Genomic DNA, 112,644 nt, shown 5'->3' on the forward strand with positions numbered 1-112,644 from the left:
GCGCCGATGCCGCCGCCCGCACCGGTGACGACGACTCCCCGGCCCTGTAGATCCGGCTGTCCCTGAGGGCTCTCCACCATCGGTCTCCTTCGACGCGACGCGAAACACGGCTCCGTTACCTCAGCAGACTAACCAGTCGGTATGGAGACGGGGAAGGGGTAGCGGCCAGTGATCCGTCAGCGGTCCGACGGTGATCCACGCGCGGTTCGTTCCGTGCCGCGAGCTCGGGCGATAGCGTGCATGGCCATGCCAGTTCCGGTGATCACGGAGGTCTGTCCATGAACGTGTCCAGACGGGTGCTGCTCGCGGCGAGCGCGGGTGCGGGTGCGGCGGGTGCGCTGAGCGCCGGGGCGGGAACCGCGGCGGCTTCGTCCGGCGGGAGCGGCCGGCGCCTGCGGACCGGTTTCGAGCGGCTCGCGGCGGACGGCTACCGGCTGCTCGAAGGACAGAAGGTCGGCGTCGTCACCAACCCGACCGGCGTCACGCGCGACGTCCGGCACATCGTGGACGTCATGCACGCGGACGAACGCGTGAACCTGGTCGCGGTGTTCGGCCCCGAGCACGGCTTCCGCGGCACCGCGCAGGCGGGCGGCAGCGAGGGCCGCTACGACGACCCGGCGACCGGACTGCCCGTCTACGACACCTACTTGAAGAGCGGGCAGCCGCTCGCCGACGTCTTCACCGCGTCCGGCGTGGACACGATCGTCTTCGACATCCAGGACGCGGGCGCGCGCTTCTACACGTACATCTGGACGCTGTACGACTGCATGGAGGCGGCGCAGCTCGCCGGGAAGCGGTTCGTCGTCCTGGACCGGCCGAACCCGGTGACCGGGCGCGGCGCCTACGGCCCCGTCCTGCACAAGGAGTTCGCGACGTTCGTCGGCCGCAGGGAGATCTCCCAGGCGCACGGCATGACGGTGACCGAGCTGGCCCGTCTGTTCAACGGCGAGTACCTGGCCAGGCCCGTCGAGCTGTCCACGGTCACCATGACGGGCTGGAAGCGGCGCGACTTCTACGACGCGTCGGGCCTTCCGTGGGTGCCGCCGAGCCCCAACATGCCCACGCCCGACACCGCGTTGGTGTACTCGGGGACGTGCATGTTCGAGGGCACGAACCTGTCCGAGGGGCGCGGCACCACCCGCCCCTTCGAACTCCTCGGCGCCGAGGGCATCGACGGGAAGTGGGCCGCGAAGGCCAATGAACTCGCCCTGCCCGGCGTGCACTTCAGGGAGGCGTACTTCGCCCCGACGTTCTCCAAGTTCCAGGGCAAGACGATCGGCGGCGTCCAGATCCACGTGGACGACCGCGAGGCGTACGACCCGGTGCGCACCGGGATCGCGCTGCTCGTCACCGCCAAGTCGGCCTGGAGCGGCTTCGCCTGGCGCCCGGACAACTGGATCGACAAGCTGACGGGGTCGGCGCAGGTGCGCACGATGATCGACGCGGGTGCCTCGACGGACGAGGTCGTGGGGGCGTGGCAGACGGAGCTGGCGGCGTTCCGGAACGTGCGCGCGCGTTATCTCGCGTACCGGTAGACGCTCCAGGGGCGCGGGGCCGTGTCATGAGCGGCTCCGCCGCGGGGCGCGGCCGGTCCGTCACGACCCGCGCCCCGGCGATCTCAGGAACCGAGACGGCGCGTCCCAGACATTGACTGCCCCATACAACGACAGCAACAGTGCACGACGTGCTCAAAGATGATCCCACCAGGGAAGATACGATTCCGGCCACCACAGAGCGGGTCCCCCGCCCGGAGGGATTGCGCCGCGTGGCGGTGGCGAGTTTCATCGGGACCGCCATCGAGTTCTACGACTTCTACGTCTACGGAACGGCCGCCGCGCTCGTCCTCAACGCCGCGTTCTTCCCGAACCTGTCCTCCCTCAACGCCACCCTCGCCTCCTTCTCGACGTACGCCGTCGCGTTCGCGGCCCGCCCCATCGGCTCGCTGGTCTTCGGTCACTTCGGCGACCGGATCGGCCGCAAGTCGGTGCTCGTGGCCTCGCTGCTCCTGATGGGCCTGTCGACGGCGTGCGTCGGACTGCTGCCCGGATACGACACGTTGGGCGTCTGGGCGCCGGTCCTGCTCGTGCTGCTCCGGTTCCTGCAGGGCGTCGGGCTCGGCGGCGAGTGGGGCGGGGCGGCGCTGCTCGCCGTGGAGCACGCGCCGCGCGGCAAACGCGGACTGTTCGCGGCGTTCCCCCAACTCGGCCCGTCCGTCGGCTTCTTCGCGGCGACCGGGATCTTCTGGCTGCTGTCACAGACGCTGTCCGACGACGCGTTCCAGTCGTGGGGCTGGCGCATTCCGTTCCTGTTGTCGTTCCTGCTGGTCGCCGTCGGCCTGTTCGTCCGGCTGAAGATCAGCGAGACGCCGGTCTTCGCCAAGGTGATGGCCGATCAGGAAGCGAGCAGGGCACCGGCGTTGGAGGTCTTCAAGCGCCACCCGAAGGAGATCCTGCTCGGCGCGGGCGGCATGGTCGTCGCGTACGGCCTCTTCTACACGGCCACCACGTACTGCCTCGCGTACGGCACGAAGACCCTCGGTGTCCCCCGCAGCACGATGCTCGCGGTGTCGCTGGTGGCGTGCCTGTTCCTGGCCGCCGGGACCTGGCTGGCGGCGACGCGCTCGGACGCGGGCGGCCGGCGGAAGACGGTGCTGATCGGCTCCGCGCTGGCGATCGTCTGGGGCCTCGCCCTGTTCCCGCTGATGGACACCGAGAAGCCGGTGCTCATCGCGCTCGCGCTCGGCGGCGCCCTGTTCTGCATGGGCGTGGTGTACGGGCCCATGGGTGCGTACCTGCCGGAGCTGTTCGGGGTCCGGGTGCGCTACTCCGGTGCCTCCTTCGCGTACAACCTGGGCGGGGTGCTCGGCGGCGCGGTCGCACCGCTGGTGGCGACGCGGCTGCAGAGCGCCTTCGGCTCGGACTCGGTGGGCTGGTACGTGAGCGCGATGGCCGTCGTCTCCCTGCTGTGCGTCCTGGCCCTGCCGGAGACGCGCGAGCGCGAACTGGCCTGATGTGGCCGCCCGTTGACGACATGTGACGCGGCGTATGGCCAACCCCCGGCTGCGGCAGGACGATGCGGCACACCGCACGGACCACTGCCACGGGGGTTGGCCATGGCTGATCAGCCGGAAGTTCATGTACGTCCCTACTGGGAGCTGACGTTCGACGCCGACGGGGATCCCGAGCCCGGGCGGCGCGACCGGCTGCTGCGCGAGGCCCACCAGGTGCGGGACCTCGTCGTGTTCGCGCACGGCTGGAACAACGACCGGTCCGTCGCGACCCGGCTCTACGACCGGTTCTTCGCCCCGTTCCCGGCGCTCGCCCCGAACGCGCACCTCGGATACGTGGGCGTGCTGTGGCCCTCGATGCGGTTCGCGGACGAGCCGATCCCCGACTTCGACCCGGCGCTCGCGGCCGCCGACACGACGCCGCGCACCACGCTCGACAGCGGGACGCGGGCGGCGCTCGTCGAGATGTTCCCGCACGGCAAGCCGCTCGTGGACCAGCTGGCCCGGCTGCTCGACGAACAGCCGGACAGCGACACCGCGTTCGACCAGTTCGGCGGTCTCGTACGGCAGTTGGTCGGGATCCGCCCCGCCGCGCTCGGCGCGGACGTCCGCGAGGAGGGTGCGCACACCGCCCCCGCCATGCTCCAGCAGAACACGCAGGACGTGTGCGTGGAGTTCGCCGAGGCGCTGGAGGCCACGGTGGGCGCGGCCTCGATCCGGTGGCCGGGCGGTGTGGTCAAGGCGTGGAAGGGCGCCCACGAACTGCTGCGCCAGGCCACGTACTTCGCGATGAAGAAGCGGGCGGGCAAAGTGGGGCAGGCCGGGCTCGGACCCTTCCTCGGCCGCCTGGCGCACGACGCGCCCGACGTCCGGGTCCACCTGGTGGGGCACAGTTTCGGGGCGCGTCTGGTGTCGTTCGCCCTCGCGGGGCTCGATCCCGCCGCCCACAACGTGAAGTCGGTGACGCTGCTCCAGGGTGCCTTCTCCCACTACGCGTTCGCGAACCGCGGCGTCCTCAAGGGCCAACAGGCGCGCGTCGACGGCCCGTTGGTGTCCTGCTACTCGCACTTCGACACGGCGCTGAGCACCATGTACCCGATCGCGTCCCGGCTCGCCGACGACGACAAGGGCGCCTTCGACCTCGGCCTGCGCTGGGGCGCGATGGGCTTCGACGGGATCCAGGACGTGGCGGGCGCGGTGCGTCTCACACTGGCCGACGTGCTGCGGGCGGGGTTGCCCGGCAAGGGTTGCGCGAGCGTGGACGCGGCACAGGTCGTGCGCAACGGGCCGCCGCCGTCGGGGGCCCACAGCGACATCTGCCACGAGGAGCTGGCGCGGGTGGTGCTCGGCGCGGGGCGGATCGCCTAGGACTCCGGGGAGGGATCCGTCGACGTACGGAAGGCGATCAGTGCCGTGTCGTCCCTGAGGTCCGCGAGTTCGTGGAGGTGGCCGAGGAGCTCGGGGAGGGGCTCGTGGCGGTGGCGCGCGGCCGCGGCCCGCAGGCGTTCCTGCCCTTCGTCGATGCCCGCGGTGGGCGTCTCGATCAGCCCGTCCGTGTAGTGCAGCAGGGTGTCGCCCGGCCCGAGCTCCTGGACGTGGGTGGTGCGGGCGGCGCCCGGGTCGACGCACAGCGGCGGGTCCGTGCCGTCGCCGGTGAGGAAGTACGGGTCGCCGTCGGCGGGGACGAGCAGCGGCGGCGGATGCCCGGCGTTGGACCACGTCATGCGCCAGCGCCCGCCGGGCAGCCGGCGCAGGTACGAGTGGACGGCGGTGGTGAAGGGCGCGACGTGCAGCCCTTCGGCCACGGCGTCGAGGCGGGACAGGACCGTGGCGGGCGTGCAGTGCGGCCCCTGGTTCCAGGCGAGGGCGCGGAGCATGCTGCGCAGCTGTCCCATGGCGGTGGCCGCCGCGAGATCGTGCCCGGCGACGTCGCCGATGTCGAGGACGAGGGTGCCGTCGGGCAGGGTGAGGGCGTCGTACCAGTCCCCGCCGATCTCGCCGGCCGAACTGGCCGGCTGGTAGCAGGCGGCGAGGGCGGCCCCCGCCACCTCGGGCGGCCGGGTGAGGTGGGCGCGCTGCAGGCCGAGCGCGGTGCGGCGGGCCTGCTGCAGGTCGAGGACCTTGCGGATGGGCCGCTGCGCGTGGTGCAGGACGTCGCGGAGCAGGGCGACGTCGTTCGCGGCCGGCACGGGCGTGTCCCCGTTGGTGCTGGTGGCGGCGTAGCCGAGCACCATGTCGTCGACGACGAGCGGGACCAGGGTCAGGCTGGTCGCGCCCGCGGCGACGAGCCACTCCTCGGTGACGCAGGGGACGAGCCCGGTCGGCACCTCGCCGCCGACCGGGAGGTAGAAGGTGCGCGGCACGCCCGCCTCCAGGACCTCGCGCACGAACGGGGTGACGGTGACGCGCTGGCTGCGCAGGGCGGGCGGCGGCGGCAGGCCCGGCCGGGTGGCGGAGGCGACGCGGCGGGCCGTGACCCGGGCGTTCTCGGGCAGCGGCCACTCCTCGTGGGAGAGCAGCAGGATCAGGCAGGCGTCGGCGAGTTCGGGCACGATCACCTTCACGACCTCGGCGAACGCCTCGTCCAGGGTCCCGCCGGACACCCCGGCCACCTGCGCGAGCAGCCGCTCGCGCAACTGCGCGCCCCAGGAGTCCTCGACGTCGGCGGTGGCGGCGGCGATCCACTCGCCGACCCGGCCGCTGCCGCTCACCACGGGCACCGCGCGGGTCGTGACGTGGCGGTAGGCGCCCTCGGCGGTCCTGACGCGGAAGGTGGCCGCGAACATCTGCGGATCCTCCGCCCTGGCGGCCTTCCGCCAGGCGTGGCCGAGGGCCTCGCGGTCGCGCGGATGGATGTGGGCGAAGAGCATCTCGTCCGCCCGGCCGGGCCAGGGGACGCCGGTGAGCTGCTGCCAGCCGGGCACGAGCTCGTCCATGGTGCCGTCCGGGCGCATCACCCACACCATCTGCGACACGGCCGACACCAGGGCCTCGTACCGCTGCAGCGCCCGGGTCTCGGCGGTGGTGTCCATCAGGACGACGAGCGCCCCGTCGCCCTGCGGTGTGGTGACGGGCGTGCAGGAGTAGACGAAGTAGTTGGCCTGGTGGGGTGCGCCGGGGTCGGGTTCGCGGGAGTCGTGCAGCTGCCGGGCCCGGCCGGTGGCGCGCACCTCGTCAAGGACGGTCAGGAACTCCTCGGCGTCCTTCTCCGGGAAGGCCTCCTTGGCCGGGAGCCCGAGCGGCCGGGCGCCGATCATCCGCTTCAGTGCCGCGTTCGTGTAGAGCAGCCGGTGGTCGGAGCCCGCGAACAGGGCCACCGCCGCGATGGTCTCGTCGAAGAGTTTCGGGTCGAGGGCCCTGGCCGCGGTCATAGGTGAACGATTGTCGACCGGGGCCGGGGCCGCCGTACGGGTACGCCGAACGGGTGGGAACGTCACCGCGGGCCCGTCCGCCCCGATCGCCGGACGGACGGGACCGCGGCCTGCCGCTCCCCTATCGGTGGGCCGGGAACTCCACGACCTGCTGGTACGTCGGACGGTTCTGCCACTGGATGCCGCGGTGCGTGATCCCGCCGAGCGCCCGGTGGATGATCGTGTCCGCGCACCACTGGTCGCCGGCGGCGCACGAGGCGTCGCCCGGGTAGACCTCCGTGGCCGGTTTCGCCACCGCCGTCGCCAGGGACGACAGCAGCGCGTCACGGCAGGCGGAGAGGTCACCGGCGCCGCAGTACGTGGCGCCGAGCCTGCCCTGCACCGGCCGGCCGAGGACCGTGCGCAGGTCCTTGTCGACGTAGCCCCACCAGCCGTACTGGAAGGACGACCCGGCGTGCGAACCGGTCGGGCCGTGGCCCGCGGACGGCGACTCGTCGATGCTCAGCTCACCGGCGAGCGCCGCGTACAGGTCGTCGCCGAGCCCCGGCTCGAACTCGGCCCGCACGAGCAGCGGCCACCACGCGTCCATGATCCGTACGGCGTCGGGATGCGCGTACGCCTTCGAACCCGCGGACGTCTGGTTGCGCTGCGCGCCCGCCGCGCGCCAGTCCTCCAACTGCTGCACGGCCTTGGACAGTTGGGGGTCGTCGACCGGCTTGCTGCGGATGACCTCGAGGATCTCCGGGAGCACCTGCTCGCCGCGCAGGTCGGTCACGGCGGCCTCCTCCATGGCCCGGGTGAGGGAGGCGCGGGTGACGCCGCCCTGCGCCGTCAGCTTCTTGACGCGGTCGTCGAGGAGGTTGCCGCGGTGCACGGCCCCGAGGCTGAAGTTGGCCGCGGTGAAGTCCTTGGCCTGTTTGTTGTTCCAGGAGATGTAGTAGTCCTGGTTCAGCGAGTTCGGGTGCTGGGACGGCGGGGTGTACGCCGCCGTGTTGTCGGCCGGGTCGAAGTCCTTCCACTCATAGGCCTGTTCGGCCCTGACCGGTAGCGACATGTCGACGTCGGTGGCGCGCACCGGGTTGCTGCCGCTGTTGTAGTACGCGATGTCGCGCGAGTCGGCGTAGAACCAGTTGAAGGCGTAGCTGATGTGCTGCGCCGCCTGCTCGAAGGTCGCGGCGTCCTTCACGTAGTCCGGGTCGTTGAGCATCTGGAAGCCGATGATCGAGTCGGCCTCGTGGCGGTAGGTGGAGCGCAGCGAGGTGTACGCGACGGGCTTGCCGCCGACCGTCGCGCGGTGCGTGACGATGCCGTACTTCGTGCGGAAGACCTGCATCCGGTACGAGCCCGCGGCCGTCGAGTCGGCGACGGTCGGCTTCCAGGAGTTGGTCTTCTCCAGCTTGTCCATCGGGGTGCAGGTGCCGCGGTACAGGTACGACGTGGACTGCTTCGTCGGGGTCCCGCCGCCCGGCTCGCAGAGCTGGACCGCGTAGGTGTCGGTGATGTCCTGGCCCGCGGAGGTCGCCGACCAGGCGTAGTCCTGGCCGCGGCCGAGCTGGATGTACATGCCGACGCCGGCGAACGAGACGCCGCGCGCGCTGATGCCGGGGCCCTGGAGCTCCTGCATCATCAGCAGTTGCGGCGCGAAGTAGCCGGTCTGCGGCCCGAACACGGCGACCGGGTGGCCGGAGGCGGTGTGCTTGCCCGAGACGAGGAGGGCGTTCGACATGCCCTTCTGGGAGGCCGGGTCCTTGAACATGTCGGCGGGGAGCACCCCGTCGTCGTACATGCCCTGGAGCGGCTTCAGCTTCGCCGGGGCCCGCACCGGGTCCTTGGCCACGGCCTTGGTGGATTCCGTGGCCGCCGAGCCCGTGCGGTCGTACACGAGCGGTTCGCTCTGCACCGAGCCCTTGTCGGGCATGGCCTGGCCGCGCGCGTTCTCCGGCTTCTCCCCGTAGGGGAAGCTCGTGCCGTCGTGGATGGTGGTGACGGCCTCGGGGTCGTTGCGACCGCGGAAGGACTCCCAGACCTGGGTGCCCTTCTCGATGCCGTACTTCTCCTGGGACTTCATGAGCGAGAGGGCCGCGTCGACCTCTCCCCCGCCGCCGTTGCCGAACAGTCCGCCGACCACGGAGGCCAGCGCGATCATGTCGGTCACCTTGAACGGCTGGATCTCGCCGATGTTCGTGATCGCGTCGATCTTGCCGGTGAGGACGTACTCGCCGGGGAAGTAGCGGCCGTTCTTCGACTTGACGCGGTAGGCGTTGAGGCCGTCGATGTAGGCCTGCGCGTCGTCCATGGCCTGCTTGCCGCGCTCGCCGCCCGAGCTCTTGATGAAGTCGACCTGCTTCTGCAGATCGTCCTCGGTGTAGGGGGCCTGCGGCCAGAACTCCTGCTCCAGGCCCTGGTTGGCGAGGGCGCCCCCGGCGAACGACGTCAGCTCGCCGCGGCCGATGTGGCGGAACAGGTCGATCAACCAGAGGCGGTCCTGACCTGCGGCGAAGCCGGCGCCGAACTCGGTTCCGTAGCGCGTGGAACCTTTGATGTGGGGTACGCCGTTCTTCTTGTCACGGGTGATCGTGACGTCGTCGCGGGGGCGCGTGACCGAGGCGACCTGATCGTCCGCGACACCGAAGGAGGAGTCATTGAAGAAGTTCGTGAGCGTGTCGTCCGTGAGCGACGGGTAGCCGGACGACAGGGCGTCATAGGGACCGAGCTGATCGTCGGCGTGTGCGGGCTGCGTGCCGAGCACCTTGTTGGCGAGGATCTCGGCCAGCGTGGCGCTGCCGTTCGCCCCGGGCGGCAGGATGTCCGCGCACTGGCCCTTGCAGTAGTCGCCGGCGGGCGCGGGTCCGTCGGCGGCGGTGGCCCTGGCAAGAGGGGCAAGAGGGGCGAGTGGGGAGAGAGGGGAGAGCAGTCCCGCGGTGAGCACGAGCGCCGCGGCGGCCGTAATTCTCCGCAGAGGGCTGAACGGCTTTCTGTGCAGGGTGGTTCGTGGGATGCGTCGTCGCATGCCTGGTCCTCCCGACGATGGTGCGCCGGAGGTTACCGGCGGTTAGCCAACGACAGAAGATGAACATGCGTCACGTTTTCGGAGTCACCACAGGGACCACTCGGCCGCTCCCCGGCCTCAGCGGGTGCCGGTGATGGACCCCATCGGAAATCGGATGGGACCGACCGCCCCGATGAGGGATCCGAATCGCGTGTCGATACGTCTACTCGGCGACGCTGCTTGTTGACGATTCATGTCTGCAGCAACGCCAACGTACGTGTGACGGAGGTGCAGGGCGATGGCTGGATTCCGAAGTCTGGCAAGACAGGTGCGCGACCCGCGCAGCGATCTGGCACTGCGGCGCTACTCACTGCGCAAGTGCCTGGAGAGATTCGCTCCCTACGGGCACCGGGCGACCTGGGACCATCTGTGCTCCCGGGCCGGGTTCGGCCCCGAGGACCGCTCCCCCGACCCGGCCCGCCTGGTCGCGGCCCTGGAGGAGCTGGAGGAGGCGCGGGCCGTCTGGCTCGCGTACGAAGTCGCCTTCGCGGAGCGCAGGCGCAAGGAGAAGCACGACGGACTGCGCCGCCCGGGCAGCGTGGACGACTGGCACCGGCTGACCTGGGGCGGATTCGGGGTCGCCTGGTGCGACGACCCGTCGGTGCACCCCACCGAACCGCTGGCCGAAGTCCTGCGCCGGCTGATCGCGGCCCTCGAGCGCGACCCGGGCGAGAGCTGCCCGGTGTGCGCGGGCACGGCGCTCGTCTGGAAGCACGACCTGGCGCACGAACCGTCGTCGGGCCCCGTCTGTTCCCACTGCGGCATCGTGGTGCCGCGCCCCGTCCTGACGCCCGCGGCACTGGCCGATGCCAGGCGTGCGCGGCTGCTGGTCTCTGCGTAGCGCGACGGGGGTGCGGGCCGGTCGCCGGCGCACCCCCGGTTTTCACCGCACGGGAAAGCAGTACTAGAACCCCGGAATGACTTCGAGCCGTTGCCGGTCGAGCAGGTACGTCGGCAGGTACGGCGCGTCGGTGCGGACCGGAACGTCCATGTCGTACGCGAGACAGGCCAGGGCCAGAGGTCCGAGGGCCACGCGGGCGCGCGGCGCGGCCGAGTCCCCCCAGTAGTCGCCGTGCTGCGCGAGCGCCTGGGCGAGCGCCTCGGCGAACGCGTCGTCGTCCTGGCCGATCAGCCGGTGGAAGAGCGCGACCGGCTGGTAGTCGACGGAGTTGAGGAAGTCCTTCGGGGCGAGGCTCGCCCGGTCCGGGTGCGAGGTCTCGATCGTCGTGACGAGCTTCTGGACGACGTCGTCGATGGGGCGGCGCAGCCAGTGGCTCTGCAGGACGTCGATCCAGTGCAGGACGTAGTCGTCGACCGGGGTGTCGCCGCGCAGCGCGTCGAGCGGCACCTGGCACAGCCGTGTCGTGCGCTCGCGCTCGCGGGTCACGAGGGTGAGATAGAAGGCGTCGAGCCAGGCGCGGGCGTCGCCCTGGGCCCCGCCCCCTGCGGCGGGCACGGTCAACTCCCTTTCACCCAGCTGGACTTCGACCTCCTTCGTCTGCGTGAAGAGAGCCGTGCCGAGCTGGAGGGCCGCGACCCAGGCGTCCCAGGTCTCGACGCGGTCGGCCTCGGGGTCGGTCGCGGCGTGGGCGTGGGCCAGGGACACGGCGGAGGCGAAGGCGTCCGGGAGCCGGTCGGGCGCCTTGCCGAGCCCGGCGATCAACCCGGCGGTGGTGTCGGTGAGTTCGGCCACCTCGACGGCGGGCGCCGAGGTGACGAGCCGCCCGGCCCGGTCGAGGCCGCGCAGCGACCGCATGATGTCCACGAGCTCCTGCGGCGGCGCCTGGGTGAAGGTGCGGGTCTCGTGATCGATGACGGTGAGGGAGGTCAGGCGCCCCTCGTGCCACCAGTACACGCGCGGCGAGAGCGACCCGGGGCCGTCCTCGTGGGCCCGGAAGGCGTACGTGGCCAGGTCGTTGACGGCGTCGATCGCGCCGCCGTCGACGATCGGGTGGAACGCGAGCAGGTGTCGGGTCGGTACGACGACGAGGGCGCCCGCGTCGGGCATGCGCCGCCCGGTGACCTCGGCGACGACCTCCTGAAGGACGAGCGCCTTGGTGGAGACGAACGGCGAGTCGCCGTACACGGAGTACAGCACCGGGTGCCCGTCGAGGCGCACTTCCTCGTGCCGCATCGGCTCGCGGACGAGGTTGCGCTGCCCGGCGGCCCACAGCGCGTCGGCGCCGGCGCGGGCCAGGTCCTGGTCGGTGAGCAGCCGCACGGACGTGGGGCCGTCGAGGGCGAGCGCGAGGTCGAGGCCTTCGGAGACGCCGCGCAGGTACTGGAAGCCGTCGGCCAGGCCTGCGGGCACGGCGCCGGGCGGCACCAGGCGCAGCACGGTCCGCTCCAGCAACTCCTCGGCGCTCTCGCCCCCTTGGGACGCTTCGGCGAGGTTCGCGAAGAAGGCGGCGACCAGCTCCGGCCAGGTCTCCTCGGGTGCGACGCGGCAGCGCTGTGCCAGGTTCGTCAGCGGGTGGCGGCGGCCCCCGGTCTCGGCCGCGTCGCCGGTCATCGTGGGCGCCGCGCCGTCGCGGGCGTGCAGGTGCTCGGCGACGAGGCCGCGCAGCGTCGTGGCCTGCGCGGCTGTCAGCTGGGGCAGATGGGGGTCGGGCGCGTCATGTGCTGTCACGCACCCGACTCTACGAGGCGCGCCTCCAGCGCGTCCGCGTCGGGCAGGAACCACAGCTGACGACCCCGGTTGCTCTCCCGGACGAAGTCGCGAAGTGACGTGCTGGTGGCGGTTCTTGACTCGATGTCGCCCAGAATCGCCAGGCCCGTGCGGTAGTTCACGAACTTCTGGACGACGTCGCCCGCGATGCGCGTGCGCAGCCGGAAGAAGTCGTCGCCGCAGCGCTCGGCGGGCACGGCGACCCAGGTGGCACCGCGGTAGCCGGCGTCACCGATGAGGTCGAGGGCGGCCCGCTCACTGTCGAGGAGGGGCCCGTGCGCGGAGCACACGAGCACGGAGACGCCGCCCAACTCCCTTACTTCCAGGGTCGGTTCACCGACCATCTCACTTTCCGCCTCACTGCTCATCCCACTGCTCATCCCACTGCTCATCTCACTGCCCACCGGGGTCATCCACCAATACGTCGACGATCTTCAACAGCTCGGCGGCCTCCGCGAGCCCGCCCAGGACCACGACCTTGAGCACGGCGCGCTCCTCGTCGTACACGGACTCCACGCGCAACCGCGGCGTGCCGCCCGTGCGGCTGTTGGCACTGGCCACGACGGTGTTGGCCAGCCGCATCGCCGCCTGCGGGGTGGCGCCGTCGATCTGGACGATGACGGACGCCTCCGCGTGGGCGCGGTCCGGCGGGCGCGGTGCGGCCGGGGCGCCCGTGAAGGCCTCAAGGTCGTCGCGGGTCACGCGGTACCGGCGGCCCACCTGGGTAGCTTTCAGCCGCCCGTCGCGCACATAGCCGCGCACGGTCCGGACGTGGAGCCCGAGCAGATCCGCGACCTGATCGAGGGAGTAGTACTGTCGCTGCACTCCCTCAACATACCTCGGAGTGCGGAATCGACGTAATGATAAGTACGTGAAGGGAAGGCACAGGGTGTTCGTACAGGTCTGTCTGAACGGGGCGCGGGACGCGGCGGACGGCGCGGTGGTCCCGCTCTCCCCCGTCGCGCTGGCCGAGTCCGCGGCCGCGGCGGTCGCGGCCGGGGCGTCGGACGTGCACGTCCATCCGAAGACCCCGTGCGGCCGGGACACGTTGTCGCCGCGCTCGGTGGCCGCGACCCTGGAGGCGATCCGGGCGCGGGTGGCGGTGCCGGTCGGGGTCACGACGGGCGCGTGGGCGGAGCCGGACCCGGCCGCCCGGGTGGCGCGGATCCGCTCCTGGACGACGCTGCCCGACCACGCGTCGGTGAACTGGCACGAGGAGGGCGCGGAGGCGGTGGCCGCCGCGCTCCTCGAGCGGGGCGTCGGCGTGGAGGCGGGCATCTGGTCGGGCACCGACGGGGCGGCACGGTTCGCGGCGTCCCCGCTGGCGGGCCGGGTGCTGCGGGTCCTCGCCGAGGTGACGGACCCGGATCCGGACACCGCCGTGGAGTCGGCGCGTACGGTCCTCGCGGCGATCGGCACCGCCCACGGCAGGCCCGTCCTGCTGCACGGGGAGGAGGGCGGGACCTGGCCGGTGCTGCGCCTCGCCGCCCGTCTGGGCCTCGCGACCCGCGTCGGCCTGGAGGACACGCCGGCCCTGCCGGGCGGGGAACGGGCCGGTGGCAACGCCCAGTTGGTGGCTGCGGCGATCGCCCTGTTCCGGCCGGGCCTGCGGGCCGCGCCCTAGCTTCGCCGTACTCATCGCCGGCCGCAGCGGGTGGGAACCGGACGCACAGCCCCTCGCGCCTCTGAGACGCCTGCGGCATCCACGGCCGGGCGACCGTAGCAGCAGGAAAACCGCTCGCTCCAGCCGTTTCCCGGTCGGACAGTTGACGGCGACGAGACCCGGCCGCACCCCGAAGGAGATCCCGCCGCCATGTCGACGCTGCGCGTCACCGCCGAGACCCTGACCGTCCATCCGCACCCGAACGCCGACGCCCTGGAGCTCGCACAGGTCGGCCTGTACCGGGCCGTGGTGGCGAAGGGCGCCTACCGCTCCGGGGACACCGCCGTGTACATCCCCGAGCAGTCCGTGCTGCCGGCCGCGCTCATCGAGGAGCTGGGTCTGACCGGGCGGCTCGCGGGCGGGAACGCGGACCGCGTCAAGGCCGTACGGCTGCGCGGTGAGCTGTCGCAGGGCATCGTGTGCAGGCCCGCGGCGCTCGACGGCGTCGACCTGGCTGCGGCCGCCGCGGACGGCACGGACTTCGCGCCGCTGCTCGGGATCACCAAGTGGGTGCCGCCGATCCCGCCGACCATGAGCGGCGAGGTGGAGTCCGCGCCGGACCTGCTGCCCTGGGTCGACATCGAGAACGTGCGGCGCTACCCGGACGTCTTCGCGCCCGGCGAGCCGGTGGTCGTCACGGAGAAGCTCCACGGTTCGGCGTGCCTGCTGACCTACGTCGCGGCGGACGGACGCGTCCACGTGTCGTCGAAGGGGTTCGGCTCCAAGTCCCTCGCCCTGAAGGAGGATCCGCGCAATCTGTACTGGCGGGCGATCCGCGGGCACGGCGTCGCGGAGGCCGCCGCCCGCCTTGCCGAGCGGCTCGGCGCGCGCCGGGTCGGCATCTTCGGCGAGGTGTACGGCGCCGGGGTGCAGGACCTGACGTACGGCGCGGACGGCCGCAGGGACACCCTCGGCTACGCGGCGTTCGACGTCTCGGCGGAGATCGACGGCGAGGTCCGCTGGCTGGACCCCGCCGAGGTCCTGGACGGCGAACTGCCGCTGGTGCCGCGCCTGTTCACGGGCCCGTACGACATCGACCGCGTCCTGGAACTCGCCTCGGGCCGCGAGACGGTGTCCGGCGGGCAGCTGCACCTGCGCGAGGGCGTCGTGGTGCGCGCGGCCGCCGAGCGCTACAGCCCGGTGACCGGCGGGCGGGCCCTCGTCAAGGCGGTCAGCCCGGCGTACCTGACCCGCAAGGGCGGCACCGAGTACGAGTGATCCACCGGGGCGCGGGGCGCTACGGGCCCGCGACTCCCACCATCAGCACGCGTGTGCCCGGCTCCAACGGGCGCCAGCGGTGCGGGAGTCGGGCCGTGCAGTAGAGGGTGTCGCCGCGTTCGAGCACGTAGCGCACACCGTCCGCCTCGACCTCGGCCGAGCCGTCGGCGACGTAGAGGATCTCGTCGCCGGCGTGCCGGTACTCGCGGCCCCAGTCGTGGTCGCCGGTGAACTCCAGGGCGTGCAGCCGCTGTTGGCCCCGCACCAGGGGGCGTACGCCGTCCGGTGTCGCGGGCACGTCCACGCCGCGGACCACGTCGACCGGGCGCGGGGCCTGCGCCGCGGCGAGGAGTTCGACCGCGGTGGTGCCGAGCGCGTCGGCGATGCGCTGCAGCGAGCCCATGCTCGGGCGCGAGCGTCCGTTCTCGACCTGGCTCAGGAACGGGACGGAGACCCCGGCCTGCCGCGCCACCTCGGCGAGCGTCAGCTCCAGGGCTCGTCGCCGACGGCGGATGCCCGGTCCCACGTTCATGAACTTGTAACGCCCTTCCGCCACTTCGACCGTTCCGGACAGCCTATCGCCGTGCTTAACTCCTTCACCGCCACTTAAAAAAGTTAACCAATGGCCATCAGGCCAACGGCAGCCATCGGCATCGACGGAGGGGTCTCCATGGCACGCGTGGACCAGAATCAGCGGCGGCGCCGCGGCACCGGCCTGATCGCGCTGGACGAGGACGCCGCGTACGGCGGCTACACGCTCTTCGCGCCGCTGACCGGCACCGGCGAGGTGTATCTGATCGATCTGCGCGGCGAGGTGGTCCACCGGTGGAACCTGCCGCACCGCCCGGGCCGGCACGCGCGCATCCTCCCGAACGGCAACCTCGCCTACAGCGGCGTACTGCCCGACGAGCCCGCGCTGTTCCCCATGTGGCACAAGTACCGCGGCGGCCTCATGCAGGAGATCACCCCGGACGGCACCGTCGTGCGCGAGCACCGCGACCCGCTCCAGCACCACGACGCCCACCACCACGGCGAGCTCGCCGCCGTCCCGCTGCTGGTCTTCGCCCTCTCCTCGCTCGCCGAGGCCACCGGGCAGACCATCCTGAACAGCGAGACCGTGGGCCGCACCCCGGACCCGGGCCGCGACGTGCCGCGCATCGTCCGCGCGGACGCGCTGGTCTCGCTCGGGTCCGGCATCTTCGGTACGTCGCTGATGGTGACCAGCGCCGAGAACATCGGCATCGTCCGGCTCACCGGCGTACGCAGCCGGTTCGTGACCGCGGCCGCCGGGCTGCTGCTCGTCGTCTGCGGGCTGCTCGGCCCGCTGCCCCGGGTGCTCGCGGCGGTCCCGCAGCCGGCGGTGGGCGCGGCGGGGCTCGTCATCTACGCGGTGATCGCGGTCATGGGGTTCGGCATGCTCTCGCGCACCGACCTCGACCACGGCACGGACGGCATCGTGGTCGCTCTCGCCCTGGTGGCCGGCCTGCTGCCGATCGTGGCACCGCAGATGTACGCGGGCCTGCCGCCCTGGGCCCGCACCCTGTTCGGCAGCGGGGTCGCGGCCGGGGTGATCGCCGCGGTGGTGCTCAGCGCGGTGTTCCGGGTGCACGGGCCCCGGGAGCCCGCGGTCACGACGCCGCGCGGTCGCGGCGCTCCGCCAGCAGCCGGGAGCCGGTGAGGCGTTCGCCGAAGACGTCGTCCGGGTTGGACAGGACGCAGGTCTCCAGGGACAGGCAGCCGCAGCCGATGCAGTCGGTGAGGTGGTCGCGCAGCCGGTTCAACTGCTTGATGCGCTCGTCCAGTTCGGACCGCCAGGTCTGCGACAGGCGCGTCCAGTCCTCCTGGGTGGGGGTGCGCTCCTCGGGGAGCTGTGCCAGGGCCTCGCGGATCGTGGCGAGCGGGATGCCGACGCGCTGCGCGGCACGGATGAAGGCGACGCGGCGCAGCGTGTCACGGCCGTAGCGGCGCTGGTTGCCGGAGGTGCGGCGGCTGGTGATCAGACCCTTGGACTCGTAGAAGTGCAGGGCGGAGACGGCGGCGCCGCTGCGCGCCGACAGCTGGCCGACGGTGAGCTCGTGGATCTTCTCCGGAATCTGGGGCACTCGGCCGAGCCTAGTCGCCGGGCGACGCCGTTGTTAGCATGCCAGGAGCTCTGAGCAAGCGCTTAGACATTTCTATCGAGAGGTCACGGGACATGGCGGAGCCGCGCGTTTTCAAGGGCGTCGACGAGCTGAAGGGCGCTGTCGGCGAGGAGCTCGGGTACAGCGACTGGGTCGAGGTCGCGCAGGAGCGGATCGACCAGTTCGCCGAGGCGACCGGGGACCACCAGTGGATCCACGTCGACCCGGAGCGGGCGAAGGCCGGTCCGTTCGGCACGACCATCGCGCACGGCTATCTGACGCTGTCGCTGCTGCCGCTGTTCGGCCCGCAGCTGCTCTCGGTCGAGGGCATGAAGATGGGCGTGAACTACGGCACGAACAAGGTGCGCTTCCCCGCGCCCGTGCCGGTGGGCTCGCGGCTGCGCGCCACCGGGAGGATCACGTCCGTGGAGGACGTGCAGGGCGGGGTGCAGCTGTCCGTGGCGTTCACCGTGGAGCGCGAGGGCGGCGACAAGCCGGTCTGCGTCGCGGAGTCGGTGTCGCGGTACTACCTGTAGCCGTTACCGGCAGTCGCTGCTTGCAGGTGTTACTTCGGGGCCCTGTCGGCCCCGACCATCCGCAGGACGAGGTCGGCGTAGAGCGCGCCGACCTCGTCGGGCGTCCGGCGGCCCTGCGGGTTGAACCACCGGGACACGTCGATGCACAGGGACAGGATCGCGACCGTGGTGCCGGGCACGTCCAGGACGTCGAACTCCCCCGTCCGCACACCGTCGTCGATGATCTCGCGGACCGCGGCGTCGCTGCGCCGGCGCAGGGCCATGATGCCCGGACGGTGCTCCTCGCCGAGCGACTCCAGCTCGTACTGGACGACGCGCGCCGTCGTGTGGTGACCGGCGTGCCAGCGGACGAAGGACCGCACCGCCTCGGTCAGCCGCTCGGCCGCCGTGCCCTCGCCGTCGGCCGCGGCGCGCAGGATCTCGAGCGCCTTCTCGTGGCCGATGCTGCTGATGCGGAGGAGGAGCTCCTCCTTGGTCTTGTAGTGGATGTAGAGGGCGGCCGGGCTCATGCCGGCCCGGCTCGCGATGTCGCGGGTCGTGGTGGCGTGGTAGCCGCGCTCGGCGAACGCCTCCACCGCCGCGACGAGCAGGCGCCGGGCCGCATCGGGGGTGACCTCGGCCCACGGCATCTCGTCGAGGTCCTGGACCTCGATCTGCTCGTCGTGCGTCATGGCTCCGCTCACATCCCTGTCGGCTACGTGGATCCACACCATACCCCCCTAGGTGAGCGGGCGCTTAGGCGTGCGTCACGGCACCGGCTTGAAGGGGTCGTGGTCGGCGAGGATCTTCTCCAGGCGGGCCTGGTCGACGCGGTTCACCAGCTGGTCCGCCTCCTGGCGGTCGCGGATGACCTTGGCCAGGGTGAAGGCCGACGTCGTCAGATAGAGGACCGAAATCGCGAGGAACGCGCGGATCCAGGCGCTCGCCTCGAGCCGGAAGATGCCGATGGCGACCGCGGCGAGGGCCACCGCGAAGGAGGCGATGGCCTGGCTGTAGAAGGCTGTGGTGTTGCCCTGCTTGACCGGTGTCTCGTTCATGCCGCACAGCATGGAGCGGACGGGGCCGCCGCCCCATCCGCTCCCGTACTCAGTTGCGTACTCAGAAGGCCGATACGCCGGTCAGCGCGCGGCCGATGATCAGCTTCTGGATCTGGCTCGTACCCTCGTACAGGGTCATGACGCGGGCGTCGCGGAGCAGCTTGCCGACCGGGTACTCGTCGATGTAGCCGTAGCCGCCGAACACCTGAAGGGCGTTGTTGGCGGCGCGGACCGCCGCCTCGGAGGCGAAGAGCTTGGCCTTGGACGCCGCCGTCGCGAAGTCCTCGCCGCGGTCGATCAGGTCGGCCACGCGCCAGGTCAGCAGGCGGGCCGCGTCCACGTCCACCGCGATGTCGCTGATCAGCTCCTGGACCAGCTGGTACGAGGCGATGGACTTGCCGAACTGCTCGCGCTCGCCCGCGTATCCGACCGCCGCGTCGAGCGCTGCCTGGGCGATGCCGACGCAGCCCGCGGCCACGGACATGCGGCCCTTGGCGAGCGCGGACATGGCGATGGAGAAGCCCTTGCCCTCGGGGCCGAGCAGCGCGGAGGCGGGGACGCGCACGTCGTCCAGGACCAGTTCGGCCGTGGCCTGGCCGCGCAGACCGAGCTTGCCGTGGATGGTGCGGCGGGTCAGGCCCGGGGTGTCGGTCGGCACCAGGAAGGCGCTGACGCCCTTGTGGCCGGGGGCGTCGGTGGAGCGGGCGAAGAGCAGGACGACGTCGGCCCACGTGCCGTTCGTGATGAACATCTTGGAGCCGTTGATGACCCAGTCCCCGTCGGACCCGCCGTCGCGGACGGCCTTCGTCGTCAGGTTGCCCGCGTCGGAGCCGGTGCCGGGCTCGGTGAGGCCGAAGCAGCCGAGGGCCTCGCCCGCCGTGAGGCGCGGCAGCCACTCCCGCTTCTGCTCCTCGGAGCCGTACGCCTGGACGGTCTTGGTGACCAGGCCGAGCGAGACCGAGACGATGCCGCGCACGGAGGAGTCCCCGCGGCCGAGCTCCTCCGTCACCAGGCAGTACGCGAGGTGGTCACCGCCCGAGCCGCCGTACTCCTCGTCGATGGTGAGCCCCAGGAAGCCGACCTCGCCGAGCTTCTTCACGATGGACCGGTCGACGTCCTCGGCCCGGTCCCAGGCCACGACGTTCGGTGCGATCTCGCGGTCCACGAAGTCCTTGGCGAGCCGACGTACGGCCGTCTGCTCCTCGCTCGGCTCAAGATTCATGGACGACTCCCGCGGTACGTAAATTAGCAGTGCTAGTTTTTGGTGACAGCCCTACTATGTGCCGCATGGCCCGACCGCGCAAGCCCCTCCTGAGCGCCGACCGCATCGTCGACGCGGCCCGCGCCCTCGTCGACGGCGAGGGGCTCGCGGCCGTCTCGACGCGACGACTGGCGGCGGAGCTCGGCGTGAGCGGTCCTTCCCTGTACAACCACTTCCGCACGAAGGACCAGATCCTGGAGGCGGTCGCCGACTCGGTGAGCGCGCAGGTCGATCTGTCGATGTTCGGCGCGGACGATCCGCGGGACTGGCGCACGGCCCTGCACGACTGGGCCGTCTCGTACCGGGCCGCGCTGCGCGAGCACCCCAACATCGTTCCCGTACTGGCCCAGGGGCCGGGGCGGCGCCCGGCCGGACTCCGGCTCGCGGACGCCGTGTTCGGGGCGATGACGGACGCCGGGTGGCCGGCCGCGCAGGCCACGTCCATCGGCGCGCTCATGCGGTACTTCGTGATGGGCTCGGCGCTCGGGTCGTTCGCGGGCGGGTTCGTGGACGACGAGGCGGCGTACGACCCGGCGGACTATCCGCACCTCGGGCAGGCGCACCTGCTCGCCGACCGGCAGCAGGCCGTGGACGACCGGGCCTTCGAGACGGGGCTCACGGCGCTGCTCGACGGGCTCTCCGTGCAGTTCGAGCAGGTCACGGCGGCTGTCCGGCGATAGTTCGGGGCGGGCCGAAATGTGCCGGGCGCATGCTTGAGGCATGGCTGCTTCTGCTTCTGGTCGTCCTCGTTCTGGTTTTGATCCTCGTTCTGGTTCTGGTTCTGGTCCTCGTTCTGCTTCTGGTTCTGGTCCTCGTTCTGCTTCTGGTTCTGGTTCCAAGGAGCCCGGCGCTCCGCGCCTTGCCGCGCTCGCCTCGCTGATCGCCGACGAGACGCGTGCCGCCTTCGTGCTCGCGCTGCTCGACGGTCGGGCCTGGACCGCCGGGGAGCTCGCGCGGCACGCGGGGGTCGCCGCGTCCACCACGAGCGAGCACCTCGGCAAGCTCGTCGCGGGCGGACTGCTCGCCGAGGAACGACAGGGCAGGCACCGGTACGTACGGCTCGCAGGCGCGGAGGTCGCGCAGCTCGTGGAGGGCCTCGCCGCGTACGCCGTGCCCGGCGGCGGGGCCCGGCCCTCGACGCTGCAGGCGTCGTCGGCGCGGGACGCGATGGCACGCGGGCGCACCTGCTACGACCACCTCGCGGGGCGGCTCGGGATCGCCGTCGCGGACGGGATGGCCGAGCGGGGGCTGTTGCGGAGGGACGCGGGGCTCTCCTTGACGGAGGCGGGGCTCGGCTGGTTCGAGGGGCTCGGGATCGCGCTCGACGGGGGTGGGCGGCGGCCGCTCGTACGGGGGTGTCTGGACTGGACCGAGCGGCGGGTTCATCTGGCGGGGGTCGCGGGGGCGGCGCTCTGTGACCACGCGTTCGCCTCCGGCTGGGTCGAGCGGATCGGGTCCGAGCGGGCGGTTCGGGTGACCGGGGCCGGAGCGGCGTCTTTCGAGGCCGAGTTGGGCGTGCGGGTTCCTTCGTGAGCGGCCCGCCCCTTCGCCTTCTGCCCGACCGGTAAGGTCCTGCCCGGGTGCGGGGACATGTCGTCGTAACAAGGGAAACGGCGGATGGTGCAGATCGTGGGGGCCCCGGTTCAGGCCGAACCGGGGGAATCAGGGCATGACTGGGCAGCGGATTGCAGGCAATTCGCGGTCCGCGTGCTGCGCGGGATCGGGCAGGTCACGTTCCTGCCGCGGGCGCTGAGCGGAGCATTGTTCGCGGCCGCCCTGTTCGCCGCCGGGTGGCAGTACGGGGTCTACGGAGTGGGCGGCGCGGCCGTCGGGACCGGCGTCGCGTGGCTGCTCGGGGTGGAGCCCGAGCGGCTCGCGCAGGGGCTCGAGGGGTTCAACGCCTGCTTGGTGGGCGTGAGTTGCGCGGTGTTCCTCGGGGCGGGCAGGGCGACCACCGTGGTGGTCGCCCTGGTGGGCTGCGCCGTGGTCACCGTGGTCACGGCCGCGGCGGGACGGGCGTTCGGGGCGTGGGGGCTGCCCGCGCTGACGCTGCCGTTCTGCGCCGTGGCGACCGCGGTCACACTGGGCGCCGCTCCGGCGCCGACAGCGCAGGCGGCTCGCGCCGCGGCCGGGGTCGAGGTCGAACTCGCCGATGTCGTACGGGGGTTCCTCGCCGGGTTCGGCCAGATCTTCCTGATGCCGCAGTGGTACGCGGGCGCGTTCGTGCTCGCCGGGCTGCTCGTGGCCGGGCCGCGCGTGGCCGGGGTGGCCTGTCTCGGGAACGCCGCGGGGATGGCGGTCGCGTGGGCGCTCGGGGTGCCCGCCGCGCACCTCGGCGACGGCACGTCCGGGTACAACGCGGCGCTCGTCGCGCTCGCGCTGTGCGGGGTCTTCCTGGCCGGCGGTGTGCGCACGCTGCTGTACGCACTGCTCGGGGCCGTCGTGGCGACCGCGGTCGCGCCGACGCTGGGCGGGCACGTGCTGACCTGGCCGTTCGTGCTGACGACCCTGGTGTTCCTGGCGGGGGCACGGTCGTTCCCCCGGCTGACGGCGCCGCCGTCCCGCACCTGAACGGCGGGACGGCGGGCCGTGACCGGCCGCGGCCGGCCGGGTCCTAGAAGATCACCAGGGCCCGGCCGCCCTTGCCCGCCTCCATGTTGGCGAACGCCGCCGGGATCCCGTCCAGGGCGATCCGCTCGGTGACCAGCGCGCCGAGGTCCAGGCGGCCAGCCCGGACGTGCTCGGCGAGGACCGGGAGGTCCTGGGCGGGGTCGGAGTTGCCGTAGACGCAGCCGGACAGGGTGCGGCCCCAGTGGAAGAGTTCCAGGGCGTTGAAGGTGACCTGCTGGTCCTTGCCGCCGATGCCGACGACCGTGGTGCGGCCGCCGCGGCGCGTGGACTCCCAGGCCGTGCGGATCGTCACCGCGCGGCCGACGCACTCGACGGCGACGTCCACGCCCTGCTTGCCGGTGAGGCCGCGGATCTCGCGGGCCGTGTTCTCGGACGCGATCACGTAGTCCGTGGCGCCTGCCCGGCGGGCGAGTTCCTCCTTCTCCGGGGACACGTCCACCGCGATGATCTTCGATGCGCCCGCGATGCGCGCCGCCTGGAGCGTGGCGAGGCCGACGCCGCCGACGCCGTAAACAGCGACGGTCTCGCCCTTCTTGACCTGTGCCGAGTGGTGCACGGCGCCGTACCCGGTGAGCACCGCGCAGCCGAGCAGGGCCGCGTCGGTGAGCGGGACGCCGTCCGGGACGGGCAGGACGCAGTTGGCGGCGACGACCGTCTCCTCGGCGAACGCGGCGACGTTCAGACCGGGGTGCAGGTCCGAGCCGTCCGAGGCCCGGTGCGCGTAGACGTCGGCCGCGCCCGCGAGGGCGTTCGCGCACAGCCAGACCTCGCCGAGCGTACAGGCGTGACAACTGCCGCACGAGGGAGCCCAGTTGAGGACGACGCCGTCGCCGGGTGCGACGTGCGCGACGCCCTCGCCGACGGAGACGACGGTGCCCGCGCCCTCGTGGCCGAGGACGGCGGGGACCGGCACGCGCATCGTGCCGTTGGTCAGGGACAGGTCGGAGTGGCAGACACCGGCGGCGGCGAGCTTGATGCGGACCTGCCCGGGGCCGGGCTCGGGCAGGTCGATGTCGGTGATCTCCAGCGGGGAGCCGACGGCGGGCAGTACTGCGGCGCGGACCATGCGGGAATCAACTTCCTCAGAACTGGAGGGACTTGGTCTGGAGGTACTCGGTCAGGCCGTGGGAGCCGAGCTCGCGGCCGACGCCCGACTGCTTGTAACCGCCGAACGGGGCGAGCGGGTTGAAGCGCCCGCCGTTGATGTCGACCTGGCCGGTGTCCATGCGGCGCGCGAACGCCACGGCCTCGGCCTCGTCGCCCGCCCAGACCGCGCCCGCGAGCCCGTACACGGTGCCGTTGGCGATGCGCAGGGCGTCGTCCTCGTCCGCGTACCGGATGAGCGAGACGACCGGGCCGAAGATCTCCTCCTGGGCGATCGTCATCTCGGGGGTGACGTCGGCGAAGACGGTGGGCTGCACGAAGTAGCCCTGCTCGCGCGGGGATTCGGGGCCGCCCGCGACGATCCGCGCGCCCTCCTCGACGCCCTTGGCGATGTAGCCGCGTACGCGCGTGCGCTGCTTGTCATTGACGAGCGGGCCGATGCGGTCGCCGTACTTGGCGGCGGCCGCGGCGGCGAGCTCGACCGCCTCGTCGTACTGGTCGGTGTGCACGAGCATGCGGGTCCAGGCGCTGCACGTCTGGCCCGAGTTGCCCATGACGTTGGCGACGCCGACGGCGACGGCCTTGGCGAGGTCGGCGGACGGGAGGATCACGTTCGCCGACTTGCCGCCGAGCTCCAGGGCGACGCGCTTGACGGCGGCGCCCGCCGTCGCGCCGATCTGCTTGCCGACCGCGGTGGAGCCCGTGAAGGAGACGAGATCGACGTCCGGGTGCTCGGCGAGGGCCTGACCGGCGACGGCGCCGACGCCCGTGACCAGGTTGAAGACACCGGCCGGGAGGCCCGCCGCGTCGACCGCCTCCGCGAAGAGCTGGGCGGTCAGCGGGGTGTCCTCGGCCGGCTTGAGGACGACGGTGCAGCCCGCGGCCAGCGCCGGGGCGACCTTGCAGACGATCTGGTGGAGCGGGTAGTTCCAGGGCGTGATCGCGCCGACGACGCCGACCGGCTCGGCGTAGACGGTCGAGTTGCCGACCTTCTCCTCGAAGGCGTACGTGGCGGCGAGTTCGGCGTACGAACCGGCGACCAGGACGGGGACGCCCGCGTGCACCTGCTGCGCGAACTTCAGCGGGGCGCCCAGTTCGGCCGCGATCGTCTCGGCGATCTCCTCGTTGCGGGCCACGAGTTGGTCGCGCAGCGCGGCGATCCTCGCGGCGCGCTCGGCGGGCGGGGTCGCGGCCCAGCCGGGGAAGGCGGCGCGGGCGGCGCGCACCGCGGTGTCGACGTCCTCTGCGGTGCCCGCGGGGACGTGGCCGATGACCTGCTCGTCGGCCGGGTTGACGACGGCGATGGTGTCGCCGCCCGCCGCGGGGCGCCACTCTCCGCCGATGTACATGCCGTCGTGGGCCTTCATGGCTCTCCTTCTGGTGACCGCTCGGTTCGTCCGATGCTCAAACTAGCGTTGATAGTTTTTGGGCGCCAGAGACGCCCGTCACTCCTGCCGCCCGGGCCCGGGCCGGTCACGCCTGGGTAATGGCCCCGGCCCAGGGCCTGTCCGGCTGCCTCGGATCCGCCCGAACCCGACAACGCATGGAGTCCAGCATGCTGCGACAGAACGCCTGGCGCGCCGCCCTGGTCGGGGCCTCCCTGACCTCTCTGACCGCCCTGGCCGCGTTCGGCTCCGGTGCGGCGGGCGCCGCCGGCGCGGGGACCGCCTCCCTCGCCTGCCGCATCGACGGATACGTCTGCATCACCACGACCGACCCGTCCGAACCGACCGTGTACGCCTGCCTCTCGTAACCGGTCCTCCCCCGCGGCCCGCTCTCCGTTCTCCCGGAGGGCGGGCCGCCGCCGTGTACTGCGGTGGCCCGCCAGTAATTCCCCAGTAACGGCGTCTTCCTAGCGTGCGAACTCCCCGTACCGTTCCCGGAGGAGCACCCCCGATGCACCTGCCCCGTTCGCCCCGGCGCAGAGCCGCCGTCTGGGCGGCGGCCGCGTTCACCGCGGCCGCACTGGTGACCGGCGTCCTGCCGGCAGTCGCCGCCGACACCCCGTCCCCCTCGGTCGCCGCCAAGGTCGACGCGTCGTTGAACGCCGCCGTCGCGCACGGTGGCGAGGCGTCGTTCTTCGTCGTCCTCAAGGACCAGGCCGACCTCACGACCGCCAAGCGGCAGACCTCGCACGCGAAGGCCGCCAAGGCCGCGTACAAGGAGCTGAAGGCCACCGCCGAGGACAGCCAGCAGTCGCTCACCTCCTTCCTCGACAAGGAGAAGGTCGGGCACACGGACTACTGGATCGCCAACACCGTCCGGGTCAGCGGCGACGAGAAGCTCGTCGACGAGCTCGCGCGGCGGGCGGCCGATGCCGGTGCGGCGGTGCTGTGGGGCGCCGGGCACGACGCCGAGGGGCACACGCCGTACGGGGCGTTCGCCGAGGCCCTCGACGGCTGGCTGGCCGACCGGTCGCCCGCCGAGCGTGCCCGGGCGGGCGCGGAGTACCCCGAACTGGCCGCTCTGCTCCCGTCGTTGGGCCGGGTGCGCACACCCGCCGAGCGCAGCCCGGAGGACGAGCGCGACCGGCTGTTCCGTGCGACGGCGGGCCTGCTCGGTGAACTGGCCGCCGCCCACCCGGTGTTGGTGGTCCTGGACGATCTGCACGCGGCCGACGCGGGCTCCTTCCAGCTGCTCAGCCATCTCGCACGGCGTGCGGCGGACGCGGGGGCGCCCTGGCGGTTCGCGGTGACGTGCCGCGAGGAGGAGCTGGCGGAGGGCGATCCGCGCCGCACGGGCCTCGCGTCCCTGGTGCGTCAAGGGCTCGCGCGGCGCCTGGAGTTGACGCGTCTGGACCGGGACGCCTGCCTTGCCGTGGCCGCCGACGCGGGCGTCGCGAGCAGCCGGGTCTGGGAGCTGTCCCTCGGCAACCCGCTCTTCGCGATCGAGCTGGCACGCTCGCTCGACACGGGTGACAGTGCCCCCGAGACCGTGCGCCAGCTGGTCGCCGAGCGCCTGGCCCGGCTCGGCCCTGCCGCCCGCCGGATGGTCGAGGCGCTGTCCGTGACCGGCGGCGAGGGCTCGCTCTCCGAGGTCCTCGACGTCGCCGAGCACAGCGTCGGGGTCGCGGGCGCGCAGGCCGCCGACGCGCTGGAGGAGGCCATCGGGGCGTCGTTCGTCGTCGAGCGCCAAGTCGTGGCGGCGGGGCGGCCGGCCGCCGGTCTCGCCTTCCGGCACCCGCTCGTCCGCCTCACCTGCTACGAGCAGTTGAGCACCGTACGCCGCAGGCAGCTGCACTCCGCGTTCGCCGAGGCCGTGCTGCGCCACCGCCCGGACGCGGTGGACGCACTCGCCTCGCACTTCGCGCGGGCCGACGACCCGCGGGCCGCCGAGTACCTGCGCCAGGCCGCCGAGCGGGCCGCGGCGCTCTACGCCAACGACACCGCCGACCGCTACTACCGCGACCTCGTCGCCCGCCTCGACGTGGACGCGGCCCGCGCCCGCCTCGCCCACTCCCATGTGCTGCGCCGCATGGGCCACTTCACGCAGGCGGCGGCCGCGCTGCGCGAGGCCCTCGCGGAGTTCGGGCGGCGCGGCGAGCACGACGACGAGGTGCTGGCCGCGGGACACCTGGCGGAGACCCTGGTCAAGGCGCGCACCCCGGACACCGGCATTGAGGTCCTGCGGGCGTATCCGCCGGGTCCTGACACCGGCGCCGAGCCGACCGCGCAGCACCACCTGGCGCGCTCGGTGGTCCTCTTCGTGCAGGGCGCGTACGACGAGGGGCACACGGCGGCGCTGCGCTCCCTGGAGGCGGCGCACGGCGTAACCGGCCTGCAGGGCAAGGGACTTGTGGCCCGCGCCTACGGCATGCAGGCCAGCTGCCTGGGGCTTGCGGGCCGCTTCGCCGAGGCCCGCACCGCCGCCGACCGGGCGCTTGCACCGGCCGAGGCGTACGGCGATCCGACGCTCCTGACGAGCGTCCTGTCGATCCAGCGGGAGAACGCGCGACGCGGCGGCCGGCTGCGCGAGGCGATCGCCACGGGCCGCCGCGCACTGGAGCTCGCGGAGCGCTCGGGCGATCCGACGGCGGCGGCCTTCGAGCGGGCGAACCTGGCCGAACTCCACTTGCTGATGGAGGAGTTCGGGGACGCCCGAGAGCTGGCGGAGGAGGCCGTGCGCGGCGCCGAGCCGGACGGCGAGTGGTCCCTCGCGTACGCACTCGCGGCCCTTGCCCGGGTCCTGATGCGGACCGGCGCCGAGCCCGGGGCGGCGCACCTCCTGGCCCGCGCGGAGACGGCAGCCGCCGACCGCAACGACCGCCAGGCCCGCCACGAGGCCCGCACCGCCCGCATCGAACTGGCCCTGCGCGCAGGCGATTCCGCCGAGGCACTCCACCTCCTGGGCACCGCCGAATCCCCCGAGTCGGCGCTCCTCGCGGCCTGGGCGCACGCGCTCGCGGGCCAGCACGAGGAGGCGGCCCGGATCGCACTTCCGGAAGCGGAACGGGCAGCGCGGGCCGGGGAGTTGATCACGGAGATCGAGGTGCGGGTGGTACTGGGGGCTGCGCTGAGGGGCCTCGGCCGGGCCGAGGAGGCGGAGGCGGTGCTCGACCTGGCACTGAAGGCGGCGCGGGACCTGCCGTATCCGGCGGGGATCAGCCGGATCGCGCAGGCACGGGGCTGAAAGCAGCGACCTCACCTCTCCGACGCTGCCGGTACCTGTGCCGGTGCCGGTGCCGGTGATCGAGGGAGTGTGTCAACGGCGTACCGGCGGCCTCAATGTGTTCCCCGTGGCGCGGGTGCGACCTGTCCGACCCCCGCCACCACGCACCCCCAACCCGGCCGCGACCAGCAGCAGTCCACCGAGCATGACGAAGGGCGCCGCCGTCCCGGCCACGCCCGCGACCAGGCCCGCGGAGGCGGGCGCGGCGACCTGCCCGAGCCGGTTTCCGGTCAGCCGCAGGGCGAGGGCGGTGGAGCGGGCATCGGGCGGGGCGGCCTGCACGACCGTCGTCATGGACAGCGGCTGCCCGACGCCGAGGCAGAACCCGAGCAGCACGAGCATGACGCCAAGTGCCCACACGGGGACGGGCAGGGCGATGCCCGCGCAGAGCACGGCGGCGAGCAGACAGGTGGCGGCGATGAGGGCGGCCCGGCCGAGCCAGTCGATCAGCGGGGTCATCACGAGACGGCACGCGATCGTGGCGCCCGCGCGCAGGCTCAGCAGGACGCCGACGACGGACGGGGCGATCCCGCGGTGCTCGCCGACGACGGGCAGGTAGGCGGTGAGGATGTCGGTGGCCGACAGGACGGCGAGGCTGATGAAGATGCCGCCGGGGACGCCGCGGGTGCGCAGGATGCGCTGCACAGGGACGCGGGCCGCCTTCTCCTTCGTACGCGAACTCGCCTCCGTACGAAGGAATTCGATGCGCCACAGCGACGTGAGGGCGACCGCGCACACGCCCGCCGAGACCAGCAGGGCGAGTGCGCTCGTGCCCGCCATGTCGGGGCCGCCGATCACGGCGCCCGCGGCGATCGGGCCGATGAGCTGGCCGAGGGAGGCACCGATGGTGAAGTGGCCGAAGTTGCGGTCCTGTTCGTCGGGCGCGGACTGGCGGGCCACGATCGACTGGGCGCCGATGACGAAGCAGAGGTGGCCGAGGCCCATCACTCCGCTCCAAGCGGCCATCGCCGCAAGGGAGTTCGCGAGGCCGCTCAGGGCGCAGCCGCCGGAGATGAGGACGACGCCGACCGGGAGCAGCGGGGCGCAGCGCCCGTGATCGGTACGCCGCCCGAGCGGGACGGCGGCGAACAGCGGCAGCAGGGCGTAGACGCCCGCGATGACGCCGACCGCGCGCTCGTCGGCGCCGAGCGCGAGCGCCCGGTAGGAAACGGCGGGCCGCGCCATCGACACCGCCGCTTGCGCGAAGCTGAAGGCGATGACGAGGCGCAGCAACCAGGTACGGCTCACGCGGTCACAGGATTCCGAAGAGCAGGCCGGCACCGAGGACGACCAGGGCGGTCAGCGCGGCCCACTTCACGGTGAACCTGGTGTGGTCGCCGAACTCGACCTTGGCCATGCCGACGAGGACGTACACGGCGGGCACCAGCGGGCTCGACATGTGCAGCGGCTGGCCGACGAGCGAGGCGCGGGCGATCTCCAGGGAGGAGACGCCGTGCGCGGCGCCCGCCTCGGACAGGACCGGCAGGATGCCGAAGTAGAAGCCGTCGTTCGACATGAAGTACGTGAACGGGATGGAGAGCACGCCGGTGACGAGGGCCATGTGCGGGCCCATCCAGTCGGGGATGCCGCCGACGACCCACTTGGCCATGTGGTCGACCATGCCGGTGCCCTGGAGGACGCCGGTGAAGACGGCGGCGGCGAAGACCATGCCGGAGACGTTGAGGACGTTCTCCGCGTGGGCGGCGATACGGGCCTTCTGGTCGGGCATGTGCGGGTAGTTGACGGTGAGGGCGAGCGCCGCGGCCAGGATGAACAGGACCGGGATCGGCAGCCACTCCATGATCATGGCGGTGAGGAGGGTGACCGTCAGGAGCGCGTTGAACCAGTAGAGCCTGGGGCGCAGGGTGGCGCGGTGCGGGTCGAGCCCGGAGAAGGTCTCGCCGTCCTCGTCCTCGTCCTCGTACGAGGAGGGGGTGTGGTCACCACCACCGGTGGCCGCCTTGCCGTCCTTCCCGCTGCCGCCACCCGCGCCGACCAGGACCTTCTCCTCGACCGTCTCGGTGACGGTGACGTCGTCCAGGGACAGGTACCCGAGCCGCTTGCGCTCGCGGCGCCCGAGGACGTAGGCGAGCAGGACGACGAAGACGAGTCCGACGGCGAGCGCCGGGATCATCGGGACGAAGATGTCGCTGGCGTCCAGCTTGAGGGCCGTGGCCGCGCGGGCCGTCGGGCCGCCCCAGGGCAGGGTGTTCATGACGCCGTTGGCGGTCGCGGCGACACCGGTCATCACGACGAGGCTCATCTTCAGGCGCTTGTACAGCGGGTACATCGCCGAGACGGTGATCATGAAGGTGGTGGAGCCGTCGCCGTCGAGGGAGACGATCGCGGCGAGCACCGCGGTGCCGACGACGATGCGCACCGGGTCCGCCTTGGCGAACTTGAGGATGCCGCGCACGATCGGGTCGAAGAGACCCACGTCGATCATCACGCCGAAGTAGACGATCGCGAACATCAGCATCGCCGCGGTGGGCGCCAGGTCGCCGATGCCGGCGATGACGTAGTCACCCAGGTGTGCGCCCTTGCCCACGAGGACGCAGAAGAGCGCGGGGATGAGCACGAGCGCCGCGATCGGCGACACCTTCTTCATCATGATCAGCACCAGGAAGGTGGCGATCATGACGAATCCGAGGATTGTCAGCATGTGGTGGGGTCCCTACGTTCGCCGTTGAACTCCCGCCCGGGGGTGGCGGTCAGCGAGACGTTAGGGCCCGTTCATTTGCGTTAACAAGATGTTGACGTGTGAGCAATAAGCGCAAAACTCCAGGTCACAGCCCTGGCATGGTGATCGGGGTCAGTCGAGGACGCGCGCCAGGTAGGCCCGCAGCAGCTCCCGGGTCTCCGCGATGATCGCCTCGTCACCCGTCGGATCGAGCCGGAAGGCGAGGCGGACCAGCGCGTCCGCTGTCTCGACGGCGACGAGGAAGGTGCGGCGCAGGGCGGCGTCGGGGGTGCGGCCCAGGTGCGGGGCGAGGAGGTCGGTGAGGGTGTCGGCGACGCGGTGGTTGGGGTCGGACTCGGGGTCGCCGACGGGGATCTGCGTGCCGAAGTCGACGAGGGAGAAGCCGGGCGCGGTCCGCTTCATGGCGAGGTACTCGTCGAGGATGGCGTCCATCGCGCCGCGCCAGTCGTCCGTGGCGATGCCCCCGAGCCGCGCGGCGACGCGCTCGGCGTAGCTCTCCAGGTTGCGCTGGGCGAGGGCGTCGACCAGGGCGCGCTTGTTGCTGAAGAAGCGGTAGACGGAGCCGATGGGGACGTCGGCGCGGGTGGCGACGGCGCGGGTGCTGAGCCCGTCGTAGCCCCCTTCGTCGAGGAGCTGGGCGCAGGCGTCGAGTATCCGCGTCAGACGCTCGGCGCTGCGCTGCTGAACGGGGGCGCGACGCAGGGACGTTGGGTGGGGCATGTGGGTCACCCTAGGCCTGGGGGTGCCGTTTCGGCTCCGGAGGCGGTGAGGTCGGCGGTGGCCTCGACCGGTTTGCCGTCGACCGCCCAGACCGTGTGGTCGTCCGCGTAGAGGCGGGCGGTGAGGTGGTGGGTGCCGCGGCTGACGCGGGCTCCGGGCAGCCGGTAGTCGACGACGCGCAGCCGGGCCAGGAGCTTGTCGTCCAGGTAGAGCTGGATCGTGCCGCGGCCGCGCACGGCGGTCTCGGGGGTGCCCGCGGGGCTGAGGCGGAAGTGGCGGACCCGGACGCGGACGTCCCAGCCGTCGGCCGGGTTCTCGTCGGCCTTGACGACGAGCTCCACCTCCGGGGCGTTCTTGTCGGAGATCTGCCGGTAGTGGCGGCCCTCGTCGTCGGTGTGCTCGAGGACCTTGCCGACGTGGCGCGGGCCGTCGTCGTCCCCGCACCCGGCGAGGCCCGTGAGCAGGGCGCAGGCCAGGAGGGCTGCGGCGGCGCGGGTGCGCGGCGTCCTCGGTGTCCTGGGCATGCTCGGGACAGTAGAGGAACCCTCACGTTCCCGGATCCGTCTCGGGGAGGAGTCCTGGGGGACGACGCCCCTCCGGGGAGGGACCTCTTGCGCCGCGCGCCACCGAATCCTACGGTTGAGCATAGGAATAGAGATGCAGGGCGAGGGAGCGATGATGAGCGGGGACGCACGCAAGGCGGCCATGGGTCTGACCTACCTGTCGGGCTTCGGCAACGAGCACAGTTCGCAGGCGGTGCCCGGCGCCCTTCCGGAGGGGCGCAACTCGCCGCAGCGCGCCCCGCTCGGCCTGTACGCGGAGCAGCTCAGCGGCACCGCGTTCACCGAGCCCCGCGCGCACAACCGCCGATCGTGGCTGTACCGCATCCGCCCCTCGGCCGCGCACCCGGAGTTCACGCGCGTGGACAACGGGGCAGTGCGCACGGCCCCCTTCACCGAAGCCGTCCCCGACCCCAACCGCCGCCGCTGGGACCCGCTGCCCGAGCCCGCGCCCGGCACGGACTGGCTGGCCGGCCTGTGGACCCTCGGCGGGAACGGGGACGCGACACAGCGCACCGGCATGGCCGTGCACCTCTACCACGCCAACTCCGACATGACGGACCGGGTGTTCAGCGACGCCGACGGCGAACTCCTCGTCGTGCCCGAGCAGGGCGGTCTGCTGCTGCGTACGGAGTTCGGGGTGCTCGCGGCCGAACCCGGCGAGGTCGCGCTGATCCCCCGCGGCGTCCGCTTCCGCGTCGAACTGCTCGACGAGAGCGCCCGCGGGTACGTCTGCGAGAACTACGGCGCCCCGTTCCGCCTCCCGGACCTCGGCCCGATCGGCGCCAACGGCCTTGCGAACGTACGGGACTTCCGCGCCCCCGTCGCCGCGTACGAGGACGACGGGGACGCGGCGGGCCCGGTCGAGGTGGTGAACAAGTTCTGCGGCAACCTCTGGACGGCCACCTACGACCACTCTCCGCTCGACGTCGTCGCCTGGCACGGCAACCACGTCCCGTACGTGTACGACCTGCGCCGCTTCAACGTCATCGGCACGATCTCCTACGACCACCCGGACCCGTCGATCTTCACGGTCCTGACGTCGCCGTCGGACACCCCCGGCCTCGCGGGCGTGGACTTCGTCGTGTTCGCGCCGCGCTGGCTGGTGGGCGAGGACACGTTCCGGCCGCCGTACTTCCACCGGAACGTGATGAGCGAGTACATGGGCCTGATCGAGGGGGCCTACGACGCCAAGACCGCTGGAAAGGGGGGCTTCGTGCCGGGTGGCGGCTCGCTGCACAACATGATGTCGGCGCACGGGCCCGACCGGGAGACGTTCGACCGGGCGAGCGCGGCGGAACTCCGTCCTCAACGGGTCGATGACGGGCTGGCGTTCATGTTCGAGACGCGGTGGCCGATCACGGTTGCGCCGCAGGCGGCCGGGGCGGGGCACTTGCAGCGCGGCTACGACGGGGTCTGGAGCGGCCTGGAGCGTCACTTCGGGCGGTAGGCCCGCCTTCTCGTCTGCGGGGCTGATGGTTCGTGGGCGAGTACCGGCCGTGGGGCTTCTCGCGCAGTTCCCCGCGCCCCTGGGGAAGCCGCGCGCAGCGCGTGCTTCAGGGGCGCGGGGAACTGCGCGAAGCAGGACCACCGGGCCGCACCCGCGAACGAGACACGAACCATCAGCCCCGCAGACGAGAAGGCGCCACCGCCCCGGACCGCATTGCACAGAACGCCCGCGACAGATACGGATAACCCCGTGACGTCATTCGCCCCGGACTCGATCGTCCTGAACCGCAAGTTGCCGCTCTGGTATCAGGTGTCGCAGTCCTTGCGCGCCTCGATACTCGGCAGGTCACCGCAGGACCCCCTCCGCCTGCCCACCGAGGAACAGCTCGCGGGGCACTACGGGGTGTCCGTGCTCACGATGCGGCAGGCGCTGAAGGAGCTGGAGGACGAGGGGCTCATCACGCGGCACCGCAGGCGCGGCACGTTCATCGAGCCGGCGGCCCAACAGGGCGCGCCCGTGCGGCTGCTGGGCTCGGTCGACGCGATCGTGGCGCAGCAGTCCGGGATGACGACGCGGCTGCTCGAGCACGGGCCGGCCCCGGTGCCGGTGGCGTACGCGGAGCACTTCCCGGGGACCGGGTCCGTGGCGGCGTACCACCGGCTGCGCAGCGACGAGAAGACCGGCGAGCCGACGAACCACGCCCGCAACTACCTCCGGCCCGAACTGGGCGAGCGGGTCGACCCGGCGGACCTGGAGCGCTGGCCGATGACGAAGGTGCTGCGCGACGTGGTGGGCGTGCGCATCAGCCGGATCACGGACTCGGTGCAGGCCCGTCTCGCGGACCCGGAGACGGCCAGGCTGCTCGAAGTGCCGCTGCTCAGCCCGATCCTGCACTACACGGGCATCACGTACGACGAGGAGGGCCGGGTCCTCGACGTGGCGGTCATCCACTACCGCGGGGACCGCTTCTCGTTCACGGTGACCCTGGACGCCGACTGAGGGCCCGTGCCCGGCGTCGTACCATGCCGGGCGTGACGAACGACGGGCCGCTCGACGACGCCATGCCGCTCTCGGACCTCATGCCGTGGTCCGTGGCGCCCCTGCGCCTGGGCCGGAGTTGGCCGCTCGCGCCGGACTCCGCCTCGCTCAAGGCCCGTTGGAACGCCTTCGTCCGCGCCCCCGAGGAGGGCCGGGAGGCGCTGCTCGAACCCTCCCGCACCCGCACCGTGCACACGGCCGCGGCCCAACTGCCCGGACAGCGCACGGGAACCGAGCCGCTGGCGCACGCCGAGGGAGCGTGCCCGGAGCCGGTGCGGGTGCTGCACGGGCCGTTCGACGAGCAGTGGCTCATCCCCGACCAGCGGCTGATCGACGCGGCCCGGCCCGAGTTGTGGCGGGTGGCGGACGAGCACCAGCTCTTCGTCGTGGAGCAGGGCCATGTGCCGGGCGCCGGCGGGCCCGCGCTGCTGGCCTGCGCCGTACTTCCCGAGGGCCGCTCCCCCGCCGGGCGCCCGGGCCGGATCCGCCCGCTGTACCGGCGCCCCGGCGGCGCCGAGCCCAACGTCGCCCCGGGTCTGCTCACACACCTCTCCGGCACGTACGAGCAGGAGGTGCGCCCGGAGGACCTGTTGGCCTGGGTGCTGGCGACGGCGGTGCGGGATGCCAAGGAGTGCCGGGTGCCGCTGCCGCTGGAGCGGGACGTCTGGGTGCGCGGGGTCGAACTCGGGCGCCGCGCCCTGTGGTTGCACCGCCGCGGCGAGGGCACCGACCGTCCGAAGCTGCCCGGCGGCCGCCGCCCCTACGTCCGCGCACCGCTCCCGGCCCGCCCCGTCGAGCTGCTCTACGACCGCGAGGAGGAGGCCCTGCTCGTGGGCGACGGCCGCATCTCGCCGGTCCCGGCCGCGGCCTGGGACTTCCACGTCAGCGGGGTCCGCGTCCTGGAGCAGTGGTTCGCCCGCCGCACGGCTCCGGCCCAGCCGGGCACGCTCGCCGCGGTGCGACCGGCGACATGGCCCCAGCCATGGACCTCCGAGCTCCTCGAGCTCGTCACCGTCCTGGCCCTGTTGGCCGAACTGGAGCCGCTGCAACGGGACTTGCGGGATGACCTCGGCGACTTGATCACCCCGGGCGAGCTGCGGCGGGCCCGCGTTCTGCCGGTGCCGGTGGGTTCACGTCGGCCGGCGTCCGTGCTTGACCACCCGGAGGAAGGACCTGGAGGCCAGTTCGCCTTTCTCTAGCGGCATCGGCGCCAGGTCACAGGGCTCCGCTCCTCAATCGCCGGAGGGGCTGGAAGTGGCGAACCCCTCCAGTGTCCGGCTGAGCGCCCGCTCGAACACCGCCTCCAGATCGATCGGACCCGAGTCCTCGGAGAACGCCGCCGCCAGCCGCGGATACTTGCCCGACGCCACCTGCGAGCCCAAGTACCCGATCCGCACGGCCTGTTCCTGCTCCTCGCTCCACGGCAGGGACCTGGTCCGCTCGGCGGTGGCGATCTCGTTGGCGACGTACGTCGTCACCACGCTCGTCACCGACGCGATGAGCTCCATCTTCGTGCCGTACGGCAGGTCCAGCGGGTCCAGGCAGGCCAGGCAGTACTCGAGGTACCGCAGCGCGTTCGGGCTGAACCCGTACACCGGTGACATCAGGCGCGGCATCCACGGGTGCCGGTGCATCAGGGCGCGGGCCTGGCGGGCGAGGCCGAGGACGTCCTCGCGCCAGTCCCCGGAGGGCTCCGGGTAGTCGTACTCGGCGCTGACGGCGTCGACCATCAGCTCGTACAGGTCCTCCTTGCGCGGCACGTAGTTGTAGAGCGACATCGTGCCCATGCCGAGCTCCGCGGCGATCTTCCGCATGGACACCGCGTCGATGCCCTCCGCGTCGGCCACCTGCACGGCCGCGGCCGCGATGTCGGCCCTGCTGTGCGCGGGCCGCGGGCCACGTCCGGTGCGCTCGGGGCGCGCCCAGATCACTTCGGGTACGGCCGGTCGGACCGCCATTCATCATCACCTCGCGCTCCATCGTAGTTACGTACGCCGTACGTAGTGCGCTATGGTGAGGCCATGACTTCTACGTACGCTGTACTTAGTGAGGGTCTGGAGAAGCGCTTCGGCTCCGGCGCGAAGGCCGTGCACGCCGTACGCGGTCTCGATCTGGCCGTGCGTGAGGGCACGGTGTGCGGGCTGCTCGGGCGCAACGGGGCGGGCAAGACGACCGCGGTCCGGCTGCTCACGACGCTGCTGCGACCGGACGCGGGCACCGCGCGTGTCGCGGGGCACGACATCGCGAGCGACCCGGACGCGGTCCGCCGCCACATCGGGGTCACGGGCCAGTACGCATCGGTCGACGGGGAGCTGACCGGCGCCGAGAACCTGCGCCTGTTCGCCCGGCTGCTGCGCGCGCCCCGCTCCCGCGCCGACGAACTGATCGAGCAGTTCGACCTCGCCGACGCCGCCGACCGGCCTGCCCGCACCTACTCCGGCGGGATGCGCCGCCGCCTCGACCTCGCGGCGAGCCTGATCACCCGGCCCGCCGTCCTCTTCCTGGACGAGCCGACGACCGGTCTCGACCCGCACAGCCGCAACGACATCTGGGCCGCGGTCCGCGAGCTCGCACAGGCGGGCACGACCGTGCTGCTGACCACGCAGTACCTGGAGGAGGCCGATCAGCTCGCCGACGAGATCGTGCTGATCGACGAGGGCCGCGCCGCCCACTCGGGCACACCCGCCGCCCTCAAGGCGCAGATCGGGCACTACGCGGAGGTCGTGCTCCCCGACGACGCGGGCGAGCAGGCGTTGCACGCGGCGGCCGTCGTCCTCGACCAACTCACCGGCGCCCGGCCCCAGTTGGACGCCGAAGGGCGCACGGTCGGTGCGGTCGTGCTCGATCCGGCCCTCACGCTGCCCCGTGTCGTACGCGAACTCGACGCGTCCGGCGTCCCGTTGCTGGACGCCACGCTGCGCCCGCCGACGCTGGACGAGGTCTTCCTTCGCCTCACCCTGACCACCCCCGAGACCGAGTCCGAGACCAAGGAGGTCGCCGCATGAGCACCGCGATCCTGTACGACGGCACGGCCATGCTGGGCCGCCACCTCCAGCGCGTACGGCACGCGCCGGCGATCCTGATCATGACGCAGACCATGCCGATCGTGTTCCTGCTGTTCTTCGGGTACGTCTTCGGCAGCGCCCTCGCCATGCCGGGCACCGACTACCGGGCGTTCCTGGTGCCCGGAATGCTGGTGGCGACGGCGGCCAACGGGATCATGACGGGCATGTTCACCTCGGCGCAGGACGCGCACCGGGGCGTCATGGACCGCTTCCGCACGCTGCCGATGAGCCGGGCCGCGGTGCCGCTCGGGCAGGCCGCCGCCGATCTGGTGACGACGGCGGTGGGCCTGGTGCCGCTGGTCCTGGTGGGGCTCGCGATGGGGTGGCGGATCGAGGGCGGGGTGCCGGGCGCGCTGGCCGCGTTCGGGCTGCTGCTGCTCTTCCGGTTCGCGACGACCTGGGTCGGCATCCTGCTCGGCCTCACGTCGCAGAGCGAGGAGGCGGCGGGCCAGTTGGGCGGCGCGACGTTCATGCTGCCGCTGCTGTCGAACGCGTACATCCCCACCGACGGCATGCCCGGCTGGGTGCGCACGCTCGCCGAGTGGAACCCGATCAGCGCCGTGTGCACGGCAGTTCGGGACCTCTTCGGCAACGCACCGGTGCCGCACGGCGCGTCCTGGCCGGTGACGCATCCGGTGGCCGGTTCGCTGGCCTGGTGCGCGGTGCTGCTCGCGCTGTGCGTGCCGCTCGCCGTCCGCCGCTACACGCGCGGCGAACGGTGAGCGAACGGTGAGCGGGGAGTCAACTCCTCAGGTCTGGGGCGCCAGTTCGGGCCCCAGCGACGAGAACTTCTCCTTCGACACGACCCGCTGCGGCGGCCACGTGATGTTGCTCGGCGGCCACTTCTGCCCGGTCTTCTTCAGGAACCAGGCCGGCGGCTCGTACATCGGCGGCTCATAGCCCTGCGGCAGCGCCGTCTTCCACGCGACGCCCTTGGTCCGCCGCGCGAACTCGTCCTTGATCGCCTTGAGCCGCTCCGGCTGGGTGATCAGGTCGACCGCCGTCGCCGCCAGGTACCGGGCGGCGGCCACCACCGCGGCCTGCCCCGGCGCGGCCGCCGCGCAGGACGCGGTGGACCAGGTGTGCATCTTCGTACCGATCGGGGCGAGCGCGGCGCCCATCGACACCGTCGGCACGTTCCAGCTGATGTCGGCGACGTCGGTCGAACCGCCGCCCAGGAACGCCGGGTTGGGCGGGGTCAGGTCACCGATCTTGTCGTGCATGCCCTGCTGCGGGAGCCCGAGCGACTCCTGCAGCTCCTTGGCCAACTGGTGCGCGGCGGCCGGGAATTCGGGCGGGCCGATCTGCCGCATGTTCTCGTGCAGCAGTTCGGCGAAGGACTTCGACGGCAGCTGGTTCCAGCACGCGGAGGTGATCCGGTGCCGGACGCTGGTCTGCGAGGCCTTGGCGGCGGCCTCGGAGACGGCGACGACCTTGTCGAGGAGGACCTGGACGCGGGCCGGGCTGCCTTCGCGTACGTAGTACGAGATCTCGGCGATCTCCGGCGTCACGTTCGGTATGTCGCCGCCGTTGTTGATGACCCAGTGCAGACGGCCGGAGGGCGCGAGGTTCTCCTCCCGCAGGAACTCCGACATGGTCGCCATCATCACGGCCGCGTCGAGCGCCGACTTGTTGCCGAGCGGCGTGCCGCCGTGGCCCGCGACACCGAGGAAGGTGAAGGTCACGGCGGTCATCGCGGTCGTCGAGCCCCAGCCGGTGGCGTTGGCCGTGGAGGGGTGCCAGTCGAGGAACGCGTCGAGACCCTCGTACACCCCCTGGCTCACCGCGTACGTCTTGCCGATCAGGGTCTCCTCGGCCGTCGAGCCGAAGAACTTCACCGTGACCGGCAGCTTGTGCTTCTTCGCCGCCTGCGCGACGGCGGCGGCCGCGGCTGCCGCCGCCGTGCCGAGTGCGCTGTGGCCGCAGCCGTGGCCCGGGCCGTAGCTCGGGGCGAAGGGGTCGTGGACGTACTCGCGCGGGTCGTGGTGTCCGACGCCCTTGTTCTGGGAGAGGCCGGGCAGTGCGTCGTACTCGCCGCTGAAGCCGAGGACCGGGCCGCCGCTGCCGTACGAGAAGGTCGCGGTGAACGCGGTCGGGAAGCCGGCCGTGCCGAACTGCACGTCGAATCCCGCGCGTTCGAGGAACTCCGCCTCGGCGATCGACGACTTCCACTCGCGCAGCGACAGCTCCGCGTTCTCCCAGATCTCCGCGTTGAGGCCGGTGATCCGGGAGGTGTTCGTGGTGATCCAGGCCAGGGCGGCGGACTTGGCGGGGCTGTCCTTCGCGAGCCCTTCGGGGGCTTCGTACGCGGCGGGCGTCGCGTCGTCGGCCGCGGCCATCGCCGGGTCGGCCTCGGCGGTCATGGCGGCGGCGGTCACTCCGGCCGCGCCGAGCAGCTGCATGATGCGGCGCCTGCTGAGCCGAGGCCCTGACGCCATCAGCGCAGTGTGGTGCTCGTGCTGGTCGTGCAGGTCACACACGCGTACCTCCGGGGGTGAGGTGGGTGTAGCTGTATCGGCCATCGACGATCATCAGCCGACACCTTGGCCCCCGGAAGTTGCTCCGTCAACAGCCTTGCATGACAACGGTGTTACGACACCCCACGGCAGACACGGGAAAGGCCCGCACCCGACTCCCCCGCCGGGGCGCCCGCCGCATGCCGTGGGGATGACGGTCGCGTTGATGCGCAGCGGTACGCCGGACGGCGCGGGGGTCGGATGCGGGCCTGAGCCCTGCTGATCGGGCGGCCGGTCAGCGGCCGCCGAACAGCGTGCGGCGCAGTCGCCGCAGTGGCGCGAAGAGCGAGACCCTGCGCACCCGCGCGGCACTGTCGCCGCGGTCGTGCGCGGTGTCACGCGCGGTCAGCTCACGCATCAGCGTCGTCGCCTCGGCCGCCTCGCGCTGCGGGACGGCAGGGCCGCCGAGCACCGAGAGATGGCGGTCGAGCCGCGAACTGGTCGCGCTGCTCCCGCAGGTGATCGCAGGCACACGAGGCCTGCTGCGCACTGTTATCTGTTCCATGTCACTCCCCACCCATACGAGGGCACCCGGCCCGGGCAGGTTAACCCTATCGCCCCCGCGTGACACTCGTGTATCCCGGTCGCAGGATTCACCTCCCTCATAAGGGTGTTGACGCGGTCGTGTTGATTACTCTCCGAATCCGACTGATTCCAGGGCGAGTTGGACAAGTGGGTCACCTGTGGGGCGCGCGGAGCCGCCGTCCGGCTCGGTCGTGACAGCCAGTGAGGACGCGCCCGGCGTCAAGCCGGAGGCGAGCAACGGCGTGTCGGGCCCCTGGTCGGGCAGCACGCCGAGGGAGCGCGGGGGCGCGGAGGCGGACATCACCCAGAGTTGGTGCTCCTTGCCCGGCGGGGGCGCGGTCAGGTCCGTGACGGTGATCACCGCGCTGTGCAGGGCGGGCGAGGCGACGACGGACAGGCCCGTGTCACGGGCCGCGCGGGCGTCGGGGGCGGCCAGAACGTGGGCGATCTCACGTGCCTCGGACCTCTGTGCGTCGAGCCGGTCCTGAGTGCGAGTCAGCTCCACGCCCAGGAGCACGGCCGCGACGAGCGCGAGGACGGCGGCGCCCGCGGCGAGCGGTACCAGCAGCGGGCGGCGGCGCGGCCGTGCTCCGTCGCGTGCGGTGACGGGCGTCGCGGCCGTGGGCGCCGGTTCCTGTTCCAGAGTGCGCACGGCGGTCAGGACGCGCTCGCGCAGGCCCGCGGGCGCCGGGGCGGCGGTGGCGCGGGCGAGCCGGAGGGCGTCGGCGGCGTGAGCCCGAACCTCGGCGGTGCAGCGGGGGCAGCGGGCCAGATGCCGTTCGTAGCGGGCGAGTTCACGCGGGGCGAGGGCGTCGAGGGCGTACGGCGCGGCCAGTGCGTGCGGATCGCGCCCCGGCCACCTCATGCGGAGGCCCCGTCCAGGCAGGAGCGCAGCCGCAGCAGCCCGTCGCGCATCCGCGTCTTGACGGTGCCGAGCGGCACGGACAGGCGGCGGGCGACCTCGCGGTAGGTGTAGCCGTCGTAGTAGGCGAGGGTGACGGCCTGGCGCTGGAGGTCGGTGAGGCGCTCGAGGCAGCGGCGCACCCAGTCCCGTTCGAGTCCGCTCTCGACCTCCTCGGCGACCTGGTCGAACGCGGGGGTGTCCGCGCGGCGGGCGACCCGCCGGTCGCGTTCGGAGGCGGCGCGGACGCTGCGGACACGGTCGACGGCCCTTCGGTGGGCGAGCCTGAGGACCCACGGCAGGGCGCCGCCGCGGGCGGGGTCGTAGCGGGCGGCGGTGCGCCACAGTTCGAGGAGCACCTCCTGCGTCACCTCCTCGGACTGCGCCGGGTCGCGCAGCACGCGCCGCACGAGCCCGTACACCGGCCCCGACACCTGTTCGTACAGCTCCTCGAAGGCGCGCTGGTCGCCGCGGCCGACGCGGGTGAGCAGTGCGTCGGCGGTGTCCACCACGTCCATGCGGTCCCCCTCTGCCAGGTGGCGCGCACACATTGTGCTGCCGCAGGGGGTTCGGAGACAGGGGCCCGGGCGGATGGGCGGCGCCCGTCGGAATCCCGTACCGAACCATCCGCCGGAATCCCGTACCGAACCATCCGCCGGAATCCCGCACCGAACCATCCGCCGGAATCCCGCACCAATCCGCCGCGCCCCGCGCCCCGAATGGCCCTCCAGAAGCTCGCACGGTGCGGGCTCCGAGCTCGTGAGGGACGGACGCGATGACAGCAACAGCCAGGACAGGCCGGGGAGTTCGCTCCGTGGCCGCGCTCATCAGCGGCGCGCTGGCCGCCGGGGGGCTCGCAGCCGCCGGGGCGACCGCACTTCAGCCGGGGGCGGCGCACGCCTCCAGCCACCGGGAGGCCCCGCTGATCTCGGGTGACCCGCAGCACGACAACACGGACGTGTACGCGTTCGTCAGCCCCGACAAGCCGGACACGACGACGCTGATCGCGAACTGGACGCCGTTCGAGGAACCGGCGGGCGGGCCGAACTTCTTCCCGTTCGCACCGGGCTCCCAGCACGACATCCACATCGACAGCGACGGCGACGGACAGGGCGATCTGCTCTACCGCTGGACGTTCGACACGCACACCAGGAACGGCAACACCTTCCTCTACAACACGGGCGCGGTGACCTCGCTCGACGACCCCGACCTCAACGTCACGCAGACCTACGACATCGACCTGCTGAAGCTGAAGGACCAGAAGGTGGTCTCGACGACGAAGGTCGCACACGACGTGCCGGTCGCGCCCTCGAACGTCGGCAAGGCCTCGATGCCGAACTACAAGACGCTGCGCGACCAGGCGATACGCCAGGTCGCGGGCGGCGGTACGGCGTTCGCCGGGCAGGCCGACGACCCGTTCTTCCTGGACCTGCGGGTCTTCGACCTGCTGTACGGCGGCGACCTGTCGGAGGTCGGCCGGGACACCCTCGCCGGCTACAACGTCAACACGATCGCGCTCCAGGTCCCGACGGCGTCCATCCGGCAGTCGGCGAGCCAGCCGATCGTCGGGATCTGGTCGACGACACAGCGCAAGAACGCCAAGGGCGGCTGGACCCAGGTCTCGCGGCTCGGCTCGCCGCTGGTCAACGAGGTGGTGGTCCCGCAGAAGGACAAGGACAGGTTCAACGCCTCGCACCCGTGGAACGACGCGGACTTCCTGCCGTACGTCACCAAGCCCGAGCTGCCGAAGCTCCTGCAGGCGATCTACAAGCTGCCCGCGCCCAAGGAGCCCCGCAATGACCTCGTGTCGGTGTTCCTGACCGGCGTGAAGGGCCTGACGCAGCCGCCGAACGTGCGGCCCGCCGAGGTGCTGCGCCTCAACACGTCCATCAAGCCGACGAGTTCACCGAAGCGGCTCGGCGTCCTCGACGGCGACAACGCCGGGTTCCCGAACGGCCGTCGCCTGACCGACGACGTCGTCGACATCGAACTGCAGGCCGTCGAGGGCGAACTCCTGGGCAACAAGAACGACTTGGGCGACGCGGTGAACGCCAACGACCAGAAGTTCGGCGACTCCTTCCCCTACGTGGCCCTGCCCGCCTCCGGGTCGCGCGGCCCGCTGGCCAAGCAGCAGAAGGGCGAGGACTCGGCGAGCAGCGCGCTCAACGGCGGTGCGGTGAAAGGGGCTTCGACGTCAGGCGCATCCGGATCGTCAGGGTCGTCAGGTTCCAGCGACACGCTGCTGATCGCGTCGGCGTCCGGCGGGGCGGCGGGTGCGCTGCTCATCGGGCTCGGCCTCGTCTGGTGGCGGGCACGAGGGCGGCGGCGCGGGCTCGTCTGACCCGCAATCAACCACTCGTCCGACCTGCAATCAACCACTCGTCCGACCCGCAATCAACCAGCTGACTCCTCTTCCAGAAAGGCATGATTCATGGCTCCGCGCTTCTCAGGACGCAACGCCGTCGCCGCGTGCGCGCTGGCGCTCGCCCTCACCGGGGGCGCGGTCGTGATCGGCGGGAGCGACGGCGGTGGGCCCGGTGCCGCGCCCACCGCCGTCGCGCCCGCCACACCGCTCCAGGGGCTCGGCACCGGAGGCCTCGACCAGGGCGTGCGCGCCCTGCAGGCCCATCTCCGGGTCCAGCCGAGGGACTTCGGGGCCTGGGCGACCCTGGGCACGGCGTACGTGGAACAGGCCCGCACCCAGGGCGACCCGTCGCGATACGCGGAGGCGGAGCAGGCCCTGGCCCGCTCCCTGAAGCTGCACCCCGACGCCAACGACGCCGCACTCGCCGGGCGCGCGGCCCTCGCCGCGGCCCGGCACGACTTCCGGGGCGCGCTGCGCGACGCCCGCGCCGCGCTCGCCGTGAACCCGTACGGCGAGCGGGCACTCTCCACCCGGATCGACGCGCTCGTCGAACTCGGGCGGTACGGGGAGGCGGCGCGGGCCGCGGACGAGGCGGACGCGCGCCGCCCCGGCGTCCCCGTCTTCACCCGCTTCTCCTATGTACGTGAACTGCGCGGCGACGTCACCGGTGCGCGGCAGGTCCTGGAGCGGGCGCTCGACGGGGTGTCGGCGCCGGGCGACGTCGCGTACGTGGCGACTTCTCTCGGTCAACTGGCATGGCGTCAGGGCGACTTCGAGGGCGCCGCGGCGCGGTGCGGGCAGGCGCTGCGCGCCGACGCCGGGTACGTGCCCGCCCTGGAGTGCCGGGCCCGGGCGCGGGCCGGGCGGGGTGACCCGGCCGGGGCGATCCGCGATCTGCGGGACGTCGTGGCGCGGTATCCGCTGCCGGGTCCGCTGGTCGAGCTCGGTGAACTGTACGAATCCCGCGGCGACCTGGCCCCGGCGCGCGAGCAGTACGGCCTCGTCGGCGCGTGGATCAAGCTGGCCCGCGCCAACGGCGTCGACGTCGATCTCGACACGGCGCTGGCCGCGGCGGACCACGGGGACCGGGCCGCGGCGCTGCGTGCGGCCCGCGCCGAGTGGCAGCGACGGCACACCGTGCACACGGCCGACGCGCTGGCCTGGGCACTGCACGCCCACGGGCGCGACGGCGAGGCACTGCCGTACGCCCGCTTCGCGACCAGCACCGGATTCAAGGAGGCCGCGTTCTTCTACCACCGGGGCGTCGTCGCCCGGGGCGCGGAACGCGCGGAGTGGCTCGGGCGGGCGCTCCGCCTGAACCCGGGGTTCTCCCCCGTCGGCGCCGAGAAGGCGCGTGCGCTGCTGCGGGGTGCGTCGTGAGCGCCGCCGTGCGCAGGAGCGGCCGCCGCCTCGGGCAGGCCGCCGTGCTCATGGTCGTCGCCGCCATCGCCGTGCTCCTGCTCCCGGGTGCCAAGGCCCACGCCCACCCCCTCGGCAACTTCACCACCAACACGTACGACGGCCTGGTGACCGCCCCGCGGGAGCTCCGGATCACCCACATCGAGGACCTCGCCGAGATCCCCGCGACGCAGGTCCAACCCGCCATCGAGCGTGCGGGCACAGCGAGTTGGGCCCGGGAACGGTGCCGCCGCGCTATCGCCGCGAGCACGGTCGACGTCGACGGGGCCCGCACGCCCCTGACCCTGCGCACGAGCCACGCCGCGCACCGCCCGGGTCAGGCCGGACTGCGGACCCTGCGCGTGGAGTGCGAGGCGACCGCCCCGCTGCCGAAGGACCGGGCATCCACCGGCGTCGCGTTCCACGCCCCTGCCCACAAGGGCCCCGGCTGGCACGAGGTCACCGCGCGGGGCGACCGTACGACCCTGACCCGCAGCGACGTCCCGCGCGCCTCCGCCTCCCACCTCCTGACGCGCTACCCGCAGCACCTGCTCGGCTCCCCGCCGCAGACCACGAGCGCCGCCCTGCGCGTCACCCCCGGCGGTCCCGCCCTGCGCGACGACGCCGCGGACCGGCCCACGGCGTCGAGCGTGCTGCCGCGCGGCGCCGACCGCTGGACCAGCGCGCTGACCGGGCTCGTCGCCCGGCACGACCTCACCCCCGGGTTCGCCGCGCTGGCCCTCGGCACCGCCCTGGTGCTGGGCGCGCTGCACGCCCTGGCGCCGGGGCACGGGAAGACGCTGATGGCGGCGACGGCGGCCGCCCGCGGCCGGGCCCGGCTGCGCGACGTGCTGCCGCTGGCCGCCTCGGTCACGGTCACGCACACCCTCGGCGTCGTCGCCCTGGGCGCCCTCGTCATCGGCGGCTCGGCAGCCGCGCCGTCGGTCGTCGCCTGGCTGGGAGTGGCGAGCGGCGCCCTGGTCACGGCCGCGGGCGCGACGCTCGTGCGCAAGGCGTGGCGCAACAGGAACACCCCTGCGCACAGCCATCACCTCGACCACCAGCACGGCCACGCCCCTCACGGCCACGGCCACGACCACCATCACAGCCACGACCACCACGACCACGACGACCACGGTCACCACCACGCGCCGAGCAATGTTCGCGGCGCCCTCTTCCTCGGCTTCGCCGGCGGCCTCGTCCCCAGCCCCTCCGCCGTCGTCGTCCTGGTCGGCGCGGCCGCGCTCGGGCAGGCCTGGTTCGGGGTGCTGCTCGTGGTCGCGTACGGGGCCGGGCTCGCCGTCACGCTGACCGCCGCCGGGTTCGTCGTCGTACGGGCGGGGGCGTTCGCGGCGCGCCGGATCGCACGCGGGCGGGCCGGGACCCGGCGCGCGGTGCAGCGGCTCGTGCCGTTCGGATCGGCGTGCGTCGTGTTCGCCCTGGGGTGTGGATTGGTCTTCAAGGGGGCTGCAACCGCGCTCGGTTGAGCTACTTTTGTTCAGACTTGTCTGGCCGCGAATGGGGGAACCCGTGAGTGAGCGCGTGGTCGCGGGGCGGTACCGGCTGCTCGCCCCGCTCGGCGAGGGCGGGATGGGCACGGTGTGGCGGGCCCGGGACGAGGTCCTCGGCCGTGACGTCGCCGTCAAGGAGGTGCGGGCGCCCGCCGGGCTGCCGACCGCCGAGGTCGAGCGGATGTACGCGCGGCTCGAGCGGGAGGCGTGGGCCGCCGCCCGCATCTCGCACCGGAACGTGGTGACGCTGTACGACGTGGCCACCGACGGCCAACGCCCCTGGGTGGTCATGGAGTTGGTGCGCGGCCTCTCGCTCGCCGACCAGCTCGACGCCGAGGGGCCCATGTCGCCGCAGCGCGCCGGGCACATCGGCGCCGAGATCCTGGCCGCGCTGCGCGCCGCGCACGAGGCGGGCGTCCTGCACCGCGACGTGAAGCCCGGGAACGTCCTGCTGGCGAACGACGGCCGCGTCGTGCTCACCGATTTCGGCATCGCCATGGTCGAGGGCACGCAGGCGCTCACCATGACGGGCGAGGTCATCGGATCGCCCGAATTCCTAGCCCCCGAGCGGGCGTTGGGGCGTACGCCCGGGCCCGAGTCCGATCTGTGGTCGCTGGGCGTGCTGCTCTACGCGGCGGTCGAGGGGCACTCGCCGTTCCGGCAGGACACCCCGCTCAGCACGTTGCGGGCGGTCGTCGACGAGGAGCTGCCGCCGCCGCGCCGGGCGGGGGCCCTCACCCCGGTCATCGAGGGGCTGCTGCGCAAGGATCCGGCCGAGCGGATCTCGGCCGCGGACGCGGAGCGGGATCTGCGGATCATCGGCGCGGGCGGGACGCTCCGCTCGGCCCCTGCGTCGTCCACGCCTGCCGCGTCGATGCCGACCATGACCGCGTGGCAGCAACCGGCCACGCCCGCCCAGCCGTTGCGGCCGCCGGTCGGGGTGCCGCTCGCCTCGGGACCGGCCACGACCGCGACCACCGCGCCCGCCGAGACCGGCGGCCCGCGCGCCGCGCGCCGCGCCTCACTCGCCCTGATCGCCGGGATCGTCGTCCTGCTCCTCGCGATCGGCGGCCTCACGTACGCACTGATGAACCGGGACAGCGGCGGGGGCAACAGCGGGAGCGGCGGCAGCAACGGCGGTTCCAGCGGCGGCAGTTCGAGTGGCGGAAGCAACTCGTCGGGCGGATCGGGCGGCGGCTCGGGCGGCTCCTCCGGCTCGACCGACACCAGCGGGAGCAACGGCGGCTCGAGCGGGAACACCAACAGCGGCTCGGGCAGCGGGGGTTCGAGCAGCGGCGGCGGGCACACCACCACCCCGGCCCAGTCGGTGCGGGTCAGCGTCAGCGCGGTGCGCGGCAGCTACTCGGGGGCGTGTCCGCCGCCCGCCGCGCAGGCACCGGCGTTCACGGCGACGATCACCGTCGGGCGCACCCCGGTGGACGTCGAGTACCGCTGGGTCACCAGGAGCGGCGAGCCGTCGGACCCGGGCTGGAAGACGCTGAGCTTCGGCTCGGGCGGCGCGAAGAGCAAGACGGTCGACACGACCCAGACGGCGTACGAGGAGGGCGGAACCCTGCACAACGAGATCGGGGTGGAGGTGCGCAGCCCCCTCGCGGTGACGTCCAACTACGTGGCGTACTCGGTGACTTGTGAGGTGGTGACCCCGACGACCGGGGCCACCACCGGCTCACCCACGTACTAGGCCGCGCCGTTCGTTCACGTACCGGGTCGTTCAGGCGTTGGACGTGAGCACGGGCAGGTAGCCGCCCGACTGTCCCGCGGCGGTGGGGTGGTAGGACTCGCCGATGTTCGTCCAGTTCACGCTGTGCAGCCACGCATCCCCGGAGCAGATCTCGTGGCCGGTGAACTTGGCCGCCACGTCACCGAAGGTGAAGCCGTGGTCGGCGACGCGCTTCGCCGTGGTGGTGTTGAGCAGGTCGGCGGCCGAGTTGATGGCCGACCGCTCGTTCTCGGACAGGCCCGCGAGGCAGGAGCCGCCGAGCTTGTAGAAGCGGGGGTAGCCGAGGACCACCACATGGGCGGCCGGGGCCTTCGCGCTGATCGCCGAGTAGACCTGGTCGAGCTTGCCGGGCAGGGTCGACGTGACGTACGCCCGGGCCTCGTTGATCCGGTTGATGCACGTGGACTCGGAGTTGAGGACACAGGTCGTCATGACGTCGGCGAAGCCGGCGTCGTTGCCGCCGATGCTGATGGAGACCAGGCCGGTGCTCGCGCTGAGCGGGCCCAGTTGATTGGCGAGCACATCACCCGTACGAGCACCCGAGCAGGCCGTGAAGTTGAAGCTCGAGGGTGAGTGGGCCGCCGCCCACAGGGCCGGATACGCCTTGGTGGAGCGCTTGCAGTCGCCGCTGCTGCTGTCGTAGCTGCCGGAGCCGACCCCGGAGGAGTACGAGTCGCCGAGGGCCACATAGCCCGTGGCGGCCGCGGCGTCCGAGGAGTTTTCTGCTGCCTGGGCGACGCCCGCCCCGGTCAGGGCGGCCGTCGCCGCGAAGAGGAACGAGGTCACGTATGCCGTAAGTCGGAAACGTCTCATGGAACCTCCCTTAGCAGGATCTCTGCCACAACTGTGGTAGCACGCCACAGAGTTACCGGGAAGTATCAGGGCCGGACATTCGACCAGCGTTCAATTGCGCGTACATGTCAGACTCATGACATACCCTCAGTTCCCTTGAGCTACGCCCGTAGATGGCCAAGTCTGCTGATCGGGCCGGGAACGGAAGACCTCACTCACCCCACTCCGGCGGCCCGTGTGCGCTACCCAGCGCATGCACCCCCACTGACGCGCGCCGTTTTCCGGCACGCGCCGCCTATGAGGAGGACTCCCTCGTCATGGCACTCTCCAAAGCCCTGATCACCGCAGCCGCCTCGACCGCGGCGGCCGTCGGCCTGCTCGGCTCGCTCACCGCCCTGCCCGCCCAGGTCGCCACGGCACTGGTAAACGGGGCCACCTCCGGCCTCGTCACCAGCCCCGGTTCCGGTTCGCCGAACAAGCTCCTGAAGATCGTCCAGTAACCGCCGGCAACTCATGACCCATCGTCAACTCAGGTAGTACGTACGGGAGTTCCCCGGAGGCAACGGATGTCTCCGGGGAACTCCACACATACCCGCTGCATCTTGACGCCACCCCTGCCGCTGCGCGACATTGAAGCCCGGCATCCGGCGCTTCGGGGGGCAAAGTCGCCAATGCAGACCATCGGGATCAAGCCGTCGTCATCCGGCGGTTCGGAAGACGGCCCGGCGGAGTCACCGTCGGGCACGGACGCGTCGTACCTGCTCGCGGGGGCGGGCGTCGTCGCGGGGGGCGCGGGGCTGATCCTCGCGCTGTCCGGAGCGGATTCGCCGCTGCGCGGACCGCTCGCACTCTTCTTCCTGCTCGCCGCGCCCGGCGCCGCGTTCGCGGTGGCCCTGCGCGGCCTCGACCCCTGGGCCCGCATCCTCACCTCGGCCGCGGGCGCGGTCGCCGTGGTGATGCTGGTGGCCCAGGGCATGCTCGCCACCCACCGCTGGTCGGTGAGCGGCGGCGTGCTCGCCGTGGGGGCGCTCAGCGTCCTCGCGTTCCTGCTCCAGTGGGGCGCCCGGTTCCGCAAACGCACGGGCAAATCCCGCTAGGGGGACAGCAGTTCAGGTAAAGGTCAAAACAACAAAAACGTGGGGCCTTGTTTCAGGTCTTGCCATACAGTCTCAATCATCAATACCGTCGTACATCCACCCGCATCGGTCCATCACGCAAGTCGATCCAGGGGAGGGCTCAGGATCGCGACGGACCCGGGGCGGGGCGCGGTAGGGGGGTGCCGTGCTCGGTGAGCCGCTCATTTCAGTGCTGTTCTCGCTGCTGTGGGTCGCCGAGTCGCGAGCCGCGCGGCCGGTCCAACCAACCGGTGTGTATTGCCAGCTCACCCGGCCCGTACGGAGAGCGATTCCGCCCTGGCCGTAAGTGAGAACCCCCCTTTCGAACCGGATTACCAGCCGGACCGCCCGGGGGCGGGCGGTCCACCGGACGAGAGGGACCAGACTCGTGAGCAGCTCTGTCGCGCGCCCGGTGATCCCCGATGACGGGACCACACCGGCGCGAATACCCGCCAAGTACCGTGCGATCTCCACGCACTTGGCCATCGCACCACGCGTCAGCGTGGTCATCCCCGCCATGAACGAGGCGGAGAACCTTCCGTACGTCTTCAAGACCCTGCCGGAGTGGATCCACGAAGTGGTCCTCGTGGACGGGAACTCCACGGACGACACCGTCGCGGTCGCCCGCGACCTGTGGCCCGAGGTCGTCGTCGTGCCGCAGCGCGGCAAGGGCAAGGGGGATGCCCTGATCACCGGCTTCGAGGCCTGCTCCGGCGACATCATCGTGATGGTCGACGCGGACGGCTCGGCCGACGGCCAGGAGATCGTCAGCTATGTCTCCGCCCTGGTCTCCGGCGCCGACTTCGCCAAGGGCTCGCGGTTCGCCAACGGCGGCGGCACGGACGACATGACCCCCATCAGAAAGCTGGGCAACTGGGCCCTGTGCTCGGTGGTCAACGCCAAGTTCGGCGCCCGCTACACGGACCTGTGCTACGGGTACAACGCGTTCTGGCGGCACTGCCTCGACGAGATCGACCTCGACTGCACCGGGTTCGAGGTGGAGACCCTGATGAACATCCGGGTGGTCAAGGCCGGCCTGAAGGTCCAGGAGATCCCGAGCCACGAGTACCTGCGCATCCACGGAGCCAGCAACCTGCGCGCCGTCCGCGACGGGATCCGCGTGCTCAAGGTGATCATGAAGGAGCGGTCGAACCGCAAGGCGCTGCGCAAGAACTCGCCCCGCACCCAGCCCAACCTCGTGCGGGGGGACGGATCTTGACGGAGCATCAGGGCACGCGGCCGACGGCGACGGTCGTCATCTGCGTCTACACCGAAGACCGCTGGGGCGACATCCTCGCCGCCGTCGACTCGGTGCGGGCCCAGTCGTACGCGGCGCTCGAGACCCTGCTCGTCGTCGATCACCACGCGGGTCTGCTGGAGCGCCTCCGCAAGGAGTACAAGGAGGCGGCCGGCGTCCGGGTCCTGGCGAACGCGGGGCCCCGCGGCCTGTCCGCCGGGCGCAACACCGGGATCGCCGCCTCCCGCGGCGAGATCATCGCGTTCCTCGACGACGACGCGGTCGCCGAGCGGGACTGGCTGCGCCACTTCGCCGACGGGTACGCCGACCCGAAGGTGATGGCGGTCGGCGGGCGCACCGAGCCCATCTGGGCGTCGGGGCGCCGGCCCGCCTGGTTCCCCGCGGAGTTCGACTGGGTCGTGGGCTGCACGTACAAGGGGCTGCCGCCGGGCAGGGTCCGGGTGCGCAACGTGCTGGGCGGCAACGCCTCGTTCCGGCGCACCGCCTTCGACGTCGCGGGGGGCTTCGCCACCGGCATCGGCCGGGACGGCGACAAGCGCCCGCTGGGCTGCGAGGAGACGGAGCTGTGCATCCGTCTGACGCGGGCCAGACCGGACGCCGTGCTGCTCATCGACGACCGCGCCGTGATCCACCACCGGGTCCCGGCCGGCCGCGAGCGGTTCGCCTACTTCCGTACGCGCACCTACGCGGAAGGCCTGTCGAAGGCGCTGGTGGCCCGAAGTGTCGGCGCGGACAAGGGACTCGAGTCCGAGCGCGCCTACACCACGCGCGTGCTGCCCGCCGGGGTGGCCCGCGGCATGCGCGACTTCGCGCTCGCGCGGCCGGGGGGAGCGGGCCGCGCCGGGGCCATCGTGGCCGGAGTGGCGGCCGCGGCCGGTGGGTACGTTCTCGGGAGTTTCCGGGCACGCGGCGGGGGCGCGAGCTTCTCCGTGGTGGAGATCGACCGGGCCGAGGGGGACGGCGAGGGGGACGTGGGGGAAGCGGCATGAGCGACACGAGGGAAGGTGCCGGTGCGCCCGTCCCGATCCTGATGTACCACTCGGTCGCCCGGGAGCCGTCGCCCGCGACCCGCGCGCTGTCCGTCTCGCCCGAGCAGTTCGCCGAGCAGATGGAGATCCTCGCCGGCCTGCGGTGCACGCCGCTGACCACCGCCGAGCTCGCCGGGATCTGGCGCGGCGGCGGCCGGGTGCTGCCCGACCGGCCCGTCCTGATCACCTTCGACGACGGGTACGAGGGCGTGCACGGGCACGCCCTGCCCGCCCTCGCCAAACACGGCTTCGCCTCCACCCTGTTCGTGTCGACGGGGTGGCTGCGCGGTGCGTACGACACCGGGGGCGGGCTCGACACGATGCTCGACTGGGACCAGGTGCGGGCGCTCGCCGGGCAGGGCACGGAGATCGGCGGGCACAGCCACACGCATCCGCAGCTCGACCAACTCCCGGACGACAACCTGGAGTTCGAGCTGCGGCGGTGCAAGGAGATCGTCGCCGGGGAGCTGGGCGAGGCGCCGCTCTCCTTCGCGTACCCGTACGGTCACTCCGACCGCCGGGTGCGCCACGCGGTGCGCGCGGCGGGCTTCGCCCAGTCGCTCGCCGTCGGCAACGCGCTGGCCAGGCGCCGTCAGGGGCCCTACGCACTGCAGCGCGTCACCGTGCGCCGTTCCACCGACGCAGGCGAGTTCGAGCGGCTCGTCGAGGGCCGCGCGATCGGCCGCACCTTCGCCGGGGACCGTGCCCTCACCAAGGGGTACGCCCTGGTCCGCAGAGCCCGACAGGCCCGCCGGAAGGCAGTCCGTTCCCGTGTCTGACACGACCACCACCGCCGACCAGGCAGCACCCACCGCACAGCCGGCCGGGCCGCAGGCGCCGCCCGGCCGCAGACTCAGGCTGCCCGGCATGGGCCGCGGCAGGAAGGGCAAGGAAGACGGCATGGGGTCGGGGGGCGGTAACCAGCTGTTCCGCAACGCCTATGCGCTGATGCTGAACACCGGCATCTCCGGCGTCCTCGGCGTCGGCTTCTGGCTGGCCGCCGCGCACTACTACACGGCGGACGCGGTCGGGCAGGGCTCCGCGGCGATAGCGGCGATGAAGTTCCTCGCGGGACTCACCGCCGTGACGCTGACCGGGGCCCTCGCGCGCTTCATCCCCGTCTCGGGACGGGCCACGGGACGCCTCATCTTCCGTACGTACGCGGGCAGTTCGATCGCCGTGGCGTTCGCCGCACTGATCTTCCTGTTCACGCTCGACGTGTGGGGCCCCTCGTACCGCTTCCTGCACGGTCCGCTGAACGGTCTCGGATTCATCGCCGCCGTCATCGCCTGGTCGCTGCTCACGCTGCAGGACGGCGTCCTGACGGGGCTGCGCAGCGCGCTGTGGGTGCCGGTCGGCAACACCGTGTTCTCCACGGTGAAGCTGGGCCTGCTCGTCGCGTTCGCCGTGGCCATACCGACGACCGGGGTGTTCGTGTCGTGGGTGGTGGCCATCGCGTTCTCGGTGGTGCCGCTGGGCTGGCTGGTGTTCCGCAGGCTCGTGCCGCGGCACATCAGGACCACCGACGGCAAGGCCGCGGTGCCCACGCTGCGCGAGATGGGCCGCTTCCTGGCGGGCGACTACACGGGCTCGCTGTTCTCGCTGGCCGTCGTCTACCTCATCCCGGTCATCATCGCCTCGCAGGTCAGCTCCGCGGACAACGCGTACTTCTACATCACCGCCACCATCGGCGGCACCGTCGAACTGCTCGCGATCAACATGGGCGCCTCGCTGACCGTGGAGGGCTCGCACGACCCGGCGAAGCTCGCGGCCAACACCCGTGCGGCGCTGCGCCGCATGGCCCAGATCATGGTGCCGCTGTGCGGTCTGATGTTCCTGCTCGCGCCGTTCATCCTCGCCGTGTTCGGGCAGGACTACGCGGACGCGGCGACGCCGCTGCTGCGCTGCCTGGCGGTCTGTGCCGCGCTGCGGGTCGTCATGGAGACGTACTTCGCGGTGCTGCGCGCCCAGAGCCGTACCTCTGGACTCGCCTGGCTGCAGGGCCTGTTGTGCCTCCTCGTGCTCGGTCTGACGCTGGTCCTGCTGCCCCGGATGGGTCTGACGGGCGCGGGCGTCGCCGAGATCCTGAGCCTGCTCGTCATCGTCTCGCTGGCCGCGCCGAAGCTGTGGCGGGTCCTGCGCACCGCTCCCCCGGTCCCGCAGGCGGAGGACGCCGCACCCGACGGTGACCTCGCCGACCTCGGGACGCCGAAGGCGCGGGTGGGGGCGCAGGAGAGGCAGGGCCCGAAGTGGGCGCTGCGGGACGCGATGGACTCCGACACGCTGCAGCTCGCGGTCCAGCTCAACCTGGACCACCAGGAGCGGCGCCCGGACGTCCGTCCGACGCCGCTGACCCCGCCGCGCGGCACACAGCTGCCGACCTGGGCCGTCAAGACGCCCTCGGCGCCGTCGTCACCGTCGTCGCCCTCGTCGTCGCAGGCTTCCAGCGGTGGGCACGCGGAGGGCGGGTCAGGGGTGCCCGGGGAGCGGGACACCGTGCATCTGTCCGGGGAGCGGGAAGCCGCGCCCGAGGCAGCGGGCTACCGGTCCGAGTCCGAGTACGCGGCCCAGTACGAGGCCGAGGAGGCCGCCGCGGCCCGGGCCGCGGCGGAGTCCGAGGCCGAGGCGGAGCGGCTCGAGGCCGACGTGCCGTTCGGCCCCGGCCGGTACCGGCCGCGGCTGACCCCGGGCGTCGTCGTGCTCGGCCTGCTGCTCGTCGCCGCGCTCGGCCTGTACTGGGGACCCGTCCTCGGGATGGGCGACGCGGACCTGGACGACATGGGCGGGCTCGGCCTGATCTCGGTCCTGCCGCCGATGACGCTGCTCGGCGCCGCGCTGCTGATCGGCGTCTTCGCGTCGCTGCTGTGGCTCGAACGACCGCACAGATGGCTGCTGTTGGCCACTCTGCTCGCCACGGTCGTGTCGCTGCACGCGCTGCCCGCCGTCATCGAGACGGAGCCGCGGTTCGCGACGGCCTGGCAGCACCTGGGCTTCATGGACTACATCGACCGCACCGGCTCCGCGGTGCCCGACCTGGACGCCCGCTGGAGCTGGCCCGGGTTCTTCGCCGCGGCCGCGTTCGTCGCCAAGGCGTGCGGGGTCACCGACCTCACCGAGCTGATCCGCTGGTGGCCGCTGACCATCCAACTCCTCTACCTGGCACCGCTGTTCCTGCTGCTCCGCTCGGTCCGGGCGAGCTGGAAGGCCAAGTGGACCGGGCTGTGGATCTTCGTCCTGTCCGGCTGGGTGGGCCAGGACTACTTCTCGCCGCAGGGCTTCACGTACCTCCTCTACCTCGTCTTCGTGGCGATCCTGCTGGTCTGGTTCCGGGCGCCTCGGGTGCTGTGGACCAAGCGGCGCCCGGGCGAGCTGGAGGTCGAACCGACGGACCGCCGCCAGCGTGCGGTGCTCCTCGTCGTCCTGATCGCGCTGTTCGCGGCGACGGTCCCGGCACACCAGCTGACCCCGTTCGTGATGCTGGGCGTGCTCGCGGTCCTCGTCCTGGTGGGCCGCTCCGAACTGCGCGGCCTGCCGCTGCTGTTCGGCGTGATCGTCGTCGTGTGGCTGGGCTTCCTCGCCGAGCCGTACTGGTCGGGTCACTTCAACGACCTGTTCGGCGGCGTGGGCGGGGTGGGAGGCAATGTCTCCTCGTCCGTCTCCGGCCGTATCCAGGGCGGCAGTTCGACCCACAAGCTCGTCCTGTACACGCGCGTCCTGCTCGCGGGCGGCGTGCTGGCGTTCGCCTGCTACGGCTGGTGGCGCCGCCGCGACTGGAAGTACCGCGAGCGCTCGCTGGTCGTGCTCACCTTCGTGCCGTTCCTCGGGTTCGGCATGCAGTCGTACGGCGGTGAGATGGCACTGCGGGTCTTCATGTTCGCGCTGCCCGGCGCCGCGCTCCTGGCCGGTCTCGCACTGTTCCCGCGCACCGGTGTCACCGTGAAGGAACGGGACCGGGACCGGGTGAGCCTCGCGCCGCTCGCCGCGCTGATGGCGGGCCTGGTGCTGATGGGCGGCTTCCTGGTGGCCCGTTGGGGCAACGAGCCGTTCGAGCGGATCAGGCCCGGCGAGGTCGCGGCGATGGACTACGTGTACGCGCACGACGATCCGACGGTCCGGCTGCTGTGGATGAGCAACGACACCGTCGAGAACGTGACGCCGTCGCTGCCGTGGGGCGCCCGCGACATGGAGAAGGTCCAGTACGTGCCGACGCTCGCGCCGGTCGACCCGGTGCTTGTCGGCGGCCTGGTGAAGGCACTCAAGGACGCGGGCCCGAACTCGTACCTGATGATCAACAAGAGTCAGGTGACCTATCTCCAACTGGACGTCGGCTACGCGAAGTCCTGGCCGGCCCGGCTCATGGAGAACCTGGACAACCGCCGGGAGCTGAAGAAGGTCTACGTCAACGAGGACGTGACCATGTACCGGCTCCGCAAGGAGCCCGTCGGCGAGGTCGCGAAGGCCGAGCCGGGGCCGATCGGCCCGCAGATCACCTGGACGCCGTGGTCGGTGGTGGGCGCGCTCGCGGCGCTGGCCCTGATCGTGCTGCTCACGGCGCGCGAGGTGGTCCGGGTGGCGACCCGGCCGAGCGTGCGCCGACTGCGCTGGTTGCAGAGCACGTTCTGGTTCTCGCTGCCCCTGCTGGCGGTGGTCCTCGCGTCGCTGATCCAGCGGTTCATCACGATGGGCCTGAACTGACCTGGGGCCGGGCGGGGTTGACACCTCGCCCGGCACCCCGCCCGGCACCCCGCCCGGTGCCGCGGCCGGTCACCGCCGCAGCCACTTCACCTCGTAGCCCTGCATCTCGAAGCGCTTGCCGTCGACCTCGGCGCTGATCGCGCGGCTGAGGGTGTTGATCACGAGGACGGCCTTGTCGTCGGCGATGACCCGTACGTTGGGCACGTCGTCGGCGGCGACGTCGACCGACCGGAACGTCGTGCCGGGCCCGAACTCCTCGTTGAACCGGGACACCAGGTCGTACATGGGCAGCGCGCCGCCGCCCGAGGAGCCGTCCGTGGGGCGCCACATGCAGCCGGCGCACGAACTGCCGCTCTCCGTCTCGGGGTTCCAGTAGAACCCGGACGTGGCGCCGCCCTTCGCCATCGCGATCAGCCCGGCGGCCTGCACGGCGACGCGGTGCGGCTCGCTCCAGCCCCTGCGGTGGTCCTCGCTGTCGGCCGGCTCCACGTAGTACTCGGCCCACCACAGCGGCAGATCACCGGTCTGCTGCTCGACCCACTTGCCGACGGCCGTGAGCTTGTCGGTGGCCTTGAACTCGTCGGGCAGCATCTCGTCGTCGTTCGTGTAGCTGGAACCGTCGACGACGACGAAGTCCGCGCCCGCCTTGTTCTTGTTCCAGTACGTGAAGGCGTCGGCAATCCGCTGGTCGAGGCGGCCCCAGGGACCCTTGACGGCATCCGTCGTCCCGTCGGTCTGCCGCGGATTGTGACTGTCCATCACCAGGTAGGGACCGCCGACCATGTTCTTCTCGTCGACCTTCTTCAGCGCCTGGTAGACGAGGTTGTACATCTGCGTGTACCCCTCGTAGTCCCAGCGGGCCTGCCCGTCGTTCCAGAAGCCCTTGAACTCGTTCCACACGATGAAGTGGTGGACGTACGGATAGCGCTTGGCCACGGTCGCCGCGAGGTTCGCGAAGTCCTGGAAGTGCTGCGGGTAGGGCGCCTTCTCCAGGTTCGGCTGGCTCCAATTCGTGTTGTCCACACCGGACTTGCCGCCCTTCATCCAGTCGGGCGCACAGCACAGCGTGATCACCGGGGTGCCGCCGGACTTGGTGATGAAGTCGATGCGGCGGTCCATCGCCGTGAAGTCGTAACGCCCCTTCACCGGCTCGGGGTTGTCCGCTCCCCAGCCCATGATCGCCTGGTTCTGCGGCATCGGCCGGCCGCCGAGGAGCTTCTCGGCGCGCTCCACGGCGGCGGAGGAGCCCTCGTCCGCGGAGTGCTCGGTGTGGGTGAAGCCCCAGCCGACCTCGGGTCCCGCCTGCCGGGGCGGATCGGCCTGGCTGCCGTGGACCTTGTCACCGTCGGGCGTGGTGCCCGCGGTGGAGCCCTTGCTGTCAGGAAGTGTGCTGATCACCGTCAGCACCAGGGCCAGAGCGGCCACCCCTACGCCGAGCAGAGCGGTGAGCCGCCACCGCCGTGCCCCCGAATTCCACCCATGACGTCCCATCAAGGGCAAGCGTAACGAGGCGAGTTGGTGGAATGACAGCATCCGTTGCCACAGGATCGTCACAGGCTTCACGCCCGGCCCGACCACGCGTTCGATGCGTACGTCGCCGGGCGCGACGCGTGTGACGCGCTGCGGAAATCCCGTGCGGGCGGCCCCGTGGTGCCGGATCATGGCGGCATGTCTGAGAACCCGTTCGACGCGCTGCCGGTCCGTCTTGGCGTCGACGACAGCGACTCCCCCTCCGACGTCGTCGACGCGCTGTTCCTGGGCCGCTTCGCCACGGGCGAGCAGCCCCACTCGCACGCGGTGAACATCGACCGGGTCCGCTCCGGCGCCACCCTGCTGCCGCCGGACGCCCGCGTGCTGCGCTCCGCGCGCGACGACGACCGCAGCGCCACGCTCGCCGAGGGCGACGGCTGGACGCTGCTGATCTCCCGGTGGAACAGGGGCGCGGACGTCACCGTCACGGCGACCACCGCCGAGCTGGCGGAGAAGGTCCTCAAGTCGGCGACGGACGGCGCGGCCGACGAACCGGAGCCGCAGCCGGAGAACGTGACGATGGGCTTCTGGTACGTCTCCCCGCGCCGCGGCCCGCACCGCACGTCCCGGCAGATCTCGGCGGGTACCTGGGACGAGGTCCGGGCCAACTACACGGCGCCGGTCGCCGAGGCCATGGACACCCTGATGAAGACGCGCCCCGAGGACATCGCGGGCCGTCTCCTGCTGCTGCACGGCCCGCCGGGCACGGGCAAGACGTCGGCGCTGCGCACGCTGGCCCGCTCCTGGCGGGACTGGTGCCAGGTCGACTGCGTCCTGGACCCCGAGCGCCTGTTCTCCGACGTCGGATACCTCATGGACATCGCGATCGGCGAGGACGACGGCACGGCGAAGGGCCGCTGGCGACTGCTGCTCCTGGAGGACTGCGACGAACTGATCCGCGGCGAGGCCAAGCACACCGCGGGCCAGGCGCTGTCCCGTCTGCTCAACCTCACGGACGGCCTGCTCGGCCAGGGGCGCAACGTCCTGGTGGGCGTCACCACGAACGAGGACCTCGAGCGCCTGCACCCCGCGGTGGTCCGCCCCGGCCGCTGCCTGGCCCGCATCGAGGTGGGCCCGCTGACCCGCCGCGAGGCGGTGACGTGGCTGGGCACGGAGGAGGGAGTGAACCGCGAGGGCGCGACCCTGGCCGAGCTCTACGCCCTGCGCCGGGGCGTCTCCCCGACGTCGGTCCCGGACCAGCGGGGGTCGGCGGACGCGGGGTTGTACCTGTAGCCCCTGGCCCCCATGTCCTGCCCCTACGAATACGCGGCCCGCACCGCATCCTCCGCCGCCGCCAGTGCCGCCTCCTGCGACAGCCCGAGCCGCCGAGCCCGATCCGCATACACCTGCGCGGCGGACGCGGCCTCCCGCGATGCCGCGTCCCGGGCGGAAGCGATGAACGTCCCGTTCCGACCCCGCGTCTCGATCACCCCGTCCGTCTCCAGGGCCCGGTACGCCTTGGCCACGGTGTTCGCGGCCAGGCCGAGGTCCTCGGCGAGGCCGCGCACGGTGGGCAGCTTGTAGCCCACGGGGAGCGTCCCTCCCCGGGCGAGCTCGGAGATCTGGGCCCGCACCTGCTCGAAGGGGGCCGCGCTGTCGGCGGCGTGGTCCACACGGATCTTCAGGGTCACGGGCCCGATTGTCCCGCAGCGGAAAATGGGAGGCGAGCCGAATCCCCCGGCGCATAGCCTGCCGACCCTATGAGCCTGAAGATTCGCGCCCTGCGCCCCGATGACGCCGCCGACACCGAGGGCTTCGCCCGGATCCGTCGCGTCTGTGTGCCCGCCATGCTCTCCACGTCGGCCTCCGTCGCCCACGCCGTGGCCCACGCCCACCCCGACTCCCACTACCGCCAGCTGGTCGCGGAGACCGGGGACGGCGAGCTGATCGGCACCGCCCAGGTCGGTGTCGCGCACGACAGCCCGACCCCGGGCCAGGGCTACGCCAACGTGTATGTCCATCCCGAGCACACGGGCCGCGGAGCGGGCAGCGGACTGCTGCGCACGGCGGAGGAGTACCTCGCCGGGCACGGGGTGACGGAGGTGTACTGCTGGGCGATGGACGGCGAGCGGAACCTGGCGTGGGCGGCGTCCCGCGGCTACGTCGCATCCCGGTCGGCCCACTTCCTCAGCCTGGACCTCACGGACCCGCTGCCGCCGCTCGGCGTCGCCCCGGAGGGCGTCGAGTTGCGTTCGGCGGCGACGTTCTCGGACGATCCGCGCCCGCTGTTCGCGCTGGACGCGGAGACCGTGGCGGACGAGCCGAGCGACATCGGTGCCGAACTGGACGACTACGAGCACTGGTTGACGCACACCTGGCGCGATCCCCTGTTCAACGCCGAGCTGACGACGGTGGCGCTGGTGGACGGCCGCCCCGCCGCGTTCACCCTGGCCCGCACGGACGGCGACGGCCGCTATTCGACGGGCATGACGGGCACGGCCCGCGCCTTCCGCGGCCGGGGCCTGGCCAAGCTCGCCAAGAACGACTCGCTGCACCGGGCCCGCGCGGCCGGCTGCACGGTGGCGTACACGGGCAACGACGCGGGCAACGAGCCGATGCTCGCGATCAACCGCTGGTTCGGCTACAAGATCGAGGCGACGGAGGTCCGCCATGTCCGCACCCTCGGTTCCTGAGGAACTGACGGTCACGCTCGTCAAGGCGGGCCGCACGAAGATCAGTTACCCCTCGGAGCTGCTCCACGACGACGGCACCCGGCTCACCGTGCGCGCGGCGTGGGCGAGCGAGGACGTACGGGACTTCGGCTTCGTCCGCTTCGAGCCCGGCGACGTGTTCACGGAGCACTACTGGCGCGACCGCTGGTACGCGATCAAGGAGGTCCGCGCGGCCGACGGCACGGTGAAGGGCTGGTACTGCGACATCACCCGGCCCGCGCTGCGCGACGGCGACGCGCTGGTCGTCGAGGACCTGGACCTCGACCTGTGGGTGTCCGCGGACGGCAGTGAGGTGATCCGCCTGGACGAGGACGAGTTCGCGGACAGCGGTCTGACCGAGAGCGACCCGGCCGCCGCGCGGTCGGCGGCCGGAGCCCTCGACGAGCTCGAATTCCTGGCGCGCAGCGGGGAGTTCACGGCGCTGCTCGACTGAACCCGGGGCGAGCGGTCACCCCGTGGCGACCACCGCGTACCGCTCGTCCTTCACCTGTCTCCCCCACAGCCGCGGGTCCCCGGACAGCGGCTCGTGCCGTACGTCCCCGGCGACGTCCCCCAGCAGTTCGATCAGCCGGGTCGCCGGGATCCCCGCCGGGTTCAGCTCGCCCCACACCCCTTCGACCAGCACGAGCCGCCCGCCGGGCCGCAGCAGCGACCACCAGTGCCGCACCACGGCCGCCGGGTCGGGCAGTGCCCACAGCACGTGCCGCACCAGCACCACGTCGTACGCCCCCGACGGCACCGGCGGCCGCGCCGCGTCACCGAGCAGGAACTCCGCGTCGTGCCCGGCGAGTTTGTGACGGGCCCGGTCCAGCATCTTCGGCGCGAAGTCGACGCCGGTCACCCGGTGCCCGCGCTCGGCCGCGAGGAGCGACATCGTGCCCGTGCCGCAACCCAGGTCGAGCAGGTCCCCCGGTCTGTCGGGCAGCCAGCCCGCGAGGCGTCCGGCCCAGGCCGCGCGGACCTCCGGGTCCCTCAGCCCGTGATCGGGCTCGTCGTCGAAACGGGCGGCCTCGGTGTCCCATGCGGTGCTTCCCGGAGTTTGCGTCATGTTCCCATCGTGACAACCGCCACTGACAATTGCGCTTCGATGAGCAACGCTCCGGGAACAGGTCTACAACAGCACCACGTTGGAACCCGGTGTAGGTACAGGAGGCATCATGCGCCGAGTGACCATGCACAAGCCGACCGGAGTGAGCACGCTCACTCGCCGTCTGCGGGAAGAGGCGGCCGAGCAGCAGCGCGAGCGTCCCGAGGTGCGCAAGGACGTCCGCAAGACGTGGTGGCCGGACGAGTAGGCGGGCGGGGTCCGGTCAGATGACGCTGAGACGCTTGCGGTAGTGGATGCGGTCGTAGGGGCCGTCGACGCGGCGCTCCACGACGTCGTATCCGCACCGCGGATAGAGCTTCTGGTTCTCCCACATCAACGCATTGGTGTAGAGCCGCACTTCGGGCAGCCCGAGCGAGCGCGCGTGTTCGTCGACGAAGGCGAGCAGCGCGCGGCCCACCCCCCGCCCGTGGGCGTCGGGGTGGACCGCGATGCTGTCGAGGAAGAGGTGGTCGGCCCTGGCCTCGACGACCACGAGCCCGATGACGTCCGGCTCACCGGTGACGTGCACCAGGCCCGCGGCCACGTTCGCCGCGTGGTCGGCCTCCATGGGCTGGGGCACGACGCCGATGCGGGCGATGTAGTGCTGGTAGGCGGCGTCGGTGACGGCCTTGATCGCCGGTACGTCGGCGGCGGTGGCCGGGCGTACGGCCGGGGTCGGTGCGCTCATGCCGCCTTGTCTACGCCACGTCCCCTCCCCCGCACCATCGCCTTCTTGACCAACGGCCACGCCACAATGGCCAGGACGAGCGCGTAGACGGTCACGGAGAACGGCGTGTCGACCAGGCCGCTGACGCTGCCGTCGCTGATCTGCAGGGCGCGGCGCAGCTGTTGCTCGGCGTTCGGGCCGAGGATGACGCCGATGACGGCGGGCAGGACGGGCAGTCCGTAGCGGCGCATGCCGAAGCCGATGAGGCCGATGACCAGGAGGATGACGAGGTCGAGGGACTCGCCGCCGACCGCGTACGCGCCGACCGCCGCGAAGAAGAGGATGCCCGCGTAGAGGTAGGGGCGCGGGATGCGCAGCAGCTTCGCCCAGACGGGGGCGAGCGGCAGGTTGAGGGCCAGGAGCAGGACCATGCCGACGAACAGGGAGGCGATGAGGCCCCAGACCAGGTCCGGTTCGCGTTCGAACAGGAGCGGTCCGGGCTGGATGCCGTACTGCTGGAAGGCCGCCAGCATGACCGCGGCGACCGCGGTCGTCGGCAGGCCGAGCGTGAGCATGGAGACGAGGGTGCCCGCCGCGGATGCCGAGGACGCGGACTCGGGTCCCGCGACGCCTTCGATGGCGCCCTTGCCCCACTCGTCCTTGTGCTGGGACAGGCGCTTCTCCGTCACGTACGACAGGAACGTGGGAATCTCGGCGCCGCCCGCGGGGATCGCGCCGAACGGGAAGCCGATGAGCGGGCCGCGCAGCCAGGACTTCCAGGTGCGCTTCACGTCCGCCCTGCCGAGCCACGGCCGTCCGACGGGGATGGCCTCGCCGCTGGTGCGGCGCAGGTGCGCGGCCACCCACAGGGCCTCGCCGATCGCGAACAGGCCGACCGCGACGATGACCACGTCGATGCCGTCGGCGAGCTGCAACGAGCCGAAGGTGAGCCGCTGTTGGCCCGTCATCTGGTCGAGGCCGACGAGCCCGATGGTGAGTCCGATGAGGAGCGAGGCGAGCCCTCGTATGCGTGAGGCGCCGAGCACCGACGTCACCGCGATGAACGCGAGGACCATGATGGCGAAGTAGTCGGGCGCGCCGATGTCGACGGCGAGCGAGGCGACCTTGGGCGCGAGGGCGACGAGCAGGATCGTGCCGATCATGCCGCCCGCGAAGTGCCCGATGGCGGCGGCCGCGAGGGCCTGTGCGCCGCGTCCCGCCTTGGCCATGGGGTTGCCCTCCATGGCGGCGACCACCGCGGCGCTCTCGCCCGGGGTGTTGAGCAGGATGGAGGTCGTCGAGCCGCCGAACATGGCGCCGTAGTAGATGCCCGCGAACATGATGAACGCGCCGGTGGGTTCGAGTCCGTACGTCACCGGGAGGAGCAGGGCGACCGCCATGGCGGGGCCGATGCCGGGCAGGACACCGATGGCCGTGCCGAGCAGGACGCCGATCGCGGCCCACAGGAGGTTGATCGGGGTGAGGGCGGTTCCGAAGCCGTCCATGAGGGAGTTGAAGGAATTCACGTCACAGCACTCCCATCAGGGGGCCGCCCGGCAGTGGGACGCCGAGCAGGTTGTTGAAGACGGCGTAGGTGAGCAGGGAGAGGGCCGCGGCGATCAGCGGGTCGCGTGGGAGGTGGCGGCTGCCGAGGGCGTAGGCCGCGCCCCAGAAGAGCAGGGCGCCCGCGATCGGGAAGCCGAGCGGCTCGATGAGGACGGCGGTGGCGAGGAAGACGCCGGCCAGCAGCAGCACCGTGCGCCAGTCGGCGGGTTCGGACAGGTCGACGTCCTCGCCGCCCTCGGCTTCGCCCCGTCCGCCGCGCAGGACGTCGACGGCGAGGAGCACGGCGACGACGAGCAGGCCGATGCCGACGGCGACGGGCACGGTCTTGGGGCCGACGGGTCCGCGCTGGGTGAGGTCGACGTCCATGGTGAGCGCGTCGGTGAGGACGAGCGCGCCGAGGGCCAACAGCAGGACGCAGACGCCGAGTTCGGAGTGTTCGCGCAGCCAGGACGTCCGGGTCCCGGGCCGTTCCCGGGTGTCGGTGGCGGTCACAGTCCCAGCTCCTTCAGTACGGAGACGACCCGCTTGTCCTGCGCGTCGAGGAACGCCCCGAAGTCGTCGCCGACGAGGAACGCGTCGTCCCAGCCGTTCTTCTTCAGGGACTGCCGCCACTCGTCGGAGGCGTGCAACTTCCGTACGAGTGCGGTGAGTTTGTCGCGTTGCGTGTCACTCAGGCCGGGTGGGGCAACGATGCCGCGCCAGTTGGTGAAGTCGACGTCGTAGCCGGACTCCTTGAGCGTCGGGCCGTCGAGTCCGGGGACGCGCTCGGGTCCGGTGACGGCGAGCAGCCGCAGTTCGCCGCTCTTGATCTGGTCGAGGTACTCGCCGACGCCGGAGACGCCGAAGGCGACCTTGCTGCCGAGGATGGAGGCGAGGAGTTCGCCGCCGCCGTCGAAGGGGATGTAGTTGACGTCCTTGGGCGCGATGCCCGCGGCCCGCGCCATGAGCATGGGCGCGAGGTGGTCGGGCCCGCCGGGCGAGGAGCCGCCGCCGACGGGCAGCTTGCCGGGGTTCGCCCGCCACGCCTCGACGAGGGACTTGATGTCCTTGTACGGGGAGTCCTTCGCGACCACGACGACGTCCGCCTCCTCGGTGAGGCGGGCGATGGGGGTGGTGTCGGCGAGGGTCTTCGGGGCGTGGTTGGAGCGCGCGGCGCCCACGACGCCGAGGCCCATGGACATGGCGAGCTTGCCGTTGCCGTGTTCGCCGACGAGCCGGGTGAGGCCGACGGTGCCGCCCGCGCCCGGCAGGTTGAACACCTCGATGTTGTGGGTGAGTCCGGCGTCCTCCGCGTTCTTGGCGGCGGTGCGCGCCGTGATGTCGTAGCCGCCGCCTGGCGTGTTGGGGACCATGAGGCGCAGGCCGGGGATCTGTGTGCCGGTGTCGGCGCCGCTGCCCGTGGTGAGCAGCGGCGGCCCCACCAGGACGAGCAGCGCGGCCCCGAGCAGGGAGAGCGGTGTGCGCAGGCGCACGTGTGCCACCACCTAGTTCTGGGTTGTGAGGTGGCCCACATGTTGCCTAGGCGTTAACAAGCTGTCTCCCTTCCGCAAGCAAGGAACGTTGTGGTCCTTGTGGTCGCGCACCTAGCCTGCGCCCGTGACAAAGGTGCTGGTCGTGGACGACGACTTCATGGTCGCCAAGCTGCACAGCCGGTACGTGGCCGCGACGGACGGGTTCGTGGTGGCGGGCGTGGCGCACAGCGGCGCGGAGGCGTTGCGCGCCGCGGAGGCGATACGTCCCGATCTGGTGCTCCTCGATGTGTATCTGCCGGACATGGACGGCATCGAGGTGCTGCGTGAGCTGCGGGCGGCGGAGGAGCGCGATCCTTCGCGTACGCCGGTGGACGCGCTGTTCATCACGGCGGCGCGGGACGCGGAGATCGTGCGGGCGGCGCTGCGGGCCGGGGCGCTGCACTATCTGATCAAGCCGTTCAACCAGGCCGCGCTGCGGGAGCAGTTGCGGCACGTGGCGGCGGTGCGGGCGCGGCTGGACGGTCTGGACGAGGCGCGTCAGGAGGACGTCGACCAGATCTTCGGCGCGCGGCCGCCGGGGTCCCGGGAGCTCCCGAAGGGGCTGGCCGCGCACACCGCGGACCTGGTGGAGCGCACGCTGCGGGCCCATCCGGAGGGCCTGTCGGCGGCGGAGTGCGCCGAGCGGGCGGGCTCCTTGTCGCGGGTGAGCGCGCGCCGGTACCTGGAGTTCTTCGCGGGGACGGGGCGGGCGCGGGTGTCGCTGCGGTACGGCGGGACGGGCCGGCCGGAGCGCCGGTACCAGTGGGTTTCCTAGGGCCTGCCCTGGGGTCTCGGGTCACTGTCTGAGCGGAGTCTGAGCCGCACCTTAAGCGCGTCATAAAGATCGACTCGGTGCGCCCGCAGCGGCCGACCTGCGCACTTTCCTGGGCTAACTTCCTTGCCACACCCCCACGTTCAAGAACCCCGAGGAGTACCCATGCCCGCACGCCGCAAGGTCGCCGCACTCGCCGCCGTCGGCGTCGCCCCCCTCGCCCTGACCGCCCTGTCCGCCTCCCCCGCGGCGGCGCACGGCACGCTCGGCGACCCCGTCTCCCGGGTCGCGGCCTGCTACGCCGAGGGCGCCGAGAACCCCACGTCGGCGGCGTGCAAGGCGGCGGTCGCGGCGGGCGGCTCGCAGGCCCTGTACGACTGGAACGGCATCCGCGACGGCGCCGCCGGCGGCAAGCACCAGGAGCACATCCCGGACGGCAAGCTGTGCTCGGCGAACTCCGACGAGTTCAAGGGCATGGACCTGGCCCGCGCCGACTGGCCGGCCACCAAGGTCTCGGCGGGCTCGTACACGTTCAAGTACAAGGTGACCGCCCCGCACAAGGGCACCTTCAACCTCTACATGACGAAGCAGGGTTACGACCCGTCGAAGCCGCTGGCCTGGTCCGACCTGGACCTCGAGCACCCGGTCGCGACGAAGACGGACCCGGCGGCCGAGGGCGGCTACTACACGTTCTCCGGCTCGCTGCCCGAGCGCACGGGCCGCCAGCTGATCTACAGCATCTGGCAGCGCTCGGACAGCCCGGAGGCCTTCTACTCCTGCTCGGACGTGACGTACGGCGGCGCTTCGTCGTCGTCCGGCGGCGCGGCGGCCCCTTCGACGTCCGCACCGTCCGTGCCGTCCGACGAGCAGATCGCGAAGGACGCCGACAAGTCGACGGTGGACCACAGCGGCATGGACATGAGCGGCGACGACGCCGGCGCGACGCACGAGGCGCACGAGTCGGCCGCCGCGGCCGCGGGCTCCGACGCGGGTGACGCCAACTCCCCCGCGGCACAGGGTGGTTCGGAGAACCTGGCCGAGACGGGCGGCGACTCCACCACCCCGTACATCGCGATCGGCGGCGCGGCCGCGCTCGCGGTCGGCGCGGCGGGCCTGTTCGCCTCGGTGCGCAGGCGCGCGATCGCGGGCGGCCGGCACAGCCGCTGACCCCGCACGCACGACGGGCCGTCGTCTCCCCCTCGTACCGGGAGACGGCGGCCCTCGCCGTCCTCAACTTCCCGCGTCAGCAGGTCAGTTGAAGCAGTCGGTGGGCGTGGCGTGCGCGGGATCCAGGGCGTTGGCCACCTCGTGGTACGCGACGAGGTCCACGGTCCCGATGGTCACGTGCTCGGAGAGGTCGGCCGGGCACAGGTCCTGCAACAGGACGTTGCGCACGTCGGGCCCGTCGAGGAACTGCGTCCGGTACGGGGTGACGACCTCGTCGTACTTGGTGGCGATGACGGTGTAGTGGACGCCGGGCACGGTGTCGCCGCCCGCGTTCAGCCGGGTGACGAAGTCGGAGCCCGCCATCTGGTCGGCGAGGCCCGGGGTCGCGAGGGTGAGCAGGTCCTCGGCGCCGGGGAAGTACGGCAGCAGCTTGGTGAGCCCCGAGAGCGTGGTGCCGTGATTGTCGGGCGCGATGCCGACGAGGGCGTTCACCTCCGCCGCGCCGCCCAGGAACTTGAGGTAGTAGCGCGGCATCATGCCGCCCTGCGAGTGCCCGACGAGGTCGACCTTCGCGGCACCGGTGGCCCCGCGCACCTTGTCGACGAAGGCGTCGAGCTGCCCGGCGGACTTCGCGATGGGCCCGAGCCCGTTGAAGAGGGGGACGCCGGGCAACTGCCCGTAGTCCAGGGAGAAGACGCAGTAGCCGCGCTTCACCAAGTAGGGCGCGAGGACGAGCCAGTTGTCGACGGAGTTGCCGAACGTGCCGTGCACCAGGACGACGGGCCGCGGATGCGCGGCCGACGGCTTGCAGGAGTAGTCGTTCCATCCCGCGCTCGCCGCGGCGTCCGCGTGAGCGGTGACCACGGGGGTCGCGGTGGCGGTGAACAGGGCGGCGGCGACGGTCGCGGCCCGCAGCGCGCGACGCCATCTCTTTCCGGGCGGCTCGTTTCCGGGCAGCTTGTTTCCGGACAGCTTGTTTCCGGGCAGCATGATGAATCTCCTTGCGGCTCAAGGGAGTTGCAGGAGTTTGCTGTGCCCACGTCAAGTTACGCGCGAGTAGTAGAGGCGTGAAGTTACGCGTCAGTAAAAGATTCCCCGCGCGCTTGCGCCGGATGATCCTGACGAGGTGTCACCAGGCGGGCCGGATGGGCCCGTTCGGCGCGACGACCGCCAAGTGCTCGTACAGCGCACGCGCCTTGCGCTCGCCGAGCCGCTCCACCCAGGGCCGCACCGCGTCGGCCGCCGCCTCCTCGGCGGCCCGGGTGCAGGCCCACCCCCGCTCGGTGAGCACGACGAGCCGGGCCCGCGCGTCCCCCGGGTGGGGCCGCCGCTCCGCGTACCCCTTGCGCACCAGCTCGTCGACGAGCTGACTGGCGGCCTGCTTGGTCACGCCGAGGTGCGCGGCGACATCGGTGACCGTGGCATCCCCGAAGGACAGCCGCACGAAGGCGAACCCGTGCGCGGGCCGCACCCCGTCGAACCCCCTGGCCACGACGCCCTCGTGGATGCGCTGCGTCAGTTCGCCCGCGGCGGAGAGGAGGACGGTGGACAGGGCCATGGCTTCGGAGTTCTGCACCCACGTATTGAAACACCCTTGACGAGATGGTCAAGCTACCTGACTATATGGTCAAGCTGCTTGACCATCTCAGCCACCCACAGGGACCCCGAGGAGAACGCCATGCCAGTGATCCACGCTTCAGAGGCCGTCGTCCACGAGATGCACGGCGCCCGATTCGTCTCGTACGCCGTCCCCGCCACCGGCAGCAAGGAGCTGGCGGCCTGGCGGGGCGAGATCCCCGCGGGCACCAGGGCGCCCGCCCACACGGTGACCCGCGAGGAGATCCTCCATCTGCTGACCGGTTCCCTGCGCCTCACCCTCGACGGCGCCACCCACACCCTGGCCCCGGGCGACACGGCGATCGTGAACGCGGGCACGACTCTCTCGGTCGAGAACCCGACGGACGCGGTGGCGACGATGTGGGTCACGACGTCGGTGGGCCTGGAGGCGGAGCTGGCGGACGGAACCCGGATCGCGCCGCCGTGGGCACGGTGAGGTGAGGCCCCGCGCTCGGAGCCGACCGCCCCCACTCCCCACCCCCCGCTCCCCGCTCCCCGCTCCCCCAGATCTTTGAATCGCACAAAGATTCGAACATGGTCTATGGTGAGGTCACCGGCCTGATGAGGCTGGTGTGACAGGTCAAGAGCAGGGGGGCTGCAAGTGGCGAGGTGGATCAGATGCATGGGTTTACGCATCTGCACACCTCCTCAGGGTTCTCCCTGCGCTACGGCGCCTCGCACCCGGACGCCCTCGCACGGCGGGCTGCCGAGCGGGGCATGGACGCGCTCGCGCTGACCGACCGGGACACCCTCGGCGGCGCCGTCCGCTTCGCCAAGGCCGCGGCCCTGGCCGGGATCCGGCCGCTGTTCGGGGTGGATCTCGCAGTCGCCGAACCCCCTGAGAAAGCCGCGGCCGCCGGTCGCACCGAGCGGCGGCGCGCCCCGGTCAGGGGCGGTGCGTTCGTCGACGAGACGGCGCAGCGCGTGGTCTTCCTCGCCCGGGACGGCGCCGCCGGCTGGGCCGAGCTGTGCGCCCTGGTCACCGCGGCGCACCGGGACACCCAGGAGAACCGGCGCCCCCTGCTGCCCTGGGACGCCGTCGGCGGGGAGCACGTCGTCGTGCTGCTCGGCCCCGACTCGGACGTCGGCCGGGCGCTGGCCGCCGGACGCTCCGACCGCGCCGCCCGGCTGCTCGCGCCCTGGCGGGAGCGGTACGGGGACGCGCAGCTGCGCATCGAGGTGGTCTGCCACGGACTGAGCGGCACCGGGCCCGGTTCGCTGCGGCTCGCGGCCCGCGCGCTGGGGTTCGCCGCCGACCAGCGGATCCTGCCGGTCCTGACCAACGCCGTGCGGTACGCGGACGAGGGGCAGGGCCAGGTCGCGGACGTGCTCGACTCCGCCCGCCGCCTGATGCCCATCGACACCCGGGGCACGCTCGACAGCGGGGAGCGGTGGCTCAGGCCCGGCGCCGACATGGAGCGGATCGCCCTGCAGGTGGCCGAGGCCGCCGGGTACCGGGAGAACACCGCGCGCCGGCTGCTCCAGGTCACCGCGGACACGGCCGCCGCCTGCCGCGTCGACCCCGAGGACGACCTGGGGCTCGGCCGGGTGCACTTCCCCGAGCCGAACCTCGTCGGCGCCGCGCGGCGCACCCCCGACCGCGTCCTGCGCTCGCGGTCCGTCGCCGCGATGCTGGCCCGCGGCTACGACCGCAAGCGTCCGTACTGGGACCGCCTGAACGACGAGCTGGGCCTGATCGAACGGCTCGGCTACGCCTCGTACTTCCTCACCGTCGCCCAAGTCGTCGAGGACACCCGGGAGTTGGGCATCAGGGTCGCCGCGCGCGGCTCCGGCGCGGGCTCCCTGGTCACCCATCTGCTCGGCGTCGCCACCGCCGACCCGGTCGAGCACGGGCTGCTGATGGAGCGCTTCCTGTCCGACCAGCGCGCCGAACTGCCCGACATCGACATCGACGTGGAGTCCGCCCGCCGCCTCGAGGTCTACCGGGCGATCCTGGACCGCTTCGGCCCCGCGCGCGTGGCCACCGTGTCCATGCCGGAGACCTATCGCGTACGTCATGCGGTACGCGACGTCGGTCTCGCCCTCGGTCTCGATCCGGCCGAGGTGGACCGGCTCGCGAAGTCCTTCCCGCACATCCGCGCCCGCGACGCCCGCGCGGCCCTGCGGGAACTTCCCGAGCTGCGCGGCATCGACCCGGAGCAGCACGGGCCGCGCCTGTGGGACCTGGTCGAGGCGCTCGACGCCCTGCCGCGCGGCATCGCCATGCACCCGTGCGGCGTGCTGCTCTCCGACACCACGCTGCTGCGCCGTACGCCCGTCATGCCGACCAGCACCGAAGGCTTCCCCATGGCCCAGTTCGACAAGGAGGACGTCGAGGACCTCGGGCTGCTCAAGCTCGACGTGCTCGGGGTGCGGATGCAGTCGGCGATGGCGCACGCGGTCACCGAGATCGAGCGGGCGACCGGCAGCCGCATCGACCTCGACGACCCCGCGCAGGTGCCGCCGGGCGACCCGAAGACGTATCAACTCATCAAGTCCTCCCAGACGTTGGGCTGCTTCCAGACCGAGTCGCCGGGCCAGCGCGACCTCATCGCGCGGCTGCAGCCCGAGACCTTCCACGACCTGGTCGTGGACATCTCGCTGTTCCGCCCGGGTCCGGTCGCGGCGAACATGGTCGATCCGTTCATCAAGGCGCGGCACGGGCGGCAGGCCCCCGCGTACCCGCACGAGGACCTGCGGGACGCGCTGGAGGACACGTACGGCGTGGTCGTCTTCCACGAGCAGATCATCGAGATCCTGCACGTGATGACCGGCTGCAGCCGGGCCTTCGGCGACTACACGCGCCGCGCCCTGTCGCGCCCCGGCCAAGTGGGCCGGGTGCAGGCCTGGTTCGCGCAGCGGGCGCGGAAGCGGGGGTACGCGGAGGAGGTCGTCGAGCGGACCTGGGAGATCGTCGAGGCGTTCGGTGCGTACGGGTTCTGCAAGGCGCACGCCGTCGCGTTCGCCGTGCCGTCGTACCAGTCGGCCTGGCTCAAGGCGCACCATCCGGCCGCCTTCTACGCGGGGCTGCTCACGCACGACCCCGGGATGTACCCGAAGCGGCTGCTGCTCTCGGACGCGCGGCGGTGGGGGGTGCCGATCCTGCCGCTGGACGTGAACGCGTCGGACGCGGCCTATCGAATCGAACTGGTGTCCGGTAATGGGGGTGCCCCGGTGCACGGGGTCCGGCTCGCCCTCGCGGACGTGCGCGGCATGAGCGAGGACGAGGCGGAGCGGATCGTCGCGGGGCGGCCCTACGGCACGCTGCAGGACTTCCTCTCCCGGGCCCGCCCGTCACGGCCGGTGGCCGAACGGCTCGCCCAGGTGGGCGCGTTGGACTCCTTCGGGCGCAACCGGCGCGATCTGATGCTGCACATCGCCGAGCTGAGCCGTTCCCGACTCCGGGCATCCAGCGGGCAGTTGGCACTGGGCGAGAGCGACGCGGAGCACGACGTGGTCGCCCCCGCTCAGCTGCCCGACCTCGACGACGCCGAACGGCTCGGCGCCGAGCTCGGCGTCCTCGGCATGGACACCTCCCGCCATCTCCTGGGCGCCCACCGCGAGTTGCTCGACGAGCTCGGCGTGAGCACCGCCCACCGCCTCAAGGACCTGCCGCACGGGCAGGTGGTCCTCGTCGCCGGGGCGAAGGGCGCCGTGCAGACGCCGCCGGTCCGCTCCGGCAAGCGCGTCATCTTCACGACGCTCGACGACACCTCGGGCCTGGTGGACTGCGCGTTCTTCGAGGACAGCCACGACGCCTGCGCGCACACCGTCTTCCACTCCTGGCTGCTGCTCGTCCGCGGTGTCGTCCAGCGCCGCGGCGGCGGCAGCGGCAAGGCCCTCTCGGTCACCGGATCGGCCGCCTGGGACCTGGCCGAACTGGCCGAACTGCGGCGCACGGGCGGCCTGTCGGCGGTGACGGAACGGCTCACCGCCGAGCGTCCCGCACCGGGCGCGGCCCCCGACGGCCGCAGCATCCGCCTGGAGACCGGCTACGACCTGCACCCCTGGGCGGACCTGCAGCCGCCCGGTGAATCCGTCAAGCAGAGCCGGAAGTTGTGGCACCAGAGCCCCGGGAGCGCGGGATGAAGATCATGTACATCCACTTCCACGACCTGACCGACGAGCGGATCCACCGTCATCTCCTCGGCCTGCTGGCCGAGTTCACCCCGCTGGTGCAGGCGCTGCCGCCGGACGCCGCGCTCGCCGACGTCTCCGGCAGCCTGCGCTACTTCGGTACGGACGCCACGGCCCTCGCCGAACGCATCCGGGCCCGCACGGGCGGCCTCTACGGGCTGCGCTCGACCGTCGGGGTCGCCGCGAACCCGATGCTCGCCCGCATGGTCGCCGCCGACGGCCCGCCCTCGGCGGTACGCACCCTGCCCGACGACCTCGACGCGGTCGCCGCCTTCCTCGCCCACAAGCCCGCCGCCGCGCTGCACGGCGTGGGGCCCGCGACCGCCCGCACCCTGTCCTCGTACGGCCTCGACAGCGTCGGCCGGATCGCCGCCGCGCCGCTCGGCACCCTGCAGCGCATCCTGGGCGCCGCCGCGGGCCGACGGCTGCACGACGCGGCCCGCGGCATCGACCCGGTGCCCGTCGTACCCGCGGCTCCGGCCCGCTCGGTCCGGGTCGAACACGGCTTTTCCGAGGACGAGTTGGACCGGGACCGGCAACGTGCGGTGCTCCTCGGCCTCGCCGACCGGCTCGGCCTGCGGCTGCGCGCCGAGTCCCAGGCGGCCCGCGCCCTCACCCTCACCGTCCGCTACGCCGACCGCACCACGACGACCCGCACCCGCGCCCTGCGCGAGGCCACCGCCCACACCCCGCCGCTGACCGCTCTCGCCCGCGACCTGCACGACCGGCTCGGCCTGCAGCGGGCCCGGGTCCGCCACTTCGCGCTGCGGGCCGACGACCTGATCCCCGCCGAACTCGCCACGCACCAGCTGCTGTTCGACCCCGCCGACGACAGGGCCCGCCGCATCGAGGCCGTGGTCGACCGGGCCCGGGGCAAGTACGGAGCGCAGGCGGTGCGGCCGGCCGGGGCGTCGCGGGTCGCCTGACCCGGCGGCTACCGCGGCGCGTACTGCGCGGCGCTCAGCCGGTGCCGGGCCAGCTCGCCCGCCGCCTGCGCCGGGGTCCGGCCGCTGCGCCGCGCGGTGTCCAGCAGATCGCCGACGGTGTCCTCGACGGCCAGGACCCGGGCGCGGGCCTCGTCTGCGCCGAGGCCGTGGACCTCGGTGCTGACGGCGTTGATGACTCCGCCCGCGCTCGCGACGTAGTCCGGCACCCAGACGATGTCGCGCCGGTGCAGCAGGTCGGCGACGTCCGGCGTGGCGAGCTGGTTGTTCGCCGGTCCGACCACGGCACGGCAGCGCAGCTGCGCCGCGGTCCGCCCGGTCAGGACGGAGCCGAGGGCCCGCCGACAGGTCACGGTGGAGCGGGAGACACCCAACCGACGCGCAACGTCAGCGTTCGACAGCCCCATGGCACATTCCAGGACGATCCGCGCCCGCTGGGCCAGGCCCTGAGCGGTCCTACGCCGGTTCGCCCACCCCTCAAGCATCCGCCGCTCGCCCTCGGACAACACGAGCGGGTCCAACCGCGGTCCAGGCACACCACCATCAGACCGCAGAACACAAGACCAGGACACTAGGGCCTGTCCGCCACCCGTTCGGCCCACCCCGACTGCACGACGCAGACCCCCGGCCGACCGTGGGGGCATGAAGTTCGCCGATGAGTTCAAGAACGCCGTCACGCCCCGCGCCGCGCTGCTCGTCATCGGCGTACTCGCCCTGCAACTGCTGTTCATCGCGTCGTACGTGGGCGCGCTGCACAATCCGAAGCCGAAGGACGTGCCGTTCGGTGTCGTCGCGCCGGTGCCCGCGCTCGCCCAGCAGACCGAGCAGCAGCTGTCGAAGCTGCCGGGTTCGCCGCTGGACCCGCGTGTGGTCTCCGACGAGAAGGCGGCGCGGAAGCAGATCCTGGACCGGACGATCGACGGCGCGCTGATCGTCGACCCGCGGGGCACGACGGACACGCTGCTCGTCGCGTCCGGCGGCGGCACCGTCCTGTCGAAGGCCCTGGAGACGATCGCGACCGAGGTCGACGGCGTACAGAAGCGCACCGTGCGGACCGTCGACGTGGCACCGGCCTCGTCCCAGGACTTCGACGGGCTCTCGTCGTTCTACCTCGTCGTCGGCTGGTGCGTGGGCGGCTATCTGTGCGCCTCGATCATGTCGATCAGCGCCGGGTCCAAGCCCGCGAGCCCGCAGCGCGCGACGATCCGGCTCGGCGCCATGGCGCTGGTCGCGATCGTCGGCGGCCTCGGCGGCTCGCTCATCATCGGCCACTCGATCCTCGGCGCCCTGCCCGGCTCGTTCTGGGGCCTCGCGGGGCTGGGCGCACTGGTCACGTTCGCGGTCGGCGCGATCACGCTCGCGCTCGAGGAGCTGACCGGCGTCGTCGGCATCGGCCTGGCCGTGCTGCTGATCGTCGTCGCGGGCAACCCGAGCGCGGGCGGCGCGTTCCCGCTGCCGATGCTGCCGCCGTTCTGGAAGGCGATCGGCCCGTGGCTCCCCCCGGGCGCGGGCACCTGGGCGGCGCGCTCCATCGCGTACTTCCAGGGCAACGACATGACGAAGTCCCTGCTGGTCCTGTCGGCGTGGGCGGTGGTCGGAGTGGCACTCACCCTGCTGGTGGCAAACCTGCGCACCAAGAAGCGGGCAGTCCCGCAAGCAGCGCAGGGGACTGCAACTCCCTAGGGGCAACCCACCACGATCCGCACTCGCACGACAAGCCCCACCCGGCAGACGAAATAGGCGCCCATGAACTTCCCGCACCGCTCAGGACCCGCAGCCCAGGCCCGTTCCGTCAAACGCATGGAACCCACGGCCCAGGCCCAACTCGGCCCCCTCGGCCTCACCGGGTTCATCGTCGTGACGATGATCGCCACGGGCATCGACGCCGGCGTCTTCCCCGAGAAGCTGGCGGCGGCCGACATCCCCACGGTCGGCTTCTTCATCGGCGGCCTCGCCCAGCTCCTCGCCGGCCTCTTCCAGGCGCAGCGCGGTGACACCTGGCACGCCACGGTCTTCGGCGGCTTCGGCCTGTTCTGGATGGCCAAGGCGATGATGCTGCACTGGGTCGTGCCGTCCCTCGACCCGTCCCTGCGGGGCGACGCGATGGGCCTGTTCACGCTGCCCTGGGTGTTCGTCGTCTTCGTGCTGTGGCTGGCGAGCTGGCGCATCCACCTCGTCCTGCTGCTCACCTTCACCTGCGTACTCGTCGTCTTCGTCGCGATGACCTGCAACGGCTTCACGGGCGCGGTCGGCTGGAACCGGGTCGCGGGCTGGTTCGGGCTCGGCGCGACGGCCGGGGCGCTGTATCTGCTCGCCGGGCAGGTCATGGCGTCGACCTGGGGTCGCCCGGTCCTGCCGATGGGCCGGTTCCTGGCACCGCCCGAGCCCGCCGAGCCCGACGAGTCGTAGGCGGCATGATCACCACTCTCGCCGTCGAGAACTACCGCTCCCTGCGGCGCCTGATCGTCCCTCTCGACCGGCTGAACGTGATCACCGGCGCGAACGGCACCGGCAAGTCCAGTCTGTACCGGGCGCTGCGGCTGCTCGCGGACACGGCCCGGGGCGGCGCCGTCGCCGCGCTCGCCCGGGAGGGCGGCCTCTCCTCGGTGCTGTGGGCGGGCCCCGAGAAGATCAGCCGGGCCATGCGCGAGGGCGTCCACCCGATCCAGGGGACGGTGCGCAACGCGCCGGTCGGGCTCCAACTCGGTTTCGCCGGGGACGAGTTCGGCTACGCGGTCGACTTCGGGCATCCCCCGCCCGACTACCCGGACTCCCTGTTCGGCCTCGACCCCGAGATCAAGCGCGAGGCGACCTGGGCGGGCCCTGTACTGCGCCCGGCGGCCCTGCTCTCGGACCGCGCGGGCCCGGCGGTCCGCACCCGTACGGCGTCCGGCGGCTGGCACCGCTCCCAGGACATCCGCCCGTACGACAGCATGCTCAGCGAGTTCGCGGACCCCCAACTCGCCCCGGATCTGCTCCAGTTGCGCGAGCTGATCCGCTCCTGGCGGTTCTACGACCACGTGCGCACCGACGCTCAGGCCCCGGCCCGCGCCGCACAGATCGGCACCCGTACCCCGGTGCTCAGCGCCGACGGCTCGGACCTGCCCGCGGCCCTGCAGACCATCCGCGAGACCGGGGACCACGGGGCGCTCGACGCCGCCGTGGACGCCGCGTTCCCGGGCAGCAGGATCGACGTCGTCAGTCACGGTGGACGCTTCGAACTCGCCCTGCGCCAGCACGGGTTGCTCCGTCCGCTGGGCGCCGCCGAACTCTCCGACGGCACCCTGCGCTATCTGCTGTGGGCGGCCGCACTGCTCACGCCGCGGCCGCCGACCCTGATGGTCCTCAACGAGCCCGAGACCAGCCTGCACCCCGATCTGCTGGCCCCGCTCGCGCGGCTGATCCTGACGGCGACGCGCGACACCCAGATCATCGTGGTCACGCACGCCCGCCCGCTCGCGGACACCCTGGCACGCGAAGCGCCCCGCCACCGCATCGACCTCAACTCCGTTGAACTGGTCAAGGAGTTCGGTGAGACGACGGTGGCGGGGCGCGAGGGTCCACTGGACGAACCGCTGTGGTACTGGCCCAAGCGATAGCCCGAGCGCGCTGAGCCCTAGGTGGCGGGGGTGCCCTCCGTGTTCCCGTAGTACGCCTGCCGCATCAGCTGCTTCATGTCGTCGATCATCGGCATCCGCGGGTTGGCGGGCGCGCACTGGTCGGCGTAGGCGTTCATGGCCTGCTGCGGCAGGGCCTCGATGAAGGCCTGCTCCTCGACGCCCTCCGCCTGGAAGGAGGCCGGGATGCCACAGCGGTCGCGCAGCTCCTCGACGGCCTTGGCGTACGACTCCACGCCCTCTTCCGGGGTCGCGGCCGGCAGGCCGAGCATCTTGGCGATCTCCTGGAGCCGCTCCGGGGCGCGGTAGGTCTCGGCCTTGGGCCACGGGGTGGCCTTGTACGAGACGGTGCCGTTGTGCCGGATGACGTGCGGCAGGAGCAGTGCGTTGGTGCGGCCGTGGGCGACGTGGAAGGTGTTGCCGAGGGTGTGCGCCATGGCGTGGACCAGGCCGAGGAAGGCGTTGGCGAAGGCCATGCCCGCGATGGTCGACGCGTTGTGCATCTTCTCGCGCGCCTCGGGATTCTTGGCGCCCTCCTTCACGCACGCTTCCAGGTTCTCGAAGATGAGCTTGATGGCCTGGAGGCACTGGCCGTCGGTGAAGTCGTTCGCGTAGACGGAGACGTACGCCTCGGTGGCGTGGGTCAGCGCGTCGAAGCCGGAGTCGGCGGTGACGGTGGCCGGCAGGTTCATCGGGAGCATCGGGTCGACGATCGCGACGTTCGGGGTGAGCGCGTAGTCGGCGAGGGGGTACTTCTGTGCGGCGGCCGGGTCGGAGATGACCGCGAACGGGGTGACCTCGGAGCCGGTGCCCGACGTGGTCGGGACGGCGACGAGCTTCGCCTTCTGCCCCAACTGCGGGAACTTGTAGGCCCTCTTGCGGATGTCGAAGAACTTCTCCTTGGTGTCCGCGAACTCGATCTCGGGGTGCTCGTACATCAGCCACATGATCTTCGCGGCGTCCATCGGCGAGCCGCCGCCGAGCGCGACGATCGTGTCGGGGCCGAAGTCCCGCATGGCCGCGGCGCCCGCCTGCACGGTGGCGAGCTCCGGGTTGGGCTCGACGTTGTCGATGACCTGCAACGTGACCGGCTCGGGGCGGGAGTTGAGGATGTCGGTGACCTTCTGGACGAAGCCGATGGCACCCATGGTCTTGTCCGTGACGAGGGTGACGCGGCTGACGCCGTCCATCTCGCCGAGGTACTTGATGGCGTTGCGCTCGAAGTAGATCTTCGGCGGGATCTTGTACCACTGCATGTTGGTGTTGCGCCGCCCGATCCGCTTGATGTTGAGGAGGTTGACCGCCGAGACGTTGTTGGAGACCGAGTTGTGGCCGTAACTGCCGCAGCCGAGGGTCAGCGAGGGGAGGAAGGCGTTGTAGACGTCGCCGATGCCGCCGAAGGTGGAGGGCGAGTTGACGATGACGCGGATCGCCTTGACGCGCTTGCCGAACTCCTCGGCGAGCTCGGCGGATTCGGTGTGGATGGCGGCCGAGTGACCGAGTCCGTTGAACTCGACCATCTGCGCGGCCAGTTCGAGCCCGTGCCCGGTGTCGCGGGCCTTCAGGGCGGCCAGGATCGGGGAGAGCTTCTCGCGGGTGAGCGGCTCGCCCACGCCCACCTCCGCGCACTCGGCGACGAGGATCGACGTGTCGTCCGGGACCTCGAAGCCGGCCCGTTCGGCGATCCACACCGGCGACCTGCCGACGACGGCGGCGTTCAGCTTGGCCCCCGCGCAGTCGTTGCCGAAGGCGGTGGTGCCGAAGACGAACTCCTCGATCTTGGTCTTCTCGGCGGCAGTGAGCACGTGTGCCTTCAGGCGCTTGAGCTCGGCGACACCGGCCTCGTAGATCTCCTGGTCGAAGATCACGGCCTGCTCGGAGGCGCAGATCATGCCGTTGTCGAAGGCCTTGGAGAGCACGATGTCGTGCACGGCGCGGCCCAGCTTGGCGTCCTTCGCGACGTACGCGGGGACGTTGCCGGCGCCGACGCCGAGGGCGGGCTTGCCGCAGGAGTAGGCGGCCTTGACCATGGCGTTGCCGCCGGTCGCGAGGATGGTGGAGACGCCCGGGTGGTTCATGAGGAGGCCGGTGGCCTCCATCGACGGCTGCTCGATCCACTGCACACAGCCCTCGGGGGCACCGGCCTCGATCGCGGCGTCGCGCACGATGCGGGCGGCCTCGGCGGAGCACTGCTGGGCGCTCGGGTGGAAGGCGAAGACGATCGGGTTGCGGGTCTTCAGGGCGATCAGCGCCTTGAAGATGGTCGTCGAGGTGGGGTTGGTGACGGGGGTCATCGCGCAGACGACGCCGACCGGCTCGGCGATCTCGGTGATGCCGTTGATCTCGTCGCGGGCGACGACACCGGCCGTCTTCAGTCCGCGCATCGAGTTGACGACGTGCTCGCACGCGAAGAGGTTCTTGACCGCCTTGTCCTCGAAGAGGCCGCGCCCGGTCTCCTCGACGGCGGCCTTCGCCAGGTCGCCGTGGTGGGCGAGCGCCGCGAGCGACGCCTTCTTGACGATGTGGTCGACCTGTTCCTGGTCGTACGACTCGAACCGGGCCAGCGCCTTCAGTGCGCCGTCGACCAGTTCATTGACCTGTCCCTCGACCATGCCTTCGGTTTCCACGACAGCCACGGCAGGATCTCCTTCTTCACGACCTTTTCGCTGATGCCTCAATTCCACACCTTTACGCTCTGCCGATAGGGCCGAAAAAGGCCTCGGCCGGGAGGTACAAAGTCCCGCGAAGATCATCCGAGAGCGCCTCAAGTGCCACCTGACCTGCCGCATCACTCAAGGCCCAAAGCCCCTTGCGAGCTTGTGAAAACTTTCACAAGAATTTCTGGAAAAAGGGCACCCCGCGGCTGCGGGGTGCCCTCGAACCCGGGGTCAGCCGATTTCCGCGCCGAACGTGGACAGCGCCTCGGTCACGGGCTGGAAGAACGTCTCCCCGCCGGAGCTGCAGTCGCCGCTGCCGCCCGAGGTGAGGCCGATCGCCGTGTCGCCGGAGAAGAGGGAGCCGCCGCTGTCGCCGGGCTCGGCGCACACGTCGGTCTGGATGAGGCCGTTGACGATGTCGCCGTTGCCGTAGTTCACGGTGGCGTCCAGGCCGGTCACCGTGCCGTCGTGGACCTGGGTGGTGGAGCCGGAGCGCGTGACCTTCATGCCGACGGTCGCGTCACCGGCCTTGGTGATCGCCTGCGCCGAGCCGTTGTAGAGGTCGACCTCGCTGGGGTGCGGGACGTCGGCGGTGTACTTCACCAGGCCGAAGTCGTTGTCCGGGAAGCTGGACTGTTCGTTCGTGCCGATCTCCTGGCCGCTGGAGTCGGACCAGGTGGAGATCGCCTCGGTGCAGTGACCCGCCGTGATGAAGTACGGCTGGCCGCCCTTGACCACGTTGAACCCGAGGGAGCAGCGGCCGCCGCTGCCGGTGATGGCGTCGCCGCCCGCGATCAGGGGCTTGAACTCACCCTGACTGCGCTTGAGTTCGGCCTTGCCGCCGAGCCCCTCGACGACCTTGCTGAGCTTGATCCACGCGGCGCCCTTGACCGTGCGGTCGGCGGTGACGACCACCTTGTTCGTCGCGGGGTCGGTGGCCCAGGAGGTGCCGGGGATCGTGGCGTCGGACTTCAGGGTGGTGCGGGCGCTCTTGAGCGCGGCGAGGGAGTTCGCCACGATTCTGGCCCGGGCCCCGGCCGCCTCGACCGTCTTCGCGGCGTCCTCGCTCAGGACGTTCACGACGAGGTGCTTCGCCGCCGCGTCGTAGTAGCTGCCCGCCGCGTCCGCGCCGAGGTCCTTGTGCAGGGTCGAGGCGAGATTTCCGGCCGTGGCGACGGAGAGCGTCCGGGGTGCCGGGTCCGGTGTCTCGGTGCTGGCGTTCGCAGTCTGGAAGGTGATGCCCGCGGTGACCAGGGCGGCGATTCCCGCTCCGGCCACGGCGACGCGCCGCTTGGGTATGCGTCGGTGCTTCAACTCTTGTCCTCCTGTGGGGGGTTGGGAACGGGCCCGACGTGGGGGTGGACCTGTTTCCCGAGGCTGACGCGCCCACTATCCCGAGCGTCACAGGGGGCACACAAGGTCGACTTCAGGACGCGCGTACGTCAACGCTCGCGCTCCCTTCACCACTTGTGCGCCGGGGCCGCGTCGCACGTCGATCCCCTTCGCAAACACTCCGTGCGGCTGGTGTGGGGCAGAGGGTGAGGACTAGTCCTGTCCGGATTTCACTGCCGTGGCATCGGTGCCGGCGGTATCCGGCTTGTGCTCCTCGGCCAGCTCCGTCAACTGGTGCACCGCTGCCTGCGCGGCGCGCCCCGCATCCCCCGGTGTCGCCCGCTCCAGGAACCTCAACAGCTCGACAGGGAAAGGAAGCACGAGCGTCGAGTTCTTCTCGGCGGCGACGGCCACCACGGTCTGCAGCAGCCGCAGTTGGAGCGCCGCGGGCTGGTCGGACATCTGCTCCGCCGCCTCCGCGAGCTTCTTCGACGCCTGCAGTTCCGCGTCCGCGTTGATGATCCGGGCGCGCCGCTCGCGCTCCGCCTCGGCCTGCCGCGACATCGAGCGCTTCATGGTCTCCGGCAGCGACACGTCCTTGATCTCGACCCGGTCGATCTGCACGCCCCAGCCGATGGCCGGGCTGTCGATCATCAACTCGAGCCCCTGGTTGAGCTTTTCGCGGTTGGAGAGCAGATCGTCGAGGTCGCTCTTGCCGATGATGGACCGCAGCGACGTCTGCGCCATCTGCGAGACGGCGAACCGGTAGTCCTCGACCTGCACCACGGCCTCGGCCGCGTCGACGACCTTGAAGTAGATGACGGCGTCCACCCGCACCGTGACGTTGTCCCGCGTGATGCCGTCCTGCGCGGGCACCGGCATCGTCACGATCTGCATGTTGACCTTGCGGAGCTTGTCCACGAACGGGACGATCATCGTGAACCCGGGCCCGCGCACGGACGACTTGAGCCTGCCGAGCCGGAACACCACCCCGCGCTCGTACTGTTTGACGACCCGGGCCGCCGACATCGCGTAGACCCCTCCGACGCAGACGACGGAGACTCCCGCGGCCACCAGTTCCTCGACCATCTCACGGCCCCCCAGGGTCCGAAGTGGGCGCAACAGGCGCGTAGTTCAGGCGCGTGCTTCGACGGTAACCCCGCAAGGGGCGCAAAGGGAGTTCACGGACCGGATTCACGGCCCTGCCGGGCGCTCGAGCCGCGCCCCGTGCAGGTGGTCCATGATCCGCTCGTGGCTGTCCCCGGCGGCGTCCACGACCCGCACCCGTACCAGCAGGGCGTCCATCGCGTCGACGACGGCGGGCGCGTACTCCCCGCTGCCCACCGGCCGTCCGGCCACCGAGTGCCCCCGCCCCAACTGGACGAGCAGGAAGTCCGTGCCGTGCCTGAGCCCTCTCCCGGCCAGCTCCGCCAGGATGCCGTGGTGGTCGCACCAGTTCCCCTGGGTCCCGCCGCGCGGGACCAGCGCGTACGCGACCTGCTCCACGACCGCGTGCTGCTGTCCCCCGTTGAACATCCCGGCCTGCCACACGCGGGGCACCGGCAGCAGGACGAGCACGAGCAGGGCCACCAGCGCGATGGGGGCGGTGAACAGCAACAGGTTGCGGCGCAACCGGCGTTGCGCGAACCGGTCGCCCTCGTTCACCACACCCTCCTCCGCGACGAGCCCCCGCCCGGCCGAATCGGCTGGACGGGGGCTCCCGCTGCTGGCTGCGGTTCAAGGACGTACGGACGAGACGGGCTCGGGGGTCAGAAGACGTGCACCCCGTACACGCTGAGCGCCTCGGTGACCGGCTGGAAGAAGGTCGTGCCGCCGGAGCTGCAGTTGCCGCTGCCGCCGGAGGTGAGGCCGTAGGCGATGCCGCTGGTGGAGTAGAGCGGGCCGCCGGAGTCGCCGCCCTCGGCGCACACGGTGGTCTGGATCATGCCGTAGACGACGTCACCGCCGCCGTAGTTGACGGTGGCGTTCAGGGCGGTGACCCGGCCGCTGTGGATGCCGGTGGTGGAGCCGTCACGGGTGACCGTGGTGCCGACGCTGGGCGTGCCGGCGCTCTTGATGTCCGTGTTGCCCGCGGTGCCGGACTTGGCGATCGAGGTGTTGGAGTACTTCACGATCGCGTAGTCGTTGGTCGGGAAGCTGTACCTGGTGTTCGTGCCGAGCGTGGTGGTGTGCCCGGAGTTCGAGTACCAGGTCGAGGCGACCTCGCCGCAGTGGCCCGCGGTCAGGAAGTAGTAGGCGCCGCTGCTGTCCTGGACGTTGAAGCCGAGCGAGCAGCGGTACTGCCCGCCGTAGATGGCGTCGCCGCCCGCGATGTACTTGGTGAAGGTGCCGGCCGTGCGCTCGATCTTGAGCGCTCCCGCGTTGTGGCCGGCCTGCGCCTTGATCTTGTTGATCTCCGCCTGCGAGACGGTGCTGTCGACGGTGACGAGGACCTTGCCCGTCTTGGCATCGACGGCCCATGCGGTACCGGCGACATCGGCGCTGCGCACCGCGTCGCTGGTCTGCGTGAGCTGGGCGGCGCTGAACGTCTGGGCCTCGGCCGCATGGGCGGAGGGTACGGCGAACGCGGCCGCGGCAAGGAAACCGGAACCCGCGGCGATCAGCCTGGTCCGTCTCGCTATGCCACTGCGGGGGGTGGTGCGCTTGATCCTCACTTGTCGTTCCTCCCGTAGGGAAGTCGGGGGCCCGCGTGGGGTCGGGGCCCGTGAGGCGCAGCCAGCAGGACGGCGAGGGCCCGGATTCCGGTCACGCCGTGCTCCTGACAAGCGCTGCGAGGGAGTATTCGGGGAGTCAACTGCTCGGCACAAGAGCGCCTTTCGGACTTCCGCCAGATCTCCGCATACACGACCGCATGCCCCGACGGCTTCCTCGTACGTTTCGTACGCCGTCGGGGCTGATGCCCGGTCTCGCTCGTCCGGTCAGACGGCCACCGGCGCCGTCAGGTTCCGCTCCCCCGCCTCGATCGCCACGGGAAGGGTGTTGCCCGGGGGCGGGAAGGGGCAGATGAAGTGGTCGGCGAAGGCGCAGTTGGGCAGCACCGCGCGGTTGAGGTCGACGGTCGTGCGGCCGTCGGCGTCGGGGGCCTGCGCGTACAGAAAACGGAACCGGAAGGTGCCGCTCCCGCTGGTGGCGTCGGCGAACACGGCCCACAGCCGCCCGTCCGCGAACCGCGTCACCTTCAGGGTGTGCTCCTGCCCGTCGAGCGTGAAGGTCAGCTCCCCGGCGAGGCCGAGGCCGCGCTCGATTCCGTCGGCGGTCTCGACGCGGATCTCGCGCGCGGTGTCGTACGCGGTGAAGCGGCCCTCGACCGACCAGCGCGCGTCGTACGGGGTGAGGTCGATGCCGGTGAAGGCGGTGCGGGTGGGCGCGGCCGGGTCGAAGTCCCGTACGGCCCACAGGCCCTCGCGCACGATGACGACGAGCCGCCGCTCGCCGAGGGGCACGGAGGCGTCGGCGCCGAGCCGGGTCTCCTGCCCGTCGAGGGTGTGCACGAGGGCGTCGCCGCCCTCGCGCCACTGACCCGGGATGGCCGGAAGTCGGCCTTCCGGATGATCGGCGAGCCAGTGGGTGCCGACGAGAGCAAGAGGTCCCTGCGGGGCGGAGACGGCGGCGATCCGCTCCTCGTGCCACTGCTTGTGGAGGTCTGCGGCGTCGGTCATGCCGTGGGGGTCCTTTCGCGGAGCGGTGCGGGGGTGCGCAGTCCCAGGTGCGAGCGCAGAGTGGAGCCCTCGTATTCCGTGCGGAAGGCGCCGCGTTCCTGCAGCAGCGGGACGACCTTGTCGACGAACTCGTCGAGGCCGCCGGGCGTCAGGTGCGGTACGAGGATGAATCCGTCGGCGGCGCCGCCCTGGACGAAGGCGTCGAGCTCGGCGGCGACCGACTCGGGCGTCCCGATGAACGACTGCCGGCTCGTCGTCTCGATCACGGTCTGCCGGATGGACAGGCCCTTGGCGCGCGACAGTTCCCGCCACTTCTCGGCCACGTCGAAGACGTCTCCGCGGTGGGTGCGCCCCTGGGACAGGCCGGTCCCGACGACCGGGTCGATGTCGGGCAGCGGCCCGTCCGGGTCGTACGAGGACAGGTCGACGCCCCAGATCTGTTCGAGCGCGAGGATCGCGTTCTGCGGGGAGACCTGCTGCCGGCGGATCTCGGCCGCGTTCTCCTGCGCCTCGGCCGCGGTGTCGCCGAGCACGAAGGTGACGCCCGGCATGATCTTGAGGTCGTCGGGTTCCCTGCCGTACGCGGCGAGCCGGGCCTTCACGTCGGCGTAGAAGACGCGTCCGGCCTCCAGGGTGCCGTGCCGGGTGAAGATGACGTCGGCGGCGGACGCGGCGAATTCGCGGCCCTCGCTGGAGTCCCCCGCCTGGATGACGACGGGGTGGCCCTGCGGCGGGCGCGGCACGGTGAAGCGTCCCTCGACGGTGAAGTGCTGGCCGTCGTGGCGGAACGGCCGCTCGGTGCCCGCGTCCCACAACTCCCTTGCCACCTCGACGAATTCGGCCGCGCGCGTGTACCGGTCTGCGCGGTCGAGATAGCCGCCGCGGCGGAAGTTCTCGCCGGTGAACGCGTCGGAGGAGGTCACCACGTTCCAGGCCGCCCGGCCTCCGCTGAGGTGGTCCAGGGAGGCGAAGCGGCGGGCGATCTCGTACGGCTCGTTGAAGGTGGCGTTGACGGTGGCGGCGAGACCGAGCCGGTCGGTGACGGCGGCGAGCGCGTTCAGGACGGTGATCGACTCGGGCCGCCCGACGACGTCCAGGTCGTGGATGCGCCCCTTGTGCTCGCGCAGCCGCAGCCCCTCCGCGAGGAAGAAGAAGTCGAACAGGCCGCGTTCGGCGGTGCGGGCGAGGTGCTCGAAGGAGGAGAAGTCGATCTGGGACCTGGACCGGGGGTCCGCCCAGACGGTGGTGTTGTTGACGCCCGGGAAGTGCGCGGCAAGATGAATCTGCTTGCGGGCAGGGCTTGTTGGGCTGATCGATGTCATGACGGGTCCCCCGCGAGGGCTGCGTATCGGTTGACGGGCCGGGCGAGCCCCAGGTGCTCCCTGAGCGTGCTGCCCGGGTAGAACGTGCGGAACAGGGCGCGGTGCTGCAGCAGCGGCACGGTTCCGTTGACCAGGCGCTCGAGGTCGCGGCGCGGGTCGAGCGGCGTCAGGTGGAAGCCGTCGACGGCGCCCGAGGCGTGCCAGTCGGTGATGAGCTCGGCGAGGTCGACGGGCCCGCCGCGGTACAGCGGCCCGTCCTCGGTGGGCAGGGGTCCGCCGCCGTGGCCGGGACGGGCGGCGCGCTCGCCGTCGCCGAGGTCGATCCGCAGGGCGGCGAGGACCCGCAGCTCGTCGGGGTCCCGGCCGTGCTCGGCGGCCCGGCGGCGCAACCCGGCCCGCACGTCCGCGAGTTGGGCGGAGTCCGCGACCCCGATCAGGGCGACGTCGGCATGGCGTGCGGCGACGTCGTACGCGTACGGCTGCGTGGCGTCGACCACGACGACGGGGTTGCCCTGCGGCGGGCGCGGCACGATGGAGGGGCCGCGCACGGAGAACGTACGCCCCTCGAAGTCGACGTAGTGCAGCTTCTCCCGGTCGAGGAAGCGGCCGGTGGCGACGTCCCTGAGCTCGGCGTCGTCCTCCCAGCTGTCCCACAACTGCCGTGCCACGTCGGCGACTTCACCGGCCTCGTGCCACAGGTCGGCGGGCGCGGCGGCGTCCCTGCGCCCGAACAGGCGGGCCTCGTCGTCGGTCAGGGAGACGTCGGGGCGCCAGCCGGCCCGGCCGCGGCTGACCCAGTCGAGGGTGGCGACGGCGGCCTGGACGTGGAACGGCTCGGTGTGGGTGGTGGTGACGGTCGGCACGAGGCCGATCCGGCTCGTCCGCGGGGCGATCCGGGAGAGCACGGAGAGGCTGTCGAGGCCGGGCGCGGCGAAGGTGTCGTGCAGCGTGACGAAGTCCAGCGCCCCGTGTTCGGCGAGCCGGACGAGGTGGAGATGGGGCTCGGCCTCATAGGCGTTGGTGAGGTCGACGGCGGCGGCGAGGTGGAGCAGGCCGCGGCTCGGTCGGGTGGTCATGACGGGGGAACCTTTCGACAGGGGGACGACGGGCGGGAGATGACGACGGGCGGGACATGGGGACGCCCGCCGCCTACGTCTTCGGCAGGCCCTTGGGGTTGACCTCGGACGTGGCCACCGCCTCACTGGACAGTCCCCAGCGCTTCAGCACCCGCCCGTAGGACCCGTCCTCGATCACGTGGTTCAGGGCAGCGGCATACGCGTCGACGAGCCCGCTCCCCTTCTTCGTGGTCGCGGCGATCTCCCCCTGGATCTCGTCCCCGCCCCCGGAGATCGTGCCGATGATCTGCGACTGTCCGGCGGACGCCACGTGGTAGACGGAGGCCGGGCTCGGGCCCAGGTACGCGTCGATGCGGCCGGATTGCAGGGCCAGGTAGTAGTCCGTGTCCTTCTGGAAGTACTTGATGTCCGTCGGCTTCAGGCCGGCCTTCTCGTTGCGCTTGCTCCAGTCGACGAGGATCTTCTCCTGGTTGGTGCCGGAGGAGACCGCGATGGTCCTGCCCGCGACGTCCTTGGGCTCCTTGACCCGCCAGCTCGTGCCCTTCTTCGCCTCGAAGGCGATGTTGTCGAGGCGGTAGGTGGCGAAGTCGTACTTCTCCTTGCGCTCCTCGGTGACCGTCACGTTCGAGAAGACGGCGTCGAACTTTCCGCTGTCGAGACCGACGAACAGGTTCTCCCAACTCACCAGCTCCTGCTCGATCTTGAGGCCGAGGGTGTCGGCGACGAGGGTGGCGATGTCGAGTTCGGAGCCGATCCGCGTCTTGTCGTCGGTGGCGAAGAAGCCGAGCGGTGGCGAGGCGTCGGCGCTGCCGCCGAGCCGGAGCGTGCCGCGCTCGCGGACGGCTTCGGGCAGCAGGGCGGCGATCTTGTCGACCTTCTTGCCGCGGATGCGGTTCTGGTCGGGGCCGATGTTGATGTTCCCGACCTTCTTCGTGCCGCCGCCGCTGTTCGTGGTCGTGGCGGCGTCGCTGTCGCCTCCGCAGGCGGCGAGCAGGGGGGCGGCGGCGAGCGCGGCGAAGGAGGCGGCAAAGGTGCGGCGGGAGAGCATGGACGTACTCCTCAATGGCTTGACCGGTAAGGGGGTTGGGGTCGGCGGACCTTCGATGGGGGTCAGAGGACCTTCGACAGGAACGCCTTGGTGCGCTCCTCGCGCGGCGCGTCCAGTACGTCGCCGGGGGCGCCCTGCTCGACGATGCGGCCCTCGTCCATGAAGACGACGGTGTCGGCGACCTCGCGGGCGAAGCCGATCTCGTGCGTGACGACGATCATCGTGGTGCCCTGGTGCGCCAAGTCCTTGATGACGTCGAGGACTTCACCGACCAGCTCCGGGTCGAGCGCGGACGTCGGCTCGTCGAACAGGAGCAGCTTCGGCTCCAGGGCGAGGGCGCGGGCGATCGCGACGCGCTGCTGCTGTCCGCCGGAGAGCTGCTTGGGGTAGGCGTCGGCCTTGTCGGCGAGCCCGACCCGGTCGAGCAACGCCCGTGCCGCTTCGGCGGCTTGGGCCCGCGGCCGCTTGAGGGCGGCGACGGGCGCCTCGATGACGTTGTCGAGGACGGTCAGGTGCGGGAAGAGGTTGAAGTTCTGGAAGACGAAGCCGATGTGCGTGCGCTGTTTGAGGACGTCGCGTTCGCGCAGCTCGTACAGCTTGTCCCCGGACCTGCGGTAGCCGACGAGTGCGCCGTCGACGCTGATCCAGCCGCTGTCGACCTTCTCCAGGTGGTTGATGGTGCGCAGGAGCGTGGACTTGCCGGAGCCGGACGGGCCGAGCACGACGGTGACCTCGCCGGCCTGCACTTCGAGGTCGATGCCGCGCAGCACTTCCAGCGATCCGAAGCTCTTGTGGACGGCCTTGATGTCGACCATGGCGGGGGCCGTGACGGAGGGGGCGCTCATCGGGTGGTGCCTTTCGCGAAGTGGCGCTCCACGTAGTGCTGGAGTACGGAGAGCGCGCTGGTCAGGAGGATGTACCAGGCGGTGGCGACCATGAGGAGAGGCACCACGCGGCCGTTGCGGCCGTAGATGACCTGCACCTGGTAGAAGAGTTCGCCGATCGCCATGACGGAGACGATCGAGGTGCCCTTGAAGAGGGAGATGACCTCGTTGGCCGCGTTCGGCAGGATCGAGCGCATGGCCTGCGGCAGCACGATGCGGCGGATCTGCCGCAGGCGCGGGATGCCGAGGGCGGCCGCGGCCTCCAACTGGCCGCTGTCGACGGCGAGTACACCGCCGCGGACGATCTCGGCGGCGTACGCGGCCTGGTGCAGGGCGAGGCCGAGGACGGCGGCGCTCATCGCGCCGACGAGCCCCATCGTGTCGAAGGAGAAGAAGCCGGGCCCGAAGGGGATGCCGAACTGAATCTCCTTGTACAGGTAGGCCAGGTTGAACCAGAACAGCAGCTGCACGATCAGCGGGATCGACCGGAACGCCCAGATGTAGCCGAACGCCACCGTGCGCAGGAACCGGCTCTGCGACAGCCGCATGAAGGCGATGACGATGCCGAGCGCGAAGCCGATGGCGGTGCCGTAGAAGGTGAGCTGGAGGGTCGTCCAGACGGCCTTGAGGATGACGTCTGCGGTGAAGAACTCGCCGAACACCCGCCATTCCCAACCGGAGTTGGTGGCAAGTCCGTGCACGAACTGGGCGAGGAGCACGGCGGTCGCGGCGATGGCGGCCCAGCGCCAGGGGTGGCGTACGGGGACGACCTTCAGGTGGGCGTAGTCGTCGCCCGGTGGCGCCGCGACGGCCTTGCTGAGGGGTGGATCGCTGGTCAGAGACATGGGGGTACCTCGGAAAGTGGTCGTGGGGCAGGGGCGTTACGCGGCGGTGGTGGCGGTGGCGCGACAGGAGAGGTCGCGCAGGAACGCGAGGACGGCGCGTGCGGTGGCGTCGTTCTGCCGCAGCGACGGGCTGTTGGTGCGCGGCCGGGTGAAGGCCCCGGCGCCGCGCGCGTTGGTGGCCGGGCCGAGGGCGAAGCGCCGCGGGTGGACGCTGCCGTCCCGGTGCTTGATGCGGCCGTCGGCGGGGTCGACGACCAGCAGTCCGGCGGGAGTTGAGGCGGCCCCGTCCTCGTACAGCGCGCGCAGCAGCCGGTCGCGGGTGCGGGCGAGGGTGGGCCCCGGCAGCCGGGCCTCGACCAGGGCCCGGGCCTCCACGACGTGGCCCGGCACGGTGGCACCGGCGGCGCGGAAGACTCCGTCCTCGGCGGTGACCCGCATGTCGGCGCCGACGAACTTCACGACGCCGGCGCGGGACAGCGCGAGCAGCTGGCGAAGTCGCGGCCCGGGCGGCCCGGACGCCAGATAGGAGAAGAAGCCGTGCCACCAGGTACCGACGTCGCCGAGCCGCACGAGCTGTCCGTACACGGAGAGCAGCCCGAGGAAGACGGCCAGGTCGGGGCTGTGGTCCGGGTTGTGACGGCGTGCCAGATCGTCCTCGATGTACGCGCGCAGGCCGCCCTGCAGTTCCTCGTACGACGTGTGCCGTACACCGTCGAGCGGGTGGTCGAGGGCGGTCAGGTCGAGCCGGTCGGCCGGGTCGGGCACGGCGGAGGCCACGAGCGCCTGGAGTTCGGCGCTCAGCGGGTCGGCGGCGGCGTACTTCTCCTCGAAGTCGGTCCAGGCGACGGTGGTGCGCTCGGGGTGCGCGGTGAACAGGCGGTGGTAGTGGGCATGGCCGAGCTCCTTGTCGACGAGCGGCCACACATCGGCGTGGAAGTCGAACCCGCCGTCCCGGGCGAGGAGTTCGTCGATCTGCGCGGGCCCGAGGAAGCGCGGCAGCGGCGGCCGCTCCCCCGCCGCCGCGTCCCAGTCGTAGCCGATCTTCGCGTGGTAGGGCACGCCGCGCCGCGACCCGACGTGCAGGACGGGCTCTCGTCCCGAGGGCACATAGGTGTCCCCCTCGTACCGGCCGCCCCGCCCCTCCGTCAGCAGCACCATCAGGTCGACGAAGGCGAGTCCGAAGCCGCGCACGAGGACGTCCTGGCCGGGCGCGAGCGCGCTCAGGTCGGAGTCGGCGGTGAAGTCGGGCGGCAGGTGCACGAGCCCGTGCCGTGCGGCGTACGCGCTCAACTCCCGCTGCTCGTCGTCGGGTTCGGCGTCGAGATGCCCCTGGGCCAGGACGACGGCGTCGGCGAGCAGGGGCCTCGGACGCCCTTCGAGCCAGACCTGCTGGCGACCGTGCCGGGGTCCGGCGAGCCGTACGGCGCGGCGCGCGTGATGGTGGACGACGACGCCCGCGGGCAACTGGGCCACGGCCTTCTCGTACACCCAGCGCAGATAGCCGCCCTGCCGCTGCCGGTCGGCGAAGGTCCGCCCGTCGAGGCCCGCCCACTCGTGCAGCGAGGGTCCAGGGCGCACGGGCCCGTCCAGCTGCACGGTGTCGTCGGTGAACATCGTGACGTCCTGGGCCTGCGAGTTCATCCACAGCAGCGGCGACTGCTCGCGCCGCCAGATGCGCCCGCCGCCCGGCGGGTACGGGTCGACGAGGTGAATGTCGAGGTCCAACCGCCCACCGCCTTCCGGGGCGTTGGCGCCGATCCGCTCGAGCACCCCGGTACCGCGCGGCCCGGCCCCCACGATGACGAGGGACTGTCGCCCGGCACTCATCGGCCGGTCCCGCGCGCGTAGTGCCGCTCGATGTAGTACTGGCCGACGCTGAGCAGCGAGGTGACGACGATGTACCAGATGGTGGCGACGAGCAGCAGCGGGATGACCTGGTACGTGCGGTGGTAGACGAGCTGCACCGAGTACAGCAGGTCCTGGACGGCGATGATGCTGACGATGGAGGTGCCCTTGAGGGTGCCGATCAGCATGTTCCCGGCCGGCGGCACGATGGAGCGCATGGCCTGCGGCAGCACGATGCGGCGCCAGCGCCGCAGGCGGCTGAGCCCGAGCGCCTGCGCGGCCTCGATCTGGCCGCGGTCGACGGAGAGGATGCCGCCGCGCACCACTTCGGCGGCGTACGCGGCCTCGTGCAGGGTGAGCCCGATGATGGCGACGGTGACGGGCCCGAACAGGTCGACGGTCTTGACGCCGAGGACCTTCGGGTAGAGGGCGCCGATGTTGAACCAGAACAGCAGCTGGACCAGGATCGGCATCGAACGGAACAGCCACACGTACCCCCAACTCACCGCGCGCAGCACGGGGTTGGCGGACAGCCGCATCACGGCGAGCAGGGTGCCGATGGCGAAGCCGAGGGCCATGACGAGTGCGGTCAGCCACAGGGTGAGGCCGAGTCCGCGCAGCACGGACGAGGTCGTGAAGTACTCGACGACGACGTCCCACTGGAACGCGTCGTTGCGCAGCACCGAGTTCACGGCGAGGCCGAGCAGGCCGAGGACGACGGCCGCGGCGATCCACTGGCCGATGCGGCGCTGCGGCACGATGCGCGGCACGGCGGCGTCGGCGGGTGGCGCCGGGGAGGAGAGTTTGGCGAGGGTCTCTGAGGACATGGGAAGGCTCCGTGGTGCCGGACGTGCGGCACGGTCTTGCCTTCACACCTGGTACCGGAGCCCCTCAGCAGCGGTACCGCACCGAGAGTACGCGGCGGTTCGCGTCGTCTGTCAAGGGCGTCTCAAGGGCGACTCGGGGGGCTGTCCACACTGTGAGCCGTACGTCTCAAGTGAGTTGACGCCGAAACGGATGCCTGTTCCACTTGTGCCCATGCATCCGCAGCAGTGGCTGGTCACGCGCTCCCACATCGACTTCGGTCGAGTGTGGTCCGCGTCTTGTTGATGCCCTTCTGACGCCTTCTGCGCGCGTCACCCTCTCTTCTCTGCCCGGCCTTTGTGGCCTGTGCCTCCTTTTCCGCGCCCCGGTATCGGTCCCTGCCGCATACCCACTCGCGCCTTCACCCTGCTGCGCCCTCCCCTCACCGCGTCGCCTCACCCACCGCTGAACTGTCATCGAAGGGCAGTACTCCTCGCCATGCGCACCACCACTCTGACCTCCACGTTCGCGCTGATCACCGTCGCCGCCCTGGGCCTGACCGCCTGCGGCTCCGGGGACGGCACGAGCGACGCGGCGCCCGCCGCCGCCAAGAACGCCAAGATCCCGACGACCGACGTGGTGTCCGCCGTCGCGAAGGACCCCGCCGCGGCGAAGCTGCTGCCCGCGGACGTACGCAAGAGCGGCAGCCTCAGGATCGCGGTGAGCGTCGGCGGCAATCCGCCGGGCTCGACGTACCTGCCGGACGGGAAGACCGTCGTCGGGCAGGACATCGACTTCGCGAACGCCGTCGGCAAGGTCCTCGGCATCAAGCTCGACCGGGAGGTCGCGAGCTTCGAGGCGATCCTGCCGGCCCTCGACAGCGGCAAGTACGACCTGGGCACGGGCAACTTCGGCGTCACGAACGAGCGCCGGAAGACCATCGACTTCGTCACCTACATCAACGACGGCCAGGGCTTCGCCGTCCGCAAGGACAGCGACCTGAAGAAGGTCACCGACCTCACGCAGCTGTGCGGTCTGAACGTGGCGACCGGCGCGGGCACGACGTTCGAGGCGACGCTGGAGGAGAACAAGAGCCTGTGCGAGAAGGCGGGCAAGAAGGCGTACGACGTCAAGACGTACTCCGAGCAGAGCGCCGTCTGGTCCTCGCTCCAGCAGGGCCGCTCCGACGTGGTGATGAGCACGATCAACGGCCTGCGGTTCGCGGTCTCCCAGCAGGAGGGCCTGAAGTTCCTCAACGAGTTCCACCGCCTGGACGTCGGCTTCGCCTTCAAGAAGGGCACGCCGCTCGCGCCTGCCTTCCAGGCGGCGGTGAACAAGCTGATCGCCGACGGCACGTACCAGAAGATCCTGGCCAAGTGGGGCACGACGCCCTCGGCGATCACCACGTCGCGGATCTCCCCGCCGGAGATCAAGGACTGAGGTCGCGTCTCTCCTGGAGGCACGGTGCCCCCGACCCCGCCGGAGGAAGGAGCGGGGCGGGGGCACCCCGGGTCACCGGGACAGCGCCGGTGCCCGCCGCCCCCGCGTACGAACCCCGATGACCTGGTCCATCAACGCCCCGAGCACATCCCGCACGGAGCCCCGCGTCCGCGCGTCGCACTCGATGACCGGCACCTCGTCCCCGATCCCCAACGCCTCCCGGATCTCACCGAGTTCGAACCGCGCCGCCCCGTCGAACCGGTTCACGGCGAGCACGAACGGCGCCCCCTGCGACTCGAAGTAGTCGAGCGCGGGGAAGCAGTCCTCGATCCGCCGCGTGTCCACCAGGACCACGGTCCCGAGGGCCCCCTCGACCAGGTCGTCCCAGAGGAACGAGAAGCGGTCCTGCCCCGGCGTGCCGAAGAGGTACAGCGCGAGCGTCGGGTCGAGCGTGATCCGCCCGAAGTCGAGCGCGACGGTCGTGGTCGTCTTGCCCTCGACCCCGTCGAGGGAGTCGACCCCGACCGAGACCTGGGTGATCGCGGCCTCGGTGTCGAGCGGCTCGATCTCCGAGACCGCTCCGATGAACGTGGTCTTGCCGACGCCGAGCCCACCGCTGACCACGATCTTCACGGCCAGCGGCGCGAGGCGTTCAGAGCGCCCTGACATGGTCCCTGATCCTTTCGAGGGTGTGGAGCGGCAGCTCCGCGGGTTGCGAGCACGACAGCCGGCCGCCGACGACGAGATCGGCGACGAGCACCTTGGCGACGCCGAGCGGCACCCCCACCGCCTCCGCGATCTGGGCGACAGTGGTGGGTTCTTGACAGAGCGTCACGATCCGCTGGTGCTCGAAGGCGAGCGGCGCGGCCCCCTCCGCCGCGTCGAGCGCGACGACGAGGGTCTCCAGACGCAGATCGGCCTGCGCGGGCAGGGCACGCCCACCGGTGATGATGAAGGGACGTACGAACTGGGTGTCCGCGGCGTCCTCCGGCCCTTGCGACGACGCACTCATCGCGGCAGCGTCTCCCGTAGATCGGCGATGAGCGTGGGGGTGAGCAGATCGCCCGCGCGCTCGGCGAGGACGGCCATCTCGTAGCCCACGAGGCCGAGTTCACCGCTGCTGTCGGCGAGCACCCCGAGGCAGGAGCCGTCCCTGATCGCCGAGACGAGCAGGAAGCCGCGCCCCATCTCGATCATGATGAGCTTGACGCCGTCGAAGCTGTACCGCTTGGAGGCGCTGCGCGCGAGGCTGGAGAGCCCGGACACGATGGCGGCCAGGTGGTCGGCCTCGGTCCGCCCGAGCCCTTCCGACACGGCGATCAGGAGCCCGTCCGAGGAGACGGCGACGGCGTCGCGCACGCCGTCCGTGTTGCGGACGAAGTTGGCGAGCAGCCAGTTGAAGGTCTGCGAGTCGCCCCGCGTGTCGACGGTGGTCACTTGTCGCCCTGCCCTTCGCTGCTCTTGCCCTTGCCGCCATCGGCCACGGCCCGTTCCTTCTCCACGCTGATGGCCCCGCGCATGTGCGCACTGCGCAGCCCGGACAGCATCCCGGACACGTCCTCGGGGCTGCGCTCGACGGCGGGCCCTTCGGGGACGGGCCGCTTGGGTGCGTCGGCCTCGTGCACGGCCTTCGCGATGCCGCTGCGCTGCGGGCGCTTGACCAGTCCGTTGCGGGTGCGGGCCGCGGACGACGACGCCGTGGCGGCGGCCCGCCCCTTGGGCTCGGCCTTGGCCGCGGCGAGCGGCGCGGGCTCCTTGCGCGGCGCGGGCAGCTTGGCGGGCTCCTCCCCGGCCGTGGCGCGGGCCCCGCCCGGCTCCACAGCGGCTGCGGCCGGCTCGGTGAGCAGCGTGGCCGGTACGAGCACGCGGGCGACAACCCCAGCGGCCGGGGCCTCGCCGAGTCGCACCTCGATGGCGCACTTGCGGGCGAGTGCGCCGACCACGAAGTGGCCGAGGAACTTGGTGGGTTCGGCCATGAAGCTGGCGTTGCCCGACAGTCGTACGTTGGCCTCGGCGAGGGCCTGGGTGTCCATGCCGAGCCCGTGGTCGACGATGGCGATGAGGTACCCGGCGCTGGTGCGCCGCCCCTCGACCTCCACGTCGGAGTCCGGCGGCGAGAAGCTCAGCGCGTTCTCCACCAATTCGGCGAGCAGGTGGGCGAGTTCGGCGACGACGGACCCGCTGACGTGGGCGGGTTCGACGCGCCGCAGGGTGACGCGGCGGTACTCCTCGACCTCCGACAGGGAGGCGCGCAGTACGTCGTTGACGGACAGCGGCGTCGACCAGGTGCGCGGGCTCGATTCCCCGGCGAGGACGAGCAGCGATTCGGCGTTGCGGCGCATACGGGTGGCCAGGTGGTCGAGTTCGAAGAGGTTGGCGAGGGTGTCCGGGTCGGCGTCCTCGTGCTCCAGCTTGTTGATGAAGCCGATCTGACGGCGTACCAGGTTCTGGTTGCGGCGGCCGAGGCTGACCAGCGACTCGGTGGTGTTGCGCCGCAGCACGGCCTGCTCGGTGGCGAGGTCGAACGCGGCGCGCTGCACCCGGTCGAACGCTTCGGCGACGTCCCTGACCTCGGCCCCGGCCCGCCCGTCGAGCGCGAGCGGCGCGGGCGGCGCGGGCACCTGTCCCTCGGCCGCCTGGACCGCGGCGACGGCCTGCGGAAGCCGGGCCCCCGCGACCTCGCGTGCCTCCTGGGCGAGCCCGCTGAGCGGCACGGAGACGGACCGCACGCAGTCGTAGGCGAGGGCGGCGAGGGCGGCCACGACGGCGAGCGCGAGGAGCACGAAGAGCAACAGGTCGCGCTGGGCGGCGCTTTCGAGCTCCGCGGCCCGGTTCTCGACGTCGGTGCCGATGGAGACCTGGACGTCCCGCAGCCCGTTGATGGTCGACGTCATCGCGTCCCACCAGGCCATCGGCGCGACCTCGCGGGCACTGAGCCGTCCCGTGCCGCGTACCGCGGTCGCCTCGTAGGCGAGGGCCCGCTGGGCGTCGGGCGTGGCGAGGGCCGCGTCGAGGCGGCGCTGCTGTGCGTCGGCCGCGGTGCGCGGGAAGGCGTCGAGCGCGGCGAGCCGGCCCGAGCGGATCTCCATGAAGCGGCTGTAGTCGTCGCCGCGGAAGTGCCCGGCGCGCACGGAGCCGAGCACGATGGCCCGCTCCTCACCCATGAACTCCTTGGCGTTGCCGAGGACTTGGAGGGTCTGGTAGGCGTCGCGCAGCCGTCCGTCGTGCACGTCGTCGAGGCCGAGGCCGAGCCGGTCGAGCACGGTGATGGTGGTGGTGAAGTAGTCGAAGGTGGCCTTCACCTGGCCGGTGCCGTCGTCCGCGCTGCGGCGGATGCCGGCGAGCCCGGCGAGCCGCCCGAGCGACTCGCGCACGGAGCCCGCGGCCGCGTCGTCGCGCCCGGCGAGGGCGGCGTCGAGTGCGCTGCGCGCGGCGTCGGTGGCCTTGCGCTGCGCGGGCAGCTTGGCGCGGAACTGCCGTACGCCGCCGACGTATCCGGTGCTGAGACCGCGCTCCTTCTGCAGCTCGTGGACGAGCCCTTGGAGCGTGATCTCGAGGCGGGCGTTGGCGGCGGTCGCGGAGGCGTTGCGATAGCCGGAGATCTGCTCGACCGCGAAGACGCCGAGCAGGGCGAGCAGGACGGCGAGCGCGAGTCCGAGGATGCGCAGCAGCCGCGTACGGATGGTTCTGGGTTTGGACGCGAGAGGCGTCCTGGCTGTGAGAGACGATACGAGGTCCACTGAAGTGCCTTATGGAGAGGGCGAGTTGGCGGGGCAGAAACGGTGCATCTGCGCCCGGCCAACGACTCCTCTCCGGCCCCGGTCACCGGATCATGTGTTTGTTTTACGTCCCGGAAACCGCTTCCTCACGGGCCCGCAGGTGGCTGCCCCCGACCGGTCCGGCCGCGACGGCTTCGTATACGGGGCCAGCGCCTCACAGCCCGCAGTCGCAGCACGAGCAGCATTCACAGCACTCGCACACGTTGCAACAGTCACCGCCGTCACCACAGACGTGGCAGGCGCCCTCGCGCTTCTTCCGCGACCAGGGCCCCTCGAACTCCTCCGCGCAGCACACCCTGCAGGTGCAGCAGAGCCCGATCGCGACCGCGCACCCGGCGAGGAACCCGCGCTTGCCCGGCTTGGGCGGCTGGAAGGACGGCCCGCCCCCGAACCCACCGGGACCACCGGGGCCGCCCGGACCACCAGGGCCACCAGGGCCACCGGGTCCGCCTGAACTGCCGCCGCCATAGGGGTTGTTGGAGGTGTACGCTCCCGCGCCGGTCGGCGCGTACGGGCTGCCCGGCGCCCCCGTCGGCACCCAGCCGTCCTGCCCGCCGCCCTGCTGGGGCGTGGACGCCGCCCCGGAGTGCGGGCCGTGCCCGGTGGCGCAGGTGCCGGTGCCGAACGCCCGGTCCACCGACCGGCCCAGCTCGTGCGCGAGCAGCAGATGCGCGAGCCTGCCGTCCACGAAGTCGACCTCGCGCAGCGCGAGCCTGATGCCGTGCACGGCGTCGTCGGCCAGGCGCCGCGCCTCGACGAGCGGGGTCCCGGTCGCGGTCAGCGGGTTCCAGGCCCCGGCGGCGGCATCGGCGCCCCGGTCCTCCACGGCGTCGAGGAGGTGCGCGAGCCGCCCGAACAACCGGCCCGCCTCGGCGAGCGGCTCGGCGTTGTGCGGCCGCCCGGCGAGCAGCGCGGTGTGCGCGAACGCGGCGCCGGTCGCGGTCTCCGTCGGCTCGGTCACGGTCAGCACGGAGGTGCCGGGACCGGCGAGCGCCTCGATCCCGGCCTGCCGCTCGACAGCATCGAGCAGCACGGCCGTGTCGAACCCGACGTCGGATCCGGTACGGGCCCCGGCCCGGCCCCAGCTCGCGGCGACCTTCCGCGCGGCGGCGGCCACCGGCCTGCGCGCGAACAGGCCGTCGCGGTCGTCGACATGGTCGCGGACCTTCGCCGAGGCGAGCACCAGCGAGACGGCGGCCGCGAGCCGTGCGCCCTCGCCCTGCGCGACGGACGCGGTGCGCATTCCGCGCAGCGGGCAGGGACCGGCCTGTCTGCGCCACCCGCCGGCCGCGGTCCGCTCGGCCTGAGCCTCCGTCAGAACCGAGACCAGCAAGCCGTCGTAGTTCGTGACGACCCGCGCGAACTGCCCGTGGTCACCGCGCAACGCCAGACAGAGCCCGCACAGATGAGCCATCCACTGGGTCTTCAACCCCTCGCCGAGCCGATGGCTGCAGGGCCGGACGATTCCGAACAAGGCGACTCCCCCGTACGCCGAATGACGGTCCGTCAACAAGCCGACACGCCGCGTCAATACGGCGTGGATCGAGGACGGGCCGAGGACGACGGCATCGTATCGAGCCGCCCCCGCGCCCCCTCGTTCACCCGTACGCACCGCATGTCACCCATACGCCGTGAAGAATCATATTTCACTCACTGTCAGCAGCCGTACCCCGTACAGCCCTTGGGAACTCCGGGGCAACACCGTGTTGACTGTGCACCAGTACCGTCACGAAAACCCCGCGCGGCGACTATCCACTTGGCGCCGGATCCGCATCATGGATGAACATTGGGGAGCAGGACATGCGGAACGCAGAGGAACCGCTGTGAGAGGAGGCGTCCATGGGATCGGTGCGCAAGGCGAGTGCCTGGCTTGGCCTCGTCGACGACAACGATGACGAGCGTTACTACGACGACGACTACGCCGAGGGGCCCGAGCCCGGTGACGCCTGGGTGACGGACCCGCGCGTGAAGGTTGCCGCTGAGGAGGCCGAGGAGAAGGGCCGCCGCATCGGCACCGTGACCCCGGACAGCTTCCGGGACGCGCGGCGGATCGGAGAGATGTTCCGGGACGGCGTCCCGGTCATCATGAACCTCACGGCCATGGAGCCCACCGACGCCAAGCGCGTCGTCGACTTCGCGGCGGGGCTCATCTTCGGCCTGCGCGGTTCGATCGACCGGGTCGCCAACCGGGTCTTCCTGCTGACCCCCGCGGACACGCAGATCGTGTCGGGCCGCGAGGGCCAGGTCCAGCCGGACGGCTTCTTCAACCAGAGCTGACGCGGGCCCTGCCCGGGAGGGTCACGGGCGGGGTGGAGGGTGAGCACGTCCGGCCGAAGGCCGGGCGCACCCCCCACCGGACGGTCAGACGACCGACGACTCCGCCCGGGACGGGCGCCGCGGCGCCGCCACCTCGACCGGCGGCGCCTCGCACTCCATGCGCCGGGGCAGCCGCAGCGCCGCCAGCGCCCCGAGGAACAGCAGCCCCGCACTGACCACCAGCGTCACGTGCAGTCCGTGCACGAAGGCGCCCCGCGCCGCGTGCCGCAGGGCGTCCCCCGCGCCGCCCCCGAGCTGGGCGGCGATCTGATACGCCTCCCCCAGCGAGTGCCCGGCGGCGCCGCTCGTCGTCCCCGACACCCCGGTGACGTGCGTCAGGCCGGGCGCGTACGCCGCGTTCATCACGGAGCCGAGCAGCGCGATGCCCATGCCCGCGCCCAGTTGGTACGAGGTCTCGCCGATGGCGGCCGCGCCGCCCGCGTCGTCGGCCGGCGCCTCGGTGAGCATCGACTCGTAGGCACCGAACAGCGTGGTCTGGAAGCCGAATCCGAGCAGTATGAATCCGGCGCTCAGCAGCCACGGCCGGTCGTGCTCGCCCATCAGGCAGAGCAGGAGGACGGCGCAGGCGGTGAGCGCGAAGCCGCAGCTGACCATCGCGCGCGGCCCGAACCGGCGCAGGTTCGCCGAGCCGAGGACGCCCGCGACCATCGCCGCGAAGGTCAGCGGCAGCATCCGCAGGCCGGTCTCCAGCGGGCTGAGGCCGAGCACCAGTTGCAGGTACTGCACGGCGATCAGCTCGAGGCCCACCAGCGCCAGCATCGCGATCACGATGCAGCCGACCGAGGTGGAGAACGCGGCCCGCGAGAACAGCCGCATGTCGATGAGGGGATGCGTGCGCCGCCGCTGACGGCGCACGAAGAGGCCGAGCAGCGCGAGTCCCACCAGGAACGGCAGCACCGCGCCCGCGTCGAACAGGTCGCGCTCGATGCCCAGCTCCTTGATGCCGTACACGACACCGAGCACGCCGAGCGCCGCGAGCAGCGCGCCGAACAGGTCCCACGGCCCGTCGGCCCGGCCCTTCGACTCGGGCACGAGGACCCGGCACAGCGGGAGCATGACCGCCATCAGCGGGATGTTGATGAGGAAGACGGAGCCCCACCAGAAGTGCTCGACGAGGAAGCCGCCGAGGACGGGTCCGGTGGCGGCGCCGATCGCGGCGACCGCGGTCCACACGCCGATGGCGACGGCCCGCTCGCGCCGGTCGGGGAAGACGTCCCGCAGGATCGACAGCGTCGCGGGCATGATCATCGCGCCGCCGATGCCGAGCAGGGCCCGTGCGGCGATGAGGACTTGGGCGGTGTCGGAGAACACGGCGAGCGCGGAGGCCATGCCGAACAGGGCGTAGCCGAGGAGCAGGATCCTGCGCCGGCCGACCCGGTCGCCCAGCGTCCCGAACAGGATCAGGAGGGAGGCGCACACCAGCGGATACGCGTCGCCGATCCACAGCAGCTCGACCGAGGTGGGCTTCAGGTCCTCGGTGACCGAGGGCAGGGCGACGTACAGGATGGTCGAGTCGAGTGCGACCAGGAGCAGGCTCGTGCACAGGACGACGAGGACGACCCAGCGGTTCGTGCGGGCCCCTATGGCGGCGGCCGCCCGTCGGCGCAGGCGTCCGGTGGCCGTGCTCGTCCCGGACATGTGCGTACCTCCCAGTGGTCCTCGCGTTCGGCGGATCCGGGGGCTGGGGATGGCCCCGCGGTCTTCGGTCGGGAGGAGCGTTCTCCCGGCCCCGCGGCGAAGGGCGAGTGAGCCGTCAGCGTACGCGAGTTCAGGCCAGTGACACGTGGCAGACCTCTCACGGAAGCTTCACGGCCGTGTGGCGTGCGCCACTCGCGGGGCGGGGGTGGCGCACGGACCGGGTGAGTCCGGCATCGATAATCGGGGCCGTGAACGATGTGGATCAACAAGACCGGCCCTCGCTGCGCCGGGCGGCACCGGCCCTGCTCGGCTACGCCGGGGTACGCGCCCTCGGCCTGCTCGCCCTCGCCCTGTGGTGCGCGGCCACCGGCAAGAGCCCGCACACGCTGCTGACCGCGCGCTGGGACTCGCTCTGGTACACGCGGGTCGCCGGGCAGGGGTACGGCTGGTCGGTGACGCTGCCCGACGGCAGCGTCCACTCGAACCTCGCGTTCTTCCCGCTGCTGCCGTGGCTGGAACGGCTCGTCTCGGCCGTCAGTCCGCTGTCGTACGCGGATGCGGGCATGGTCGTCAGCTGGCTCGCGTCGCTCGCCGCAGCCTGGGGGATCTTCGCCGTCGGTGACCGGCTGTACGGCCGTCGCGCCGGAGTGTGCCTGGCCGTCCTGTGGGGCGCCCTGCCGGTCGGGATCGTCGCGTCGATGGCGTACAGCGAGGCCCTGTTCGCCGCGCTCGCAGCGTGGGCACTGTATGCGGTCGTCCAGCAACACTGGGTGACGGCAGGGTTGTTGGCCTCCCTCGCGGGGCTGACCCGGCCGGTCGGTGCGGCCGCCGTCGCGGCGGTGTGGGTGGCGGCCGCCCTGTGGATCGCCCGCGAGCGGCGTGCGCCCTGGCGTCTCGTCCTCGGCGTGCTGCTCGCCCCCGTGGGCGCGGCGGCGTACGTGCTGTGGGTCGGACACCGCACCGGCGGCGGCCTCTTCGGCTATCTCGACGTGCAGGGGCAGTGGGGCAACGGGTTCGACGGGGGCGCCGCGTTCGCGCGGTTCATCGGCGACAAGTTCACGTCACCGCTGGGCACGCTCGCCGGGATCGGGCTGATCGTCGGGGTCGCCCTGGTCGTCTGGCTGTACGTGACGGGGGTGCGGCAGCACCAGCCGGTGCCGTTGCTCGTCTACACGGGCATCGTCGTCGCGCTTGCCCTGTGCGCTTCGGGGTACTTCGGGTCGAAGCCGCGGCTGCTGCTGCCCGCGTTCCCGCTGCTGCTGCCGATCGCGGTGGCGCTGGCCCGGTGGCGGACCGGCAGGGCGACGTGGCTGCTCGGCGGGCTCGCGGCGGCCTCGGCCGTCTACGGGGCGTTCTGGCTGAACGGATCGGGCCCGCCGTGACCCCCGCGGCGCCGATGAGCGGACGGAGAATTCCGTGCCAGGAAGCGGTGAACGCATTCATAAGCAGGCCATAACGGCGGCTCTAAAACGATCAGCGAATTCACAGGGACTTCCCCCGGAACTCACTTCGATCCCGGGAATACATGGCTTCCTGAGATCAATCCCACATCACATCGTCATCACAAAGCCTCTGTTTCGTCCAGGTCCGCCGCGCGCCCGCTGTAGCGTCGATTGGGTGCGTACCGAACGAAACCTGACCCGCCGCCTCGAGCGGGTCTTCGCCCGGCTCGACCGCGAGCCCGAACGGCCGACCAACCTGGACATGCCCAGGATGAGTCGGCACCGCGTCGTGCTCTTCGGGCTCACCCTGTCCTTCTACCTCGCCATCGTCGTCGCGGTCCTGACCACGTCGTGGCTGGTCCAGGTGGACTGGCAGGTCATGTTCTTCCGGCCGTACCAGCAGTGGCCGCAGATCCACGCCTTCCTCGACTACTGGGTGGTCCTCGGCCAGCGCGGCCCCACCGCCGTCATGGTGATGGCCTGGCTCGGCTGGCGCTCGTGGCGTCAGCACACGCTGCGCCCCCTGCTGATGTTCGGCACCGCGCTCCTCCTGCTCAACGTGACGGTCGGCGCCGCGAAGCTCGGCATGGGCCGGGCCGGACCGCACTACGCGACCGTCATCGGCTCGAACGAGATGTGGCAGGGCGGCGACATATTCCCCTCGGGGCACACCGCGAACGCGGTGGTGACCTGGGGCATCCTCGCCTACCTCGCCTCCACGCCGCGCGCCCGCCGCTGGCTGTCCGCGGTCTCCGCCGTCATCTCCCTGAGCGTCGGCCTGACCACCGTCTACCTCGGTACGCACTGGCTGAGCGACGTCCTTCTCGGCTGGGCCGCCGGCCTGCTGATCCTCCTGGCGCTGCCCTGGTGCGAGCCGCTGGTCGCCCGCGTCGAGGCCCTCGTCTTCGCGCTGCGCACCCACTGGCGCAACCGCCGCTCCGGTGTTCCGGTGTCCCGGCCGACACCGGTCCCGACCCCGGCGATGGTCCCGCCGCGCACCCCGGTGCCCGCGGACGACGGCGTCCGGGCCCGCGAGCCCGTCGGCGTCTCCCGCTCGGCGCGCCTGTCGACGCCTCCGTACACGCCGCGCGGCGAGCGCACCCCGGTCACCCCGGCCGGCAGCCGCCGCCCCACGACCGAGAGAGTCCCGCGCACCGCGCCGTCGGCCAGGACGCTCTAGGTCCCCTCGAACAACCTCGAACAACACGGACAGCGGGCACGGTACGCACAACCAGCCCGCACGACGAAGGCCCCCGGAACCTCACGGTTGCGGGGGCCTTCGCACGCTCCAGGGGCGGTCAGCCCTTCCAGCAGCGCGTCACCCGGCCGCTCGTGACCTCGAAGTTCAGCCGGCCCGCGCGGTACTCCATGGTGATGATCGCCCCCGGCGGCAACTGCCTGACGCTCGACCAGCCGCGGCCGCGGGCCTGCTGCTCGGCCTGCTCCGCGTCGAGTCCGACGTAGGCGTCAGTGCTGTCCTGGGGGTCCGTGGGCGGGGTCGGAATGGGTGCCATACGGCCACCGTAGGCCGTGTGTGCGAGCGACGCCAGGCCCGTCGGCGCGGGCCCGCCCCGGTCTCGTACGGTCACGCTTTCGTCACAAGATCACGACAGCGGTTTCTGTCGAACTTCCTCACACGATCGGGCGGTTCCTTACTTCTTACGCACTTCTTACGTGCCCTCTTCCCGGCCCAGAGCGGGAAATTCCGGATCCCCTCGCGCATATACCGGGACGGGCCCCTCTCCTTTACCGGAGCGGCCCCGCCCAATTCTCCGCGCATTCCGAATCCGGTGGCACGACGGGCGAGTTGAGAACGTCCGGGAATTGCCTGTCCATGCCACAAAGAGGCGTACGCCCCCTGTCGCCGCGGGGGCAACGCGAGCATCATGGCGGGAGTTCGGAGCAGGCCCGGGGCGCGCGAGCAGCGAGGGGGCAAGCATGGGAACGACCGGGGTGCAGGCCGGGCCCGCGGCGGTTCAGCCGCCACGGGAGCGGCAGCCCGGCAGGGTGATCGTGGACTGGCTGACCACCACCGACCACAAGAAGATCGGCCATCTCTATCTGATCACCGCGTTCGGCTTCTTCCTGGTCGGCGGTGTGATGGCGCTGCTGATGCGGGCCGAACTCGCCCGCCCCGGACTGCAGATCCTCTCGAACGAGGAGTACAACCAGCTCTTCACGATGCACGGCACGATCATGCTGCTGCTCTTCGCGACGCCCACGTTCGCCGGGTTCGCCAACGAGATCATGCCGCTGCAGATCGGCTCGCCGGACGTCGCGTTCCCGCGGCTGAACATGCTCTCGTACTGGCTGTTCCTCTTCGGCGGTCTGATCGTGCTCGGCTCGCTCGTGGTGCCGGGCGGGGCCGCGGACTTCGGCTGGTTCGCGTACGCGCCCCTCAACAGCCTGACCCGCTCCCCCGGCATCGGCGCCGACATGTGGATCATGGGGCTCGCGCTGTCCGGGTTCGGCACGATCCTCGGCTCGGTGAACTTCCTGACGACGATCATCGGGATGCGGGCGCCCGGCATGACGATGTTCCGGATGCCGATCTTCACGTGGAACACGCTGTTCACGTCGATCCTCGTGCTGCTCGCGTTCCCGGTCCTCGCGGCGGCGCTGCTGGTCCTGGAGGCGGACCGGCGGTTCGGCTCCGTGGTCTTCGAGGCCCAGTTCGGCGGTGCGCTGCTGTGGCAGCACCTCTTCTGGTTCTTCGGGCATCCCGAGGTCTACATCATCGCGCTGCCGTTCTTCGGGATCATCAGCGAGATCCTGCCGGTCTTCAGCCGCAAGCCGATCTGGGGCTACACGATGCTGGTCGGCGCGACGATGGCGATCACCGGTCTGTCGGTGGTCGTGTGGGCGCACCACATGTTCGTGACGGGCGGGGTGCTGCTCCCGTTCTTCTCCTTCATGTCCTTCCTCATCGCCGTCCCGACCGGGGTGAAGTTCTTCAACTGGACGGGCACGATGCTGAAGGGCTCGCTCTCCTTCGAGACGCCGATGCTGTGGTCGGTCGGCTTCCTCGTCACGTTCCTGTTCGGCGGTCTGACCGGCGTCATCCTCGCCTCGCCGCCGATGGACTTCCACGTCTCGGACACGTACTTCGTCGTGGCGCACTTCCACTACGTGGTCTTCGGCACGGTCGCCTTCGCGACGTTCGCCGGCTTCTACTTCTGGTGGCCGAAGCTGACGGGGAAGATGCTCGACGAACGGCTCGGGAAGATCCACTTCTGGACGCTGTTCGTCGGCTTCCACACGACGTTCCTGGTGCAGCACTGGCTGGGCGCCGAGGGCATGCCGCGCCGGTACGCGGACTATCTGGCGGCGGACGGCTTCACGGCGCTCAACACCCTGTCGTCCATCGGCGCGTTCCTCGTCGGCATCTCGACGCTGCCGTTCCTCTACAACATCTGGAAGACGGCCAAGTACGGGGCGAAGGTCGAGGTCGACGACCCGTGGGGCTTCGGCCGCTCCCTGGAGTGGGCGACGTCGTGCCCGCCGCCCCGGCACAACTTCACGACGCTGCCGAGGATCCGCTCGGAGTCGCCCGCGTTCGACCTGCACCACCCGGAGTTCGCGGCGTTCGAGGACCGGCCCCAGCAGGCACCGGACAAGATCGAGGGCGCCCCCTGATCAGCCGCCCGGCGTGACGTGCACGGACAGGTCGTTGTCCAGCGTGTAGTACGGCTCGGCCGACAACTGCCGTCCGGAGACCGTCACTTGAGCGGCCGGATACGTGAAGATCGGCTTCTTGTCGGCGACGTCGTCGAGGATCCGGGCCAGGCGCACCTCGGGCCCGTCCTCACCGCCGGGCCGCAGCCACAGGTCCCAGCGCCCCTCGGACAGCTCGTCGTACCCGATCCGCAGCGTGAACTGAACTCCGTCCACGGTCAGTTCACCGCGCAGCACCAGTCCGCGTGCCACGCGGGAGCGTATCTCCGCGTGGGCCTTGGCGGTGAACGCGGTGCCGTACACACGCCCGTGCACGGTCAACTCGGCGTCCGTGACGAGCAGTTCACCGGCCTCCGCGTGCGGCGCCCGCAGCCAGCTCCGTACGCTGAGGTTGCCGTTCTTGGTCGCGTACGGGATGCGGACGGCCACATGGCCGCGTGATCCGCTGGGGGCCCGGTCCAGCAGGGAGCGCAGATCGTTCACCCCCGGCACGAGACGCACCGGCTCCTCCCCCGCTACCTGCGCGTACGCGTCCCAGCGGCCCTCGGGCAGGCCGACGCCGATCGGCAGCGAGGCGCGCAGGTGTCCGTCCCCGGCCGGGGACAGCGGTAGCCGCACCTCCTCGCCGTCGGCCCGGCGGACCAGGACGAGGTGGGCGGGGCCCGACGTCCCGTGGTCGCGGTCGCAGACGTCGAAGGTGAGTCCGCCGGCGGAGTCGGCGATGCAGTCGGCTCTTGGTGCCATTCGGGCAGTCCTGTCGTCGGGCGTGGCCTGCGGTGGAAGGGTGGTGGTGCTCATGCGGTGCGCCCCTTTCCCCGGGACGGAGGCGGGAACGGGGAGGTGAGGGCGGCGCGCACGGCGTGCAGGCCCCCGGTCACGGAGCCGCGCGCCCGGTGCAGCAGGCCGACGGAGCCGCCGCGTCCGGTGAGCGAGCCGAAGAGGTCCTCGTAGCGCTGGGCGATCCGCGCGGGGTCGAAGCGCGCGGAGCGGTCGAGGGCGCGGGCCGCCATCCGCGCGCGCAGGTCGTCGTCGTTGATGAGGCCGAGCAGCCCGGCGGAGATCGCGCCGACGCTGCCGGTCTCGACCAGGCGGCCGTCCGTGCCGTCGTCGATGATCTCGCGGGGGCCGTGCGGGCAGTCGGTGGAGACGACCGGCAGGCCGCTGCGCATCGCCTCGACGATCGTCATGCCGAACGACTCGAAGGTCGAGGTGACGGCCGCGATGGAACCTTTCGCCCACTCCGGTTCGATGGGGTGGGCGGGCCCCATGAGGAACACGTGGTTGTACAGGCCGAGTTGGCCGATGAGACGGCGAAGCTTGTCCTTCTGTACGCCCGAGCCGTAGATGCGCAGCCGCCAGTCGGGCCGCTCGGCGCGCACCTGGTCGAAGGCCCTGACGAGCAGGTCGTAGCGCTTCACGGGCGCGAGCCTGCCGGCCGCGACGACCCACTTGCCCGAGCCGTCGGCGGGCGCGATGCCGGGCGCGGGCACGGAGTTGGGCATGGCCTCGATGCGGACGCCGGGCAGCCGCATCCGCTCGCGGTAGGCGCGGGCGTCGGCCTCGGTGGTCGTGGTGAGCGCGTCCAGGCGCGGGTAGGCCGCGCGCAGCGCCCGGCGCAGTGCGGCCGGGTGCGTGCCGAGCGTGAGGTGCTCCTGGCCGACGCGCAGCGGTCCGCGCCGGGTCTGCCGGGCGAGGTGCACGTTGAGCCCCGGCCGGGTGCCGACGACCACGTCCGCCTCGACGGAGGCCAGGTGCGCGGCGATGCGCCGGTCGGTGAGCGCGCTGTACTGCTCGAAGCGCCCTTCGCTGCCGGGGAAGACCGCGGCGGGCGCCCGGTGTTCGGGGTCGTCGCCCTCGTAGCCGGGCGTGCCCTTGCGCAGGTCGACGAGGTGGCGCAGCCGGACGCGCGGGTCGGGCGTGAAGACGGGCTCGTCACGGTGGCGGAAGACGGAGACGACCTCCACGTCGTGCTGCTGGGCCAGGGTGTCGGCGAGGTTGTACGTGGTGCGGATCGTGCCTCCGATCCCGTACGCGTTGTGAATCAGGAAAGAAATGTGCATGCGTCCCCGTATTCAGCCGTCCCTCGCAGCCGCCCCGGGGGTCCGAACGGTCCTGGTGTCCGAACGGTCCGGGTGCTCCCCTGCCTTGGGGGTTAGACGGAGATGTCCTCGCGAGGGTTGTCCTTCATCATCATCTTGTTCCGAAACGGTTGCCCTATTGGTAGTCAATTTCAGGAACCACTACGCCATTTCGTCCCTCAAGGGCAGATCACGGCTGGTAGGACAGTTGCGGCACGTCAAAGCAGGTCCGGTTCATGTCACCGTTCTGAGTGACCCAGCCCGTGCCGTCCGTCCACCGCGCGACCGACAGGCACGTCCTGTGGGTCGCCGGGGGCTCGGGGAGCGCGCGGTAGGTCACCGGGAGCAGCAGCCCGTCGGCGGTGTACGGAGTCTGGCGGTTCATGAAGCGGTCGACGCACGCGCGCGTGGCGTCGCCCCCGTCGCGCAGGCAGGAGCGTGCGGCGTCCGTGAACCACATCGCGGCGGCCCAGCCTTCAAGTTGCCACTGCGAGTGCGTCTCCAGCCCCTTCGTCGCGTCGCGGAAGGCACGCACGGCGGGGTGCCCGGTGTCCTCGAAGTTGCGGCTGGCTCCGGTCGCCCACAGGGACGCGCGGCAGTGCGGCGCGTCCTTGTAGTCGGCGGCCACGGACGACGTCCAGTTCTGTACGTTCGTGACCTTCGCGGTGACGCGGGCCCCGACCTGGTCCATGGCCCTGCACAGCTGTGCGTTGCCGTGCGCGTCGATGGCGTCGAAGACGAGGTCGACGCCCTGGTCCTTCACGTCGGCAGCCGCGGCACGGAAGTTGGGCAGGGCGAAGTCGACCTGCTCGGTGATCACCTCGTAGCCCTCGGCCCGCAGGCCGCGGGTCACCAGGCGTGCGTACGCGGCGGACGCGGCCTGGTTGTACGAGACGACGGCGGCGGTCCGCGCGCCCTGCTCCCGCTTGAAGTAGCGGTAGACCTCGGTGCCGCCGTACAGCTTGCCGTGCCAGCCGGGCGTGCCGTCGCGGGGTGCGAGGCTGCCGTAGATCCCGTACAGGTGCGGGTAGGTGTCGTAGGCGGCGCCGATCGGCTGGCCGCCGATGTCGGGCACGCGCGCGCGGGAGACGAGGCCCGCGCCCGCGTAGTCCAGGGACGTGGTGGCCACCAGGGCGGTGACCTTCTCCTCGTCGATCAGTTTGTGCACGCACTCGTTGTTGCCGACGCCGCTGCCGCCGTCGTCACAGAGGTGCACCTCGACCGGCCGTCCCTGGATGCCGCCTTCGGCGTTCAGGTTCCGGAAGTACGCCTGTGCGCCGTCGCGGGTGTCGGTGAACGTGGCGCCGCCGACGGGGCTGGTGGCGCTGGTGATGATCCCGACGCGGATCGGGGCCGCCGCGTTCACCGGCGTACGGGAGGCGGACCGGTCCTGGAAGTCGCTCTCGGGCAGGCGTGACCCGCAGGCCGTGAGCAGGAGCAGGGCGAACCCGGCCGCGAGTGCCTCAGCAGCCCGGGCCCGGCGACGCATTCCCGCTCAACTGCACCAGCGCGCACAGGGTCTTGACGGAGACCTTCCAGGTGCCGTCCTGTTCGACCGAGGTGCCCTTCGCGCCGGGCAGCACCGTGGCTCCCTTCAGCGCCAGCGAGTACGTCACGTCGGCGCCGGTCGCCGAGGTGAAGGCGACCTTGTCGACGTTCGCCTGCACCTGGCCGCCCCGCTTGTCGCCGTTGAAGCTGTCGAGCACCTGGCGCATCTTGTCGCCGTTCTCGAGGACGTTCTGCTTCTCCTTGAGCGGCACGGC

101 protein-coding genes and 2 pseudogenes (2 of these 103 only partly in view) are annotated in these 112,644 nt (G+C 71.7%); 45 read left to right on the top strand and 58 right to left on the bottom strand.

Going from position 1 to position 112,644, the window contains the following annotated elements:
• Positions 1-80, bottom strand: partial view of an SDR family oxidoreductase gene (locus tag ACIBUY_RS31995; protein ID WP_365567151.1) — the 5' end (the start) only. The gene continues 703 nt to the left of window position 1, outside the view; 80 of the gene's 783 nt are visible here — the first part of the coding sequence; the start codon lies at positions 78-80; its stop codon lies beyond the left edge, outside the window.
• Positions 81-278: 198 nt separating this feature from the next.
• Between ACIBUY_RS31995 and ACIBUY_RS32000 the strand changes: the two genes are divergently transcribed.
• The 3 genes from ACIBUY_RS32000 to ACIBUY_RS32010 all read left to right on the top strand — a co-directional run bounded on the left by ACIBUY_RS32000 (position 279) and on the right by ACIBUY_RS32010 (position 4,375).
• Positions 279-1,535, top strand: a complete 1,257-nt coding sequence (locus tag ACIBUY_RS32000; protein ID WP_399154457.1) for an exo-beta-N-acetylmuramidase NamZ domain-containing protein — start codon at positions 279-281, stop codon at positions 1,533-1,535.
• Positions 1,536-1,717: 182 nt separating this feature from the next.
• Positions 1,718-3,010, top strand: coding sequence for an MFS transporter (locus ACIBUY_RS32005; protein WP_399154533.1), 1,293 nt, complete (start codon positions 1,718-1,720; stop codon positions 3,008-3,010).
• Between the two features lie 102 nt (positions 3,011-3,112).
• Complete coding sequence (locus tag ACIBUY_RS32010) at positions 3,113-4,375, top strand: serine-threonine protein kinase (protein WP_399154458.1); 1,263 nt, start codon at positions 3,113-3,115, stop codon at positions 4,373-4,375.
• Here ACIBUY_RS32010 and ACIBUY_RS32015 read toward each other — a convergent pair.
• Together ACIBUY_RS32015 and ACIBUY_RS32020 are read right to left on the bottom strand one after the other, a co-directional pair.
• The gene (locus tag ACIBUY_RS32015; protein WP_399154459.1) at positions 4,372-6,378 is read right to left on the bottom strand and encodes a SpoIIE family protein phosphatase; all 2,007 of its coding nucleotides are present in this window, start codon (positions 6,376-6,378) and stop codon (positions 4,372-4,374) included. The genes ACIBUY_RS32010 and ACIBUY_RS32015 overlap by 4 nt on opposite strands.
• 121 nt (positions 6,379-6,499) lie before the next feature.
• Positions 6,500-9,388: a penicillin acylase family protein gene (locus ACIBUY_RS32020; protein ID WP_399154460.1), complete on the bottom strand. Its 2,889-nt coding sequence runs from the start codon at positions 9,386-9,388 to the stop codon at positions 6,500-6,502.
• Between the two features lie 277 nt (positions 9,389-9,665).
• Here ACIBUY_RS32020 and ACIBUY_RS32025 point away from each other — a divergent pair, with 277 nt between their 5' ends.
• Entirely contained in the window at positions 9,666-10,268 is a 603-nt protein-coding gene (locus ACIBUY_RS32025; RefSeq protein ID WP_365567146.1) for a hypothetical protein, read from the top strand.
• A gap of 63 nt (positions 10,269-10,331) precedes the next feature.
• On the opposite strand, the gene ACIBUY_RS32030 is transcribed toward ACIBUY_RS32025, so the two are convergent.
• From ACIBUY_RS32030 to ACIBUY_RS32040, 3 genes are read right to left on the bottom strand one after another with little or no spacing between them, the layout of a single operon-like run.
• Entirely contained in the window at positions 10,332-12,056 is a 1,725-nt protein-coding gene (locus ACIBUY_RS32030; protein WP_399154461.1) for an immunity 49 family protein, read from the bottom strand.
• On the bottom strand, positions 12,053-12,463 hold the full coding sequence (locus ACIBUY_RS32035; RefSeq protein ID WP_399154462.1) for a DUF4180 domain-containing protein: 411 nt from the start codon (positions 12,461-12,463) through the stop codon (positions 12,053-12,055). Before ACIBUY_RS32035 ends, ACIBUY_RS32030 begins: the two co-directional genes overlap by 4 nt.
• Before the next feature lie 25 nt (positions 12,464-12,488).
• Positions 12,489-12,920, bottom strand: coding sequence for a helix-turn-helix domain-containing protein (locus ACIBUY_RS32040; protein ID WP_399154463.1), 432 nt, complete (start codon positions 12,918-12,920; stop codon positions 12,489-12,491).
• Between the two features lie 64 nt (positions 12,921-12,984).
• On the opposite strand from ACIBUY_RS32040, the gene ACIBUY_RS32045 reads away from it, so the two are divergent.
• Positions 12,985-13,719 carry a 3-keto-5-aminohexanoate cleavage protein gene (locus ACIBUY_RS32045; RefSeq protein ID WP_399154464.1) on the top strand — a complete coding sequence of 245 codons (735 nt, stop codon included), beginning with the start codon at positions 12,985-12,987 and terminating at the stop codon, positions 13,717-13,719.
• A 189-nt stretch (positions 13,720-13,908) separates the two neighbouring features.
• Complete coding sequence (locus ACIBUY_RS32050) at positions 13,909-14,976, top strand: RNA ligase (ATP) (RefSeq protein WP_399154465.1); 1,068 nt, start codon at positions 13,909-13,911, stop codon at positions 14,974-14,976.
• A gap of 19 nt (positions 14,977-14,995) precedes the next feature.
• Here ACIBUY_RS32050 and ACIBUY_RS32055 read toward each other — a convergent pair whose 3' ends face one another.
• Entirely contained in the window at positions 14,996-15,508 is a 513-nt protein-coding gene (locus tag ACIBUY_RS32055) for an XRE family transcriptional regulator (RefSeq protein ID WP_365567140.1), read from the bottom strand.
• A gap of 90 nt (positions 15,509-15,598) precedes the next feature.
• Between ACIBUY_RS32055 and ACIBUY_RS32060 the strand changes: the two genes are divergently transcribed.
• Complete coding sequence (locus ACIBUY_RS32060) at positions 15,599-16,654, top strand: solute carrier family 23 protein (protein ID WP_399154466.1); 1,056 nt, start codon at positions 15,599-15,601, stop codon at positions 16,652-16,654.
• Here the strand turns inward: ACIBUY_RS32060 and soxR are convergent.
• Positions 16,605-17,078, bottom strand: a complete 474-nt coding sequence (gene soxR, locus ACIBUY_RS32065; RefSeq protein ID WP_399154467.1) for a redox-sensitive transcriptional activator SoxR — start codon at positions 17,076-17,078, stop codon at positions 16,605-16,607. The genes ACIBUY_RS32060 and soxR overlap by 50 nt on opposite strands.
• A 92-nt stretch (positions 17,079-17,170) precedes the next feature.
• On the opposite strand from soxR, the gene ACIBUY_RS32070 reads away from it, so the two are divergent.
• On the top strand, positions 17,171-17,632 hold the full coding sequence (locus ACIBUY_RS32070; RefSeq protein ID WP_365567136.1) for a MaoC family dehydratase: 462 nt from the start codon (positions 17,171-17,173) through the stop codon (positions 17,630-17,632).
• A 29-nt stretch (positions 17,633-17,661) separates the two neighbouring features.
• Here ACIBUY_RS32070 and ACIBUY_RS32075 read toward each other — a convergent pair whose 3' ends face one another.
• The 3 genes from ACIBUY_RS32075 to ACIBUY_RS32085 form a co-directional block, all read right to left on the bottom strand.
• Positions 17,662-18,303, bottom strand: a complete 642-nt coding sequence (locus tag ACIBUY_RS32075) for a TetR/AcrR family transcriptional regulator (RefSeq protein WP_365567135.1) — start codon at positions 18,301-18,303, stop codon at positions 17,662-17,664.
• A 75-nt stretch (positions 18,304-18,378) separates the two neighbouring features.
• Positions 18,379-18,669 (bottom strand): YiaA/YiaB family inner membrane protein, encoded by a 291-nt coding sequence (locus tag ACIBUY_RS32080; RefSeq protein ID WP_365567134.1) that lies wholly within the window; start codon positions 18,667-18,669, stop codon positions 18,379-18,381.
• Between the two features lie 61 nt (positions 18,670-18,730).
• Positions 18,731-19,891 carry an acyl-CoA dehydrogenase family protein gene (locus ACIBUY_RS32085; RefSeq protein WP_365567133.1) on the bottom strand — a complete coding sequence of 387 codons (1,161 nt, stop codon included), beginning with the start codon at positions 19,889-19,891 and terminating at the stop codon, positions 18,731-18,733.
• A 65-nt stretch (positions 19,892-19,956) separates the two neighbouring features.
• Between ACIBUY_RS32085 and ACIBUY_RS32090 the strand changes: the two genes are divergently transcribed.
• The 3 genes from ACIBUY_RS32090 to ACIBUY_RS32100 all read left to right on the top strand — a co-directional run bounded on the left by ACIBUY_RS32090 (position 19,957) and on the right by ACIBUY_RS32100 (position 22,501).
• Positions 19,957-20,610, top strand: coding sequence for a TetR/AcrR family transcriptional regulator (locus tag ACIBUY_RS32090; RefSeq protein ID WP_399154468.1), 654 nt, complete (start codon positions 19,957-19,959; stop codon positions 20,608-20,610).
• 196 nt (positions 20,611-20,806) lie between these two features.
• A complete protein-coding gene (locus ACIBUY_RS32095; RefSeq protein ID WP_399154534.1) occupies positions 20,807-21,463 on the top strand; it encodes an ArsR/SmtB family transcription factor in 657 nt (218 codons plus the stop codon).
• Between the two features lie 84 nt (positions 21,464-21,547).
• Positions 21,548-22,501 carry an urea transporter gene (locus ACIBUY_RS32100; protein ID WP_399154469.1) on the top strand — a complete coding sequence of 318 codons (954 nt, stop codon included), beginning with the start codon at positions 21,548-21,550 and terminating at the stop codon, positions 22,499-22,501.
• A 43-nt stretch (positions 22,502-22,544) separates the two neighbouring features.
• Here ACIBUY_RS32100 and ACIBUY_RS32105 read toward each other — a convergent pair whose 3' ends face one another.
• Both ACIBUY_RS32105 and ACIBUY_RS32110 read right to left on the bottom strand, forming a co-directional pair.
• Positions 22,545-23,627, bottom strand: a complete 1,083-nt coding sequence (locus ACIBUY_RS32105) for a Zn-dependent alcohol dehydrogenase (protein WP_399154470.1) — start codon at positions 23,625-23,627, stop codon at positions 22,545-22,547.
• A gap of 16 nt (positions 23,628-23,643) precedes the next feature.
• The gene (locus ACIBUY_RS32110) at positions 23,644-25,032 is read right to left on the bottom strand and encodes an aldehyde dehydrogenase family protein (RefSeq protein ID WP_365567128.1); all 1,389 of its coding nucleotides are present in this window, start codon (positions 25,030-25,032) and stop codon (positions 23,644-23,646) included.
• Between the two features lie 188 nt (positions 25,033-25,220).
• Here ACIBUY_RS32110 and ACIBUY_RS32115 point away from each other — a divergent pair, with 188 nt between their 5' ends.
• Entirely contained in the window at positions 25,221-25,418 is a 198-nt protein-coding gene (locus ACIBUY_RS32115; protein ID WP_365567127.1) for a hypothetical protein, read from the top strand.
• A 143-nt stretch (positions 25,419-25,561) separates the two neighbouring features.
• A complete protein-coding gene (locus ACIBUY_RS32120; protein ID WP_399154471.1) occupies positions 25,562-28,294 on the top strand; it encodes an ATP-binding protein in 2,733 nt (910 codons plus the stop codon).
• Between the two features lie 72 nt (positions 28,295-28,366).
• On the opposite strand, the gene ACIBUY_RS32125 is transcribed toward ACIBUY_RS32120, so the two are convergent.
• From ACIBUY_RS32125 to ACIBUY_RS32140, 4 genes are all read right to left on the bottom strand, one after another.
• Positions 28,367-29,581 (bottom strand): MFS transporter, encoded by a 1,215-nt coding sequence (locus ACIBUY_RS32125; RefSeq protein ID WP_399154472.1) that lies wholly within the window; start codon positions 29,579-29,581, stop codon positions 28,367-28,369.
• Between the two features lie 4 nt (positions 29,582-29,585).
• Positions 29,586-30,995, bottom strand: coding sequence for a CitMHS family transporter (locus ACIBUY_RS32130; protein WP_399154473.1), 1,410 nt, complete (start codon positions 30,993-30,995; stop codon positions 29,586-29,588).
• Between the two features lie 150 nt (positions 30,996-31,145).
• Positions 31,146-31,754, bottom strand: a complete 609-nt coding sequence (locus ACIBUY_RS32135) for a TetR family transcriptional regulator (protein ID WP_399154474.1) — start codon at positions 31,752-31,754, stop codon at positions 31,146-31,148.
• Positions 31,755-31,759: 5 nt separating this feature from the next.
• Complete coding sequence (locus ACIBUY_RS32140) at positions 31,760-32,278, bottom strand: hypothetical protein (protein WP_365567122.1); 519 nt, start codon at positions 32,276-32,278, stop codon at positions 31,760-31,762.
• A 154-nt stretch (positions 32,279-32,432) separates the two neighbouring features.
• Here ACIBUY_RS32140 and hmgA point away from each other — a divergent pair, with 154 nt between their 5' ends.
• The 3 genes from hmgA (at position 32,433) to ACIBUY_RS32155 (ending at position 36,001) form a co-directional block, all read left to right on the top strand.
• Positions 32,433-33,764, top strand: coding sequence for a homogentisate 1,2-dioxygenase (gene hmgA / locus ACIBUY_RS32145; RefSeq protein ID WP_365567169.1), 1,332 nt, complete (start codon positions 32,433-32,435; stop codon positions 33,762-33,764).
• Positions 33,765-34,013: 249 nt separating this feature from the next.
• The gene (locus ACIBUY_RS32150; protein ID WP_365567121.1) at positions 34,014-34,763 is read left to right on the top strand and encodes a GntR family transcriptional regulator; all 750 of its coding nucleotides are present in this window, start codon (positions 34,014-34,016) and stop codon (positions 34,761-34,763) included.
• Positions 34,764-34,786: 23 nt separating this feature from the next.
• Positions 34,787-36,001 (top strand): type ISP restriction/modification enzyme, encoded by a 1,215-nt coding sequence (locus ACIBUY_RS32155; protein WP_399154475.1) that lies wholly within the window; start codon positions 34,787-34,789, stop codon positions 35,999-36,001.
• 33 nt (positions 36,002-36,034) lie between these two features.
• On the opposite strand, the gene ACIBUY_RS32160 is transcribed toward ACIBUY_RS32155, so the two are convergent.
• Positions 36,035-36,760, bottom strand: a complete 726-nt coding sequence (locus tag ACIBUY_RS32160) for a TetR/AcrR family transcriptional regulator (RefSeq protein ID WP_365567119.1) — start codon at positions 36,758-36,760, stop codon at positions 36,035-36,037.
• Between the two features lie 63 nt (positions 36,761-36,823).
• Between ACIBUY_RS32160 and ACIBUY_RS32165 the strand changes: the two genes are divergently transcribed.
• Both ACIBUY_RS32165 and ACIBUY_RS32170 read left to right on the top strand, forming a co-directional pair.
• Positions 36,824-37,807 carry an ATP-binding cassette domain-containing protein gene (locus tag ACIBUY_RS32165; RefSeq protein WP_365567118.1) on the top strand — a complete coding sequence of 328 codons (984 nt, stop codon included), beginning with the start codon at positions 36,824-36,826 and terminating at the stop codon, positions 37,805-37,807.
• Entirely contained in the window at positions 37,804-38,589 is a 786-nt protein-coding gene (locus tag ACIBUY_RS32170) for an ABC transporter permease (protein WP_365567117.1), read from the top strand. Before ACIBUY_RS32165 ends, ACIBUY_RS32170 begins: the two co-directional genes overlap by 4 nt.
• A 27-nt stretch (positions 38,590-38,616) precedes the next feature.
• Here ACIBUY_RS32170 and ACIBUY_RS32175 read toward each other — a convergent pair whose 3' ends face one another.
• The 4 genes from ACIBUY_RS32175 to sigK all read right to left on the bottom strand — a co-directional run bounded on the left by ACIBUY_RS32175 (position 38,617) and on the right by sigK (position 42,327).
• The gene (locus ACIBUY_RS32175) at positions 38,617-40,305 is read right to left on the bottom strand and encodes an amidohydrolase (RefSeq protein ID WP_399154476.1); all 1,689 of its coding nucleotides are present in this window, start codon (positions 40,303-40,305) and stop codon (positions 38,617-38,619) included.
• A gap of 313 nt (positions 40,306-40,618) precedes the next feature.
• Positions 40,619-40,888 (bottom strand): hypothetical protein, encoded by a 270-nt coding sequence (locus ACIBUY_RS32180; RefSeq protein ID WP_365567115.1) that lies wholly within the window; start codon positions 40,886-40,888, stop codon positions 40,619-40,621.
• A 126-nt stretch (positions 40,889-41,014) separates the two neighbouring features.
• Positions 41,015-41,773 (bottom strand): anti-sigma factor domain-containing protein, encoded by a 759-nt coding sequence (locus ACIBUY_RS32185; RefSeq protein WP_399154477.1) that lies wholly within the window; start codon positions 41,771-41,773, stop codon positions 41,015-41,017.
• On the bottom strand, positions 41,770-42,327 hold the full coding sequence (sigK, locus tag ACIBUY_RS32190) for an ECF RNA polymerase sigma factor SigK (RefSeq protein ID WP_399154478.1): 558 nt from the start codon (positions 42,325-42,327) through the stop codon (positions 41,770-41,772). Before sigK ends, ACIBUY_RS32185 begins: the two co-directional genes overlap by 4 nt.
• A gap of 257 nt (positions 42,328-42,584) precedes the next feature.
• Between sigK and ACIBUY_RS32195 the strand changes: the two genes are divergently transcribed.
• The 4 genes from ACIBUY_RS32195 to ACIBUY_RS32210 all read left to right on the top strand — a co-directional run bounded on the left by ACIBUY_RS32195 (position 42,585) and on the right by ACIBUY_RS32210 (position 48,785).
• The gene (locus ACIBUY_RS32195) at positions 42,585-44,150 is read left to right on the top strand and encodes a DUF4331 domain-containing protein (protein WP_399154479.1); all 1,566 of its coding nucleotides are present in this window, start codon (positions 42,585-42,587) and stop codon (positions 44,148-44,150) included.
• Positions 44,151-44,240: 90 nt separating this feature from the next.
• Positions 44,241-45,554: a tetratricopeptide repeat protein gene (locus ACIBUY_RS32200; RefSeq protein WP_399154480.1), complete on the top strand. Its 1,314-nt coding sequence runs from the start codon at positions 44,241-44,243 to the stop codon at positions 45,552-45,554.
• A gap of 50 nt (positions 45,555-45,604) precedes the next feature.
• Positions 45,605-47,059 carry a nickel transporter gene (locus ACIBUY_RS32205; protein ID WP_399154535.1) on the top strand — a complete coding sequence of 485 codons (1,455 nt, stop codon included), beginning with the start codon at positions 45,605-45,607 and terminating at the stop codon, positions 47,057-47,059.
• A 31-nt stretch (positions 47,060-47,090) separates the two neighbouring features.
• A complete protein-coding gene (locus ACIBUY_RS32210; protein WP_399154481.1) occupies positions 47,091-48,785 on the top strand; it encodes a serine/threonine-protein kinase in 1,695 nt (564 codons plus the stop codon).
• A gap of 30 nt (positions 48,786-48,815) precedes the next feature.
• Here the strand turns inward: ACIBUY_RS32210 and ACIBUY_RS32215 are convergent, their stop codons facing one another.
• Positions 48,816-49,637 carry an SGNH/GDSL hydrolase family protein gene (locus tag ACIBUY_RS32215; protein ID WP_399154482.1) on the bottom strand — a complete coding sequence of 274 codons (822 nt, stop codon included), beginning with the start codon at positions 49,635-49,637 and terminating at the stop codon, positions 48,816-48,818.
• A 335-nt stretch (positions 49,638-49,972) separates the two neighbouring features.
• Between ACIBUY_RS32215 and ACIBUY_RS32220 the strand changes: the two are divergent.
• From ACIBUY_RS32220 to ACIBUY_RS32245, 6 genes and pseudogenes are all read left to right on the top strand, one after another.
• Positions 49,973-50,116, top strand: a pseudogene (locus tag ACIBUY_RS32220) (S8 family peptidase); the annotation flags it as partial.
• Positions 50,117-50,287: 171 nt separating this feature from the next.
• Positions 50,288-50,713: a hypothetical protein gene (locus ACIBUY_RS32225; RefSeq protein WP_399154483.1), complete on the top strand. Its 426-nt coding sequence runs from the start codon at positions 50,288-50,290 to the stop codon at positions 50,711-50,713.
• Between the two features lie 463 nt (positions 50,714-51,176).
• Positions 51,177-51,950 (top strand): glycosyltransferase family 2 protein, encoded by a 774-nt coding sequence (locus ACIBUY_RS32230; RefSeq protein WP_399154536.1) that lies wholly within the window; start codon positions 51,177-51,179, stop codon positions 51,948-51,950.
• Positions 51,947-52,978 (top strand): glycosyltransferase, encoded by a 1,032-nt coding sequence (locus ACIBUY_RS32235; RefSeq protein ID WP_399154484.1) that lies wholly within the window; start codon positions 51,947-51,949, stop codon positions 52,976-52,978. The genes ACIBUY_RS32230 and ACIBUY_RS32235 overlap by 4 nt, the downstream gene beginning before the upstream one ends.
• Positions 52,975-53,796, top strand: coding sequence for a polysaccharide deacetylase family protein (locus tag ACIBUY_RS32240; protein WP_399154485.1), 822 nt, complete (start codon positions 52,975-52,977; stop codon positions 53,794-53,796). The genes ACIBUY_RS32235 and ACIBUY_RS32240 overlap by 4 nt, the downstream gene beginning before the upstream one ends.
• Positions 53,789-57,712: a lipopolysaccharide biosynthesis protein gene (locus ACIBUY_RS32245; protein ID WP_399154486.1), complete on the top strand. Its 3,924-nt coding sequence runs from the start codon at positions 53,789-53,791 to the stop codon at positions 57,710-57,712. Before ACIBUY_RS32240 ends, ACIBUY_RS32245 begins: the two co-directional genes overlap by 8 nt.
• A 69-nt stretch (positions 57,713-57,781) precedes the next feature.
• On the opposite strand, the gene ACIBUY_RS32250 is transcribed toward ACIBUY_RS32245, so the two are convergent.
• Positions 57,782-59,203 (bottom strand): xylan 1,4-beta-xylosidase, encoded by a 1,422-nt coding sequence (locus tag ACIBUY_RS32250; protein ID WP_399154487.1) that lies wholly within the window; start codon positions 59,201-59,203, stop codon positions 57,782-57,784.
• Positions 59,204-59,380: 177 nt separating this feature from the next.
• Between ACIBUY_RS32250 and ACIBUY_RS32255 the strand changes: the two genes are divergently transcribed.
• Positions 59,381-60,475 carry a DUF5925 domain-containing protein gene (locus ACIBUY_RS32255; RefSeq protein ID WP_365567102.1) on the top strand — a complete coding sequence of 365 codons (1,095 nt, stop codon included), beginning with the start codon at positions 59,381-59,383 and terminating at the stop codon, positions 60,473-60,475.
• A gap of 23 nt (positions 60,476-60,498) precedes the next feature.
• Here ACIBUY_RS32255 and ACIBUY_RS32260 read toward each other — a convergent pair whose 3' ends face one another.
• Positions 60,499-60,873: a GntR family transcriptional regulator gene (locus ACIBUY_RS32260; RefSeq protein WP_365567101.1), complete on the bottom strand. Its 375-nt coding sequence runs from the start codon at positions 60,871-60,873 to the stop codon at positions 60,499-60,501.
• A 69-nt stretch (positions 60,874-60,942) separates the two neighbouring features.
• On the opposite strand from ACIBUY_RS32260, the gene ACIBUY_RS32265 reads away from it, so the two are divergent.
• Positions 60,943-61,875: a GNAT family N-acetyltransferase gene (locus tag ACIBUY_RS32265; protein ID WP_399154488.1), complete on the top strand. Its 933-nt coding sequence runs from the start codon at positions 60,943-60,945 to the stop codon at positions 61,873-61,875.
• Positions 61,853-62,347, top strand: coding sequence for a DUF402 domain-containing protein (locus tag ACIBUY_RS32270; RefSeq protein ID WP_399154489.1), 495 nt, complete (start codon positions 61,853-61,855; stop codon positions 62,345-62,347). Before ACIBUY_RS32265 ends, ACIBUY_RS32270 begins: the two co-directional genes overlap by 23 nt.
• 15 nt (positions 62,348-62,362) lie before the next feature.
• On the opposite strand, the gene ACIBUY_RS32275 is transcribed toward ACIBUY_RS32270, so the two are convergent.
• Positions 62,363-62,962: a class I SAM-dependent methyltransferase gene (locus tag ACIBUY_RS32275; RefSeq protein WP_399154490.1), complete on the bottom strand. Its 600-nt coding sequence runs from the start codon at positions 62,960-62,962 to the stop codon at positions 62,363-62,365.
• A 109-nt stretch (positions 62,963-63,071) separates the two neighbouring features.
• Between ACIBUY_RS32275 and ACIBUY_RS32280 the strand changes: the two genes are divergently transcribed.
• The gene (locus ACIBUY_RS32280; protein ID WP_365567097.1) at positions 63,072-63,209 is read left to right on the top strand and encodes a hypothetical protein; all 138 of its coding nucleotides are present in this window, start codon (positions 63,072-63,074) and stop codon (positions 63,207-63,209) included.
• 15 nt (positions 63,210-63,224) lie between these two features.
• Here the strand turns inward: ACIBUY_RS32280 and ACIBUY_RS32285 are convergent, their stop codons facing one another.
• From ACIBUY_RS32285 to ACIBUY_RS32300, 4 genes are read right to left on the bottom strand one after another with little or no spacing between them, the layout of a single operon-like run.
• Positions 63,225-63,689, bottom strand: a complete 465-nt coding sequence (locus tag ACIBUY_RS32285) for a GNAT family N-acetyltransferase (RefSeq protein WP_365567096.1) — start codon at positions 63,687-63,689, stop codon at positions 63,225-63,227.
• Positions 63,686-65,194, bottom strand: a complete 1,509-nt coding sequence (locus ACIBUY_RS32290) for a tripartite tricarboxylate transporter permease (RefSeq protein ID WP_365567095.1) — start codon at positions 65,192-65,194, stop codon at positions 63,686-63,688. Before ACIBUY_RS32290 ends, ACIBUY_RS32285 begins: the two co-directional genes overlap by 4 nt.
• A 1-nt stretch (position 65,195) precedes the next feature.
• Positions 65,196-65,726, bottom strand: a complete 531-nt coding sequence (locus ACIBUY_RS32295) for a tripartite tricarboxylate transporter TctB family protein (protein ID WP_365567094.1) — start codon at positions 65,724-65,726, stop codon at positions 65,196-65,198.
• Positions 65,723-66,706 carry a tripartite tricarboxylate transporter substrate binding protein gene (locus ACIBUY_RS32300; RefSeq protein ID WP_365567093.1) on the bottom strand — a complete coding sequence of 328 codons (984 nt, stop codon included), beginning with the start codon at positions 66,704-66,706 and terminating at the stop codon, positions 65,723-65,725. Before ACIBUY_RS32300 ends, ACIBUY_RS32295 begins: the two co-directional genes overlap by 4 nt.
• Positions 66,707-66,830: 124 nt before the next feature.
• Between ACIBUY_RS32300 and ACIBUY_RS32305 the strand changes: the two genes are divergently transcribed.
• Positions 66,831-67,520, top strand: coding sequence for a response regulator (locus tag ACIBUY_RS32305; protein WP_365567092.1), 690 nt, complete (start codon positions 66,831-66,833; stop codon positions 67,518-67,520).
• Between the two features lie 162 nt (positions 67,521-67,682).
• On the top strand, positions 67,683-68,684 hold the full coding sequence (locus ACIBUY_RS32310; RefSeq protein ID WP_399154491.1) for a lytic polysaccharide monooxygenase: 1,002 nt from the start codon (positions 67,683-67,685) through the stop codon (positions 68,682-68,684).
• Between the two features lie 84 nt (positions 68,685-68,768).
• Here ACIBUY_RS32310 and ACIBUY_RS32315 read toward each other — a convergent pair whose 3' ends face one another.
• Positions 68,769-69,674: an esterase/lipase family protein gene (locus tag ACIBUY_RS32315; protein ID WP_399154492.1), complete on the bottom strand. Its 906-nt coding sequence runs from the start codon at positions 69,672-69,674 to the stop codon at positions 68,769-68,771.
• 139 nt (positions 69,675-69,813) lie between these two features.
• Positions 69,814-70,260 carry a MarR family winged helix-turn-helix transcriptional regulator gene (locus ACIBUY_RS32320; protein WP_365567089.1) on the bottom strand — a complete coding sequence of 149 codons (447 nt, stop codon included), beginning with the start codon at positions 70,258-70,260 and terminating at the stop codon, positions 69,814-69,816.
• 102 nt (positions 70,261-70,362) lie between these two features.
• Between ACIBUY_RS32320 and ACIBUY_RS32325 the strand changes: the two genes are divergently transcribed.
• The 3 genes from ACIBUY_RS32325 to ACIBUY_RS32335 all read left to right on the top strand — a co-directional run bounded on the left by ACIBUY_RS32325 (position 70,363) and on the right by ACIBUY_RS32335 (position 75,364).
• On the top strand, positions 70,363-70,737 hold the full coding sequence (locus ACIBUY_RS32325; protein ID WP_399154493.1) for a cupin domain-containing protein: 375 nt from the start codon (positions 70,363-70,365) through the stop codon (positions 70,735-70,737).
• Between the two features lie 182 nt (positions 70,738-70,919).
• The gene (locus ACIBUY_RS32330; protein WP_399154494.1) at positions 70,920-74,390 is read left to right on the top strand and encodes a DNA polymerase III subunit alpha; all 3,471 of its coding nucleotides are present in this window, start codon (positions 70,920-70,922) and stop codon (positions 74,388-74,390) included.
• Positions 74,387-75,364 carry a DNA polymerase thumb domain-containing protein gene (locus ACIBUY_RS32335; RefSeq protein ID WP_399154495.1) on the top strand — a complete coding sequence of 326 codons (978 nt, stop codon included), beginning with the start codon at positions 74,387-74,389 and terminating at the stop codon, positions 75,362-75,364. The genes ACIBUY_RS32330 and ACIBUY_RS32335 overlap by 4 nt, the downstream gene beginning before the upstream one ends.
• An 8-nt stretch (positions 75,365-75,372) precedes the next feature.
• On the opposite strand, the gene ACIBUY_RS32340 is transcribed toward ACIBUY_RS32335, so the two are convergent.
• Both ACIBUY_RS32340 and ACIBUY_RS32345 read right to left on the bottom strand, forming a co-directional pair.
• A complete protein-coding gene (locus tag ACIBUY_RS32340; RefSeq protein WP_365567171.1) occupies positions 75,373-75,735 on the bottom strand; it encodes a hypothetical protein in 363 nt (120 codons plus the stop codon).
• Between the two features lie 6 nt (positions 75,736-75,741).
• Positions 75,742-76,113, bottom strand: a pseudogene (locus tag ACIBUY_RS32345) (hypothetical protein); the annotation flags it as partial.
• Between ACIBUY_RS32345 and ACIBUY_RS32350 the strand changes: the two are divergent.
• The 3 genes from ACIBUY_RS32350 (at position 76,025) to ACIBUY_RS32360 (ending at position 78,981) form a co-directional block, all read left to right on the top strand.
• A complete protein-coding gene (locus ACIBUY_RS32350) occupies positions 76,025-77,065 on the top strand; it encodes an ABC transporter permease (RefSeq protein ID WP_365567085.1) in 1,041 nt (346 codons plus the stop codon). The pseudogene ACIBUY_RS32345 and the gene ACIBUY_RS32350 sit on opposite strands and share 89 nt — an antisense overlap.
• A 117-nt stretch (positions 77,066-77,182) precedes the next feature.
• Positions 77,183-77,791, top strand: coding sequence for an acetate uptake transporter (locus tag ACIBUY_RS32355; protein ID WP_399154496.1), 609 nt, complete (start codon positions 77,183-77,185; stop codon positions 77,789-77,791).
• Positions 77,792-77,796: 5 nt separating this feature from the next.
• On the top strand, positions 77,797-78,981 hold the full coding sequence (locus ACIBUY_RS32360) for an AAA family ATPase (protein WP_399154497.1): 1,185 nt from the start codon (positions 77,797-77,799) through the stop codon (positions 78,979-78,981).
• 17 nt (positions 78,982-78,998) lie between these two features.
• Here the strand turns inward: ACIBUY_RS32360 and adhE are convergent, their stop codons facing one another.
• From adhE to ACIBUY_RS32425, 13 genes are all read right to left on the bottom strand, one after another.
• Complete coding sequence (adhE, locus tag ACIBUY_RS32365; RefSeq protein ID WP_399154537.1) at positions 78,999-81,611, bottom strand: bifunctional acetaldehyde-CoA/alcohol dehydrogenase; 2,613 nt, start codon at positions 81,609-81,611, stop codon at positions 78,999-79,001.
• 276 nt (positions 81,612-81,887) lie between these two features.
• Complete coding sequence (locus tag ACIBUY_RS32370) at positions 81,888-82,970, bottom strand: S1 family peptidase (RefSeq protein WP_399154498.1); 1,083 nt, start codon at positions 82,968-82,970, stop codon at positions 81,888-81,890.
• Positions 82,971-83,201: 231 nt separating this feature from the next.
• Positions 83,202-84,077 (bottom strand): slipin family protein, encoded by an 876-nt coding sequence (locus ACIBUY_RS32375; protein ID WP_365567081.1) that lies wholly within the window; start codon positions 84,075-84,077, stop codon positions 83,202-83,204.
• 105 nt (positions 84,078-84,182) lie between these two features.
• On the bottom strand, positions 84,183-84,653 hold the full coding sequence (locus ACIBUY_RS32380; RefSeq protein WP_399154499.1) for a hypothetical protein: 471 nt from the start codon (positions 84,651-84,653) through the stop codon (positions 84,183-84,185).
• Positions 84,654-84,757: 104 nt separating this feature from the next.
• Positions 84,758-85,663 (bottom strand): S1 family peptidase, encoded by a 906-nt coding sequence (locus ACIBUY_RS32385; protein ID WP_399154500.1) that lies wholly within the window; start codon positions 85,661-85,663, stop codon positions 84,758-84,760.
• Between the two features lie 264 nt (positions 85,664-85,927).
• Positions 85,928-86,668, bottom strand: a complete 741-nt coding sequence (locus tag ACIBUY_RS32390; RefSeq protein ID WP_399154501.1) for a DUF1684 domain-containing protein — start codon at positions 86,666-86,668, stop codon at positions 85,928-85,930.
• Positions 86,665-87,990 (bottom strand): LLM class flavin-dependent oxidoreductase, encoded by a 1,326-nt coding sequence (locus tag ACIBUY_RS32395; RefSeq protein ID WP_365567077.1) that lies wholly within the window; start codon positions 87,988-87,990, stop codon positions 86,665-86,667. Before ACIBUY_RS32395 ends, ACIBUY_RS32390 begins: the two co-directional genes overlap by 4 nt.
• On the bottom strand, positions 87,987-89,066 hold the full coding sequence (locus ACIBUY_RS32400) for an LLM class flavin-dependent oxidoreductase (protein WP_365567076.1): 1,080 nt from the start codon (positions 89,064-89,066) through the stop codon (positions 87,987-87,989). Before ACIBUY_RS32400 ends, ACIBUY_RS32395 begins: the two co-directional genes overlap by 4 nt.
• A gap of 73 nt (positions 89,067-89,139) precedes the next feature.
• Positions 89,140-90,114, bottom strand: coding sequence for an ABC transporter substrate-binding protein (locus tag ACIBUY_RS32405; RefSeq protein ID WP_365567075.1), 975 nt, complete (start codon positions 90,112-90,114; stop codon positions 89,140-89,142).
• A gap of 62 nt (positions 90,115-90,176) precedes the next feature.
• On the bottom strand, positions 90,177-90,959 hold the full coding sequence (locus ACIBUY_RS32410; protein ID WP_365567074.1) for an amino acid ABC transporter ATP-binding protein: 783 nt from the start codon (positions 90,957-90,959) through the stop codon (positions 90,177-90,179).
• On the bottom strand, positions 90,956-91,843 hold the full coding sequence (locus ACIBUY_RS32415) for an amino acid ABC transporter permease (RefSeq protein ID WP_399154502.1): 888 nt from the start codon (positions 91,841-91,843) through the stop codon (positions 90,956-90,958). The genes ACIBUY_RS32410 and ACIBUY_RS32415 overlap by 4 nt, the downstream gene beginning before the upstream one ends.
• A 36-nt stretch (positions 91,844-91,879) precedes the next feature.
• Positions 91,880-93,670 carry an FAD/NAD(P)-binding protein gene (locus ACIBUY_RS32420; protein WP_399154503.1) on the bottom strand — a complete coding sequence of 597 codons (1,791 nt, stop codon included), beginning with the start codon at positions 93,668-93,670 and terminating at the stop codon, positions 91,880-91,882.
• Complete coding sequence (locus ACIBUY_RS32425) at positions 93,667-94,515, bottom strand: amino acid ABC transporter permease (RefSeq protein WP_399154504.1); 849 nt, start codon at positions 94,513-94,515, stop codon at positions 93,667-93,669. The genes ACIBUY_RS32420 and ACIBUY_RS32425 overlap by 4 nt, the downstream gene beginning before the upstream one ends.
• A gap of 475 nt (positions 94,516-94,990) precedes the next feature.
• On the opposite strand from ACIBUY_RS32425, the gene ACIBUY_RS32430 reads away from it, so the two are divergent.
• Positions 94,991-95,932 (top strand): ABC transporter substrate-binding protein, encoded by a 942-nt coding sequence (locus ACIBUY_RS32430; RefSeq protein ID WP_399154505.1) that lies wholly within the window; start codon positions 94,991-94,993, stop codon positions 95,930-95,932.
• A 72-nt stretch (positions 95,933-96,004) separates the two neighbouring features.
• On the opposite strand, the gene ACIBUY_RS32435 is transcribed toward ACIBUY_RS32430, so the two are convergent.
• From ACIBUY_RS32435 to ACIBUY_RS32455, 5 genes are all read right to left on the bottom strand, one after another.
• A complete protein-coding gene (locus ACIBUY_RS32435) occupies positions 96,005-96,601 on the bottom strand; it encodes an ATP/GTP-binding protein (protein ID WP_365567069.1) in 597 nt (198 codons plus the stop codon).
• Positions 96,585-96,944: a DUF742 domain-containing protein gene (locus ACIBUY_RS32440; protein WP_365567068.1), complete on the bottom strand. Its 360-nt coding sequence runs from the start codon at positions 96,942-96,944 to the stop codon at positions 96,585-96,587. The genes ACIBUY_RS32435 and ACIBUY_RS32440 overlap by 17 nt, the downstream gene beginning before the upstream one ends.
• Positions 96,941-97,369: a roadblock/LC7 domain-containing protein gene (locus ACIBUY_RS32445; protein ID WP_111666118.1), complete on the bottom strand. Its 429-nt coding sequence runs from the start codon at positions 97,367-97,369 to the stop codon at positions 96,941-96,943. The genes ACIBUY_RS32440 and ACIBUY_RS32445 overlap by 4 nt, the downstream gene beginning before the upstream one ends.
• The gene (locus ACIBUY_RS32450) at positions 97,366-99,672 is read right to left on the bottom strand and encodes a nitrate- and nitrite sensing domain-containing protein (RefSeq protein WP_399154506.1); all 2,307 of its coding nucleotides are present in this window, start codon (positions 99,670-99,672) and stop codon (positions 97,366-97,368) included. Before ACIBUY_RS32450 ends, ACIBUY_RS32445 begins: the two co-directional genes overlap by 4 nt.
• Before the next feature lie 193 nt (positions 99,673-99,865).
• A complete protein-coding gene (locus ACIBUY_RS32455; RefSeq protein WP_399154507.1) occupies positions 99,866-101,185 on the bottom strand; it encodes a DUF5685 family protein in 1,320 nt (439 codons plus the stop codon).
• Positions 101,186-101,550: 365 nt separating this feature from the next.
• On the opposite strand from ACIBUY_RS32455, the gene ACIBUY_RS32460 reads away from it, so the two are divergent.
• On the top strand, positions 101,551-101,988 hold the full coding sequence (locus tag ACIBUY_RS32460) for a cell division protein SepF (RefSeq protein WP_365567065.1): 438 nt from the start codon (positions 101,551-101,553) through the stop codon (positions 101,986-101,988).
• An 84-nt stretch (positions 101,989-102,072) separates the two neighbouring features.
• Here ACIBUY_RS32460 and ACIBUY_RS32465 read toward each other — a convergent pair whose 3' ends face one another.
• Positions 102,073-103,686, bottom strand: a complete 1,614-nt coding sequence (locus tag ACIBUY_RS32465) for an MFS transporter (protein WP_365567064.1) — start codon at positions 103,684-103,686, stop codon at positions 102,073-102,075.
• Positions 103,687-103,934: 248 nt separating this feature from the next.
• Between ACIBUY_RS32465 and ACIBUY_RS32470 the strand changes: the two genes are divergently transcribed.
• Both ACIBUY_RS32470 and ACIBUY_RS32475 read left to right on the top strand, forming a co-directional pair.
• On the top strand, positions 103,935-105,068 hold the full coding sequence (locus ACIBUY_RS32470) for a hypothetical protein (protein WP_399154508.1): 1,134 nt from the start codon (positions 103,935-103,937) through the stop codon (positions 105,066-105,068).
• Between the two features lie 235 nt (positions 105,069-105,303).
• Complete coding sequence (locus tag ACIBUY_RS32475) at positions 105,304-106,308, top strand: phosphatase PAP2 family protein (RefSeq protein ID WP_365567062.1); 1,005 nt, start codon at positions 105,304-105,306, stop codon at positions 106,306-106,308.
• A 118-nt stretch (positions 106,309-106,426) separates the two neighbouring features.
• Here the strand turns inward: ACIBUY_RS32475 and ACIBUY_RS32480 are convergent, their stop codons facing one another.
• Positions 106,427-106,642, bottom strand: coding sequence for an I78 family peptidase inhibitor (locus tag ACIBUY_RS32480; RefSeq protein WP_365567061.1), 216 nt, complete (start codon positions 106,640-106,642; stop codon positions 106,427-106,429).
• 424 nt (positions 106,643-107,066) lie between these two features.
• Between ACIBUY_RS32480 and ctaD the strand changes: the two genes are divergently transcribed.
• Positions 107,067-108,764, top strand: coding sequence for a cytochrome c oxidase subunit I (gene ctaD / locus ACIBUY_RS32485; protein WP_399154509.1), 1,698 nt, complete (start codon positions 107,067-107,069; stop codon positions 108,762-108,764).
• Here ctaD and ACIBUY_RS32490 read toward each other — a convergent pair whose 3' ends face one another.
• From ACIBUY_RS32490 to ACIBUY_RS32505, 4 genes are all read right to left on the bottom strand, one after another.
• On the bottom strand, positions 108,765-109,601 hold the full coding sequence (locus ACIBUY_RS32490; RefSeq protein WP_365567059.1) for a hypothetical protein: 837 nt from the start codon (positions 109,599-109,601) through the stop codon (positions 108,765-108,767). It lies immediately after the preceding gene.
• Positions 109,598-110,863: a glycosyltransferase family 4 protein gene (locus ACIBUY_RS32495; protein ID WP_399154510.1), complete on the bottom strand. Its 1,266-nt coding sequence runs from the start codon at positions 110,861-110,863 to the stop codon at positions 109,598-109,600. The genes ACIBUY_RS32490 and ACIBUY_RS32495 overlap by 4 nt, the downstream gene beginning before the upstream one ends.
• Before the next feature lie 208 nt (positions 110,864-111,071).
• Positions 111,072-112,370 (bottom strand): ABC transporter substrate-binding protein, encoded by a 1,299-nt coding sequence (locus ACIBUY_RS32500; protein WP_399154511.1) that lies wholly within the window; start codon positions 112,368-112,370, stop codon positions 111,072-111,074.
• Positions 112,345-112,644 carry the 3' portion of a hypothetical protein gene (locus tag ACIBUY_RS32505; protein ID WP_399154512.1) on the bottom strand. It continues 258 nt past the right edge of the window, so 300 of the gene's 558 nt are visible here — the last part of the coding sequence; the start codon falls outside the window, past its right edge; the stop codon is at positions 112,345-112,347. Before ACIBUY_RS32505 ends, ACIBUY_RS32500 begins: the two co-directional genes overlap by 26 nt.

The organism is Streptomyces sp. NPDC050085 (assembly GCF_044460595.1).
Classification (GTDB): Bacteria; Actinomycetota; Actinomycetes; order Streptomycetales; family Streptomycetaceae; genus Streptomyces.

Coding starts and splice junctions, on each gene's coding strand:
- ACIBUY_RS32130 (WP_399154473.1), bottom strand. CDS start 30,995: ATGCTGACAATCCTCGGATTCGTCATGATCGCCACCTTCCTGGTGCTG.
- ACIBUY_RS32160 (WP_365567119.1), bottom strand. CDS start 36,760: ATGGCGGTCCGACCGGCCGTACCCGAAGTGATCTGGGCGCGCCCCGAG.
- ACIBUY_RS32440 (WP_365567068.1), bottom strand. CDS start 96,944: ATGAGTGCGTCGTCGCAAGGGCCGGAGGACGCCGCGGACACCCAGTTC.
- ACIBUY_RS32100 (WP_399154469.1), top strand. CDS start 21,548: ATGGTGCAGATCGTGGGGGCCCCGGTTCAGGCCGAACCGGGGGAATCA.
- ACIBUY_RS32090 (WP_399154468.1), top strand. CDS start 19,957: ATGGCCCGACCGCGCAAGCCCCTCCTGAGCGCCGACCGCATCGTCGAC.
- ACIBUY_RS32075 (WP_365567135.1), bottom strand. CDS start 18,303: ATGACGCACGACGAGCAGATCGAGGTCCAGGACCTCGACGAGATGCCG.
- ACIBUY_RS32415 (WP_399154502.1), bottom strand. CDS start 91,843: ATGTCTCTGACCAGCGATCCACCCCTCAGCAAGGCCGTCGCGGCGCCA.
- ACIBUY_RS32275 (WP_399154490.1), bottom strand. CDS start 62,962: ATGACGCAAACTCCGGGAAGCACCGCATGGGACACCGAGGCCGCCCGT.
- ACIBUY_RS32135 (WP_399154474.1), bottom strand. CDS start 31,754: ATGCCCCACCCAACGTCCCTGCGTCGCGCCCCCGTTCAGCAGCGCAGC.
- ACIBUY_RS32280 (WP_365567097.1), top strand. CDS start 63,072: ATGCGCCGAGTGACCATGCACAAGCCGACCGGAGTGAGCACGCTCACT.
- ACIBUY_RS32410 (WP_365567074.1), bottom strand. CDS start 90,959: ATGAGCGCCCCCTCCGTCACGGCCCCCGCCATGGTCGACATCAAGGCC.
- ACIBUY_RS32255 (WP_365567102.1), top strand. CDS start 59,381: ATGTCTGAGAACCCGTTCGACGCGCTGCCGGTCCGTCTTGGCGTCGAC.
- ACIBUY_RS32140 (WP_365567122.1), bottom strand. CDS start 32,278: ATGCCCAGGACACCGAGGACGCCGCGCACCCGCGCCGCCGCAGCCCTC.
- hmgA (WP_365567169.1), top strand. CDS start 32,433: ATGAGCGGGGACGCACGCAAGGCGGCCATGGGTCTGACCTACCTGTCG.
- ACIBUY_RS32110 (WP_365567128.1), bottom strand. CDS start 25,032: ATGAAGGCCCACGACGGCATGTACATCGGCGGAGAGTGGCGCCCCGCG.
- ACIBUY_RS32025 (WP_365567146.1), top strand. CDS start 9,666: ATGGCTGGATTCCGAAGTCTGGCAAGACAGGTGCGCGACCCGCGCAGC.
- ACIBUY_RS32020 (WP_399154460.1), bottom strand. CDS start 9,388: ATGCGACGACGCATCCCACGAACCACCCTGCACAGAAAGCCGTTCAGC.
- ACIBUY_RS32400 (WP_365567076.1), bottom strand. CDS start 89,066: ATGACCACCCGACCGAGCCGCGGCCTGCTCCACCTCGCCGCCGCCGTC.
- ACIBUY_RS32310 (WP_399154491.1), top strand. CDS start 67,683: ATGCCCGCACGCCGCAAGGTCGCCGCACTCGCCGCCGTCGGCGTCGCC.
- ACIBUY_RS32430 (WP_399154505.1), top strand. CDS start 94,991: ATGCGCACCACCACTCTGACCTCCACGTTCGCGCTGATCACCGTCGCC.
- sigK (WP_399154478.1), bottom strand. CDS start 42,327: ATGGACGTGGTGGACACCGCCGACGCACTGCTCACCCGCGTCGGCCGC.
- ACIBUY_RS32215 (WP_399154482.1), bottom strand. CDS start 49,637: ATGAGACGTTTCCGACTTACGGCATACGTGACCTCGTTCCTCTTCGCG.
- ACIBUY_RS32170 (WP_365567117.1), top strand. CDS start 37,804: ATGAGCACCGCGATCCTGTACGACGGCACGGCCATGCTGGGCCGCCAC.
- ACIBUY_RS32015 (WP_399154459.1), bottom strand. CDS start 6,378: ATGACCGCGGCCAGGGCCCTCGACCCGAAACTCTTCGACGAGACCATC.
- ACIBUY_RS32055 (WP_365567140.1), bottom strand. CDS start 15,508: ATGAACGTGGGACCGGGCATCCGCCGTCGGCGACGAGCCCTGGAGCTG.
- ACIBUY_RS32435 (WP_365567069.1), bottom strand. CDS start 96,601: ATGTCAGGGCGCTCTGAACGCCTCGCGCCGCTGGCCGTGAAGATCGTG.
- ACIBUY_RS32205 (WP_399154535.1), top strand. CDS start 45,605: ATGGTCGTCGCCGCCATCGCCGTGCTCCTGCTCCCGGGTGCCAAGGCC.
- ACIBUY_RS32115 (WP_365567127.1), top strand. CDS start 25,221: ATGCTGCGACAGAACGCCTGGCGCGCCGCCCTGGTCGGGGCCTCCCTG.
- ACIBUY_RS32240 (WP_399154485.1), top strand. CDS start 52,975: ATGAGCGACACGAGGGAAGGTGCCGGTGCGCCCGTCCCGATCCTGATG.
- ACIBUY_RS32405 (WP_365567075.1), bottom strand. CDS start 90,114: ATGCTCTCCCGCCGCACCTTTGCCGCCTCCTTCGCCGCGCTCGCCGCC.
- ACIBUY_RS32195 (WP_399154479.1), top strand. CDS start 42,585: ATGACAGCAACAGCCAGGACAGGCCGGGGAGTTCGCTCCGTGGCCGCG.
- ACIBUY_RS32010 (WP_399154458.1), top strand. CDS start 3,113: ATGGCTGATCAGCCGGAAGTTCATGTACGTCCCTACTGGGAGCTGACG.
- ACIBUY_RS32355 (WP_399154496.1), top strand. CDS start 77,183: ATGGAACCCACGGCCCAGGCCCAACTCGGCCCCCTCGGCCTCACCGGG.
- ACIBUY_RS32000 (WP_399154457.1), top strand. CDS start 279: ATGAACGTGTCCAGACGGGTGCTGCTCGCGGCGAGCGCGGGTGCGGGT.
- ACIBUY_RS32180 (WP_365567115.1), bottom strand. CDS start 40,888: ATGGAACAGATAACAGTGCGCAGCAGGCCTCGTGTGCCTGCGATCACC.
- ACIBUY_RS32360 (WP_399154497.1), top strand. CDS start 77,797: ATGATCACCACTCTCGCCGTCGAGAACTACCGCTCCCTGCGGCGCCTG.
- ctaD (WP_399154509.1), top strand. CDS start 107,067: ATGGGAACGACCGGGGTGCAGGCCGGGCCCGCGGCGGTTCAGCCGCCA.
- ACIBUY_RS32420 (WP_399154503.1), bottom strand. CDS start 93,670: ATGAGTGCCGGGCGACAGTCCCTCGTCATCGTGGGGGCCGGGCCGCGC.
- ACIBUY_RS32265 (WP_399154488.1), top strand. CDS start 60,943: ATGAGCCTGAAGATTCGCGCCCTGCGCCCCGATGACGCCGCCGACACC.
- ACIBUY_RS32500 (WP_399154511.1), bottom strand. CDS start 112,370: ATGCGTCGCCGGGCCCGGGCTGCTGAGGCACTCGCGGCCGGGTTCGCC.
- ACIBUY_RS32350 (WP_365567085.1), top strand. CDS start 76,025: ATGAAGTTCGCCGATGAGTTCAAGAACGCCGTCACGCCCCGCGCCGCG.
- ACIBUY_RS32080 (WP_365567134.1), bottom strand. CDS start 18,669: ATGAACGAGACACCGGTCAAGCAGGGCAACACCACAGCCTTCTACAGC.
- ACIBUY_RS32465 (WP_365567064.1), bottom strand. CDS start 103,686: ATGTCCGGGACGAGCACGGCCACCGGACGCCTGCGCCGACGGGCGGCC.
- ACIBUY_RS32070 (WP_365567136.1), top strand. CDS start 17,171: ATGGCGGAGCCGCGCGTTTTCAAGGGCGTCGACGAGCTGAAGGGCGCT.
- ACIBUY_RS32390 (WP_399154501.1), bottom strand. CDS start 86,668: ATGACCGACGCCGCAGACCTCCACAAGCAGTGGCACGAGGAGCGGATC.
- ACIBUY_RS32165 (WP_365567118.1), top strand. CDS start 36,824: ATGACTTCTACGTACGCTGTACTTAGTGAGGGTCTGGAGAAGCGCTTC.
- ACIBUY_RS32035 (WP_399154462.1), bottom strand. CDS start 12,463: ATGAGCAGTGAGGCGGAAAGTGAGATGGTCGGTGAACCGACCCTGGAA.
- ACIBUY_RS32480 (WP_365567061.1), bottom strand. CDS start 106,642: ATGGCACCCATTCCGACCCCGCCCACGGACCCCCAGGACAGCACTGAC.
- ACIBUY_RS32050 (WP_399154465.1), top strand. CDS start 13,909: ATGTCGACGCTGCGCGTCACCGCCGAGACCCTGACCGTCCATCCGCAC.
- ACIBUY_RS32330 (WP_399154494.1), top strand. CDS start 70,920: ATGCATGGGTTTACGCATCTGCACACCTCCTCAGGGTTCTCCCTGCGC.
- ACIBUY_RS32085 (WP_365567133.1), bottom strand. CDS start 19,891: ATGAATCTTGAGCCGAGCGAGGAGCAGACGGCCGTACGTCGGCTCGCC.
- ACIBUY_RS32460 (WP_365567065.1), top strand. CDS start 101,551: ATGGGATCGGTGCGCAAGGCGAGTGCCTGGCTTGGCCTCGTCGACGAC.
- ACIBUY_RS32210 (WP_399154481.1), top strand. CDS start 47,091: ATGGGGGAACCCGTGAGTGAGCGCGTGGTCGCGGGGCGGTACCGGCTG.
- ACIBUY_RS32250 (WP_399154487.1), bottom strand. CDS start 59,203: ATGGGACGTCATGGGTGGAATTCGGGGGCACGGCGGTGGCGGCTCACC.
- ACIBUY_RS32490 (WP_365567059.1), bottom strand. CDS start 109,601: ATGAGCACCACCACCCTTCCACCGCAGGCCACGCCCGACGACAGGACT.
- ACIBUY_RS32315 (WP_399154492.1), bottom strand. CDS start 69,674: ATGCTGCCCGGAAACAAGCTGTCCGGAAACAAGCTGCCCGGAAACGAG.
- ACIBUY_RS32425 (WP_399154504.1), bottom strand. CDS start 94,515: ATGTCCTCAGAGACCCTCGCCAAACTCTCCTCCCCGGCGCCACCCGCC.
- ACIBUY_RS32270 (WP_399154489.1), top strand. CDS start 61,853: ATGTCCGCACCCTCGGTTCCTGAGGAACTGACGGTCACGCTCGTCAAG.
- ACIBUY_RS32155 (WP_399154475.1), top strand. CDS start 34,787: ATGCCGGGCGTGACGAACGACGGGCCGCTCGACGACGCCATGCCGCTC.
- ACIBUY_RS32285 (WP_365567096.1), bottom strand. CDS start 63,689: ATGAGCGCACCGACCCCGGCCGTACGCCCGGCCACCGCCGCCGACGTA.
- ACIBUY_RS32325 (WP_399154493.1), top strand. CDS start 70,363: ATGCCAGTGATCCACGCTTCAGAGGCCGTCGTCCACGAGATGCACGGC.
- ACIBUY_RS32495 (WP_399154510.1), bottom strand. CDS start 110,863: ATGCACATTTCTTTCCTGATTCACAACGCGTACGGGATCGGAGGCACG.
- ACIBUY_RS32120 (WP_399154471.1), top strand. CDS start 25,562: ATGCACCTGCCCCGTTCGCCCCGGCGCAGAGCCGCCGTCTGGGCGGCG.
- ACIBUY_RS32375 (WP_365567081.1), bottom strand. CDS start 84,077: ATGGTCGAGGAACTGGTGGCCGCGGGAGTCTCCGTCGTCTGCGTCGGA.
- ACIBUY_RS32175 (WP_399154476.1), bottom strand. CDS start 40,305: ATGGCGTCAGGGCCTCGGCTCAGCAGGCGCCGCATCATGCAGCTGCTC.
- ACIBUY_RS32335 (WP_399154495.1), top strand. CDS start 74,387: ATGAAGATCATGTACATCCACTTCCACGACCTGACCGACGAGCGGATC.
- ACIBUY_RS32395 (WP_365567077.1), bottom strand. CDS start 87,990: ATGACATCGATCAGCCCAACAAGCCCTGCCCGCAAGCAGATTCATCTT.
- ACIBUY_RS32105 (WP_399154470.1), bottom strand. CDS start 23,627: ATGGTCCGCGCCGCAGTACTGCCCGCCGTCGGCTCCCCGCTGGAGATC.
- ACIBUY_RS32225 (WP_399154483.1), top strand. CDS start 50,288: ATGCAGACCATCGGGATCAAGCCGTCGTCATCCGGCGGTTCGGAAGAC.
- adhE (WP_399154537.1), bottom strand. CDS start 81,611: ATGGTCGAGGGACAGGTCAATGAACTGGTCGACGGCGCACTGAAGGCG.
- ACIBUY_RS32200 (WP_399154480.1), top strand. CDS start 44,241: ATGGCTCCGCGCTTCTCAGGACGCAACGCCGTCGCCGCGTGCGCGCTG.
- ACIBUY_RS32185 (WP_399154477.1), bottom strand. CDS start 41,773: ATGAGGTGGCCGGGGCGCGATCCGCACGCACTGGCCGCGCCGTACGCC.
- ACIBUY_RS32060 (WP_399154466.1), top strand. CDS start 15,599: ATGGCCATCAGGCCAACGGCAGCCATCGGCATCGACGGAGGGGTCTCC.